Origin of the sequence: Moraxella sp. CTOTU48717 (assembly GCF_032057165.1) — a bacterium.
GTDB classification, from domain to species: Bacteria; Pseudomonadota; Gammaproteobacteria; order Pseudomonadales; family Moraxellaceae; genus Faucicola; species Faucicola tetraodonis.
In genome coordinates, this window is the sequence record NZ_DAMBBC010000013.1 from 1 (window position 1) to 90,882 (window position 90,882).

The 90,882-nt window shown below is 44.1% G+C and carries 74 protein-coding genes, 2 tRNA genes and 2 riboswitches; of the genes, 41 read left to right on the plus strand and 35 right to left on the minus strand.

Going from position 1 to position 90,882, the window contains the following annotated elements:
• Positions 1-50: 50 nt before the first annotated feature.
• Positions 51-650, minus strand: a complete 600-nt coding sequence (ruvC, locus tag RT084_RS08605) for a crossover junction endodeoxyribonuclease RuvC (protein ID WP_313099259.1) — start codon at positions 648-650, stop codon at positions 51-53.
• 248 nt (positions 651-898) lie between these two features.
• On the opposite strand from ruvC, the gene RT084_RS08610 reads away from it, so the two are divergent.
• The 4 genes from RT084_RS08610 (at position 899) to RT084_RS08625 (ending at position 4,541) form a co-directional block, all read left to right on the plus strand.
• Positions 899-1,534, plus strand: coding sequence for an FxsA family protein (locus RT084_RS08610; RefSeq protein WP_313099262.1), 636 nt, complete (start codon positions 899-901; stop codon positions 1,532-1,534).
• A gap of 279 nt (positions 1,535-1,813) precedes the next feature.
• Positions 1,814-2,521: a CoA transferase subunit A gene (locus RT084_RS08615; RefSeq protein WP_007114900.1), complete on the plus strand. Its 708-nt coding sequence runs from the start codon at positions 1,814-1,816 to the stop codon at positions 2,519-2,521.
• Positions 2,522-2,538: 17 nt separating this feature from the next.
• Positions 2,539-3,168 (plus strand): 3-oxoacid CoA-transferase subunit B, encoded by a 630-nt coding sequence (locus RT084_RS08620; protein ID WP_007114899.1) that lies wholly within the window; start codon positions 2,539-2,541, stop codon positions 3,166-3,168.
• A gap of 173 nt (positions 3,169-3,341) precedes the next feature.
• The gene (locus tag RT084_RS08625) at positions 3,342-4,541 is read left to right on the plus strand and encodes an SEL1-like repeat protein (RefSeq protein WP_313099266.1); all 1,200 of its coding nucleotides are present in this window, start codon (positions 3,342-3,344) and stop codon (positions 4,539-4,541) included.
• 66 nt (positions 4,542-4,607) lie between these two features.
• Here the strand turns inward: RT084_RS08625 and rnt are convergent, their stop codons facing one another.
• The 3 genes from rnt to RT084_RS08640 form a co-directional block, all read right to left on the minus strand.
• Positions 4,608-5,336 carry a ribonuclease T gene (gene rnt, locus RT084_RS08630; RefSeq protein ID WP_284034270.1) on the minus strand — a complete coding sequence of 243 codons (729 nt, stop codon included), beginning with the start codon at positions 5,334-5,336 and terminating at the stop codon, positions 4,608-4,610.
• Positions 5,337-5,380: 44 nt separating this feature from the next.
• On the minus strand, positions 5,381-6,463 hold the full coding sequence (gene pyrC / locus RT084_RS08635; RefSeq protein ID WP_313099271.1) for a dihydroorotase: 1,083 nt from the start codon (positions 6,461-6,463) through the stop codon (positions 5,381-5,383).
• 190 nt (positions 6,464-6,653) lie between these two features.
• Positions 6,654-8,273 (minus strand): hypothetical protein, encoded by a 1,620-nt coding sequence (locus tag RT084_RS08640; RefSeq protein ID WP_313099274.1) that lies wholly within the window; start codon positions 8,271-8,273, stop codon positions 6,654-6,656.
• 345 nt (positions 8,274-8,618) lie between these two features.
• On the opposite strand from RT084_RS08640, the gene RT084_RS08645 reads away from it, so the two are divergent.
• Positions 8,619-12,983: a beta strand repeat-containing protein gene (locus RT084_RS08645; RefSeq protein WP_313099276.1), complete on the plus strand. Its 4,365-nt coding sequence runs from the start codon at positions 8,619-8,621 to the stop codon at positions 12,981-12,983.
• A gap of 76 nt (positions 12,984-13,059) precedes the next feature.
• Here RT084_RS08645 and ruvB read toward each other — a convergent pair whose 3' ends face one another.
• Both ruvB and RT084_RS08655 read right to left on the minus strand, forming a co-directional pair.
• On the minus strand, positions 13,060-14,043 hold the full coding sequence (gene ruvB, locus RT084_RS08650; RefSeq protein ID WP_007115934.1) for a Holliday junction branch migration DNA helicase RuvB: 984 nt from the start codon (positions 14,041-14,043) through the stop codon (positions 13,060-13,062).
• A 94-nt stretch (positions 14,044-14,137) separates the two neighbouring features.
• Positions 14,138-14,590: a hypothetical protein gene (locus tag RT084_RS08655; RefSeq protein WP_312384196.1), complete on the minus strand. Its 453-nt coding sequence runs from the start codon at positions 14,588-14,590 to the stop codon at positions 14,138-14,140.
• A 443-nt stretch (positions 14,591-15,033) separates the two neighbouring features.
• Positions 15,034-15,150, plus strand: a riboswitch (glycine riboswitch).
• A 29-nt stretch (positions 15,151-15,179) separates the two neighbouring features.
• A riboswitch (glycine riboswitch) is annotated at positions 15,180-15,319 on the plus strand.
• A gap of 139 nt (positions 15,320-15,458) precedes the next feature.
• Between RT084_RS08655 and gcvT the strand changes: the two genes are divergently transcribed.
• The 6 genes from gcvT to RT084_RS08685 all read left to right on the plus strand — a co-directional run bounded on the left by gcvT (position 15,459) and on the right by RT084_RS08685 (position 23,126).
• Positions 15,459-16,592 carry a glycine cleavage system aminomethyltransferase GcvT gene (gene gcvT, locus RT084_RS08660; protein WP_313099281.1) on the plus strand — a complete coding sequence of 378 codons (1,134 nt, stop codon included), beginning with the start codon at positions 15,459-15,461 and terminating at the stop codon, positions 16,590-16,592.
• Positions 16,593-16,705: 113 nt separating this feature from the next.
• Entirely contained in the window at positions 16,706-17,092 is a 387-nt protein-coding gene (locus RT084_RS08665) for an MliC family protein (protein ID WP_095356933.1), read from the plus strand.
• A 230-nt stretch (positions 17,093-17,322) separates the two neighbouring features.
• Complete coding sequence (gcvH, locus tag RT084_RS08670) at positions 17,323-17,703, plus strand: glycine cleavage system protein GcvH (RefSeq protein ID WP_007115930.1); 381 nt, start codon at positions 17,323-17,325, stop codon at positions 17,701-17,703.
• Between the two features lie 134 nt (positions 17,704-17,837).
• Positions 17,838-18,572, plus strand: a complete 735-nt coding sequence (locus RT084_RS08675) for a nitroreductase family protein (RefSeq protein WP_007115929.1) — start codon at positions 17,838-17,840, stop codon at positions 18,570-18,572.
• A gap of 110 nt (positions 18,573-18,682) precedes the next feature.
• Positions 18,683-21,565 carry an aminomethyl-transferring glycine dehydrogenase gene (gene gcvP, locus RT084_RS08680; RefSeq protein ID WP_313099287.1) on the plus strand — a complete coding sequence of 961 codons (2,883 nt, stop codon included), beginning with the start codon at positions 18,683-18,685 and terminating at the stop codon, positions 21,563-21,565.
• A gap of 169 nt (positions 21,566-21,734) precedes the next feature.
• Positions 21,735-23,126, plus strand: coding sequence for a GntP family permease (locus tag RT084_RS08685; protein ID WP_312384207.1), 1,392 nt, complete (start codon positions 21,735-21,737; stop codon positions 23,124-23,126).
• A gap of 76 nt (positions 23,127-23,202) precedes the next feature.
• Here the strand turns inward: RT084_RS08685 and RT084_RS08690 are convergent, their stop codons facing one another.
• From RT084_RS08690 to RT084_RS08700, 3 genes are all read right to left on the minus strand, one after another.
• A complete protein-coding gene (locus tag RT084_RS08690) occupies positions 23,203-24,414 on the minus strand; it encodes a ribonuclease D (RefSeq protein ID WP_203172111.1) in 1,212 nt (403 codons plus the stop codon).
• Between the two features lie 82 nt (positions 24,415-24,496).
• A complete protein-coding gene (gene recR, locus RT084_RS08695) occupies positions 24,497-25,105 on the minus strand; it encodes a recombination mediator RecR (protein WP_007115924.1) in 609 nt (202 codons plus the stop codon).
• Between the two features lie 142 nt (positions 25,106-25,247).
• A complete protein-coding gene (locus RT084_RS08700) occupies positions 25,248-25,577 on the minus strand; it encodes a YbaB/EbfC family nucleoid-associated protein (protein WP_007115923.1) in 330 nt (109 codons plus the stop codon).
• Between the two features lie 179 nt (positions 25,578-25,756).
• Here RT084_RS08700 and RT084_RS08705 point away from each other — a divergent pair, with 179 nt between their 5' ends.
• The gene (locus RT084_RS08705) at positions 25,757-26,521 is read left to right on the plus strand and encodes an NAD-dependent deacylase (RefSeq protein ID WP_312384212.1); all 765 of its coding nucleotides are present in this window, start codon (positions 25,757-25,759) and stop codon (positions 26,519-26,521) included.
• A 73-nt stretch (positions 26,522-26,594) separates the two neighbouring features.
• Here RT084_RS08705 and RT084_RS08710 read toward each other — a convergent pair whose 3' ends face one another.
• Complete coding sequence (locus RT084_RS08710; protein WP_312384214.1) at positions 26,595-27,836, minus strand: O-succinylhomoserine sulfhydrylase; 1,242 nt, start codon at positions 27,834-27,836, stop codon at positions 26,595-26,597.
• Positions 27,837-27,993: 157 nt separating this feature from the next.
• Between RT084_RS08710 and RT084_RS08715 the strand changes: the two genes are divergently transcribed.
• From RT084_RS08715 to dusA, 3 genes are all read left to right on the plus strand, one after another.
• Entirely contained in the window at positions 27,994-29,691 is a 1,698-nt protein-coding gene (locus RT084_RS08715; protein WP_313099296.1) for a phospholipase D family protein, read from the plus strand.
• 299 nt (positions 29,692-29,990) lie between these two features.
• A complete protein-coding gene (locus RT084_RS08720) occupies positions 29,991-31,313 on the plus strand; it encodes an MFS transporter (RefSeq protein ID WP_313099300.1) in 1,323 nt (440 codons plus the stop codon).
• Positions 31,314-31,435: 122 nt separating this feature from the next.
• Entirely contained in the window at positions 31,436-32,404 is a 969-nt protein-coding gene (dusA, locus tag RT084_RS08725; protein WP_312384279.1) for a tRNA dihydrouridine(20/20a) synthase DusA, read from the plus strand.
• A 17-nt stretch (positions 32,405-32,421) separates the two neighbouring features.
• On the opposite strand, the gene RT084_RS08730 is transcribed toward dusA, so the two are convergent.
• From RT084_RS08730 to RT084_RS08745, 4 genes are all read right to left on the minus strand, one after another.
• Positions 32,422-33,156: a CPBP family intramembrane glutamic endopeptidase gene (locus RT084_RS08730; protein ID WP_312384220.1), complete on the minus strand. Its 735-nt coding sequence runs from the start codon at positions 33,154-33,156 to the stop codon at positions 32,422-32,424.
• 29 nt (positions 33,157-33,185) lie between these two features.
• Positions 33,186-34,109: an alpha/beta fold hydrolase gene (locus RT084_RS08735; RefSeq protein WP_312384222.1), complete on the minus strand. Its 924-nt coding sequence runs from the start codon at positions 34,107-34,109 to the stop codon at positions 33,186-33,188.
• A 2-nt stretch (positions 34,110-34,111) separates the two neighbouring features.
• Positions 34,112-35,194: a signal peptide peptidase SppA gene (gene sppA, locus RT084_RS08740; protein WP_312384224.1), complete on the minus strand. Its 1,083-nt coding sequence runs from the start codon at positions 35,192-35,194 to the stop codon at positions 34,112-34,114.
• A gap of 91 nt (positions 35,195-35,285) precedes the next feature.
• Entirely contained in the window at positions 35,286-38,165 is a 2,880-nt protein-coding gene (locus RT084_RS08745; protein WP_313099306.1) for a ComEC/Rec2 family competence protein, read from the minus strand.
• A 102-nt stretch (positions 38,166-38,267) separates the two neighbouring features.
• On the opposite strand from RT084_RS08745, the gene RT084_RS08750 reads away from it, so the two are divergent.
• Positions 38,268-39,092, plus strand: coding sequence for a YdcF family protein (locus RT084_RS08750; RefSeq protein WP_313099309.1), 825 nt, complete (start codon positions 38,268-38,270; stop codon positions 39,090-39,092).
• Here the strand turns inward: RT084_RS08750 and lolD are convergent.
• Positions 39,089-39,766 carry a lipoprotein-releasing ABC transporter ATP-binding protein LolD gene (gene lolD, locus RT084_RS08755; protein ID WP_007115912.1) on the minus strand — a complete coding sequence of 226 codons (678 nt, stop codon included), beginning with the start codon at positions 39,764-39,766 and terminating at the stop codon, positions 39,089-39,091. The genes RT084_RS08750 and lolD overlap by 4 nt on opposite strands.
• A gap of 9 nt (positions 39,767-39,775) precedes the next feature.
• On the minus strand, positions 39,776-41,011 hold the full coding sequence (locus RT084_RS08760) for a lipoprotein-releasing ABC transporter permease subunit (RefSeq protein WP_040403462.1): 1,236 nt from the start codon (positions 41,009-41,011) through the stop codon (positions 39,776-39,778).
• Between the two features lie 479 nt (positions 41,012-41,490).
• On the opposite strand from RT084_RS08760, the gene RT084_RS08765 reads away from it, so the two are divergent.
• Entirely contained in the window at positions 41,491-42,468 is a 978-nt protein-coding gene (locus RT084_RS08765; RefSeq protein WP_313099313.1) for a hypothetical protein, read from the plus strand.
• A 272-nt stretch (positions 42,469-42,740) separates the two neighbouring features.
• Positions 42,741-43,022: a hypothetical protein gene (locus RT084_RS08770; protein WP_313099315.1), complete on the plus strand. Its 282-nt coding sequence runs from the start codon at positions 42,741-42,743 to the stop codon at positions 43,020-43,022.
• 52 nt (positions 43,023-43,074) lie between these two features.
• Here RT084_RS08770 and RT084_RS08775 read toward each other — a convergent pair whose 3' ends face one another.
• Positions 43,075-43,464, minus strand: a complete 390-nt coding sequence (locus RT084_RS08775) for an SCP2 sterol-binding domain-containing protein (protein WP_036597947.1) — start codon at positions 43,462-43,464, stop codon at positions 43,075-43,077.
• Positions 43,465-43,987: 523 nt separating this feature from the next.
• Here RT084_RS08775 and ccoN point away from each other — a divergent pair.
• The 4 genes from ccoN to ccoP are packed head-to-tail and all read left to right on the plus strand — an operon-like array spanning position 43,988 to position 47,436.
• A complete protein-coding gene (ccoN, locus tag RT084_RS08780; protein WP_313078023.1) occupies positions 43,988-45,460 on the plus strand; it encodes a cytochrome-c oxidase, cbb3-type subunit I in 1,473 nt (490 codons plus the stop codon).
• Positions 45,461-45,470: 10 nt separating this feature from the next.
• Positions 45,471-46,088, plus strand: coding sequence for a cytochrome-c oxidase, cbb3-type subunit II (gene ccoO / locus RT084_RS08785; protein WP_065252990.1), 618 nt, complete (start codon positions 45,471-45,473; stop codon positions 46,086-46,088).
• Entirely contained in the window at positions 46,088-46,261 is a 174-nt protein-coding gene (locus RT084_RS08790) for a cbb3-type cytochrome oxidase subunit 3 (RefSeq protein ID WP_050325699.1), read from the plus strand. Before ccoO ends, RT084_RS08790 begins: the two co-directional genes overlap by 1 nt.
• Entirely contained in the window at positions 46,258-47,436 is a 1,179-nt protein-coding gene (gene ccoP, locus RT084_RS08795; protein WP_313099321.1) for a cytochrome-c oxidase, cbb3-type subunit III, read from the plus strand. The genes RT084_RS08790 and ccoP overlap by 4 nt, the downstream gene beginning before the upstream one ends.
• Before the next feature lie 84 nt (positions 47,437-47,520).
• Here the strand turns inward: ccoP and RT084_RS08800 are convergent, their stop codons facing one another.
• The gene (locus tag RT084_RS08800) at positions 47,521-47,874 is read right to left on the minus strand and encodes a Spx/MgsR family RNA polymerase-binding regulatory protein (RefSeq protein ID WP_313099324.1); all 354 of its coding nucleotides are present in this window, start codon (positions 47,872-47,874) and stop codon (positions 47,521-47,523) included.
• A 95-nt stretch (positions 47,875-47,969) separates the two neighbouring features.
• On the opposite strand from RT084_RS08800, the gene leuS reads away from it, so the two are divergent.
• The 7 genes from leuS to RT084_RS08835 all read left to right on the plus strand — a co-directional run bounded on the left by leuS (position 47,970) and on the right by RT084_RS08835 (position 56,586).
• Complete coding sequence (gene leuS, locus RT084_RS08805; RefSeq protein WP_313099328.1) at positions 47,970-50,630, plus strand: leucine--tRNA ligase; 2,661 nt, start codon at positions 47,970-47,972, stop codon at positions 50,628-50,630.
• A gap of 136 nt (positions 50,631-50,766) precedes the next feature.
• A complete protein-coding gene (locus tag RT084_RS08810; protein WP_062331376.1) occupies positions 50,767-51,333 on the plus strand; it encodes an LPS-assembly lipoprotein LptE in 567 nt (188 codons plus the stop codon).
• A gap of 30 nt (positions 51,334-51,363) precedes the next feature.
• Entirely contained in the window at positions 51,364-52,383 is a 1,020-nt protein-coding gene (gene holA, locus RT084_RS08815) for a DNA polymerase III subunit delta (protein ID WP_313099333.1), read from the plus strand.
• 310 nt (positions 52,384-52,693) lie between these two features.
• Positions 52,694-54,004, plus strand: coding sequence for an efflux RND transporter periplasmic adaptor subunit (locus RT084_RS08820; RefSeq protein ID WP_159375030.1), 1,311 nt, complete (start codon positions 52,694-52,696; stop codon positions 54,002-54,004).
• Between the two features lie 96 nt (positions 54,005-54,100).
• Entirely contained in the window at positions 54,101-56,083 is a 1,983-nt protein-coding gene (locus tag RT084_RS08825) for a MacB family efflux pump subunit (protein ID WP_312116416.1), read from the plus strand.
• A gap of 256 nt (positions 56,084-56,339) precedes the next feature.
• A tRNA-Lys gene (locus tag RT084_RS08830) sits at positions 56,340-56,415 on the plus strand.
• 95 nt (positions 56,416-56,510) lie between these two features.
• Positions 56,511-56,586, plus strand: a tRNA-Lys gene (locus tag RT084_RS08835).
• A gap of 240 nt (positions 56,587-56,826) precedes the next feature.
• Here the strand turns inward: RT084_RS08835 and RT084_RS08840 are convergent.
• From RT084_RS08840 to RT084_RS08860, 5 genes are all read right to left on the minus strand, one after another.
• Entirely contained in the window at positions 56,827-57,105 is a 279-nt protein-coding gene (locus RT084_RS08840; protein ID WP_007115896.1) for a lipoprotein, read from the minus strand.
• Positions 57,106-57,308: 203 nt separating this feature from the next.
• On the minus strand, positions 57,309-59,330 hold the full coding sequence (gene ligA, locus RT084_RS08845; RefSeq protein ID WP_312384281.1) for an NAD-dependent DNA ligase LigA: 2,022 nt from the start codon (positions 59,328-59,330) through the stop codon (positions 57,309-57,311).
• Positions 59,331-59,486: 156 nt separating this feature from the next.
• The gene (locus RT084_RS08850; protein ID WP_312384248.1) at positions 59,487-60,440 is read right to left on the minus strand and encodes a cell division protein ZipA C-terminal FtsZ-binding domain-containing protein; all 954 of its coding nucleotides are present in this window, start codon (positions 60,438-60,440) and stop codon (positions 59,487-59,489) included.
• A 158-nt stretch (positions 60,441-60,598) separates the two neighbouring features.
• Positions 60,599-64,246, minus strand: a complete 3,648-nt coding sequence (locus RT084_RS08855) for an AAA family ATPase (protein WP_312384250.1) — start codon at positions 64,244-64,246, stop codon at positions 60,599-60,601.
• 205 nt (positions 64,247-64,451) lie between these two features.
• A complete protein-coding gene (locus RT084_RS08860) occupies positions 64,452-64,631 on the minus strand; it encodes a hypothetical protein (RefSeq protein WP_239742854.1) in 180 nt (59 codons plus the stop codon).
• Positions 64,632-65,011: 380 nt separating this feature from the next.
• On the opposite strand from RT084_RS08860, the gene hemF reads away from it, so the two are divergent.
• On the plus strand, positions 65,012-66,007 hold the full coding sequence (gene hemF / locus RT084_RS08865; RefSeq protein ID WP_203172606.1) for an oxygen-dependent coproporphyrinogen oxidase: 996 nt from the start codon (positions 65,012-65,014) through the stop codon (positions 66,005-66,007).
• A gap of 67 nt (positions 66,008-66,074) precedes the next feature.
• Here hemF and gloA read toward each other — a convergent pair whose 3' ends face one another.
• The 3 genes from gloA to RT084_RS08880 form a co-directional block, all read right to left on the minus strand.
• The gene (gloA, locus tag RT084_RS08870) at positions 66,075-66,569 is read right to left on the minus strand and encodes a lactoylglutathione lyase (RefSeq protein ID WP_065264285.1); all 495 of its coding nucleotides are present in this window, start codon (positions 66,567-66,569) and stop codon (positions 66,075-66,077) included.
• A 225-nt stretch (positions 66,570-66,794) separates the two neighbouring features.
• Positions 66,795-67,436, minus strand: a complete 642-nt coding sequence (locus RT084_RS08875; protein ID WP_007115887.1) for a carbonic anhydrase — start codon at positions 67,434-67,436, stop codon at positions 66,795-66,797.
• 120 nt (positions 67,437-67,556) lie between these two features.
• On the minus strand, positions 67,557-69,188 hold the full coding sequence (locus RT084_RS08880) for a DUF2252 domain-containing protein (RefSeq protein WP_312384252.1): 1,632 nt from the start codon (positions 69,186-69,188) through the stop codon (positions 67,557-67,559).
• Between the two features lie 395 nt (positions 69,189-69,583).
• Here RT084_RS08880 and potA point away from each other — a divergent pair, with 395 nt between their 5' ends.
• Genes potA through RT084_RS08905 form a run of 5 tightly spaced genes read left to right on the plus strand, consistent with a single transcriptional unit; the run spans position 69,584 to position 74,239 of the window.
• Positions 69,584-70,771, plus strand: coding sequence for a spermidine/putrescine ABC transporter ATP-binding protein PotA (potA, locus tag RT084_RS08885; protein ID WP_409418202.1), 1,188 nt, complete (start codon positions 69,584-69,586; stop codon positions 70,769-70,771).
• A 55-nt stretch (positions 70,772-70,826) separates the two neighbouring features.
• The gene (potB, locus tag RT084_RS08890) at positions 70,827-71,696 is read left to right on the plus strand and encodes a spermidine/putrescine ABC transporter permease PotB (protein WP_312384284.1); all 870 of its coding nucleotides are present in this window, start codon (positions 70,827-70,829) and stop codon (positions 71,694-71,696) included.
• Positions 71,697-71,706: 10 nt separating this feature from the next.
• The gene (gene potC, locus RT084_RS08895; RefSeq protein WP_312384254.1) at positions 71,707-72,510 is read left to right on the plus strand and encodes a spermidine/putrescine ABC transporter permease PotC; all 804 of its coding nucleotides are present in this window, start codon (positions 71,707-71,709) and stop codon (positions 72,508-72,510) included.
• Between the two features lie 10 nt (positions 72,511-72,520).
• Positions 72,521-73,663 (plus strand): ABC transporter substrate-binding protein, encoded by a 1,143-nt coding sequence (locus tag RT084_RS08900; RefSeq protein WP_076773924.1) that lies wholly within the window; start codon positions 72,521-72,523, stop codon positions 73,661-73,663.
• Between the two features lie 54 nt (positions 73,664-73,717).
• Positions 73,718-74,239 (plus strand): hypothetical protein, encoded by a 522-nt coding sequence (locus RT084_RS08905; RefSeq protein WP_099808310.1) that lies wholly within the window; start codon positions 73,718-73,720, stop codon positions 74,237-74,239.
• A gap of 77 nt (positions 74,240-74,316) precedes the next feature.
• On the opposite strand, the gene gorA is transcribed toward RT084_RS08905, so the two are convergent.
• The 4 genes from gorA to RT084_RS08925 all read right to left on the minus strand — a co-directional run bounded on the left by gorA (position 74,317) and on the right by RT084_RS08925 (position 78,646).
• A complete protein-coding gene (gorA, locus tag RT084_RS08910) occupies positions 74,317-75,687 on the minus strand; it encodes a glutathione-disulfide reductase (RefSeq protein ID WP_313099349.1) in 1,371 nt (456 codons plus the stop codon).
• A 135-nt stretch (positions 75,688-75,822) separates the two neighbouring features.
• The gene (locus tag RT084_RS08915) at positions 75,823-77,046 is read right to left on the minus strand and encodes a 5-methylcytosine restriction system specificity protein McrC (RefSeq protein ID WP_312384258.1); all 1,224 of its coding nucleotides are present in this window, start codon (positions 77,044-77,046) and stop codon (positions 75,823-75,825) included.
• Positions 77,043-78,335 carry an McrB family protein gene (locus RT084_RS08920; RefSeq protein WP_219332135.1) on the minus strand — a complete coding sequence of 431 codons (1,293 nt, stop codon included), beginning with the start codon at positions 78,333-78,335 and terminating at the stop codon, positions 77,043-77,045. Before RT084_RS08920 ends, RT084_RS08915 begins: the two co-directional genes overlap by 4 nt.
• Positions 78,332-78,646 (minus strand): rhodanese-like domain-containing protein, encoded by a 315-nt coding sequence (locus RT084_RS08925; RefSeq protein ID WP_312384262.1) that lies wholly within the window; start codon positions 78,644-78,646, stop codon positions 78,332-78,334. The genes RT084_RS08920 and RT084_RS08925 overlap by 4 nt, the downstream gene beginning before the upstream one ends.
• Positions 78,647-78,854: 208 nt before the next feature.
• Here RT084_RS08925 and RT084_RS08930 point away from each other — a divergent pair, with 208 nt between their 5' ends.
• The gene (locus RT084_RS08930; RefSeq protein WP_409418409.1) at positions 78,855-80,204 is read left to right on the plus strand and encodes an MFS transporter; all 1,350 of its coding nucleotides are present in this window, start codon (positions 78,855-78,857) and stop codon (positions 80,202-80,204) included.
• Between the two features lie 106 nt (positions 80,205-80,310).
• On the plus strand, positions 80,311-80,877 hold the full coding sequence (locus RT084_RS08935; RefSeq protein ID WP_312177719.1) for a DNA-3-methyladenine glycosylase I: 567 nt from the start codon (positions 80,311-80,313) through the stop codon (positions 80,875-80,877).
• A gap of 58 nt (positions 80,878-80,935) precedes the next feature.
• Here the strand turns inward: RT084_RS08935 and RT084_RS08940 are convergent, their stop codons facing one another.
• Positions 80,936-81,514, minus strand: a complete 579-nt coding sequence (locus RT084_RS08940) for a BLUF domain-containing protein (RefSeq protein WP_264754915.1) — start codon at positions 81,512-81,514, stop codon at positions 80,936-80,938.
• 100 nt (positions 81,515-81,614) lie between these two features.
• The gene (gene rarD / locus RT084_RS08945) at positions 81,615-82,592 is read right to left on the minus strand and encodes an EamA family transporter RarD (RefSeq protein ID WP_313099359.1); all 978 of its coding nucleotides are present in this window, start codon (positions 82,590-82,592) and stop codon (positions 81,615-81,617) included.
• Positions 82,593-82,766: 174 nt separating this feature from the next.
• Here rarD and RT084_RS08950 point away from each other — a divergent pair, with 174 nt between their 5' ends.
• A complete protein-coding gene (locus tag RT084_RS08950) occupies positions 82,767-83,234 on the plus strand; it encodes an Lrp/AsnC family transcriptional regulator (protein WP_062331430.1) in 468 nt (155 codons plus the stop codon).
• A 29-nt stretch (positions 83,235-83,263) separates the two neighbouring features.
• Here the strand turns inward: RT084_RS08950 and RT084_RS08955 are convergent, their stop codons facing one another.
• Positions 83,264-83,731, minus strand: a complete 468-nt coding sequence (locus tag RT084_RS08955; RefSeq protein WP_007115872.1) for a threonine/serine exporter family protein — start codon at positions 83,729-83,731, stop codon at positions 83,264-83,266.
• Between the two features lie 48 nt (positions 83,732-83,779).
• Complete coding sequence (locus RT084_RS08960; protein ID WP_007115871.1) at positions 83,780-84,667, minus strand: threonine/serine exporter family protein; 888 nt, start codon at positions 84,665-84,667, stop codon at positions 83,780-83,782.
• 424 nt (positions 84,668-85,091) lie between these two features.
• On the opposite strand from RT084_RS08960, the gene RT084_RS08965 reads away from it, so the two are divergent.
• From RT084_RS08965 to RT084_RS08975, 3 genes are all read left to right on the plus strand, one after another.
• Positions 85,092-87,485 (plus strand): YgiQ family radical SAM protein, encoded by a 2,394-nt coding sequence (locus RT084_RS08965; RefSeq protein WP_312384269.1) that lies wholly within the window; start codon positions 85,092-85,094, stop codon positions 87,483-87,485.
• 508 nt (positions 87,486-87,993) lie between these two features.
• Positions 87,994-88,206: a DUF2905 domain-containing protein gene (locus RT084_RS08970; RefSeq protein ID WP_099808321.1), complete on the plus strand. Its 213-nt coding sequence runs from the start codon at positions 87,994-87,996 to the stop codon at positions 88,204-88,206.
• 113 nt (positions 88,207-88,319) lie between these two features.
• Positions 88,320-89,966, plus strand: coding sequence for a vWA domain-containing protein (locus RT084_RS08975; RefSeq protein WP_312384271.1), 1,647 nt, complete (start codon positions 88,320-88,322; stop codon positions 89,964-89,966).
• Positions 89,967-90,038: 72 nt separating this feature from the next.
• Here the strand turns inward: RT084_RS08975 and upp are convergent, their stop codons facing one another.
• Entirely contained in the window at positions 90,039-90,674 is a 636-nt protein-coding gene (upp, locus tag RT084_RS08980; RefSeq protein WP_065263959.1) for a uracil phosphoribosyltransferase, read from the minus strand.
• Positions 90,675-90,882 lie beyond the last annotated feature (208 nt).

A 90,882-nucleotide genomic window follows, 5' to 3' on the forward strand; every position in this document is an offset into this window, starting at 1 on the left:
GATACGCTTAAGGATTGTGTTGAAAGTTGCTTGGTATAATTCGGTTTTAACTATAAATTACCCAAATCAACTTCGGTCAAGCGCCAGCGCCCTTTTTTCTTTGAGCGTCCACCTGCGCTTTGACCACCGACTACCGCTGCGCCACCGAGCAATTTATTCAGTGTCTGACTATGATAGGCATGACAAATCGCACACGCCAAGCCATCTGCCGCATCCGCTTGCGGCTGTATCTCAAGGCTCAACAAGCGCATCACCATAAGCTGAATCTGCTCTTTGTCTGCCGCGCCATAGCCACATACCGCTTGTTTGATTTGCCGTGCGGTATATTCAGCTACTTGCAAATCTTTGGCAACCATCGCGGCAATCGCTGCACCCCGCGCCTGCCCAAGCTTGAGCGCGGTGTCGGGGTTTGATGCCATAAATACTTGCTCGATGGCGGCGGTCATGGGTTCATTGGTGTATTTTTGATAATGCTCAACGATACGGCTAATCCCATCAAATATCCGCTTGAGCCGCTCGGGCATGGTTTCCCCTTGGCTGTAAGCATGAATCGTACCTGCATCCAAATGTTCAAGTTTATCCCCACTCAACCGAATGATGCCATAGCCTGTCAGACGTGAGCCTGGGTCAATACCAATAAAGATACTCATAAAAAATGCTCGTAAAACATGCTCGTAAAAAAAGATACCCACAAAACAACTTTGCTAAAAATGCAGTCGAAGCTAAAAATATAGTCAAATTATAGCATTTATCAAAAATTTAACGAAAAAATTGCTGAATTTCAAAAAACTATTTGATAGTTTTATGCATTACCCCCATCATTATTGCATTGGTTAATGATTCATCGTTTGTTCTTTATATCTTTATAGTTTATTCACAATTTAGGAATCGTATTTTCATGGGAAATATAGTTGGGATTGCCATTGTCTGGTTGATTATTGAGATGCTAGTTTGGTATCTAATCGCACAATTTGTCAGTGGCTGGTGGGTGTTTTTGTGGTTTGTCGTGGCTGGCTTTGTGGGTGCCGCACTCATTAAAAAAGGCATAGCCACCTTAAAACCGATGGCTGGACAAGCGCAAGCTGCCATGCTTAACCCTGCCATGCGTCCCAATGAAAATTCCGTGGTTAAAGCGATTGCTTTTGCGGTGGCAGGTATCTTGTTGGTACTGCCAGGTATTTTAAGTGATATTGCGGCACTTATTGTGTTATTACCCGCGGTACAAAATAAGTTTAAAGCCTTTGCCAAAGACTATGCCACTAAAAACCCAGAAAAATTGATGCAAATGATGGCAAGCAAAATGGGCGGTATGGATCCCTCAAAAATGGGTGGCTTAGGGGGTCTTGGCGGCATGGGTGGACAAAACCCGTTTGGTGGTCAAAATCCATTTGGCGGTATGGGCGGACAAAGTCCATTTGGGGGCTTTGGTAGCAAAAATAACAATGGCGGTAAATTTGGCACGACCATTGACGGACAAGCCAAAACGGTCAACTCGAACGCCAAACGCATCACCCGCTCTGCCAATGATGACTAGACAATGGATAAAAAATTGACTGTTAAACATTGATAAATTTAAGGCATCCCTAGTATGCCTTTTTTTATGCCCTATTTTTGCGAAAAACTGGGTTTACTTTTTGCAAAAATTCATGCAATGTGATTTACTTAAGACGAAATTTGTTATATAAAATCTATAACGATACGATTTATTTCGTTTTGGAATTTTTAGGTTTGAGCGTAATTTTTATTTTTGGTAAATGTTTTTATTTTTGGTAAATAATATTAACAACATTGGTTAGCGACAAGGAGTGAATGTATGACCAGCAAAGTATATGACAGCGCAGCTGCGGCACTTGAAGGCGTCATCAAAGATGGACAAACGATTGCGGTGGGTGGTTTTGGTCTGTGTGGTATTCCCGAAGCTTTAATTGAAGCCTTGCGAGATAGCGGCGTTAAAGATTTGACCTGTATCAGCAATAACGCTGGTGTCGATGGCTTTGGTTTGGGATTATTGCTAGAGACTCGCCAAGTCAAAAAAATGATTGCGTCGTATGTGGGTGAAAACAAAGAATTTGAACGTCAGTTTTTATCGGGTGAATTGGAAGTGGAATTGACCCCACAAGGGACACTGGCAGAAAAACTGCGTGCCGGGGGTGCGGGTATCCCTGCGTTTTTTACCGCAACTGGCGTAGGCACCCAAATTGCTGAAGGTAAAGAAGAGCGTGAATTCGACGGTCGTCAATATATCCTTGAGCGCTCATTAGTCGCTGATGTGGCACTGGTCAAAGCCCAAAAAGCCGATAAAGCAGGCAACTTGATGTTTAACAAAACGGCGCGTAACTTTAACCCAGATGTCGCCACTGCAGGTAAAGTCACCATTGTTGAAGTTGAGCAATTGGTGGAAACTGGCGAGCTAGATCCCGACCAAATTCATTTGCCGGGTATTTATGTGCATCGCATCGTAGTCAATGCCAACCCAGAAAAACGCATCGAAAAAGTGACCACCAAAGAACAGACAAACTAGGATATAAGGAGATTACCATGGCATGGACTCGTGAACAAATGGCACAAAGAGCCGCAAAAGAACTACAGGACGGCTTTTATGTCAATCTAGGCATCGGTTTACCGACCTTAGTGGCGAACTATATTCCAGAAGGCGTCAACGTTTGGCTACAATCAGAAAATGGGCTGCTTGGGATTGATGAATTCCCAACACCCGATAAAGTTGACCCAGATTTAATCAATGCCGGTAAACAGACCGTCACCACAGCGACCGGTGCGAGCTTTTTTTCAAGCTCACAATCATTTGCCATGATTCGTGGCGGCAAAGTCAACCTTGCCATCTTAGGGGCAATGGAAGTTTCAGACAATGGCGATCTTGCCAACTGGATGATTCCTGGCAAGATGGTTAAAGGCATGGGCGGCGCGATGGACTTGGTCGCAGGCGTTCAACGCGTCATTGTATTGATGGAACATACCAACAAACATGGTGAGCCAAAAGTATTGGCTGAATGTACGTTACCCCTGACAGGCAAAAAAGTGGTGAATCGTATCATCTCTGATTTGGCCATCATGGATGTGACCGATAACGGTCTAAAACTGGTTGAGCTGGCAGACGGTGTCACGTTTGAAGAATTACAATCAAAAACGCCCGTAACCATTGCCCAATAACACCTGCAAAATAACAGCGCTGTCACAAGTCAGCGTTAAATTGCCATTAACAGGGCAGTGAAAAAAGACAATAATAAAGGACAGTGACGCTGTCCTTTTTTATGGTTTTGGCTTTTTTACTTTCGGTGATTTGTCCTCTATAATGACATCACTATCAACATTTATCCAACACCATGATTGCATCTCGCTTCTCTCATTCCCAATTTGTCACCGATGAAGACAATCCGCTGATTGATCGTAAATATCCCAATGAGATGGCAGCCGATGACGGCGTGGTATTGCCGCAAATTTATCGGTTTGACTTTACCGAGGTGCCAGATTTTAGCCAAACAGTGATGCAAATCACCCCGGTGATTGATGCACCCAATATCATGGTTATGCCGAATGATCATGAAGCAGTAACAGAAAATGTCACCCCTGCTACTGATAAATCTTTACGCGTGGCTCAACAAACTGCGTCATCGGCGGCGCCCACTTCGCTCAACAACCCCCTTACTTCTCAATCGCTAACCAGCAAAATCCCATCAAAAACACGCTCAAATCGCCAAGTCATTGCGCAAGCAAGAGCCCAAGCCAAACAAATTGAACAGCAAAAACAACAACAAGAACAGCAACGCCAAGCACAGGAAATCGCGCGCTACAGGGCAGAAGTTGAAGCCGCACTACTCAATCCCACACTGCATGAAGGACTGCTCAATCAGCGCAAATCCATTGCCGAATCACAGGCAGTGGTCAACAAACATGCGATTTTTGGCGAGCTTGCACAGGATTTGCAGACCATTCAATGGCTTGATTCAGACATAGCAGAACAAAGCCGAGCAATGTATGAAAAAGCGGTTGCGCTGATTCAAACAGCGCAATCAAGTGGCAATTTATTAGAAAATAATGTATTAGAAAATAGTGTACTTGAAGACAATGTAGTCGAAAATACTATATTAGCAGATAATTTGGCAAAAGCCGTACAAATAATTGATGAATTTGCCGAGAATGGTCTTGCTGATGCATTGCTGCGTCGAGCGCTGTGGCTATTTGAAGGCAATCACTTACTCAAGATTTCTCAAAACTCCCAACAAGCCTTGCTACTGTTGCAACAAGCAGCCTCACAACATGACAATCGGGCAGAGAAATTACTCAGTAAACTCTACTATGCAGGACATGGGGTCGAGCAAGATAGCGAGATGGGCAAATACTGGCTAGAGCTGGCTGCGGCACATGGTCACCCTGACGCCATGCGAATTTCGCAAGGTATTGCCACCCTGTCATTACTCAAGCAAACCCAACGCGAAGATACTAGCTATGGCAAAAAAATGGTGCTTGCAACTGCGGCGCTGATTGTGTTAATGATACTGATATTTGTAGCAGTTAAAGTTTAAAGATTTGGATGAATGACGTGATTTGGGATTAAACAAGATTAAACATCCAAATCACTACCAAAAAATTTAGCCATCATTTGGGTCATCAGATGACACTAGTGCACCCTCATCATCGCTATCCTGACGCTCATCACGCTCCTCATCATTAGGCTCATCGCTCGCTAAGTTTGGCGTCAGCAGCGGATAATTGTTTAAGATATAACAAAACAATTCAGCCGTTTTTTGGGTGTCATATAAGGCAGAATGCGCTTCATTACCATCAAATTCTAGTCCAGCGAGTTTGCACGCTCTCGCCAGTACCGTTTGCCCAAACGCAAGCGCGGATAAGGTGACGGTATCTAACACGGAGAACTGGTGAAATTGGCTTTGATTTTTGCTATTGGTACGCTCAATTAAAGCATTTAAAAAGCTCAGGTCAAAATGCGCATTATGCCCCACCAAAATACATTTGGTACATTGGGTCGATTGACGCACCGTTTTTAAATATTTAAAAATACGGCGAATGGCGGTTTTTTCATCTTCGGCAATGGCTTTTCGCATCGGGCTGTGGGGATTAATGCCGGTGAATTGCAGGGCACGCGCTTCAAGATTTGCCCCTTCAAACGGCTCAATATGGGCATTGACCGCCTCACCTGGGTAAAAACGCCCGGTATCATCCATCAAAATTGGAATACAGGCAATCTCAAGCAAGGCATCGGTTTTTGGATTGAACCCTGCTGTCTCTACATCCACCACCACGGGCAAGTAATTGCGAAAACGGTTGGCAATAGTCATGGGTTCAGTTGTGGCGGTCATACGTTACCTTGCGGAAAAAAAACAGAAAAATAAAGGGTGAACAATCATACGGCTAAATTAAATGGCATCACTTTCCAGTCCAGCGTTTGCCCAGCCATCAGCGGGGTCAAATCTTTACCGTCAAGATAAGGATAATGCTCGGGGACTTGCCAGGCTTCACGCACCAAGGTCACTTTATCACTATTGATAGGTAAGCCATAAAATTTTGCCCCGTGAATACTGGTAAAGCCTTCTAACTTATCAAGTTTGCCCACGCTGTCAAAGGCTTGCGCATACAAGGGCAGCGCAATCGATGCGCTATAACAGCCTGCACAACCGCAAGCATTTTCTTTGGTATGCGTCGCATGGGGCGCAGAGTCAGTGCCAATAAAGAATTTGGGATTACCACTGGTTGCCACATCAAGTAATACTTTTTGGTGACTTTGGCGTTTTAAAATCGGCAAGCAATAAAAATGCGGTTTAATCCCGCCCACCAGCAGGTGATTACGATTAAACAGTAAATGCTGCGGGGTAATCGTCGCTGCGACATTTTTGCCCTGTGACAACACAAAGTCAGCGGCATCACTGGTGGTGATATGCTCAAAGACGATTTTTAATTTTGGAAATTTATCAATGAGATTGACCATCACTTCATCAATAAAGCGTTTTTCACGGTCGAAAATATCAATATGATGGTGCGTCACTTCGCCATGAACCAACAGCGGCAAACCCAACGCTTCCATCTTGGCAAATACATCGGTGCAATGATTGATATGGCTCACCCCATCCGCAGAATTGGTGGTCGCACCTGCAGGATATAACTTGACTGCTTTTACTACCCCTGAATCAACGGCGGTTTCGATGTCTGCTGCCGTCAGTGACTCGGTTAAATAAAGCGTCATCAATGGCTCAAATTGCTGAGAAATACTGTCATTGGGCACTTGCGCCAAAATACGCTCACGATAAGCGATAGCATCAGCGGCTGTTTTGACGGGCGGCACCAAATTTGGCATACAAATGGCGCGGCGAAAATTGGCCGCAGCATGTGGCACCGTCGTGGCAAGCGCCTGCCCGTCCCGTAAATGAATATGCCAGTCATCAGGGGCAGTAATAGTAAAAGTATTGATAGATGCAGTCGCTGCGCTCATGATTTCCTCGAACAGTTTTGAGAGTGCCTTAAAAAACAACGTCAAAAACCGATAACTGAAGCGTTGAAAAACTTGTGCATCATAGCAGTTTTAGGCAAAAAACGACATGAAAATATTCGTAAGCCAAGTAATCTGACAAATAATACGTCAGTTTATGTCGTTTTTATGCCAGTTAGTTTTTATGCCGGTATTAATGGGTTTTGGATTTATTGCTAGGTTTTTTATTCGCGTTATTGTTTACTTTGTTATTCGCTTTGTCATCTGCCTTATTATCCATCGTGTTATTTGCTTTTTTGTCAGGCTTTTTAGCGGATTTTTTGTCAGTGGCGGTTGTTGTTGATGAGGCTTTCTGCGCTTTTTGTGGCGATTTTTGTTTTACAGTTTTATCGTTAGCAGCTGATTTTTTGCTGGCGCTAGCAGCTTTTTCAGAGGGTTTCTTGTCGCCTTTGGTCATTAAGTTAGCTTTTTTGTTATCTGTTTTAGCATTATTTCTAGAGTTAGGGCTAGAATCAAGGTTAGAGTCATTGCCAAAATCAGGGCTAGTTGTTTTTTTGCGCTCTTTGTTAGGCTGCTTTGTGTCGGATTTTTTCGTATCTCGTGCTTTTTCAGCTTGCGCTGAATGCTTATTATCTTGTGATTTGTGATTATCTCGTGGTTTATTATTCTCTTGTAGTTCAGAGATAGCTGCTTTTTTGCCACGCTCAGTCATTGTAATCGGATTAGTCTTAGCCGCTACAGAGGCGACTTTTACTATCGCCACATCGTGATAAACCGGATGTGCCACTGACATTTTTGCTGAGGGTTGGGTGGCGGCGGGCTTATCTTTGACGCTCACCAACGCGCCTGCCCCGCCAAAAACGGTGACAGATAATACGGTGGCGGTCGCAATCCAATTTTTTTGTAGCTTATCTATCCAATGACTGGGTTTGCGAACTTGCGTTTTGGCAAAAATACTGCTGGCTGAAAGGGCTGTTTGTGTGTTTGCCGTCACCGCTTTGTTTATTTGCCGATTGCCTTTTGAAATCACCTGTTGATTGAAGTGAGCCTGCGGGATGGTCATTGGCGCAATGTTAAAAAAATTGGACGCTTTATAAATAGCCATTTGCTGGACAATATGCTGTTGATAGGCAGGCAAGTCCGCAACATTTTGAATTTTTGACCATTTTAATTGCTGTTGTTGTATTGCTTGAAAACTGACAGCACGTTTAAAATTTACTGCATTCATCAGCCCCGTATCTTGTGGTAACAGGAAAAAAACCGGCTGCATCGCAAGCCACTCGGTAATCTGCGCTAAGTCTATGGTGTTTTGTAGTGAGCTTATCATATCTGCCAAATTTATCACCGCCAATGCAGTGATGGTTTGCCAAATAGTTAACAGGTTATCTAAGGGCAGATGGGTTTTTTCCAGTAGCACGCCCGCAATCATGGTTTTTTGGGTTTCATCATCAAACAACTGCTCAAAAATCGATGGGCTATTTTTAGACAGTTGTTTTAAGGTTACAAAGTTGATGCCGTTTTCAGGGAAATTTTTTGTAACTAAAGTCGTGAATAATTCGGGAATAAAACTATTTTTATCTGTTACCTGCGGCAAATTTTGATGGATTAATGACGGATTTTGCTGAATTTTTGCCGATAACTGATAAAGCACGACTTTTAATAGTTCAGGCATGACTTTTTTTAGATAACAAATTGATACGTGTGACTCATCTGCGACTAGCGGTAGCAATGGTGGCAGAGCGTTTGCCCAAAAATGATATAACGATATATGGTCAATGATATTACAAGGCATTGAAGGATTTTTTGACAGCATACTTTATCACTTAATTTACATTTTTTGGCATTGGGGTGGTTAGTGAGTTTTTAGCAATATCATAGATGCAGGGCAACTTCTTTATACGCCCTCTAAAAAAATAGCGTTAAATTTAGAAATCTTGTTGATACCTTACCATTTCAATTCGATTAAATTCATCAAATTATGATTAGAATTTGTTGTAACTTTTGTGCAAACTTAGTAAAGTAGACAACATCAAAAATTATATTTTAGCATCAATCACGTAACATTTTCTGCTCATCGAGAAATTGGTAATTTTTTCTGATTCTATTTATCTCTATCGATTTATTTAGCAGCCTTACTTACTTTCTCTAGGATAACTTTATGGCTATCTCTACCAACCTAATCAAGTCCTTTCAACTCTCGGCATTGACGACCGCACTTGCCCTCGCTGGTTGTGGCGGTGGTGGCGGTAATGATACATTGCCGCCGCCTTCGAATCCAGGTCAAAGTAATGGGGGTACCACAACTCCCACTACTAATGTTAAAGATGTTGATAGTATCACTATCACCAAATCTTTTGATACTTTCATTCTTAAACAAGACGAAAAGTTTACAATTATTGCTAATGCGTTAAAAAGTGGTAAACCTGTAGAAGGTGTAATTGTCGATGCAACCATTCCAGACCCAGCGACAAGCGGAATCTATGTCATTACACCAACACCTATTACCACCAATGCCAATGGTGAAGCAGCGATTGAACTGCAAATTAAAGATTTGGCAAAAGCAACCGCTTATTTAAAAGCAAACAGTGATAAACTTTCAATTAGTGTGAAACCAACCAATACCAAGCAAGCCATTACGAATGGAACAATTAGCTTAACTGGTGCTGCACCCTCTATATCTACTGAAATAACTAATGTTATTAACGATGCCCGTTCACTTATGCTTTCTCCCTCCAATGCAAACTTCAAACTTGAGGTAGGTACGCAAATTACAGTAAGTGCATTTGTCGCTGACAGTAAAGGCGGCGCTTTAAAAAATGTACCTGTTACTTTTGATTTATCAAATTTACCAAGTCTAGGTATTTATAATCTTTCTGGCTCTACTGTAAATACTGATGATAGAGGTATTGCTACAATTACTTTGCAAGTCATGTCTTTAGATAAAAGAGAAGATCTAAAAAATGGTTTCCAAGTTGATGCCTTTATTGATAGAGATATTGATTTAAAAGCGTCAAATAGACCAACCTTTAAAGGTGTTGATAACCTTGATACCAATAGTGGTTCGGTTACCGCTGAAAGCTTAGTTAACTCTATTATTCTAACCCCTAATGTGGACTCTATTCCCTTAACTACTGGTTCAACATTCACATTAACTGTAACGACTAATGATAAAGACAACAAACCTATTGGTAATGCGCCTATTGCCTTCACTTATCCAACACTTGCAGAATACGGACTGACGGTAGCAAATTCTTCGGCAACTACGAATGGATCTGGTCAAGCTACTGTTACTTTCACAGTAAACTCACTGACTACTGCTCAAAAAGCTAAATTAATCGAAGGCTTCACCGTTAATGCATCTTCTAATGGTAAATTTGCCCAAGCAAGCTTGACGGCTAAAAATGAAACAGCTGAAAGTTTAGTAAACTCAATTAGCTTAACCCCGAGCGTTGATACAATCTCTTTAGCGCCTAACGCTCAGTTTAGTATAACCGCAACAACGCTTGGTAAAGATGGCAGACCTGTTAGCAATGCACCTGTCGCATTTAGTTATCCCACACTCGCTGATTATGGACTAACCATAGCCAGTTCTTCTCCTAATACGAATGGTTCAGGCCAAGCAGTGATGACTTTTGCTGTCAACGCTTCTTTGACCACAGCCCAAAAAGCTAAACTAGCTGAAGGCTTTACGGTAAATGCATCTTCAAACGCTAAGACCGCTACTGCCGTTACTTTAAAATCTATTAAAGTAGCAACTGTTGCAGATATCGCTAAAGTTAATTTAGTTACAGACAAGGACACATTGACAACCAACACTGGCGACACCATCAATGTAACCGCGCAAGTAAGAGATACAAATAACGTTAGCTTAGCGAACATGCCTGTCAGCTTTACGCTATTGGATTCGGCAACTGCAACGGGTATAACTAATACCACCCCTCTTCAGGCAACCACCGATGCCAATGGTGAAGCGGTATTAACCTTCAAAGTCGGTGCGCTTACCCCAGATCAAAAATATTATCTACAAACTAGTGGTCTATCATTTAAAGCAACTGCCGGTGCTATCACTAGCTCAACGGTAACCTTAAGAACCCAAGGAGCCATTACGGCAAATAGCGTCAATACATTACTATTAACCAGTGATTCAGCAATTCAATTGGCTTTTGGCTCAAAAGTCAAAGTCACAGCACTTGCGATGGATAAAAATGGGGCTGTCGTGCCAAATGCGCAAGTCAGCTTCAAAGTCCCAACGGATTCTGGCTTGGTCAATAACACAGGTGCAGTTGTCAATACCAACGCCAATGGTGAAGCAACCATTGAAGTTGAAATCAAAGAACTTGCCAAGGCAACGACTGCTTTACAAAATGGTTTAGTCGTCACTGCCCAATCTGGTGTGTCTGTGGGTACTACTACCGTCCGCAGCGCAACAAGCAATGCCAATACTGAAGCCTACAAGCTATTTGTTAGTCCATCAAAACAGACTTTGACTACAGCTAATGATTCTTCAACCTTAACGATAAGAGTGACTGACGTTAATGGTGGTATCAAAGCAGGTATTCCTGTTCAGCTACAAATGGTTGATGGTATCGATAAAGGATTATCATTTAACAAAACCTCTCAGCTTACCACAGATGCAAATGGGTTAGTTATTGTTGACTTAGTACAATCTGATATTGGTCTAGCATCAAAACTCGACCATACAGGTAAAATTAAAGTCATCGTCAATGACGGTGTTTATAAACAACAAGAACAAGAGCTAGTATTTAAAATAACAGGTACAAAAGTCAGCAATCCTACGGCATCTAAAACTTCTGTAAATGACAGTGAAACTGTGATACTCAGTGGCAAATTAGTAACTGGGCAAGTAGTGAATGGTGTTGAAACACCAATTGCAAATACAGAACTTGAGTTATTTAATAGCGCTGATCCATCGACAGTTTTAGCAACCATTAGTACTGATACAGTAGGTCAGTATACATTAAATAAAATCGTCTCTGAATTAGGTTCAACTGACAATAATGGCAAGTTAAACCTTTCTTTACGTGTTCGTGATACTGCTTTATCTACTTATCAAGTCTTTAATGATATCTATACATTAACCAAAGTTAACTCAGCCAATATTGCAATGGTTGTCTACAATACTACTAGTGTTATTAAAGGTGATGAAGCTATTAACAACGAGGTATCAGTTACTGATTCACATGCTGTTACATTAAATGTACCAAAGGCTATTATCACTTCAGCTAATTTTAATAATGCTGTAAGCCCTGTAATATATGTTTCAACGACTAAAGGTACATTAATTCAGGGAACACAAACGGGGACTCGTATTGCTGTTCCTGTTATTATTGATTCTGCTGGTGATTGGAAAGCTCAATTAACCATTAATTCTAATGTGGCTGGTAGTGCAACTATCAAATTTGAAACAGATAAGGCTATTGAATTAAAAACGGATAATGTTACATTCATCTCTAAAGATGTACGTAAACTATTCCTAAATCCAAATATCAGTATTGTCAACACGAATGGCGAAGCAAAAATTACCGCAACCGTTAAAGATGGTGATGATAGACCGATTAGAAATGCAATTGTTGAGTTCTCATTAATTAAAGATGCATCAGGCGGTAGAATTAGCAGTAGCTATGCTCTAACGGATGATAGTGGACTTGCGACTATCAGTTATTTTTCTGGCAAAATTCCGACACAAACAAACGGTGTGACCATACGTTCTACGGTAAAAAATGTTCGTATTGGTAACACTAATGCAGATGTAGGTCCACAAACAACAGATACGAGTTTGACAGTGCAAAACCAAGCTTCTTATATCGGTGTAAGCCTAGCTGACAAATTAGATACCACCTTAAATGATCCAGTCTATTATTTTAAAGATGGCTCGCTCTATGTGGTAAATAGCCTTGGTAAACCTGCAGTAAATCAACCTGTTTCTATCGCTATATCACCAGATTATTATAGAGGTGGTGAATTTACGGTTCTCACGAATAGCAGTGGTACTCAATATTGGGCTCTTCAGTATTATCGCAACTTTACTGATAGTAGCTTAATGAAAATTGATACAACATCACTAAGATATGCCACTAACTTAGATGAGATTACTTGCCAATCTGAAGACATCAATAACAATGGTATATTAGATATCTCTGAGGATGTCAATAACAATGGTAAGTTAGATCCATTTAATCCTGTAACGCTGCTTAGTCGTGATGGTACACCAGTTGCCCTCAGTGGTGATGGTACTGCAACACTAGTTACTGATAACACTGGTAAATTAGATTTCAAATTACGTTATCCAAAAGATACAGCAAGCTGGTTTACTGCCAAACTGACAGTGTCAACTAAGGTGGACGGCACAGAATCGAGAAACCAATTACAAAGAATTGAATTCCCTGTACTTGTTTCTGACGTTACAGACTTTACTATTAGACCAAATTGGAAAAGTCCATTTGCGTATGCCAATGTCATTAAAATTAACAACGATGGAAAATGTGTAGCGCCATTACCATAATTTATTTGCCACCTAATGCGAAAACCCCTTACACAATGTAAGGGGTTTTTATTTTTATTTGCAAAAATTCAAAAGACTAAGTCAACATCCGCCCACGTGCGGTGCGTACGATATAACCTTGCTGAATCAGATACGGCTCAATCACATCTTCAAGCGTGCCTCTATCTTCAGCGAGTGCGGCTGCGATTGACTCAACCCCCGCAGGTCCGCCATTAAAACGCTCTTCTAGCATCTCAAGATAACGTCTATCAAGATTATCAAGCCCGCGTTTATCAACTGCCAGCATATCGAGTGCGCTATGGGCAATTTCAGCGGTGACGGTGCCATCGCCTTTAACTTGGGCATAGTCGCGTACGCGGCGTAGCAACCGATTGGCAATACGCGGTGTACCGCGCGAACGTCTAGCGACTTCGACTGCCCCTTCTTTGGTCATAGGCACGTTAAGCAATCCAGCCGATCTTGTGACAATGGTCGTTAAGTCCGCCACATTATAAAACTCCAATCGCTGTACAATCCCGAATCTATCCCGCAGTGGCGAGGTCAACAAACCTGCTCGCGTGGTCGCAGCCACCAAAGTAAAAGGCGGTAAATCAAGCTTGATAGAACGGGCGGCAGGTCCTTCGCCAATCATAATATCAAGCTGAAAATCTTCCATCGCAGGATACAAGATTTCTTCAATCATCGGACTTAAACGGTGAATCTCATCAATAAACAGCACATCACCCGGCTCTAGATTGGTCAGCATCGCTGCCAAATCACCCGCGCGTTCAAGCACAGGACCAGACGTTGAGCGCAGATTACCGCCCATCTCACGGGCGATAATGTTGGCGAGTGTGGTTTTACCCAGTCCAGGCGGTCCAAATATTAAGGTATGGTCGAGCGCTTCTTTTCTCGATAATGCCGCGTTGATAAACACGCCCATTTGTTCTTTGACCACAGGCTGACCGATATATTCAGCGAGTAACGCTGGACGAATATTATTGTCATTTTGGTCTTCTGAACGCCCCATCGGACTAATCAGACGTTGCTGCGAATTGGCACTTGAAAAAGGTGGAATCATAAGTATTTGACACTAGTTGCAAGTTTTAAAGAGGATAATAGCACTGGCAAATCTTGCAAGTGCTATGGGATGTAGAGAGAAAAAGTAAAAAAATTTAGGGCAACACACGGTACAATGTCATATCACATCGGGTGCCTTTACTATCCTTGCACCACTGCATTTGCTCACCTTGTTGTTTGACATAAGCAACCAAAATATCGCCGGTCTGGTCAACGCGATTGCCGGAACAGTCTGTTGCATTGTTATCATATTGGGTCTGAATCGCTAGTGCAGGCAAACCATCCCCTGTGTCAGCGTACAAATATTTGCCGTACGTAAACTCCTGACCGCTTGAACCGATAAACTGCTGATCGCGCCCAAAATTATACCGCTCTTGGCAACTTGGCTGCGCAGCGTCGGTTTTATCAAGTCGCAGCTGCCACTGTCCTGCGATATTTGGCAAAATATGCGTCGACACTTGCGCCACTTGCTGTTGGGTTTTGCTATCATCGGGCAACGTACCGCCCATGGCTAGACTGGTTAAAATGCCTACCAACGAAATATTCATGAAGTCCATCGTTATTTTATTCCTTTTATCATGCCATCTTTATAAGCTAACAACCCAACTCATCTACCAGTTCTCAATCAGCCAATTTTCACTCAGCGAGGTTAGCACTGACCTTTATAGTAACTTTTAACAACTTTTGGTATTTGGGGTTAATATTCAAAGATATTCAAAATGTTAAAGGCTAAATTATTGTGCTTTTAATGGGGTCAGCACGCAAAAATTTAACCTAGAACCAAAAAAATTATTTAAGCACTTTATTTAAACACTTTAACTTTATTTGACTACTTAAAGTTTCATGTTCATCAGTGGCTTTAATCATACTTGCTTTTGGCTTTATTTGCTATAACACAATAATGCTCATAATGCAGTCTTGCCAAAACATCAGGCGGTCATAAAATCTGTGCAAATTTGCTTGTCAAAAAGTTAAAAACCCAGCATAATAACCGAAGATTTCAGGAGAGAATGTTGTTTTGTTTTTCATCAAATTATGAAATACCAAAACCATCACCGAAGGCGTAAAGACCCTATAATCGCTCAGGTAAAAGGACTGGAATCGTAATTTTTGGCAGTGTTATGCACTGCATCAAAATATAACAAATCTGGAGAGTGTATTGCTTTGCAATACCACCGAAGGGGAAAAGATTGACTTGTCTATCTGTACTATAAGCTATATTACAAGAAATTGATAAGCCGATTGAAAATCTCAGGTAACAGGACAGATAGGGCTGATAGCTACCGACATCAGGTTGGATTAGTTTTAGTGCTCTATTGATGTGCGATGTTTGGCTTTAGCGTTTTATCCGACGCTATTAAAACACCAAATAAACCATCAAACCGTTATTTGATTTTACCCACTCAAGGATTTGCCATGTCAGCCACAGACAAGCCTTTAAACCGCACCCCTTTTTATCAATCCCACATCGATAGCAACGGCAAAATCGTTGACTTCTCTGGTTGGGAATTGCCTATCCATTATGGCTCACAGATTCAAGAACATGACGCCGTGCGTACCGATGCGGGTATGTTTGACGTGTCACATATGGTGGTGACTGACATCGCCGGTAAAGACGCCAAAGCTTGGCTGCAAAAACTGCTTGCCAATGATGTCGCCAAACTCAAATTTGTCGGTAAAGCGCTTTATTCTGCCATGCTAAACGAGAACGGCGGCGTGATTGATGACTTAATCGTTTACCGGATGAACGATGCAGAGACCGAGTATCGCATCGTCTCAAATGCTGCCACCCGTGATAAAGATTTGGCACAGTTTGACAAAATCGCCAAAGACTTTGCCGTCACCATTACCGAGCGCCCAGAACTTGCTATGCTTGCAGTGCAAGGTCCCAATGCCCTGCACAAACTAAGCCAAGCCAAACCAAATTGGGCAGATAGCCTAGCTGTGCTAAAACCGTTTGTGGGCAAAGATTTGACCGACATTGAAGGCGCAGATTGGTTTGTGGCGCGTACCGGTTATACGGGTGAAGATGGCGTTGAAGTCATTTTGCCACAAGCGCAAGCCTCAGCATTTTTTACCTTACTCAAAGACCATGGCATCGCTCCAGCAGGCTTAGGTGCTCGTGATACATTACGTCTTGAAGCGGGTATGAATTTGTATGGCCATGAGATGGATGAAACCATCAATCCGTATGAATGCGGTATGGCATGGACGTTAGCGGTAAAAGATGATCGGAATTTCGTGGGTCGTGAGGCTATGCAAGCCAAACAAGACCAAGCGATTGCTGGGGGTAATGACGTCATGCAAGTAGGCTTAGTGCTAGAGTCACGTGGGGTACTGCGTGAAGGCATGACGGTCACGCTAGACAATGGCAAAACTGGGGTAATCACTAGCGGCACTTTTAGCCCAAGCCTAAAACAATCGATTGCGATTGCCCGTATTCCAAAGACGACGGATACAGCAGCCACCGTTGATTTGCGGGGCACACCGACGCCAGTACGTATCATTTCGTTACCGTTTGTTAGAAATGGCAACAAACAATTCAACTAGGATTTTATCGTGTTATGATGGATTTAACGCTTATTAATGAACAATATTCAAATGATTAGTCAGCGTAATTTGAAAAACCAATAATAAATTCATCATACTTAGAAGGTAAAATCATGAAAAAGTTACTCTTTGTTGTACCGTTTTTGGCAAGTTTGGCGGCCTGTACTTCAACCCAAGTTGCACAGCCTAGTCCGTCACAAGTGTTGGCAGTTCAAGCAAATTCACAAACCTTTAAATGCGACAACAACACTGAAGTTGTGGCATTCTACGGTCAAGAAAACGGCAGCAATGTCGCAAATTTAAAAATCACCTCGCCAATGCTCGGTCTAAACCAAGCCGCGATGGTATTAAAACAAGATGTATCAGGCTCGGGTAACCGCTATACCTTGTCAAATGCAACCAAAACTACCATGTATGATTGGGGCGTTAAAGGTGCAGAAGGTGCGTTAACCGTGACCTCACAAGGTCGTGATTATAACTTTGTGTGTAATGCTATTTAATCCGATTCACTTGTTGAATGGGTTAAACCGCTAAGTTGGTTTTTAAGTTTGGTCGATATACATTGTATCGACCAAATTTTTGTTACTCAGTTTGTTAAATTACTTAGGTTTTAAATACTAGGCTTTTAAAACTAGGCTTTTAAAAATGTTTAGTAAAAAGGCGCCAAGTGTGACTGCTTGGCTAACAGCCTTTTATTTTCACCCCTACTTTCGCTTTGAGGAAAATAGTTATGAGCAATATTCCAGCAGATTTAAAATATGTGGCTAGTCATGAATGGTTACGCCAAGAAGAAGACGGTACTATCACTGTGGGTATTACTCACCACGCCCAAGACTTGCTCGGTGACATCGTATATGTTGAATTGCCTGAAGTGGGTGAACACGTTGACGTGGATGCTGAAATTGCCGTGGTCGAATCTGTAAAAGCTGCCTCGGATGTTTACGCGCCCATCGCTGGTGAAATCCTAGCAGTCAATGAAGCATTGGTAGATGCGCCAGAAACCATTAATGAAGACCCTTATGGCGAAGGTTGGTTCTTTAAAATCAAACCAGACAATGCCGATGATTACCAAGGCTTGATGGACGCAGACGAGTACCAAGATAGTATTTAATTATCTTTATCTCATTGCTTTTATCTAATCGTCGTTATAGAGCCTAGCACTAAGGTAATCGCTTGATTACCTTAGTCTATTATCCTATCAATTAACTGTAATGCATCCTTTATTTTGTTAACTTGAGAGCTGCTATGTCAACACTTACCCCGCTTGCTGACCCAAAAAAAGCCAGTTTTTATGATGTGGTGAGCACTCGCCGTTCGGTACGACGCTTTACCAAAACGCCCATCAGTGATGAAGTGCTCAATGCTTGTCTCGATATGGCGATGTTAGCGCCTAGCTCAAGTAATTTACAGCCTTGGCAATTTTTTGTGATTGAATCTGAAGAAAAGCGCCAAAAAACTGTGACCTATTGTATGAGCCAAAATGCAGCAAAAACCGCCAATAAGCTGATTGTCGTGGTCGCTCGTACTGACACGTGGCGTCAACATGCCAAAGACAATATCAAGTATTTTCCCGTCAAACCCGTACCAAAACCTGTGCAAGATTATTATGGCAAGCTTATTCCGCTGACCATGACGCGCGGTGTGATGAATGTGTTCACTCCTGCCAAATGGGCGCTGACACAAGCCACGCGCAAAGTCAAAGGTGCGATGGTTGACCCCATCTATGATGCTGACGATCTCAAAAACTGGGCACTCATTAGCACCTCACTGGCTGCCGAGAATTTGATGCTCGCCTTGCGTGCCCACGGTTTTGATAGTTGTCCGATGGGGGGATTTGATGAGCCACAACTCAAAAAATTGCTTGACCTCAATGAAGAGCAGCATATTTGTATGGTGATTGCTGCCGGTGAGCGCGACGAGCGTGGTATCTATAGTGAGCAATACCGTTTTGAGCGTGAGCGCTTTATCGTTAAGGTGTAATATCGTTAAAGTGTAATTTTTATCCATTCAACCGATGTTTGTCATGGTAGCCATGACAAAACCTGCTATTTTTATTTTCAATGTTTTATCAGACGCTAAAGGAAACTTGAATGAGTCAACCGTCTTTTCAATCATTTGCTGATTTATTCCAATCATCAGAATTTATTCATCGTCATGTTGGCATTAGCCAAGATGAAAAAGAAGCAATGCTACAAGCCGTCGGCGCTGACAGCATGGCAAGCTTTATTGAACAGACGGTGCCAGCTTCTGTACGTCTTAGCAAAGAGTTAGATTTGCCCCTCAGTATGACTGAGCATGATGCCTTGGCAAAGTTGCGTGGGTTGGCGGATAAAATCAAGGTCAATAAAAGCTATATTGGCTTAGGCTATTATCCGACTCGCTTACCTGCGGTGATTCAACGTAATGTGCTTGAAAACCCAGGCTGGTACACGGCTTATACCCCTTACCAAGCGGAGATTGCCCAAGGTCGCTTAGAGGCATTACTTAACTTCCAACAAGTTTGTATTGACTTATCAGGTCTTGAATTGGCGGGCGCAAGTTTGCTTGACGAAGCGACGGCGGCGGCTGAAGCGATGGCGATGGCAAAACGCGTGGGTAAAAGTAAATCTAACCAATTTTTTGTTGATAGCCGTATCTACCCTCAAACCTTAGATGTCATCAAAACCCGTGCCAAATATTTTGGTTGGGAGATAGTGGTCGGTGATTTTGACGTTGCCAAGAATGGCGATTTCTTTGGCGCAATTTTCCAGTACGTGGGTAGCGAAGGCGATGTGGTTGATTTAACTGATATCATCAGTGCGGTCAAAGCCAAAGGCACGCAAACAATCGTTGCCGCTGATGTGATGAGTCTAGTACTTCTCAAATCACCGGGTAGCATGGGTGCGGATGTGGCACTCGGCAACACCCAGCGTTTTGGTGTGCCGATGGGCTTTGGTGGTCCACACGCGGCCTATTTTGCGTTTAAAGACAGTGCCAAGCGCTCTGCCCCAGGTCGTATCATTGGCGTATCAGTGGATGCCCAAGGTAAACAAGCCTTGCGTATGGCACTACAAACCCGTGAACAACATATCCGCCGCGAAAAAGCCAACTCAAATATTTGTACATCGCAAGTGTTACTGGCCAATTTGGCTGGGATGTATGCGGTGTATCATGGTCCCGAAGGCGTCAAACGTATCGCCACCCGCATTCATGCGTTAGCAAGCGCTTTTGCCCAAGCCATCAAACAAGCTGGTATGTCGATTGTGCATGAGCAGTTTTTTGATACCGTGTTGGTGAACACCCAAGGTCAAACTGAGCAAATCTATCAAAATGCCCTCAATATCGGCTATAACCTGCGCAAAGTAGACGATAACCATATCGCCATTGCCTTTAACGAAACCAGTGACGCAGCGGATTTTGGTATACTCACGCAGTTATTCACAGGCGTAGCCGCTCAATTATCTGATGATATCAGCTTGTCTTTGCCAGCGTCATTGCTACGTACCGATGCGATTTTAACTCATCCTGTCTTTAATCGTTATCACACCGAACATGAAATGCTGCGTTATTTGAAAAAGCTAGAAAACAAAGACTTGGCGATGAATCACAGTATGATTTCGCTGGGTAGTTGTACCATGAAACTTAACGCCACTAGCGAAATGCTACCGATTACTTGGAATGAATTTGCCAATGTGCACCCATTTGCGCCACGTGAACAAGTGGGCGGCTATATTGAAATGATTGAAGGCTTGCAAGAGCAACTCAAAGCCATCACAGGGTTTGATGCTATCTCTATGCAGCCAAACTCAGGCGCATCAGGCGAGTACGCAGGACTATTGGCGATTCGTCGTTATCATGAAAGCTTAGGTCAACCCAATCGTCATATCTGCCTGATTCCGCGCTCCGCACACGGCACCAATCCCGCCACAGCACAAATGATGGGGATGGAAGTCGTCGTGGTAGCCACCGATGAGCGTGGTAACGTTGATATTGCCGACTTGACTGAAAAAGCGGAAAAATACAGCGACAATTTGGGCGCCTTGATGATTACTTACCCTTCGACGCACGGTGTGTTTGAAGAAGGTATCCGTGATATCTGTGACTTGATTCATCAACACGGCGGTCAAGTGTATATGGATGGCGCTAACATGAACGCGCAGGTCAGTATGATGCAACCTGCGGATGTCGGTGCTGACGTCCTACACATGAATTTGCACAAAACTTTCTGTATTCCACACGGCGGCGGCGGACCTGGTATGGGTCCTATCGGCATGAAATCACATTTGGCGCCTTTTATTGCCAACCACGTCGTATCTGCGGTACCCAATGCACAAGATGGCATGAGTGCGGTATCGGCTGCCCCGTTTGGTTCAGCCAGCATCTTGCCTATTTCATGGATGTATATCACCATGATGGGTCGTGATGGCTTGGTGCAAGCGACAGAAGCTGCGTTATTAAATGCCAATTACACGGCTATGAAATTAAAAGACCATTACCCCGTGCTTTATAGTGGTGAAAATGGTCGCGTCGCCCATGAATGTATCATTGATATCCGCCCACTAAAAGCCGAAACAGGCATCACCGAAGTTGATATCGCCAAACGCTTAATGGATTACGGGTTTCATGCGCCAACGATGTCTTTCCCCGTGGCAGGTACTTTGATGATTGAGCCGACTGAGTCGGAAAGCAAAGAAGAGCTAGACCGCTTTATCTCAGCTTTCATTCAAATCAAAGCTGAGGCGATGAAAGTTAAAAACGGCGAGTGGCCAGCAGATAACAACCCACTGGTGAACGCACCACACACCGCGCAAGTGGTAACCGGTGACTGGGATCGTCCATACAGCCGTGAAGAAGCCGCCTATCCACTTGCCTATGTACGTGACAATAAGTTTTGGCCATCGGTGAGCCGTATCGATGATGTGTATGGCGACAAAAACTTAATCTGTTCTTGCCCCGATATCTCAAGCTATGAGAATGGTGAAATCGCAGAGTAAACCTCAATCAATACTTACCGTATTTATTACAAAAGCCATGCAAAAATGTGTGGCTTTTTGCTATAAAGCCAATTGCGAGTCAAAAGAATTCTGTTATGATGCAGGGGACTCAAAAAAATTGTAATCACTACGCGTGACTTTAAACCCATAATAAGTCAAGGATGACATTATGTTTAGTACCATTGCGATTATTATTTCGCTATTTCTATTAATGTATTTTGCCTATCGCGGCTATTCTGTATTAATTTTAGCGCCCTTGATGGCAACCCTAGCGGTGGCGCTATCAGGCGATATTCTAAGCTCACTACCTATCTATACCACCGTTTTTATGAAAGCGTTGAGTGGCTTTCTATTGAAGTTTTTTCCCATATTTTTGCTCGGGGCGGTGTTTGGTCAGCTCATGGCAGACTCTGGGGCTGCCACAGCGATTGCCAGAACGGTGGTTAGTAAATTAGGCGCGAATAAAGCCATACTGGCTGTGGTTTTGGTCTGTGCGATTTTAACCTATGGCGGTGTGTCGCTGTTTGTGGTGGCTTTTGCCATTTATCCGATTGCTAAAGATTTGTTCAAGTCAGCAGGGGTGCCAAAAAGGCTAATTCCAGGGGCGATTGCGTTAGGGTCATTTACCTTTACTATGACAGCGTTACCCGGGACACCGGCCATCCAAAACGCCATTCCCATTCCCTATTATGGTACCAATGCCTTTGCTGCACCCATACTGGGTATTATTGGTTCGCTTGTGATGTTTGGCTTGGGCATGCTGTGGCTGCAACGACGTGCCCATAGTGCCAAAACGGCTGGCGAGGGATATGGTATTCATGAAGATGATGAGCTGCACGCTGATAACCTAGACCCCCATCACACCTCTTTTATGGTGGCGATGATTCCTTTGGTATTGGTCATCGGCATAAATGCCTTGTTAACGTATGCGGTTTTTCCGAGTATGGATTTCTCTGCACTGCAAGCGCAGTTTAAAGACTTGGATATCAAGGGCGCTTTGGGACTTTGGTCAATCATTATCGCTTTAGTCACCGCGATTATTGCTTTGATTGTGCTGCGCCTAGGCAAATGGACGAACTTGCAACACAGTCTTAATAAAGGCACTTATAGCTCTATGTTGCCTATTTTTAATACAGGTTCAGAAGTCGGTTATGGTGCGGTGATTGCCACATTGGCGGGGTTTGCGGTGTTACGAGATAGCGTGTTAAATCTATCGCCTAGCAATCCATTAATCTCAGAAGCCGTGGCTATGACCACCTTAGCGGGCATCACTGGTTCTTCTTCTGGCGGCTTGAGTATCGCGCTGCCCATTTTAGGCAAAGAATATTTGGCGCAGGCAGTGGCACATGGGATAAATCCTGAGTTACTGCATCGTGTCGCGGTGATGGCAGCAGGTGGCTTAGACACGCTACCGCATAGTGGTGCGGTGATTACGTTATTTGCCATTTGCCATTTGACCCACAAGCAATCTTATAAAGATGTCGCCATAGTGACGATGGCAATTCCGCTGATTGCGGTGACGGTGGTGATTGCTTTGGGTACCATGCTAGGTTCTTTTTAAGCGTTTTATTTTTAATCGGTTTATTTTTAAGCCATTTAGTAGTAAAAAATCCCACTCAGCGGTGGGATTTTTTTATTTATTCAGCGGTTGTTTCATGGTCAATAGATGGCGAGTTATTGGCAATCACCCTATCCAAAATGGGTAAAATCTCTGCCATAATCCACGCTTTGCGCCACCCACTCAGCCAAGGGCTTAATGCCGGTTTTTCTGCTGCGACAGCATAAGCATACAGCTCTGACAGCCATTTTTTTCGCATCAATACTGTTTCATTAATTGACAGGGTTTGCCCATGCTGTTTGATGGCTTTTTCCAGTTGTTTTTGCACATCGCTAGACAGACTGCGATACGGTAAAGGCAATAGAGCTGGATAGGCTGCGTCATCTTCTTTTCGTACCTTATCAATCAGCGTCAAAATCTCTTGCCCATACATGCGAATCACATTGGGCTTGATACTGGTAAAACCTAGCTGCTTCATACTAAAAGGCGGTTTTTCGATGATTTCACGCAGCGCCTGCGGCCGCAGGATAAAAGTGCGTGGTCTATTGATTGATTTGGCAAGTTGTTCGCGCCATTCGCACAGAGTTTGCAGCATGGCGAGTTGCTCGCGATTATCGCGGTAATCAGCGACACTCAAATACAAGGCGTTATCAGGCGTGCTAAAGTTAGCAAAAATTTCTTGGGTATAGCTTTGGCAGTCTTCAACCGCATATTGCCATAAACCTTGCTCGGTCAACTGTGTTTTGATGGTCGCAAACATCGGCAATAAATAACGCACATCGTCTACCGCATAGCTTTCTTGCTCAGGTGTTAATGGACGCTGCAACCAATCTGATTGGCTTTCACCTTTATCCACATGCACAGCAATCGTTTCTTGCAGCGATTTTTGATAGCCAAGCGAGTTTTCACCAGTCAAAAAACCCAAACCAATTTGGGTATCAAACACATTGCGCAGCGCAGGCAAGTTGGAGAGTAAATAATAAATCCCCAAATCTTCGCCACACGCATGTAACACCACGGTGGGTATATCCGCTAACACTTCCCAAAATTCTTCTAAATACAGCTTAGGCGCGTCAATCAAATAAATCGCTTTGCCTGTATTGATTTGAATCAGCGCAAGAATGGGAAAAAAAGTGTCGCGCTTAATAAACTCAGTGTCTAACGCAATGGTATCGACTTGCTCTAGGTCATCGAGCAGGGCAAAAAGTGCGTCCTGAGTTTTCACCCAATGGATTGGCAAGTCATGGAGTTGTTGTAATTGGGCTGGGCTTAACGGGTTCTGGATGAGCATAACTTGGGTCTTGTGGACGGATAATTTAAGCGTATTTTATGATGAATCTAGGATTTTGTCTTGTCAAACTGATGAAAAGATTTTATAAGCGTCCACGATTTTGCAGGGCTTGACCCAGTGTCATGCTATCTAAATACTCAAGCTCACCGCCCATCGGAATTCCTTGGGCAATCCGGCTGATATGAGTGACGTAAGGCTTGACCGCTTCACTGATAAAATGCGCGGTGGTTTGCCCTTCTACCGTGGTACTGGTTGCCAAGATGATTTCTTCCACCGGGGTTTGCGCAGCTTGGTGTTGCTTTAACAGCCCAATCAGCTGATTGATGCCGAGCTGCTCCACGCCAATGCCATCAATGGGTGATAAATGCCCGCCAAGCACAAAGTATTTACCGTTAAACCCAGCGGTTTGCTCAATTGCCATCATGTCTGCTGCCGTCTCTACGATACAAAGCACGCGCTCATTGCGGCGCGGATCGCTACATATCGGGCAAATATCCTCATCTGATAAACCACGGCATACTTGGCATTGCTTGATATCATGCATCGCCACAATCAAGGCTTCGCCCAATGCTTGACCTTGCGGGCGTTTATAGCTAAGCAAGTGCAATGCCATCCGCTGAGCAGATTTGGGTCCTACCCCGGGCAGTACTTTGAGTTGTTTTACAAGTTCATCAAATTTTGGCGTAAGCATAGGCGCATTCTTATAAAAATGATAAAAAATAAAAAAAGCTGGCTGGAAAATAAAAAAGCTGACAATCAATTATCAGCTTTTTATGGGGGTTTGACTGCATAATCGCAAGGCAATTTTCCACTATTTTATAGCCCTAGTGGGTTTAAAATAAACCATTCATGCCTGGTGGTAACCCCATGCCATTGGTAGCACTCGCCATTTCAGTCTCATGTAGTTCATCGGCCTGACGCACGGCATCATTGATAGCAGCCGCAATCAAATCTTCAATCATATCAGGGTCATCTTGCAGTAGGCTTGGATCGATTGATAAACGTTTGACCACATGGCGACCATTCATGGTGACTTTGACCAAGCCACTACCCGCTTCGGCATGCACTTCTTTTTCTGCCAGTTTTTTCTTGGCGTTTTCAACGTTTTTTTCGACTTGCTTTTGCATCATTTGCGCTTGTTGCATGAGGGCTTGTAAGTTCATAAGTTTTCCTGTTTGTTTCTAATCTTGGTGGCTCATTGTAGCGAATTTGACCGCAAACTGTCTATTGCTAATCGTTAGCCCAAATTTTTAACATACAACTGCTAACATAAAATTGTTAGCATAAAAATGCTAAGATACCATCACTCACATAAACCCATTAATAGCAAAAAACTACGACTATGACAACAAATACACCCCCATCGCTAGAGGTCGCTCTCTATAAAGCTGCTGATGTTATTAAATGTGCGCAAAATATTGCCATCCTGACGGGGGCAGGTGTCTCGGCTGAAAGTGGCATTTCGACTTTTCGGGATAAACTTACTGGATTGTGGCAACAATACCAAGCCGAATATTTGGTCAGCATTCAAGCGTTTGAAAAGGAGCCTGCCTTGGTGTGGCAATGGCACCAATGGTGGCGTGGACAAATCGCCGATAAACAGCCCAATCCTGCCCATTTTGCCTTAGGTGAATGGCAAACATTGGCAAAGCAGCAAGGTAAGACTTGGACGTTGTTTAGTCAAAATGTCGACAATCTGCATGAGCAAGGCGGTGCTACGGTGGCAAAACTGCATGGGAATTTGGCCAAAAATCGTTGTCATGATTGCGGCAAGCCGTATACCAAAGCGATTGCTGTCACAGACACTGAGTTAAAGCATTGTGAATGCGGCGGTTTGATTCGCCCGGATATTGTGTGGTTTGGCGAGATGTTGCCCCAAGACGCTTGGCAAACGGCAGAAACGGCAGCGCTCAATTGTGATGTATTGGTGAGTATCGGCACATCAAGCGTGGTTTATCCTGCAGCGGGCTTGATTGATTTGGCAAAACAACAGGGCGCAACCGTCATCGAGATTAATCCCAATCCGACCCAGACCACAGCGGTTGACATCGTGTTACCCGACAACGCAGGGAAAATATTGCCGTTATTGGTCAAGGCGCTGAAATAAAAAAGCACAATAAAAAAGCCAGTAAATTTTGCTACTGGCTTTTGGGTTCTGGCTAATGGGTTTTGGCTTTATATCAGGCGAGTGTATCCAAACCGCGTTTTAAATCAGCGATAATATCATCGACATCTTCAAGCCCCACCGAGAAGCGAATTAAGCCTTCGCTCACGCCTGCCTCGATTCTTGCTTCAGGTGTCATGCGAAAATGGGTCGTCGTCGCAGGATGGGTAATGGTGCTTTTGGCATCGCCTAGGTTATTGGTAATCGAAATCATGTTGGTACTATCGATAACATGCCAGGCTGCCGCTTGGTCAGCCACCTCAAAGCCAATAATGGCACCAAACGCACCGCCTTGCACATTTTTGAGCGCGGTGTGTTGGCGTTTGGCGATATCATGGGATGGGTGATCGGGCAACCCTGAAAAATGGACTTTGCTGACTTTTGGGTGATTGTGCAAAAATTTAGCGATTTGATTGGCATTTTCGCAGTGGGCTTTCATACGCAGTGACAAGGTTTCTAGACCCTTTAGCAACACCCACGCATTAAAGGGCGATAGACTAATCCCGCCAGTACGCACTACCCCAAAGGCTTTTTCCATCAAGTCATTGTTACCGACCAGTGCACCGCCTAGCACACGACCTTGACCGTCAATATATTTACTGGCGGAATGCAATACCACATCCGCACCCAACATTAAAGGTTTTTGAATAGCAGGGGTAGCAAAGCAGTTATCGACGATTAATAGCGCATCGTTTTCATGCGCCAGCGTTGATAAAAAGCTTAAATCGGCAATTTGCGCCAAAGGATTGGAAGGGCTTTCGCAGTACAGCACCTTGGTATTAGGCTGCATCGCCTGTTGCCAAGCGTCATTGTCAAAACAGTCTACATAACTCACCTCGACGCCAAACGCCTTAAAGTAGGTATCAAACAGGGCGACGGATGAGCCAAATAATTGCTTGGCTGCTAGCAGATGGTCACCGGCTTGCAAGTACGCCAAACACATGGTCAAAATTGCGCCCATGCCTGATGCGGTTGCCACGCAGCGCTCGCCTTCCTCTAAAGCTGCCAATCTGCGCTCAAAAGCGCGCACGGTTGGATTGGTATGGCGCGAGTAGACATTGCCTTTTTTATTGCCATTAAAATGGTCGGCGGCATCGGCGGCATTTTTGTATACGTAGGAGCTAGTGGTAAAAATCGCTTCGTTATGTTCGCCTTCATCGGTACGGTGGTAACCGCCGCGCACGGCGATGGTTTGGTCGGCATAATCTAGGCTTAAATCAAGTGCATCACTTTGCCAGTTGGGGTCTAATTGGGTCATAATGTTACATCTTTTGTGCATCAAATAAATTATGATAGCATAAGTTGGATTTGACGGTGGCTTTCAAGTCAGTATTTTATGCAAAAATGCCATGACAACCAACTTTTCTTAGGCGAGTGTCACGTTAATCAGTGATTTTTTTAAAAGGATTCAGGCTTTGGTAGCAGCATTTTATTCGGTATCTGTTGGCTTTGTCAGACTAGCATCGCAAAAACTCACGCCCAAAATTGTGACATTTTGCTTGCCATTGCTATTTACGCTGCTACTTACGCTACTTACCGCTTGCCAAATGCTGCCGAACAATCCCCATATCGCCGCTACGCCAACTGTATCAACGCAGCTGACAGGTGCGCAAAAATTTTCCGAAAAATCGCGTATACAAGGTCAATATTTAATCAGCCGTATCAGTGCCAGCAAAAACCCCTCACCAAGCAAATTTTCCGGTTATTATCCGCTGATTGATAGCAGTGATGCGTTTGCTTCACGCAGTATTTTGACCGAAATGGCTCAGCAGACCATCGATATCCAATACTATATTTGGCACAACGATGCAGCAGGACAATTGATGCTCAAAGACTTGTACCAAGCCGCCAATCGGGGTGTCAAAGTACGACTGTTACTCGATGATTTGAACACCAATCCGGAACTTGACCAACAGCTGCTTGCCTTTGCGGCGCATGCTAATATCCAAGTGCGATTGATTAACCCCAAAGTGGTGCGCGGCTTTACCCCCGCCAATTTTGTGGTAGCACTGCCCCGCTACCAACGCCGCATGCACAATAAAAGCATGACCTTTGACCGTCAGTTATCCATCATTGGTGGGCGCAATATTGGCGATGAATATCTGCGTAAAGATAGCATCGCTAAGTTTGCTGATTTGGATGTTTTGCTTGCCGGCAAAGTGGTCAACCAAATCAATGATAGTTTTGAAGATTATTGGGATAGTCCTCTATCGTATGATATCGAGCGTTTGGTCAGACCCTCAAAAAACCCCGAGCGTAATAAAAGCGATGAGCCATTTTTGGGGACTTTGACGGCGATTGCACCGGTCAACAGCCAGTCTCATCTACATAAAAGCTCGCAACTTTATCGGGTACAAAATGGCGCCATAGTCGATAAACAACTGTATAACAAAAAAATCCAATTTCGTTGGCAACCGATGCAGTTTTTGGCAGATGATGTCAAAAAACTGCTTAATCAAGATGATAAAGATAGCCGATTGGTATCACAGCTTCGAGCCCGTATTGGCACCCCAAAACAGCAATTGACCATTGTCTCATCGTATTTTGTGCCCACTGACTTGGGCGTGCTGCAACTAAGAAAACTCATGGAAAACGGGGTAAAAATCAATATTTTTACCAACTCGTATGAATCAACCGATGTGCCTATCGTGCATTCCGGGTATAACGTGGCACGCGTGCCGATGCTCAAAGCAGGGATTGCGCTTTATGAGTTAAAATCATCTGCCGATGCAGACTTTCGCCGCAAAAAACGTAGCTTATATCGCAGTAAGTATAGCACCAGTTTGCATACCAAAGCCTTTGCGGTGGATGACAAATATACGTTTATCGGTTCTTACAATGTGGATCCGCGCTCTGCCAACATCAATACTGAGCTTGGTGTGCTGATTGAAGATAAAGCGCTTGCCAAATCCTTTCATAATACGTTTGATAACTCTATGCTCAATATCAGTTACCGCGTACATCTTAAGGATAATGAACAACTGATGTGGCAAACCCATGATGATAAAACCAATAAAAAGCTTATCAGCTTGGATAAAGAGCCGCATATGACGTTTGTCAATGGACTTTGGCTAAAGATTTTTTCTGCTTTGCCATTTAAGCGCTTGTTGTAAGCGGGCATATTACAAAAAACACACATTTTTGGTAGTAAAAATAGTACCAAAATCACTATAGTATGCGGTTTCAAAAAGTAATATATCTCAACTGTTAAATCATGACGTTTGCTTGTAATATTTATTTAAATAATTAAATTTATTACAGTTTTGATAAATTATTGTTCAAATTGTCAAGTGATTTAATTTGTCAGGTGAATAGTGACGAATTTAATTTTTTAGCACGTTAGATAACCTATTTTTCCATTGATTATAAAGCTTGTAAACCTTTAGCCAGCTTCTAGGTAATATTGTCAACTATGCCATTTTTTCATGATGCCAACGAAGAAATTAGGGATTTAAATCGCTACGAAAAAAACGTGGTGTATTTAACGATTTTTGGGGCTTTTTTTGCTTCCTTTGATTTTACGATTTATTTTTATTTTAATGATAGTATCAATCAAGCTTTTTTCCCAGAAAATATACCTGAGTCGTTAAAGTCGATTTGTTTTTTGCTACTGATTTTAGCCGGTTATATGTCAAGACCGCTAGGCGGTTTGATATTGGGTGATATCGGCGATCGCTATGGCAGAAAACATGTGTTGCTGTATAGTTTGCTATTGGTGGGTGCGTCTGGTTTAGTGATTGCCTGTTTGCCTAGCTATCATCATATTGGTGTGGCAGCGATTGTTCTCATGCTATTGTTGCGTTTAATTCAAGGCTTTGGCTATGGGGCTGAGGTACCCGCTTCATGGGTCTATATTGCTGAGCATATGCCTCGGCGTCAATTAGGATCAGTGTGTGGCGGTCTTATTAGTGCACTGATTTTGTCGACTTTGATGGGCAATATTTTAAGCTCCACCTTATCAAATATGCTCACCCCTACCCAGATGCAATCGTATGGCTGGCGTATTCCTTTTGTCCTCGCCAGTATCGGTACGCTATTTGCGGTGCTGTTACGAACCAAGCTTGAAGAAACCCCGCTTTGGCTGATGGCTAAGTCTAAAAAGCGCTTGGTTAAACGTCTGCCGATACGCCGAGCTATTATCAAATACCGTTATGGTACGGTGATGACGCTGGGTTTGTCCTGGTTTACCGCCAGTGTTTATTTGACGATTTATTTGCTTTTGCCGATATTGGGTATCCAGTTTTTTGATGTCGATACCAGTTTGATGATGATATCCAATGGAGTGGGTATTATCTTTGGTGGATTGGGGGCGTTAACCTATGGTTATTTTGCCGATCGTTTTAATTCAGGTCGTGTATTTACTTTAGGCTGTATATTTTTAAGCATTGCCAGTGTTATTTTCTTTGTTTCACTAAAAAACAGTAGCGAATTATTACTGATTAACTATGCAATTTTAGGGTTTTTCTCTGGGGTGATTGGCTTAGTCCCAAGTATTTGTGTGCGTCTGTTTCCAGTGAGTGTACGCCTAAGTGGCATTAGCTTTAGCTATAACGTGGCGTATGCATTGGCAGGCGCATTATTGCCTGTGCTATTGGTTTATTTTTCACATAAATTAATGCTTTCAAGCGCCTTGTATCTGGTGTTTGTCTGTGTGATTGGCATTATCATGGGTATGTTGTTGACCAACTTGCATGGTTTGTATCGCATGGAAGATAAGCGGCTGATGAATTCTTGAGTTTTTTCATCGCTGATAGTTGTTTTACCATCGCTTTTTTTTAGCGCCCGCTTTTATTGATTGGCTGATAGATTAGCTATAGATTAGCCACTTTTTTTGAATATTTGCCGATGACTCTGCCTATGACCTCAATGCAGCATAAACGATTGTCCACCGCCCCGATGATTGATTGGAGTACACGCGATTATTGTTACTTTGCTCGATTATTCAATCCTTATACTTACCTTTATACTGAAATGATAAGTACCTCGGCGATATTGCAGGGAGATACAGACTATCAGCTGCGATTTTATCCCAATGAACATCCTTTGGTGCTTCAGCTTGGCGGCTCAAATCCTGATGAATTGGCGCGCTGTGCTAAAATCGGGCAAGACTACGGTTACGATGAAATCAACCTAAATGTTGGCTGTCCGTCCGATCGGGTACAACATTATAAAATCGGGGCTTGCTTGATGGCAGAGCCCAAATTGGTGGCAGATATTGTCTCTGCGATGCGCGATGCGGTGGATATTCCTGTCACTGTCAAGCATCGCATTGGCATTGATAATTTTGATAGTTATGAGTTTATGGCGGATTTTGTAGATCATGTGGTGAAAGCAGGTTGTCAGCATGTCATCGTCCATGCGCGCACTGCTTGGCTACAAGGCTTAAGCCCTAAACAAAATCGTGAAATTCCGCCCCTTCGCTATGAGGATGTGTACCGCTTAAAGCAGGATTTTCCCGATATATTTGTGGAAATCAATGGCGGTATCACCACTATTGATGCAATCAAAACCCATCTGACGAAAGTCGATGGCGTGATGATTGGGCGTGAAGCTTATCACAACCCTTATATTTTAGCTGAAGCCATGCAGCTGTGGGGCGAGCCAGTGCCTAGCCGAGCGGATATTTTTTATCAGTTATTGGATTTTTTGGCAGCCAGTGACGCGCGTGGCACACCCTTGACGGCCATTATGCGCCATTATTTAGGCTTGTTTCAAGGATTGACAGGCAGTCGTAAATGGCGTCAGGCACTTAGCGGGCAAAAATCCCTCTCGGTTGCCCAAGTTCGTGAAGCGGGTGAAGCGGTTTTGGCGTTAAATGCGGGTTAAAAGTTAGCTAAAAAAGACTAGCCGTATAAATACTGCGCCATCGCCAAGCCATTATTCATCATATGCAACACCACAGGCAATAACAGTGACCCTGACATGATACGCCCATAGCTAAATAGCATCGCTAGACAAAAAATCCCCAACAACTCGACCACACCGTATTGCATATGAATCACCGCAAATACAATACTGGTTAGCACACTGGCGCCCCACATACCAAGCTTTGAGCTGGCAAGCCCTGTCCACATAAACCCACGAAATATCACTTCTTCATAGATCGGCGCAAATACCACCATCGCCAGCACAAGCAGCCAGCGTGGATGCGCGGACTCAGCAAGATTGTCCATAAACATCATGGGGTCGCGACCCAGCCAGACGGTGATTAGATTGATGATAACATTTAGCACAATCAGTAGTGCGCTACATTGTAACAACTGATGCCAAGTAAAGGGCTTCATGGCAAGATAATCTTTGACACGGCTGTTTTTGAATCGGATAAACAAATAAACGCAGCCAAGCACCATGGCTAAGGTAAAGCCTAGCGATAGACTCATTAACGTGCCGTTTTCACTGCCCTGCAACACTTTTTTAGCGATATCCAAATTTGCTGCATCTTTTAGCACCCACGGTGCAAACAACACCACGCCGATCAATTGACTGGCAAAAAACACCGCCAATAACACCATAGATAGCACAATGGTCTTTGGCAAATCGTAGATGGGGGTGCTAGGCTGTAATGATAAATTTTGCACATTAAACCTTTGAATGGATGTTGGTTTTGTTACTGGATATCATGATTGACTGAGCGAATAAGCGCTTTGATTCGTTCAACCGTACTGGCTGGGTATTCTAACGGGAACATATGCCCCCCTTCATGTACTTCAAAATCAATGCCCATACGCTGTTTGACCAGCGCAGGGAACCCACGTTTGAAAAACAAGCTATCTTTACCAATTATTTGCTTGGCAGGGACAGCCGGCGGATGGTTAGGTTTTTGCCAGTAAAGTGAGGGATTAGTGCGAAACACCGCTACTTCCACCGCTTTTGGAATGGTAAGCGTCACTTGGCCATCTGCCGTATCAGTCAAGCCATAACGAATAAAATCATTAAAACAGCGCTCATCAAAGTATCGATAGAATGCCTTATGCCGCAGATGCTCGTAGGCGACTTCACGGCTTGGCCACGTGTCACGGCGATGGCTTGATAGACCTGCAGGCGTGAGCCTATCTACCAACCGTGGGCTAAAGCGTTTTGCCCAATGTAGTGCCATCGAATAGTAGCCATGAATGAGCGGTGGGTCTAAGGCAATCACTTGGCTAAATAGCTCGGGCGCCTCATAGCTGGCTTGCAGCGTGCACAATGCACCAAGCGAATGCCCTAGCCCGATGACCTTGGTTTGCCCGCGGGCGCTTAAGTGCGCTTGGATGCTATCAATCACTTGTTGGGTCAGTTTTTGCCAATGATTGTCAACCGGATAACGCGGGTCAATGCCTAACGCTGGGATATAGACAATATCAAATTCATCACTGAGCAAATCAAACAGAGATTGATAGGTTCGCGATGGTATCCCATTGGCATGCGCAAAGTGTATCAGCGGTTTTTGCCCTGCCTCTGCTATCGCTATTATCCCCTCTATGCCTGTCGCTAGCGTTGGCGCAGAGGGCAAACCATTGGCTAACGGATGCTGGCTCGTCTCAGATGACATGGCTATTGCATCCCTTTGTCATTTGCAGCCGCTTGGGTTAATTGGATAGCAAAGCCTTTGGAGACCGTTTCGCCAAACCCATAGCCGATTTGGCTGGCAAATTTACCCAACACTTTTTTCACCGGGTCTTCTGGGTTATATTCCACGACATTGTCTAGTTTTAGCTGAGACTCAAGGGTGCTGATGCCGCCTTTTTTATCTGCCAAACCGAGATTAATCGCTTGCTCACCACTCCAGAATAACCCAGAAAAAAGCTGATTGGCGTCAGGGTTTTTGAGGCGATTGCCGCGACCTTGTTTGACAGCATTGATAAAATGGGCGTGGGTGTTATCAAGGACACCTTGTACATGTTGGCGCTCAAACTCGGAGAGCGGGCGGCTCATGCTTAAAATATCTTTGTGCGCACCGGCTGTCATGGTGCCATCTTTAACGCCTAGTTTATCCATCAAACCTTGGACATTGTAGCTTGGCATAATCACGCCAATTGAGCCGACCAAGCTTGAGGGATTGACCCAAATTTCATCTGCCGCAGATGCGATATAATACGCGCCCGAAGCACCCATATCTTCGATAACGGCATACAGTTTTTTGTTAGGATGGGCTTTTCTCAATTCGGTCATGGTTTGCCAGATTTCATCGGATTGTACAGGCGAACCACCCGGTGAGTTGATGCGTAACGCCACCGCTTGCGCTTGGTCGTTGTTAAACGCTTCCGTCAATGCTTCGCCCACCGCTTGACTATTGGCTTCATTGTCGCTGCTGATAACGCCTTTGACATCGACGACGGCTAAATGCGGTTTGCTCATATCGATATCACTCATGCCACTTTTGGCAGAGCCACTACAGCCTTTTGCCACTACCGCGCCAAATAGTAGCACATACCCCAAGGTGATAAGCTTAAAGAAAATACCCCAGCGTCTTGCACGGCGCTGCTCCACAAGGCTTGCCATCAGGGTTTTTTCTAGCAATTGCCATTCTTTGCCTGCGTATGGCGCATTGGGTGGCAAGTTTTGTGCATGGTTTGGTTGAACAGGTGGCTTTGACTGTGAGGGTTGGTTGGGATCGGGTGGCCAATTATCTGACATAAAAGTTCCTTAGCAATAGGTAATTTACCGCCCATGATAGGGGGAAGCGGTCAAAATTACAATCACTGCCTTGTAGCCAAATCGTCAAGTATCAGTCCGTATCATCTGGGGTAAGCGTGTAAATTACCGCGCCCACTTGATCGGCATACAGGACTTCGAATGGGTGGTCTGCAGGCTTATCCACTGACCAACTAGCCAGCGATAATTGGCTATCTTCGCCCAGTTTTTGCGACTTATACGCGCCTGTGACCACATGCAGTAAGGAAGGTTTAGTCAACGCTAGCCACGATGGTTTAATGGATAACGTATAGGGCTGAATCAGTAAATGGGTCGCCGACACCGTGCATAATTTTTCAGTCATTTGCATGGGGATATCGCTATTACCTGCCAACATCAGTACATCGTAGGGCTTTCTAGTTGGTGGCTTGAAACGAATGTGAATATAACAGGTTTGGGTCGCTAGCTTTTGCTCATCGGTTAAGGCTAAATCCAAGTGCCATCCCGACACCGCTGTCACTTCCAAGCCATCTTGTTGCCAACGTTGGGCGGTTTGGCAGCTCCTCGGTGTAATCGCACGAAAACTTGCAGATACAGCCTTATCTGTCACATCAAGCCTGCTGTGTTCGACATCATACCCTGCCAGCCAGTAGGCTTTAATAGGTACATGGGTTGCCAGTTGTTGCACCAGCTCATTGACACGAACACTGGGCGTTTGACTAATCACGCCAGTTAATCGGTGAACCTGCTGATTTGCCAACAGCGGATAAATATCACGGTTCAACAGCGAACTGATTTCTTCATCAACTGCAACATTACGGATAGCTGGTTTGGTTTTCAAAAAATTGGGTTTATCCGCCTGCGCAGCTTTGATTTGGTTATCGGACAAAATCAGCCAGCTATCATCGCCTTTCTTTAATAAACTAATCACCAGTTTAGGGTTATCACCAACTGCTAGAGTCGGCTTGTTGTTATTTAGGCTGCGCTGCTGCAGTGGCAATAATATCAACAAGATAGCCAGTGGCAACATCAGCATTCTAGGCAACAAGCCTTTTAACAACCCCAGTAGCGCAATTAACAAGCACAGGGCAAGCTGCGTTTGTGACAAGGCGAAAAATGATTGTTTGGCAACACCCATGTCGATAAGTTGCTTAAGTAAAAGATGAAATACATTGAGCAGGGTTGTTAGCAGCGACCAAATGATTTGGCTTAGCCAATCCCCTACCACGGGTAGCCAACTAACGACGCCTGCCAACATATCCAAAGGTACAATCACTAAGCCTAAAAATGGTACGGCTAGCAAGTTTACCAAGATGCCAATAACCGATACTTTGCCAAAAAACCACACCACGATAGGCAGCATCCAAACAAATAGCCAAATTTGTAGTTTTAGTAACGTCTTGAATTGATGGCTGATGATTTTAACAAAACCACTCAGCACATCGCTGCGTGCAGTAGGCGCTAGTAACTGACTAACATCCTTAATTTCAATGGCGCTAACTGTCCCTATTGTCTCGCTAAATTTTAACAGTAAAACCACCGCCACAAAGGACAACCAAAACCCTGCTTGCCCGACTGCCGTCGGTTCTAGCCAAATCATGCCTAACGCAACCCAAGCCAGCAGCCGATAAGCAGAAAAATTAACCAATAACTGTTTCGACAGCGTAAGCAGTAACAGCATCCAAAATGTCCGCTGGGCAGGTATTTCAAAACCCACCAGCAGCGCATAAAACCCTGCCATCACTACACTCACCCAGAGTACCAATAAACTACTCGGTAATTTGACCAACAACTGCGGCGCAAGCCACTTAACGAGCCATAATAAAAAAACAGATACGATAGAAGCTAGCATCAGCACATGCGGGCCTGAAATTGCCAATAAATGGCTAATCCCCGTGACTTGATAGCGATTCTTAAGGTCGCTATCCATCAGGCTTTTATCACCGGTTAACAGTCCTAATAAGATTGCATGGCTTTGGATAGCGCTCTGAATGGAACTCTGACTAGAAGTTTGACCCGAACTTTGACCAGAAGTTTGAAAAGCAGTTTGGGCAATATCGGTATTTTTAGAAGTGACTATAGCGGTGGATTGTTTCAGCAGGGTTGTATGCAAATTGGCGAGAATTTTTTGGCGTAGTTGCCAGCGCAATTGTTCGATAGCAATAACCATACGGTCTTTCACATGGGTTACATTAAATTCATGTATGCTCGTTTTTTCAATACCGATGATCACTCCCTTTGCTTGCACCCCACGCTGTCTCAACCATTGCGCTTCATCAAATCCTAGCATGAGCGGTTTAGCATTGCTGGGTAAGCTTGTAGGCTTAGGCTTTGCAATGGGCTCAAGCTGCAATTTTACATTAAGCTGCATGCCAGGTCTTAACTGCGACAAGGTCGCTTCCCAATCAGGGTTGTCTTTGATGTTAGCGCTAATCATTGCCGTTAGCGGTGGTTGAGGGGGTGCTGACGATGCATCAGCATCACCGTCCTTATCAACGCGGACTTGCAGGATTTGTTTGATGAAACCATTACCAATCAGGGCATTATCATTTGATAATGGGCTCATTTGGCTCAGCGTATCGCTGATTTGATGCGATTCAACGATGGCATCCACTGTGAGCGCTGAGGGCAATAACGCGTTTTGATACAGCTTATAATGATATAAACCATAACTGACACTCAGCATGAGCGTCAGCAAAAAGATAAAACTTGCTAACAACGGTAAGGCAAAACGGTAGGCTAATGCAGGGTTTGGTGACGCTCGTTTTAGCTGTTTACGCTTGCAGCCATGGTATAAACCTACATTGATTAGCAGCGCTATCAACAGGGCTACTGATAACATCTGCCAAATTTTTGCATCATAACTGGCTATCTCATAACTTGTTAGCGCAGAACCTATCATCAAGGGTTGGTTTGCTAGCGTATTTACCACTAAAAACCCCAACAAACTGGCAACCGTGATGAGCCAAATCATGTTTCAGCCTTGATAAAGATAGCGATAGCTCGCTACTTCCCTTACAATTATCGAATGAACGATATAGTAAAACAAATAGCAACTTTTGGAAATTATTAATCGATGTTGACTCAATTGATTAGCGGCAATGACAAAACCTCAGCCGTAAGGAAAAAAACTATCCAAATCAGTCTAGGGATTGCAGGATTAATACTGGTTGTTGACTGTGGGCTATTGCTGGTCAATCGTGTTTTTCATATTGGCACCCTAGTGCCATTGGGCATAGGGCTAATTTTTTTAGGTCATGCGGTGTACTGGGAGCGTATCCAACTTTATTTGGCGTCACAGCCGTCATTAAAAAAACTATGGCAGCTGGTTTGGCTATTATTTTTTGTCTGGTTGATAAGTTTTTGTATCTTTGTCAGCTATTTAAAACAGCACTTTAACACCGATAACCATCCTAAAGCAGCGCAAGCGATTATTGTCTTAGGTGGTGGAACAAAAGATAACAAGCCGACCGATGCGGTAAAACTACGTTTGGATAAAGCATCTGAAGTCATCAGGCGGTTTGCAAACGCACTTGTGATAACCAGTGGTGGTTTTGATGCAGGGGAGGATGTCAGTGAAGCCAAAGCGATGGCGGACTATTTACATGACACCTATGGTATCAGCTTGGCGAATATTTCGCTTGAAGAACAAAGCACCAGTACCGAGCTTAACTTTGTCCATAGCAAAAAGATTTTAGCGCAGCAAGGGATTGCCTTAAATCAACCGATAATCGCAGTCACCAGTGATTTTCACACCTTGCGCGCAAGCCTTATTGGCAAACGACAAGGATATACCAATTTACAGGTGGTCGGGTCTGACACCCCTTGGTATATCCGTCCAAATGTGTGGTTTCGCGAATACTTTGCTTTTATCAGCGGTTGGCTACTCGATGAGTATTAAGCCACCCACGTACCATTTTGCAAGGCTAATTGTTTATCCGCCAACTGTGCCAGTTGCCGGTCATGGGTGACCATCAACAGCGCGGTATTAAAATCTTTTTGTAGTTCTGATAAGATTTCAAACACCGCCTGCGCATTGGCATAGTCTAAGTTCCCTGTGGGTTCATCTGCCAGTATCAATGAAGGCTTTGTCACCAACGCCCTAGCAATCGCCACCCGTTGACGTTCACCGCCAGATAGCTCGCCTGGGCGATGGGTCAGTCGATGCCCCAATCCTACTTTTTCCAGTAATTCAATAGACTGTTGACGCGCTACTGCGATTGGCACTGCTTTTCGCATCAATAGCGGCATTGCCACATTTTCAATCGCAGTAAACTCCGCCAACAAATGATGAAACTGATAAATAAAGCCCAAATGCTGGTTACGAAGCTCACCGCGCTGGGTTTCATTCAAATCATTGATGCGTTGCCCATGTAACCACACTTCCCCACTGGTCGGCACATCTAACCCACCCAAGATATGTAGCAAGGTACTTTTACCCGACCCGCTTGTGCCAACAATGGCGATGCGCTCGCCACTGTTAATACTGATATCCAAATGATTGAGCACATTCGTGGTGGTTTTACCATCTTGATAGGTCTTGGTGATATTGTTTCCTGTTAAAATCGCCGTCATGGCTCACTCCTATTCATAACGCAATGTTTGAGCCGGTTGAATGCTAGCTGCTCGGCGTGCTGGATAAATGGTTGCCACAAAACTTATTACCAGTGAGGCTGCCACGATGATGGCTACATCTTTCCATTCAAGTTGTGAAGGTAAATAGTTGACAAAATACGCATCAAATAAATGTAACCCAAATAAATTATTGATACCGCCTACCACATCGCTCACGGTCAACGCTAAAATCACGCCCAAAATAGTTCCCGCGACGGTACCAATCACCCCGATAAACAATCCTTGCACCATAAATACTTGGGTGATGAGCTTAGGCGACGCACCAAAGGTTTTTAAAATCGCAATGTCCGCCTTTTTATCAGTCACCAGCATCACCAAGGATGAGACAATGTTAAATGCAGCAACCAAAATAATCAAAAACAGCAACAACCCCACCATAGCTTTTTCCATTTGGATGGCTCCAAATAAATTCCCATGCGTTGATGTCCAGTCACTAGGCATAAGCATATTGGGTGCAAGGCTCGCTGCTTGCTGAGCCACTTGTGGTGCTGCAAACAAATCTTTTAGCTTCATGCGAATACCTTGCGCTCCCGCAGGCAGACGCAATAACGTAGCTGCATCATTCATCGGGATGAATGCCATAATATTGTTGACTTCAGGGCTGATGTCATACACCCCAGTGACGGTAAAACGTTTGAAGCGCGGAATCACCCCAGCAGGCGATGGTGAGGCTTCTGGTAACACCAAGGTGACCATATCGCCTTGTTTCACCCCCAGTGAATCCGCCATTTGCTTGCCAATCACAATGTCAAATTGACCTGCTTTTAGACTATCGACACTACCACTCTCCATATGCTGATGAATAATCGAGACTTTTTTCTCATAGCTTGGCTCAATACCTGTCACCATGATACCTGCGACTTGTCCATTCGCGGTGAGCATACCCTGTAATTGGATAAAAGGTGCGACGGCTTCAACTTTGGGGTTTTTTTGAATAGTTTGCGCCAGTGTCTGCCAGTCTGGGATAATTTCACTCGCAGTGACAGTGGCTTGCGGCACCATGCCCAAAATACGACTCTTAAGTTCGCGGTCAAAGCCATTCATCACCGATAACACAGTAATGAGCACGGCGACGCCAAGCGTCAAACCCACCATTGAAATCAAAGAAATAAAAGAAATAAATCGGTTACTTCGCTCAGCACGGGTATACCGTAATCCTAAAAACAAAGCCAACGGTCGAAACATAGCATTCCTAAAAATTATCACTATTTTGATGATACAAGCAGGCAAAGAAATAACTTATTTCAAAACCATTATTCAAGCCTGCTAAAAGCGTGTTAGTCTGACACACTTTTTTACCATTTTGGCAAAAGTTTTTTTGCAATTTTGCTAAAAATTCGCAGAATCAAACATAACTGCGCAATAAATTGTGGATGTTTTAAGCAAAATAAGGTGAAAAAATTCTGCATGTCCCCATTAACATAGCAGAATTAAATTTCATCCCTGCTTAATCAAGGGTTAATCCATTGTTAACAGATAGGTTAATAGGTGATACTCGTTGACTTAACCGAGATGATTTGAAGGCTGATATTAGCCTATTGATAGCTGATAATGTAATCATTAAAATTTTGATAAATATCGTGACAGCTGTTTAGTTTATTCAGTGTGTTTGCAGTATAAGCCTGTTGTTACTGATAAACCTGTTGTTACTTAAAGGACGTCTTATGACCAATACTCACCAACCCCCTTCTTCAAATGCCCCCAATACGATTAGTCTAAACTGTGATCAAGTGGTTGGTCATGCAGATCACTGGTCATGTTTTACCAACAATATTCCCGATGACGTCCCAAATTGGTTGCAATCGCATATCGATACTGCCACTCTCCCTACCCCACTAAAGACTACCAACGCCACGTCTTCGCATATTTTACTATCGGGTAATCAGCCAATTCATGTCAATCAAGTGATTGAAATTGATAGCAATCGCTCACCCAAACGTTTGATTAATGCGTTTCCTTGTGTCAATAGCCCGTATGGACAATGGGTCACTATTGAAGGTGTCTATAAATGTGACAATCAGATAGAGGCGATTTTGCGCTTAAAAACTGATGACAATACCGTGTTGTATGTATTTGACCAGTATTATGCCATCAATGCGCACAACTATGAAAAAAATCACCGCTACTTAGTCAATCTGAGTGCATTTGCTTACACCGTAAGCTTGAGTAACCGCTCAGAAACCATTGTGGTTGATGAGCCTGAAGCGATTCGCTATCACCGCGCTTTTAATGATATTTTGACCAAAAATAATAACGTTGCCCCAAAAGACCTTGAAGCCCAAATCGCCGCTTGGCAACCTAGCGAAAACGACTTGCCGCTGGAGCCAATTGAAATCAATGTCGGTCATATGTGTGCTTATTTATTTGGTGAAACCATCGGGCAACAAGATGAGGCGTGGTGCCAAGGTCAAATTATTGGCAAACAGACTACCAGCTTTAATGGGGTTGAATTTGTATTGCTTGATGTGGTGATATTACGTGAAAGCCTTGATAATCCTGTCGTTATTCGTTTAGCGGTCAATGCCGATAACATCGATGCAACCATTCAAGTCAACGATTATATTCAAGCCAATATTTGGCTACAGGGGACTATTTTTATGGAAAACCAGAAAAAAGCAGCCACCAATTATAGAGCGTTTTAAGCCTTTCCCCTGTAAGATTATTGATTAATTTTCTTGAAGCCACTGCCCACTATGACAGTGGCTTTGTTATTTTGTAAATAAATGTAAATTTAGCGCGTTATTTTATTTAATTCATTGAATTGACTACAATTTTATATTATCGTTATTTTAAATTTGATTTTAATCAATTTTTATCAATCAACGTCATAAATCCTATAGTGGCTCAACAGCCTACCTAACATTATCCGCTAACGTTTATGAGTGTTCTATCAGTTATTTTGGGAAGATGACCCATGCCAAATCAGTCGACTAAATCCGCAGTTTCTGCTTCAGACACTACCCAAACCCAAACTGGATTGGTAAATCATAGCCCACTCCCACTATCTGCTCAAACGACCCTAACTACCCAAAATACCTTAGCCACTCAAACTAGCTCAGTCAATGGTCTGATGGTTTATACCACAGGTTTGCTACTGTACCCCACCCAAGCACGCGATAAAAAAAATCACCGAATATTATCGATGATTTTCTTTGTGCTCGGGGTGTTAGTGATATTTCGCTTAACGCACGGATAATGCTCGCAATATCCTAAATTATTTGATAAGCCCGATTATACTTGTGTATTGGTTATACTTGTGTATTGGCTAAGATGTCTTTGAAAAGCTGTTTTTGCTCAGCGCTTGGGCTTGCAGTTTGAATAGACATTAATTGTCCCATATCGCCTTCGACACGGATTTTGCCAGACATAAAGGCTTCCATCGCACGGTTCATATCACGATCTAAAAATATCGCTTTTAAGGTATCGGCATCCAGTTTTAAGGTGGTTAAAGCGCCATCTTTCAATCCCTGATGAATTGTCCCATCATAAAAAGCGGCATTGACTTCTTGATTGTCGCTATCTGTGACTTGTAAATTAATTGACATATTTTTAATCGCGGGTGGTAGATTTAAGTCACCGGCTTTGTTGGTTAATTCGTCAACTTTATCAAACCATTCTTGTGTTAAAATTTTAGCCATTTTAAATCCTCATTATCGTTAGTTGTATTAGAACTTGTGCATCTTACCGAGATTTTGTATGAATGACAATTCTCTGACGCATAATAAACCTATTTATAGAGCAACGATAATGGCGCTCGGTTAACCATTTTTAGCATTGTTACTAGATAGTGTATAGGATGTTAAAAAAATCCCCACAATTTACATGGTTTTTTTTATTTTTCATATTATAATGGTTGGTATGTAATTTTTTTTTGCGCTATGAACGTTACATTAGATGATATTTAGCAAAGATTAAGTTACAATACTTGGTGAGAATCGTGAGTTTGAGCCTATTTTACTGCTTGTAAATTTACTGTTTTGCGTCAAGATTTAGCCGCTAATTTCTTTAAAATTCATCGTGAAACTAGCCACTAAACAGTTAGCCTATCTTATAAAAAAATAACTAGCGCCAACGTATCTGACCGGATAGTTTTATTGACAGGCACAAAGGAGATTTCTGCTTAAACTTGTTGATAATATAGGCTGTAAAGGAAATCATCGAATGAATTTACAAAACACAGCAATACCTATTACCGATGATTATGAAGTGGACATCATTAAGTTGTTCTCAATCATGGCGGTAGTATATGGTATTATCGGTATGGCAATTGGGGTGTTCATTGCATCACAATTGGCATGGCCTGCCCTCAATTTTGGTATCCCTTGGCTAACATTTAGCCACTTGCGTCCATTGCACACCAACGCGGTGATTTTTGCATTTGGTGGTTGTGCGTTATTCGCAACTTCATATTATATCGTTCAAAGAACGTGTAAAACGCGTTTATTCGCACCTTATCTAGCCTGGTTCACCTTTTGGGGATGGAACCTTGTTATTGTTGGCGCAATTATTACCCTACCCTTGGGTTTAACCTCAGCGAAAGAATATGCTGAGCTTGAATGGCCCATTGATATTTTAATTGCCGTGGTGTGGATATCTTATGCTATTGTGTTTTTTGGTACTTTATTGAAACGCAAAACCTCGCATATCTACGTTGCTAACTGGTTCTTTGCTGCATTTATTTTGACCATTGCGTTACTGCATATTGTCAATAGTATGTCAATCCCTCTGAGCTTTTGGAAGTCATATTCCTTATTTGGCGGTGCGACTGACGCTATGGTGCAATGGTGGTATGGTCACAACGCCGTAGGTTTTTACTTAACAGCCGCCTTTCTGGGTATGATGTATTACTTTGTGCCTGTACAAATCGGTCGTCCTGTTTACTCCTATCGTTTATCTATCATCCACTTTTGGGCGTTAATCGCGTCTTATATGTGGGCGGGTGGTCACCATCTTCACTATTCAGCACTCCCTGACTGGGCACAGTCTTTAGGGATGGTATTTTCTATCATTTTATTTGCGCCTTCATGGGGCGGTATGATTAATGGTGTACTTACCTTATCTGGCAGCTGGGATAAACTTCGCACAGACCCTATTATTCGTTTCTTGATTGTTGCACTGTCATTCTATGCGATGTCAACATTTGAAGGTCCGATGCTGTCAATCAAAACCGTCAATGCGTTATCCCACAATACTGACTGGACCGTTGGTCACGTGCATTCTGGTGCGTTAGGCTGGGTTGGTATGATTACGGTTGGTTCATTATATGTATTGATTCCACGTATTTGGAACAAACAAAAAATGTATTCAACTGATTTAATCACCACGCATTTTTGGCTGGCTACGGCAGGTACTATTTTCTACATCGTATCGCTTTGGATTTCAGGTATTGGTCAAGGTATGATGTGGCGTGCTACAAATCCAGATGGAACGCTGGTATATAGTTTCGTTGATACTGTCTTGTTCTCGCACTATCCTTACATTGGTCGTGCATTTGGTGGTTTATTGTATGTCACAGGTATGGTAGTCATGGCTTACAACGTTTACAAAACTATCACGATGCCAAGCACTAAAACTGTTGAAGTAGCGGATACCACTACACCTGTAGTAGAAACTGCTACCGTAAAACAGATTTAAGGAGAGACTCATGCAACTCAATCATGAAATTATTGAAAAAAACACGGGTCTTCTACTTATCCTAATCGTTGTAGCTATTAGTTTTGCGACTTTGGTAGAAATCGTGCCATTGATTTATACCAAAGAAGTTAACCAACCTTTGCCCAATATGAAGCCATGGACCGCACTTGAGATGGAAGGTCGTGATATTTATATTCGTGAAGGCTGTCACGTCTGTCATACCCAAATGGTTCGTCCTCTTCGGGCTGAAGTGGAACGCTATGGACCTTACTCGCGCGCAGCTGAATCCGCTTGGGATCATCCCTTCTTATGGGGGTCCAAACGTACTGGACCTGATCTTGCGCGTGTCGGCGGACGCTATTCTGATGACTGGCAACGTGAACACTTGATTAACCCACAATCATTGGTACCTGAGTCTGTGATGCCATCATTTGCTTGGTTAGCAAAAAATGACGTTAACCCTGGAGAAGTACAAGCAAAAATGCGTCTATTCCGTGACCATTTTGGTGTGCCTTATAGCGATGCTGATATTGCAGGTGCACCTGATGCGGTACAAGGTAAAACTGAGCTCGATGCTGTTGTTGCATATTTACAACAACTGGGCACTGCAATGAAAGGTCAACGTTAATGTTGGGCACATTACACAGTATCGCAACGGTCGCAGCGTTTATCGCTTTTATTGCGATTGTTTGGTGGGCTTACTCGCCAAAGAATCGCAAACGATTTGAAGAAGATGCAAAACTTGCGTTAGATGACGAAGACCTAACAGGTGCATCACAACGCAATAAGGATAAAAAATGAGTGGATTTTGGAGTTTTTGGATAACCCTATTTTCCATCGCTTGTTGGGCTTGGATTTTGTTCTGGTTAGTCGGTGTATTGGGTTATCGCCCAAAAATGTCGGATGACGGTACTACAGGCCATGAATACGATGGTATCCAAGAGTTTGACCGTCCATTACCAAAATGGTGGTTAGTAATCTTTTGGGGTTCATTAGCTTGGGCACTACTATACATGCTATTGTTCCCATCAGTAATGCCAGGCTCATGGAAAGGTATTACTACGGTAAAAGTAGATGGTCAAGATGTTCCTTGGACCAGTGCTAATGAATTAGCATCCGATCTTGAGCGCAATAATGCCGTATTTACTGGCACGTTCAATGATAAAATCTTAAAAGACAAAGCGGTAACGGCGCAAATTGATAGCCTTGCTAAATTACAAGCGCAGCAAGCTAAAAATGCAGAGCCCAATGCTGAATTAAAATCGCAAATTGATAAAGGTATTGTAGGACTGGCACCTGCCGTTCTAAAACTTTCTCAAGATCCGCAAGCGATTAAAATTGGTCAGCGTTTGTTCTTACAAAACTGTTCAGTGTGTCATGGCTCACAAGCGCATGGTGCACCCGGTTATCCAAACTTGACGGACAATGACTGGATTTATGGCGGTACACCCGATAAAATCTTGTTAACCCTAAATCATGGTCGCGTGGGTGGTATGCCAGCTTGGAAAGCGCAGATTGGTGAAGATGGTGTTCGCGCCGCAGCTGAATACGTACTATCACTATCACCCGGTCATGGTTCAAAAGAAAATGGTCAGTTGAACCAAACTTTGGTTAATCAAGGTAAGGCTATTTTTGATACCAACTGTGCGGTATGTCACGGTAAAGATGCCAAAGGTAACCATGATATCGGTGCGGTGAATCTTACGGATGACATTTGGTTATATGGTGGCGACCGTGAAACGGTTCGTACTACGTTACGTAACGGCCGTGCCGGTGTGATGCCACATTGGGATACCAAATTGGGTAACGAGCGTATTATGTTATTGGCGGCGTATGTTTATTCATTAAGCGATCACAAACAAGACGCTTCTGTGATGACGCCACAAACTATCGTCAATAAGGAACGTGGTGCAGCCTCTACCCCAGTTGAAACTGCAAATGCGGTAAAATCTGCGGTTGCTAGTGTGGTAAAGTAATTTTTACCCGCCACTTAAAAAAGCGAGTTTTAGTTACTCGCTTTTTTATTGGCGATTGACTTGTCCCTCTTTACTTGCCTAGTTTTACATGCCTAGTTTTTCAAAGGCAGTTTCATCAAAACCAATGATTAACTCACTGTCTGAGACAACAATCGGGCGCTTAATCATACTTGGCTTAGCCACCATCATATCTAACGCAGTATCAACATCTTGATTCATTTGGCCTTTTTGCGCATCGCTAAGGTTGCGGTAGGTTGTACCTTTGGTATTTAATACCTTATCTATACCTGCTCGCTTTACCCAATTGGCTAATGTCGATTTATTTATCGCCTGTTTTTTGTAGTCAAAAAATTCATACTCCAAACCCAGTGCAGTTAATTTATCAAACGCCTTTTTCATGGTGCTACAGTTTTTGATACCGTAGATGGTGATGCTCATATTGGCTCCTTTTTTTATCGCAATTTTTACGGTTTTAGGCTATGCTATGGGGCTTAAAATACTTTCCCATTCAAATACTGCAAATTCAGACCATTATGAGTAATTCAGCTTTAACCAGTCAATACCAACCCCAAGAGATTGAGCCCGCCCAACAACAAAAATGGGAACAACATAATCGCTATCAAGTAAACAACGCGGCATCTGATAAGCCATCACGTTATTTGCTGTCTATGTTTCCTTACCCCAGTGGTAAACTGCATATGGGACATGTGCGCAACTACACGATTAGTGATGTGTTGAGTCGTTACTATCGGTTAAAGGGTTATGAAGTATTGCAACCAATGGGCTGGGATGCGTTTGGTATGCCTGCAGAAAATGCGGCGATTGCCAATGCTGTTGCCCCTGCTGCGTGGACATTTTCAAACATTGATAACATGCGCGCGCAGCTCAAATCATTAGGACTATCGATTGACTGGTCACGTGAATTTGCCACTTGTACGCCAGAATACTATAAGTGGGAACAATGGCTATTTGTACAACTGTTCAAAAAAGGCTTGGTATACAAAAAACTCTCAACAGTGAATTGGGACCCTGTTGATAATACTGTCCTTGCCAATGAGCAAGTGGTGGATGGTCGCGGTTGGCGCTCAGGTGCGCTAATTGAAAAGCGCGAAATCCCCATGTACTACTTTAATATCACCGCCTATGCAGACGAGCTGTTAAATGATTTGGATAAGCTAGAAGGCCATTGGCCACAGCAAGTAATTACCATGCAGCGCAACTGGATTGGTCGCTCTGAAGGCATGGAAATTCATTTTCCCTATACCTTAAATGGTGAAGAAAAAACCTTAGATGTATTCACTACCCGTCCTGATACCTTAATGGGCGTGACTTATGTATCGGTGGCAGCTGAGCATCCACTGGCAAAACACGCTGCCGCGACAAATCCTGCCCTACAAAGCTTTATTGAAGCCTGCAAAAAAGGCTCAGTTGCCGAAGCAGACTTAGCTAAAGCTGAAAAAATGGGTATGGACACGGGTCTGACTGTCACCCATCCGTTGACCGGTGAGCAAGTGCCTGTTTGGGTCGCTAACTACGTCTTAATGAGCTACGGTTCTGGCGCTGTCATGGCAGTCCCTGCGCATGATGAACGCGACTTTGAATTTGCCAATAAATACCAGTTACCTATCAAGCAAGTGATTGACCTAGACGAACCACACAAACAAGGTCAACAGTTTGATGCAACCACTTGGCAAGACTGGTATGGCGATAAGCAAAATGGCGTGGCTATTAACTCGGGCGAGTTAGACGGTTTAAATTTTAAACAAGCCTTTGACAAAATTTTAACCCAACTTGAGCCAAAAGGCTTGGGTAAAAAAACCATCAATTATCGGCTACGCGATTGGGGAGTATCTCGCCAGCGTTATTGGGGTTGCCCAATTCCGGTTATCAACTGTACAGACTGCGGTACAGTACCTGTTCCTGAAAGTCAGCTGCCTGTGGTATTACCTTTGGATGTAGTGCCCGATGGGCGTGGCAATCCCCTCAACAATCTTGCTTCATTTACCGACGTCAACTGCCCATGTTGCGGCAAGCCTGCCAAACGTGAAACCGATACTTTCGATACTTTTGTAGAATCAAGCTGGTATTACGCGCGTTTTGCCTCACCCAATTATACCGATGGGATGATTAATAAAGTCGCGGCCGATAAATGGCTACCTGTAGATCAATATGTAGGCGGTGTTGAACACGCCGTGTTACACTTACTGTATGCGCGTTTTTTCCACAAACTTATGCGTGATGAAGGCTTGGTGCAGGGTGATGAACCTTTTGCTAATTTACTCACCCAAGGCATGGTCTTGGCGGGTACTTATCTTCGCGAAAATGCCGATGGTAGCAAATCCTATTACTTTCCAGAAGAAGTTGATATCCGCTACAACGATAAAGGTCAGCCCATTGAAGCGACCTTAAAAGCCGATGGTCAGCCTGTCAAAATTGGCAAAATCGAAAAAATGTCGAAGTCAAAAAATAATGGTGTCGACCCCCAAGCGACCATTGATCAATATGGCGCAGATACGGTTCGACTTTACACCATGTTTACCGCGCCTGTCGACCAGACGCTTGAATGGATTGACGATGGACTAAAAGGTCCGTATAACTTTTTGAAAAAAGTCTGGCGTTATACCATCGAGCATGCCGAAACCTTGGCACAACAATCTTTAACCGCAGCAACGCTATCGGTGAGTGACGCCCAGTCGCTGAGTAAAGCTGCTAAAAGTCTACGCCGTAAAACACATGATACTATCGGCAAATTAGATGACGCGTTTGGCAAAAACTTGGCACTCAATACGCCTGTGTCATTTTTAATGGAATTGTCGAACGAACTCACCGCGTTTGACATTCATTCAGACAGAGATTTGGCGGTAGCCAATGAAGCACTTATAACATTATTGACCTTGCTCACCATGTACGCGCCGCACATGGCAGAAGTCCTACTTGAGCAGTTAGGGATTGATGTGATGACACTAACCTATCCCACCGTTGATACTTCAGCCTTGGTACAAGACACTATTACCATGGTGGTGCAAGTCAATGGCAAAATCCGTGGTCAAATGGATGTGGCGCCAAACAGTGACAGCGATTGGTTAAAAGCCGAAGCGAAACAACTCGACAGCGTCGCTAAATTCATCACCGGCGATATCGTCAAAGAAATCGTGGTGCCCAATAAACTGGTTAATATTGTGGTAAAAGCCTAATTGATTATAAGGGCTTATTGGCAACCTAAGCCCTTTTTGACCTTAAAGCTTTATAATAACTTGAAGCTTCATAATAAAGTGTTATCACAAGCAATACCGACAATCATAGATGGGTAACTAACAGACAGGTAACTATATGAATCAGCCATTTCTTCGTATCTTCCTAAGCAGTGTGTTACTGACGCAGCTACCTGCCTGTGGTTTTCATTTGCGCGGGTATGACGCGCCCATGTCACAAAATATCCCGACCACTGAGCTGATTTTTCACAATAGCCCAGAAGCCTATGCGGTTAAAAATGCGTTAAAAAAACAACTCGACCAGCTGAGCATTAACACCCAAGATAGGGTGATTGATAACAAGGCAGCCAACCAATCAAATACCGCCTTGCCTGCCAGTATTGAAGTCAAAAACATTCGCCTGCAAAACTACCAGCTACGCGGTATTTTGACCGAAATTCGTATGGTAATAAGCGCAGAGGTGAGCTATCGCGCCACTGAAAATGGTCAACCCCGCACGCTGACCAATACGATTCAAGTACAGCGCAGCTATCAGTATGACCAAGGCGTGGTAGCCACTGACAATCCCCAAGCAGAGCAAATTAAAGTATGGTTGTATGACAACCTGGCGCAGCGTATTGCTGACCAATATGTCGCACTGAGCCTTCCAAAAATCACCAAAGTGCCGACCGCAACTACCCCCTAACCTAATTGATACTTAATTGATAACACGCTGATGCAGTACAATTTTTTAAATGCCTTTCAACATCTCAAAAATAGGCAAGACCCCGCCACTGGGGTGTGGCTAATGCATGGCGATGAAGATTTGCTGTCACAGTGGCTGATTGAAAAAATGTCACCCAATTGGCGGCAACATAATATGACAATTTCGCGCATGGATATTACCAGCGCCAAATCATGGCAAGCGGTTTTGGCAGAGCTGAACAGTCTGTCACTGTTTGACGACAACAAAGCCATTATCGTTCATAGTAATCATAAACCTGATAAAGAGGCGTTAGCAGAATTAGCGCAATTTGCGACGAGCAATCCAAGCAATTGCTTAGTCATTATCAGTGATAAATACGATAAGAAAAGCCAAAGCAGTGCGTTTTTTTCGCTTTGCGATAAATTTGGTCAGGTCATCGAATGTCATCTTTATCAAGAACAGCAACGCGAACAACTGCTACAGCAACACGCGCAAGACTTTGGGCTCGAACTCACCAAACCCGCTTGGCAAATGCTAATGGCACAAACTCAGCATAATTTGCTAGCGGCTTACCAAAGTCTGTGGCGACTCTCCTATCTCTATGCTACAACAGATGCGAATCCCCCTACCCATTTTGTGACCATCGATGAGCCTCAGCTGTTTGATGGGTTGGTGAGTCAATCTATGTTTACCACCTTTGATTTATCGGATGCCATGTTGGCAGGTGATACCGCGCAGGTTGCAAAAATCTTGCAGCAACTCAAAGCCAGTGAAGAACCAGAGAGTCTGGTGTTATGGATGATAGCCAAAGATATGCGCAATATTTTAAGCTTGCAATCAGGGGCAAGCTATCAAAGCCTCGGCATTTGGCAAAGCAAGCAACAGCTGTACAGTAAAGCCCTGCATCGTCATTCCCATGACGCTACCCGAAACTGGTCGGATGCACTGTACCAAGCCGACCAAGCCATCAAAGGTCTGGTGCAACAACCGGCTTGGGAGCTGCTCTACCAACTCGCTTTTCGTCTAGCGGGTCAACCATTATTTCACTAGTTGCTTTAAAAGTTACTTTAAAAGTTGCTTTTAAAAATGCTCCGCAACCTTTGCAATCTTTGCAACCCTTCAAACAACCCGCCCATCAAATTACAATACAATCCACCACCCCCCAAATTTTTAATGCGTTTTTGTTACTCATAACATTCATTTTATAATCCAGCAAGATTATGTGGTTATAATTAAAAATCCTTTCGGCTTACCTGTTTTTATTGCAATTTATTCTCATTTAGCTTTTAATACTCCCTGTTACAAAGCTGTATTTATTTAATTTTTTTCAATTGTTTATCCCTTGATAAGGCTTGGCACGATGACCGCTACCCAAAAAAAATGGCTCAAATGGGCAATCTTAAGTTTGATCGTTATTTCGCTGGCAGCGTTAGCTTATTGGTACTTTAAACCCAAACCCCAAAAACCCAATTACATCACCGCCAATGTCGAACGTAGCGATATTGAAAACAGTGTGATGTCGACGGGCAAAATTGAAGGCATTAAACAAGTGGATGTGGGGGCTCAGGTGTCAGGGGAAGTAACAAAATTGTATGTCGAGGTTGGTGATACGGTCAAAAAAGGCGATGTTATTGCTCAAATTGACCCAGTTACCCTGCAAAATACCTTAACCACGCAGCAGGCTACTTTACAGCAAAGCAAAGCGAATTTGGAAAGTACCAAGTCCGCCTATCAGACCAAACAAGCCGCGCTTGCCACAGCGCGAGCCGACTTGAAAGGTAAAATAGCAACCTTGCAACAATCGCAAACAGAATACAATCGCCTAAAATCCTTGCTTGCCATGAATGCCATCTCCAAACAAGAGCTGGAGCAAGCGGGTACCGCTGTCAAAACAGCGCAAGCCAATGTAGACAGTGCCAAAGAAGCGATTGCGACTGCCCAAGCAAATATTGCCTCATCGCAAGCCGATATTGTTAGTGCACAACAAACCATAAAAAAATCGCAAACGGACGTCAATACGGCTGAAAAAAATCTTGGATATAGCCAAATTGTTGCCCCAATGTCAGGCACGGTGATTTCTATCACCACCAAACAAGGGCAAACAGTAAACGCCAATCAATCAGCCCCCACCATTGTGACATTGGCAGATTTGAGCAGTGTGCGCGTGAAAGCCAAAATATCAGAAGCCGATGTCGTTAACCTAAAAGTAGGGTTGCCTGTTTATTTCAATATCATTGGACGCCCAGATAAGAAATACCAAGCCACACTGTCGACCATTGGACCTGCGCCCGATGGCACTACCGCCAGTGATTCATCAACGTCAACGGATTCAGCGATTTATTACATTGGTTATTTTACTGTCCCCAATCCCGATGGCGCGCTACGTATCAACATGACAGCGCAAGTCTATATTGTTGAAAATAAAGTCAGTAATGTGCTTAGCGTACCCGCTGCGGCAATCAAAACCGACCCAAAAATAGGCAGTTATGTTGAAGTCGTACAAGCCGACGGTACTACCAAAAAACAAGCGGTCAAAACAGGTGTCACCAATCGTATTACCACCCAAATTCTTAGCGGCGTCAACCAAGGGGATAAGGTGGTTGTGGGTCAAGCAACGGCAAGTAAATCAAGTTCATCGTCTAAAAATAATGGTCGTCCACCGATGATGTAATAATTGGTAGATGATAACCCTAGATTGTAAACGTTGATTGTAACCTATGACGCATGCTAACCCTATGACGCATGCTAACTGTGAGACACACGGCTGATGATAACGCAAGATACCAAACAACCTATTATGGAAGTGAAGGATTTAATCCGCGAATTCCCTGCAGGTGATGAAAAAATTCGGGTTTTACATGGGATTGACTTGACCATTTATGAAGGTGAAATGGTCGCAATTATCGGTCAATCAGGCTCGGGTAAATCCACCTTAATGAATATCTTAGGCTGCCTAGATCAGGCGACTGCGGGCAGTTACCACATCTATGGCAAAGCGGTGGACAAACTCAGCGCAGACGAACTTGCCGAGCTTCGCCGTGAGCATTTTGGCTTTATTTTTCAGCGCTATCATTTACTCGGTGACATCAATGCCCAAGACAATGTCGCCGTCCCCGCTGTGTATGCAGGGATGCCGGTGCGGCAACGTGAAGCGCGCGCCACTCAATTATTAGACGACTTAGGGCTTGCGGCAAAAACCCAAAATCGCCCAAGCCAACTCTCCGGTGGTCAACAACAGCGTGTGTCTATTGCTCGTGCGTTAATGAATGGTGGCGACATTATCCTGGCTGATGAACCGACTGGGGCATTAGATAGCCAATCGGGCAAAGACGTGATGGCAATTTTGAGAAATCTAAATAGCCAAGGTCATACCATCATTATGGTGACCCACGATCCTTCTATCGCTGCCCAAGCCGAACGCGTGATTGAAATCAAAGACGGACAGATTCTTAAAGATTATTATACCGACAATAGATTTGATAAAACCAAAGCGGTTCAACACCTAAATTTTGCCAAAAAGTCTGGTGTTACCGCGTTTTTAGACCGCTTATCTGAAGCCTTTAAGATGTCTGTTTTGGCGATGAAAGCCCATAAAATGCGGACATTGTTAACCATGCTAGGTATTATCATTGGTATTGCCTCTGTGGTATCGGTAGTGGGTCTAGGACAAGGTTCTCAACAAAAAATTCTCAATGATATCAGCTCCTTAGGCACCAATACTTTAACCGTACGAGATGGCTATAAATTTGGTGACCCTCGCCGTAAATACCATGATAATAATTTAACAGATGCCGATGCCAATGCTGTCGCAGAACAACCTTATGTGCAAAGCGTCAGTCCACAAGTCAGCAGCAATACCGCCACCGCCCGTTACCGTGAAACAGAAGCTTCTGTGAATGTCAGTGGCGTGGGCAAAGATTATCTAACGGTGAAAGGCGAAAAACTCGCGCTTGGGCAAACTTTTAATGACAATAGTATCACCTCGATGACCCAAGATGTGATTATTGATAATAATGCAAAAACCGCCTTTTTTGGCAATGTCAGCGACCCCATTGGTGAAGTGATGTTGGTGGGTAGTGTGCCCGCTCGCGTCATCGGTGTATTGCAGCCATCTGAACAAGCTTTTGGTCCAAGTTCAGACACCCCTACCCTGTATATGCCTTATACCACTGTGATGCGTAGAATGGTTGGCACCAGTCATGTAGATAGTTTTATTGTGCTACTAAAAAATACTATCTCGTCTAGTGCCGCTGAGCAAGCTGTTTCTGATTTGATAGAGCAGCGACACGGCACCGATGACTTTCGTATTCAAAACTCTGATTCAATCCGTCAGACGATTGAATCCACCACAGGCACGATGACATTACTGGTTTCGTCGATAGCTATTATTTCTTTGATTGTGGGGGGGATTGGCGTCATGAATATCATGCTCGTCTCAGTCACCGAGCGCACCAGTGAAATTGGTGTGCGTATGGCAGTGGGTGCAAGGCAATCTGATATCATGCAGCAGTTTTTGATAGAAGCGATTTTGGTGTGTATCTTGGGCGGGATTTTAGGTATTAGTCTAGCGTTTGGTATCGGCGCTTTAATTAACAAATTTGCAGGGGGTAATTTCCAAGTGGTGTATTCAACCACCTCCATTGTAGCGGCTGTGGTGTGTTCCACTCTCATTGGTGTGGTTTTTGGGTTTATTCCCGCGCGCAATGCCGCGAGACTCAATCCTGTCGATGCCTTATCAGGTGGTGAATAAAAGTTTTATCACCTAGTTAATTAATACCTAGTTAATCCACGTCTAGCCAATCAAGATTTATTTAATCAAGGCTAGATAAGTTAAAGGTATGATAAGTCGATGAATTTAAGCCGCTATCTTGATGCAAATCTTTGGTTGAAAAAATTGTGCAAAAAGGCTTGCAAACCAAGATTTAATGCGTATAATATGCACTCACTTAACGGCAATAGCCAAAATAAAAACGTTAAAAATCGTTTTTGATTGCCTTAACAGTTTTGGATCGTTAGCTCAGTTGGTAGAGCAGTGGACTTTTAATCCATTGGTCCCGCGTTCGAGTCGCGGACGATCCACCATATATTGCTTTGCAATTTTTTAATGCTTTAGCAAATCATAGATTTGCTCTTGCGAAGCTAAAAACGTCTCCCAGACGTTTTCTTAACGCTTCTCAGGATCGTTAGCTCAGTTGGTAGAGCAGTGGACTTTTAATCCATTGGTCCCGCGTTCGAGTCGCGGACGATCCACCATATCCAAAGCCCTTATCGAATTGATAAGGGCTTTTTTTATACCCTTGATTTTGTAACGCTATGATTTAGGCTAGCAGTTTAGGTTAGAAAAATAAAAATCACCTAGTTGAACTTATCTTTGATTGTATCAAATAGCTTGCCTAACGTTTAGCAAAGAAAAAAGCCAAACCATTAAAGGTTTGGCTTTTAACAGCATCGCTGTCGGATGCTGTCGAGATAGGCTATGACTTTTAGTATAGCTTATTTTTGGTATGGATAGTTAGGTGATGTACTTAATACATAGCCTGTTGCCCCGCCCGCTGCTGCACCGATTGCCGCAGCTTTACCGATGTCGTTACGGTTGCCATCTGATTTTGCCAGTGCACCTAATGCTGCACCCGCTACCGCGCCTTGCGTCGCCGCGCGAGAAGAGCCTTGGGTAGTGACGCGGTTGCCATAGGCATCAGTGGTTGCACACGCTGTCAATGCTGTTGAACCAACAAGTGTCGCAAGTACCGCAAGTGTTTTAAGTGATTTCATAGTTTTCTCCAGTAGGGTTTCCATTTGCTAAAATGTCAGGTGCTTTTAGCAACTTACGGAAGATATATTAGCGTAAATTTTTCACCCTATTGTTATAAATAAAGACTGATTTATACGTGTTTTGTAAGTAACCTTGCTATAATTTGGGCAACAAATAGCTTACTCAAGGTTGCGTTAACTTTTTCTACAATACCGCACATATATTAGGCATGATACGTGTTCAATAAATCGGTGAATTGCGCTTCAGTCACCACTTTCACCCCCAGTTTTTCAGCATTGGCAAGTTTACTGCCCGCTTTTTCGCCTGCGAGCAGTGCGGTGGTCTTGGCAGAAACGCTGCCTGAGACTTTTGCCCCTAATGCTTGCAGTTTGGCTTTGGCTTCGTCACGTCCCATGCTTTCAAGGGTGCCTGTAATGACCCAACTTTGACCTTTAAGCGGCTGATTACCTTCAGGCACTTGGCTGACAGGCTGCCAATGAATACCCGCTTGTAATAGTCGATTAATGACTTCGATATTGTGCTCGGCACGAAAAAACTCAAAAATCGAGTCTGCGGTTTTTTCACCGACATCGGGGGTTTTTTGTAAGGCTTCAATACTCGCTGCCATGAGCGGCTGCAAGTCGCCAAATTGCATGGCTAAATTCATCGCCGTGCTCTCGCCTACGCCACCAATACCCAAGGCAAAAATAAACCGCGGTAAGGTCGTATCTTTACTTTTTTCAATGGCGGCTAGCATATTTTCGACAGATTTTTCCCCTAATTTTTCAAGGTTGATGAGCGCATCGCGGTGCTTGCTCAGCGCATAAATATCTGCGACATTTTTAACAATACCTTGCTCAAAAAAGTTAATCAACCAGCGCTCACCAAGCCCGTCGATATCCATCGCTTTACGACTGACAAAGTGAATCAGCGCTTCTTGTTGCTGGGCTGGGCAAAATAGTCCGCCGGTGCATCGTGCCAGCGCTTCACCTTCTGGCATGATAACGGGTGAATCACACACCGGGCAATGCGTCGGCAGGCTCACCACTTGGGCATTGGCGGGGCGCTCGTCCGTCCAAACGCGCGTAACTTTGGGTATGACATCACCGGCACGGTGTACGCTGACCATGTCCCCTGCTCGAATGTCTAAACGCTGAATTTCACCGATATTATGCAGGGTCACATTGCTCACAGTGACGCCACCGACATTGACAGGTTCAAGTTTGCCTACGGGCGTCAACTGACCTGTGCGCCCAACTTGCCACTCAATCGCATTTAGGCGAGTCATCACAGTTTCGGCAGGGAATTTATAGGCGGTTGCCCAGCGTGGTTCACGGCTTAAAGTGCCTAGTTGCTCTTGTAAGGCTAAACTATTGACCTTAATCACCGTGCCATCAATTTCAAAGGGTAAGCGACTGCGTTTTTCAATCACCGCTTGATAATACGCTTGCAGCTGCGCGGCTGTTTGCACGATTTTGATATCGCTAATGCTAAACCCCAACGCTTTTAGCCAAAAAAGCGCATCGGATTGGGTGGTAATCTCAGCGGGTAAGCCTTGATTGACGGAATAGGCATAAAACGCCAGTGGACGACTTTTGGCGATATTTGGGTCAAGTTGGCGCAAACTTCCCGCAGCGGCATTACGCGGATTGGCAAAGGTTTTCTCCCCTTTCGCCTGTGCATCACGATTGAGCTTGGCAAACCCTGCTTTGGGCATGAGTACTTCGCCGCGCACTTCTAGCCGTGGTATATCAATCGCTAGCTGTAGGGGTAGATTTCGAATAGTACGCACGTTTTGGGTAATATCTTCGCCCGTTTGACCATCGCCGCGCGTGACCGCTTGGATAAATTGCCCGTTTTGGTACAACAGTGAAACCGCAAGCCCATCAAGTTTGAGCTCGACTTCATATTCGGGGTTTTGCTGATTGACTGCCAAACGGTCATTGACCCGTCGCATAAAATTCTGTAAATCGTCAAAGGTAAATAAATTACCCAGTGACAGCATGGGTATTTGGTGGGTGACTTGGGTAAAAGATGGCAACGGCTTGTCGCCTACTTGGTTGGTAGGGCTGTCGCTTTGTACCAATTGAGGATACGCGGTTTCTAATGCCACCAGTTCTTGGCGAAGTTGGTCGTATTCGCTATCTTCTAACAGCGGATTGTCTAAGACGTAGTAAGCGTGGTTATGTTGTTTTAGCTGTGCAATGAGTTTGCGCATTTGCGCAGTAATGGCGGCTGTGTTCATAATCATGATGATTTAAAAAAGATAACGGATATTTTACAACAAAGTGAGGGCTTACTTGGTCAATTTTTTCAGTCATCAGGTCAGTCAAAACAATAAAACTTTTAACCATAAAAAAAGGCACTCACGAGGAGTACCTTGTTTTCATTTTAATAAAATCTATCGTCCAAAATTAATGGCAAGCTCGCGCATGGCTTGGGTGTTTTCTTTGTTAATTGGCTCGCCTGTGTCGTCATATACCGTGGCATTTAAGTCATTGGCAAGCAATCCTGCGATACTCATCATGCTATCAAAGCCTTGAACAGGGCGTGGGTGTGGTAGTGATAAAAATAATACCAAGCCCTTCATGGTTTGCGTCGGTAGTCGATTGAGATCGAAAGGTGAAATACCTTCATTGTCAATCATCATCAGACTAAACCACAATAAGCCTGTCCCGTCTTTGTTTTCGTAGCGGTGGAACATATTCATCGCACCAAACTTCAAGCCATACTTGTCAATCAGCTCTAGCAGATAATCGCCTTTAATGTCGATAAATTGCTGATTAGGAAAAATACTGATGTTGATATTTTGAATGGCGTTATTGAGTGGGCTGTTTTGTTCTTCGTCAATTTGCGCTTGGATATGGGTGTCCAAAATTGGGCTGTTATCGGTAAAGCTGTCATTTTTTAGCTGATTTTCATCGAAAGTATGCACAACCGGGGTGATAGTCTCTGTGGCATTGGCAAGCATGCTAAAAGCGTCGTTTTCGTTTTCCACAAATGTATGGGTTTCTGCCAATAATTTGTCATTGGCAGATTTAGTGACATTAGCATTGGCATTGGCAAAACCGCCATTGGCTGGATAGTTATCTAGGTGCAACTCGGTATCGTCCGCGCTTAGCTTTACTTCGCCTTTAGGATTGTCGGATGTAATTTCCGCTTTGAATAACTGGCTTTCTTGGGGCTCAGGGCGCTGATGGCGCGGAATAATAGGTAAACCATCTTTGTCATGCTCAATCGCGTCAGTCGCTAATACATCTTGGTTTTTTTGACGAATGGATTTTAGTAGCGTGTAAATACCCCAAACGATAGCAACAACCGCAAGAATGATAAGAATAAGCTGAGTGATAGACATAAACAACGACCTTTGAGAAAGACGATAACGACCCTGTTTGTAGTGTAAAAATTTTTACATCGGTATTTTTGCCGTTATACTATCATGACTTCATAAAATCAGCTAGAAAAAACCGTGACAAGGCTTGACTTTTTGCGTATTTGACAGGTGAAAATCGCTTATGCCAAATAAGCTTCCACCTCAGCCATATCCACACTGACCAGCTTGGACACCCCTGCCGTTGGCATGGTCACACCTTTGAGCTCATCGGCAATTTGCATGGCAAGTTTGTTATGACTGATAAACACAAACTGCACGTCTTTGGCAAGCTGCTCAATTAAGCGGGTAAAGCGTGCGACATTGGCATCATCGAGCGGCGCATCGACTTCATCGAGCACACAAAATGGTGCGGGCTGCTGTTTAAAAATAGCAAATATTAAACTTAACGCCGTCAAGGTTTTCTCCCCGCCCGATAACAGCGCCAGCCTACTGTTCTTTTTGCCTTTCGGCTGCGCCATAAGTTCTAGCCCTGACTGCCAGCCTTTGCCGCTGCCATCTTTGTCATTGGTATGGTCTGATAACACCAGCTGCGCTTGCCCGCCGCCAAACACTTGGGTAAATAGCTTGTTAAGCTCGATATTGACTTGGGTCAACATCTCCATAAAAAGCTGTTTGGTCTGACTGTCAATCTGCTGGATAGCAAGTTGCAATTTGTCAATACTGGCGGTCAAATCCGAGATTTGCTCAGCAAGGGGCGCCAAGCGGCTGTTCACTTCACTGAGCTCGGCTACCGCGGCATGATTGACTGCCCCAAGATTAACCACCTGTAATGCTAACTGGTCGAGTTGTCGCTGTAGTTGCTCGCGTTTGCTGCCACTCATTAAGTCAATATTGTCGGTTTTTGGCACGGTGATTTTGCGACTAGTCAATTGCTCACCAATCAATGCCACGTTTTGTTTTGCTAGTGCCAATGCGGTGTCGGTGGTGTGATATTGCTGTTGTAGTTGGCTCAACTGCTGCTGAGACTCTTGCACACCCAATTGCGCTTGATGTAGCTCGGTTTCCATGGTTTTCAAGGTGATTTTCAATTGCTTAACGCTGTCATTGGCGGTTTGCAGTTGCGTCGAGTCCACCGTGAGTTGCTGTTGTAGCTGGGGCAAGCGTGCCTGCTGCTCGCTAATTTTATGACTCAGCAGCTGCTGCTCACTGGTGAATCTTGCTTGGTCTTGCTCAGCTTTGGCAAGTTGCTGCTCACTTGCGGTGATTTGCAATTGTCCGGTTGCCAGTGTTTGGGTGATGCGATTTTGTTGTTGTTCCAGCTCGCGCTGCTGACTGGCAAACTGGTTTAAGCGTTCATCGAGTGACTGGCGCTCGCTGATTTGCTGCTGTAATTGCGGTTGTAAATGCGAAAGCGTGTTGCTTAGCTCATAAGTCCGCTGTTGCTCTTGGTGCAATTTGTCCGCAAAACCTAGCCCCTCTTGTTGTAGACGCTCGCTGTCACTGTCTAGACGTTTTTTATCTTGATTAAGTTTATCGAGTGCGGATTGATAGCGATACTGCTGTTGTAGTTTTTGTTGCTGGCATTGCTGTTGTTGCTGGGTTAGGCTTAGCAGTTGATTACGCGCGGTTCGGTCTTGGGCTTGCCATTCTTGCAGACTAACCTTCGCTTGTTGCAAGCGATCGGCTAGACGCCGTAGTTGCGGTTGTTGCTGCGCCAAGTGTTCATCGAGCTCTTCAATACGGGCTTCATTCATCAACTGCTGGCTAAAACTGATAACCTGCTGACCCTCAGCTTGCAACAAATGGCTTAGGTTAATCAGCAGCTGCTGATTACAGAGTATCAGTTGTTGCGCTGAGGTCTGCACCAGTAACCAATCGCCCGTTGGTAAGTTATCGAGCAGCCCTTTATCCTGCACATCTGCCCAGTCAAGTGGCGTCGCACTGATCCAAACCTGCTGAAAAATAGCCAGATTGGGCGCCGCAATCAAAGCAGACAATGGCAAACAACCTTCTATTAGATGACTGTTCGCTGGGTTATTTTTCGATGGGTGATGTAAAGTTGGTTTATTATCAATAAACACCGCATTGTCATGGATAATTTGGGCAAAATCTTGGTCAGCGGCGATAGACCATTTGGAAAATACCGTAACTAGGGTATCAAAAATATTGGCATACCCCTTACCTGTTTCGGTCAATTGCAGTTGACTGATAAGTTTTGGCAAACTGCTATTATTTTCTTGATTGGGTGACTGGTGGATAAGTTGGTCAAGGGCAGAGTGCTGCTGCGCTAGCAGATTTTGTAGTGTTGCTTGCTCGGTTTGCCACGCTTGGTACTGCTGCTCAGCTTGGCGATGCTGCCGGGTTAAGCTGTCAACTTCATCAGCTTGGTCAGCGATAGATTCTTGACGGGCGATGATATTGGCTTCAAGACGTTCAATCTCATCACTGAGTTTCGTCATTTTAGTGTCTAGTTCGTTATTCTCAAACGCTGCAAATTGCTGATCAAATGTGGCGTTAGCAGTTTGCCATGCCAATACGGCTTTGTCATGTTCGCTTTGGCGTTGTTGTTGGCGCTGTTGTTGGCTGGCATGGTGTTTGAGGGCATTTTCACTGACGGCAAGATTTTTTTCTACGTCTTGCTTTTGCTTATTTAATGCCACTAAATTTTTGGCAATGTGCTCACGCTGCTGTTTGCAATCATCTTGCTCCTCACGCAATTGCTGCAACTGTGCGGTGAGCTGTTCAAGCTCTGCAGGTAAGCCTTCAATACGCATTTGTGCTTGCTGTTTTTGTGCTTGCAACTCTTGTTGATACGCTGCAAAACGACCTAGCTCAACATTGAGGACATTAAGGCGTTGTTGGTCATTAGCAAGGGCTTGCTCAGCTTGTTTCAGTAGACTTTGCGTTTCATGCTGCTGCTGCCAATAATCCTTAGCAAGATTTTGCTGGGTTTGTAAAGTGTCATGTTGCTCAGTCAGAGCCCGCTGAGCAAGTTGCTGCTGCTCGATTAATCCTTCAATCAATACTTGATGGGCATCCACGCGCTCACGCATCGCTTGAAAATCTGCCGCGAGTGTTTGCTGTTTTTGCCATGCTTGCCCATAGTCATCAATGAGTAGCTGCTCACTGATCGCTTGCTGCGCTTGTTGCCATTGCTGGGCTTGTTGTGCCGTTTTGGCTTGTTTTTCTAGGCGTTTTTGTTGGCTGGTTAGTTCGCTGACCATATCATGCAGGCGCGCTAAATTATCGCTTGCGGTATCGAGCTGTTTTTGGGTGTCATCACGCCGGCTTTGGTAGCGCGACACGCCCGATGCCTCTTCGATAAACTCTCGTAGCTGCAACGCATTGGCATCAATGATGCGCCCTATCATACCCTGCTCAATCACCGCATACGAGCGCGCACCAAGGCCTGTACCCAAAAAAATATCGACCACATCGCGGCGGCGTACTTTGGTGCCATTGATAAAGTAATCGGATTTGCCTTCTTTATTGATTTGCCGACGTACCGATAATTCTTGATACAGATTTAGCGCGTGGTGGATGCCGCTGCTACCATCTTCGCCGCGGGTATGTTCAAACACCAATTCTACGCTTGCCAAGCTTTTGGCGGACTTGTCTTGCGTGCCTGCAAAAATGACATCACTCATCGCGCCGCCGCGGAGCTGCTTGGCGGAGGATTCGCCCAGCACCCAGCGGATGGCATCAATCACATTGGATTTGCCGCAGCCGTTGGGCCCGACAATCGCGGTGATGGTTTTGGGGAAATGAAACGTTGTAGGATTGGCAAAGGATTTAAAGCCTGCCAGCTTGAGCTGTTTTAACCGCATGTTGCTAGAGTGTAGGTATCAAAAAAAGGCGCTTATTTTAGCAAAATTTTAGCGATTATTCATTAAATCTATGCTGACTTGGTACACAGAAATTAGGCTAAACCTGCTAAAGCCTTAAGCTGATAAATCTGCCATGGCATAAAAAAAAGCATAAAAAAACCGCTAAGTGGATTAGCGGTTTTATCAATTAGGCTTTTGGCTAATATTATTTTGCCGGTGACGCAGTAGCAGTCGCTGTATTTGCCGTTGCAGTCGCTGTATTGGCAGGTACAGACGCTATTGTGGTGGTCGTCGTCGTGGTAGTGGTTTCAGTTTTGGCTTCTTCTTTTTTACCACAGCCCACAAGGCTGATGACTGTCACTAATGTGATTAATAATTTATTCATAGTTTTCTCCAAAAACGGTTAATGTAATCATCCATCTGATAACTTGATAGTCCGATAACTATATGATCCCAATAACTATATCACTAGGTCAATCAGTATCGCTGGGCTAGTCAGTTTATAAAATCTCAACTTAATTTCATCAATCATGTAATCAAGACGTCATGGCATTTTATGAGTTTTCTGACCGTTTGGGTAGCGGCTGTGACGATTTTTTTAAGGGTTTTATGTAAATATTTATGCGTGTCATCAGTCAATACGCCCAATACGCTAAATTTTACCCACGCGATTATGTGTTACAATGATTATTAAAAATCAATCACTAAAAATTAACCGCTAAAATTTAATCGCTAAAAATTTTTAAAAGAATTATTGCTATGTCTATGCTGCTCTCCTCACCCAATGTTCAAGCCGTTCGCGCCTATTTACTTGATTTACAAGACCGTATTTGCCAAGCGCTAGAACACCAAGAAGCCACTGGCGGCTTTAATCTATATGCTGAAGGTGCCAGCAATGCCAAATTTGTCGCTGATGTTTGGGAGAGACCCACTGAGCAAGGCACCCATCAAAATTTGGGCGGTGGTCGCTCCAATGTACTTCAAGGCGGCAAAGTGATTGAAAAAGGCGGGGTGATGTTTAGCCACATTGTTATCAACCATCTGCCAGCCACTGCCACCGCTCGCCACCCTGAACTTGCTGGTCGCCAAGCACAAGCACTCGGTGTCTCACTGGTGATTCATCCGACCAATCCTAACGTGCCAACCAGTCATGCCAACGTACGGATGTTTATCGCGGAAAAAGAAGGCTACGAGCCGATTTGGTGGTTTGGTGGGGGCTTTGATTTAACGCCGTTTTATCCTGTGATGGAAGACTGTGTGCATTGGCACCAAGTGTGTCATGATTTGTGCGCGCCGTTTGGGGCAGATATTTATCCCAAGTTTAAGACGTGGTGCGATGAGTATTTTTATTTAAAGCATCGTAACGAACAACGCGGCATCGGCGGCTTGTTTTATGATGATTTGAACACGCTTAGCATGGGCTGGGATTTTGATAAGTGCTTTGCGTTTATGCAGGCGGTAGGCAATGGCTACCTTAAAGGTATTATCCCGATTTTTGAGAAACGCAAACACACGCGCTATACCGAGCCGCAGCGTAATTTTCAGTTGTACCGTCGCGGTCGCTATGTCGAATACAATCTGGTGTATGACCGCGGTACTTTGTTTGGCCTACAATCAAACGGTCGCATTGAGTCGATTTTGGTCAGTCTGCCGCCGCTCACCGGCTGGGAATATCGTTATGAGCCTCTCGCAGGAACGCCTGAATTTGAACTCACGGATTTTTATCTAAAACCCAGAGATTGGCTGAACCTCAAGGCTTAACAAAACGCAATCTTAATAAAACACCATAAAAAAGGGCAATCACAGTTGCCCTTTTTTTCATGGGCGATTAACCCATTAAGTTTGGTTGTACGATTTCTATCCAGTAACCATCTGGATCCAAGATGAAGGCAATATCTTTCATCGTACCTTCTTCAGGGCGTTTTTTGAAGGTGACTTGATGTTGCTCAAACCAAGCAACCGCTTCTTGCAGATTTGGCACGGCAAAACAAATATGCCCAAATCCTTGTGGTTCGCTGTTGCCACTGTGATAGTGAAACTCTGCATCAGACTCCGTGCCATAATTATGGGTCAATTCTAGCACCCCTGGCTGACTAAAGGTAAATGCTGCTAGCGCGGCAGTATCGGTCGGCAAATTTGCCACCTGTTCATCGGTAAGCTTTGCCAAAAAATACAAATCAAATTCCGCTTGTGGATAGCGTTTGGTTTGTAGTAGCGTCATGCCTAATACATCTTGATAAAAAGCCAAAGACACTTGCGGGTCTTTCACCCTAAGCATGGTGTGATTAAAGATAAACCCATTGGTAGCGGACAAGTTTGACATAGTGATCCTTATTGTAATATGCCTCTAAAAGAAAAAACCTTAAAAGAAAAAGACGTTGACTAAACGTCATTAATAACGACAGTTTGCCAAAAATTCAATACTGTTTAATTTTAATTAACTTTTGGGTAAAAATATAGCCGTCATTTCTCATAACATCATGGCTAATAACATTGCACTTAGGTAAGTTACTCAATTCGCTATTTACTATTCGCTATTCAATACTCGCTACTCAATAAAAGTCACTTTACCCGTGTCCAAATCATAAACCGCCCCAACAATAATTAAGCTACCATTATTAACCGCATCTTCAAGAATACGAGAGCCGTGTTTGAGCTGGGTGACTGACATACGCACGTTGGCTTTAATACCCCGATTAATCAACTCTTGCGCGTCAATGTCTTGTCCATTGGCGGTATAAATTTCATGCAAGTTGTAAACACTGGGACGGATACGGTCAACAATCGAGCGTAAATTGGGCGAAAACTGCTGATCAGGATTGATCAGTGTCTCCACACAAGCCGTCACCGCGCCGCAATGTGAATGACCCAACACCACGACTAACTTGGTACCGAATTTCTCAGCAGCAAACTCAACCGAGCCAATCTGAGACGGCGCGACTACGTTGCCTGCTACACGAATGACGAATAAATCACCCAAACCTTGATCAAAGACAATCTCAGCAGGCACGCGCGCATCAGAACAACCCAAAATAATCGCAAACGGTTCATGCACATGGGTGAGTGCATTAGACGCTAGCAAGGTTGATTGGGGGTTTTGCACATTCTCTACGAATCGTGCGTTGCCTTGTTTGAGCATCTCGAGCGCTTGCTCGGCAGTTTCGGGACGCGGTAAGTGACTGTTTGGCATTTGGTTTTCTCCTTTCACCTAGGGACAATAACGAACTTTATGATGATATAAAACGCGATATTTTTTATCATTTTAAACTTTTTAAAACTCAAAATTTTTTTCAAGACGGTTGTATAGCTACTATAATACCTCATCGCCTGCCACAGCAATATGCCCATCAGCTATTTGGTTCATAAATTGCGCATAATCTTGGGCATTGCGAGCCGCAGTTTGCTCGGCATAGGCTTGCATGACAGGGATGAATTCACTGCCATTGCCCAGATAGCCCATAAGCGTATCGGCATTGCCCGCTTTGGTATGCGCATGCGCCAAGGCATGGCCACAGCTTTCAATATATTCGTAAAAATGGGCAGCCGTCATGCTCTCAAGAGACGCGGAATACTTCATATCCCGCAGCTGCCTGACATAAAAATCCATCTCAAAGTTATCAAGCGATGCATAGCCCAAGAAAATATCACTCGATGCCTGCATCAATTGTTGCCCTTCAACCACGCGCTTGCCTTGATGGCTAAATTGTTTTGCCAGTAAGGGTGTCAAGATAGACGCTTTGGCTTGCTTCATTTGCAATATCAGCGGCTCATGGTCGGCATCTTGGAATAATGCCACCGCACACACAGTACCGACACTCCCCACCCCAACTACTTTGAGTGCCACATCGGTAAAATCATAGCGGTCAAACAACACTTGTCTATCTGACTTTAGGGTATCTCGATAAGCGTCAAAAAAAGCGTGGCTACCACCAAAAAATGGCTGCCCTTGGCGTGGTGGTCGCTGCAATTCACCGTCAGTTTTAAACGCGCGCAACCCTGTGACAGTATCACGCTCAGTCAATTTTGGCAGCATTTTTACCGCATCATTTTTTTTGGCTTTTTCAAAATCGGCATGACGGCGTTTACGAACAGTCACGTCTTCGGTATTTGCCAATATTTTATGGGTGTCGATTTTTTCATACCACACTTGTAACGGTGACAAGCTGCAATGCGCTTCTAATGCATCAAGGTAACTGGTCAGCAGTTTTTCTATCGCCTTATAGCCCACCGATTCTACATACTTAAAACTTTGACTGGCGATTAAAATACTGGCGACCAGTCGCTGCAAATCCCATTCAAATGGCGCAACGATGGTTTCATCAAAATCATTAATACCAAATAATAAATTGCGTTCAGGACTGGCATAACCACCAAAATTACTGACATGACAATCGCCGCAAATCTGCTGAAATAGCCCAGAATGTTGCCCCTGCCATGCTTGGTCAAACAGCATCAAAGCGGGCATCCCACGAAAAAAAGTAAACGGCGATACACTCATGCGCTTGGCTCGTATGGGTAGTAACGCTGTCAACCGACCTTGATTGGACCAATGATAAAGACTGAGCGCGTCGATGGCAGTCGGACGTTGGCTGATGGCAGCCAAGGTTTTTAATGGATACGCCTTACGCTGCTGTTTGCCAAGTGCAATACTATCCGCTTGGGTTAGTAGCTTGCCTTGGTAGCGATGGCGCGTCAAATCCACACACTGAGCATGATGTAAGGATTTGGGTAAAGCGATAGCGATGGGCAGCGCGGCTGTTGTGTCCTTTGTTGGTTTTTTGGTCGCTGTTTCTTTAGCGGTTGGTTTTTTTGCGGGTATTTTGTTAGCCGTGGTTTGAGAAGCCGTATTGTTTGCGCCTGTTTGAGTGGTTGTTGTTTGGGCATTTGTTGTTTGAGTGGCTGTTTGAGTCGTTGGGTCTTGAGGCTTTTTTTTGCTAGGCATGGCGTGTCTCTTAAATTTTCAATAGGTAAATGTCCAATAGGTAAATATTCAATAGCTAAATGTTCAATCGGTCACTGGCTAAATTATCATCACATCAAAGTCGTTCAAGCTTGCTATTTTAATGGCTTTGGTAAAAAGTTACGTTGCTGATTTGTGCCAAATCAACCCCTTATTCTCTACTAAAATTAGCCACTAAAATTTTATGAATAGTAGGTCAATTTTCAGTAACATTTTTTAATTTTAGCCGTTATACTGAACGCAACTTTTAACTGTATTTTCACAGGTGAAACTATCGAAAAACTCTGTATTTATGTTGTCATGCTGATTGCGCGTTGACCCTATCATAAATATGCCATTTTAGCCCGCTATTTTAGCCTTGCCGTGAGATTGTGCCTATGTCTGCATCAACGTCCGCATCAACGCCACAAACCACCCTAAACGCACCATCAGCTATGCCTGATAGCGCCCAGCCGACCAACCAAAAACCGGTACTACTACAAATCCGTCATTTATCCAAATCTTATGGCGATACCCAAATTTTGCAAAATATCAATCTAGATATTTATGACGGGGAGTTTTTGACGCTGCTGGGGCCTTCTGGGTGCGGCAAAACTACCCTGCTACGCTTGATTGGCGGGTTTGAGCTACCCAATGCCGGTAGTTTGCATCTAGAAGGGGTTGATATTGCAGGCTTACCTGCGGAAAAACGTCCGATTAATACGGTATTTCAGCAGTATGCCCTGTTTCCGCACATGAATGTGTACGACAATATCGCCTATGGACTAAAACTTAAAGGCGTGCCCAAAACCGAAATCGACCAGCGGGTGCGGGAAGCGTTGGCGATGGTACAACTTGACCATACCATCAATCGTCGTCCGCAAGATTTGTCGGGGGGTCAGCAGCAGCGTATCGCTATCGCCCGCGCCGTGGTGAATCGCCCAAAAATGCTGCTACTTGATGAACCTCTATCAGCGCTCGATGCCAAACTACGTGAGCAAATGCAATCAGAACTCAAACGCTTGCAGCGTGAACTGGGTATTACCTTTGTATTCGTGACCCACGACCAACAAGAAGCCTTGTCGATGTCTGACCGGATTGCCGTCATGAAAAACGGCGTATTCCAGCAAATTGATACGCCCATTGGCATCTATGAATCGCCTGCCAATTTATTTACCGCAAGCTTTATTGGCGAGACCAATTTGTTTAAAGGTAAAGTGCTAGAGGTCAACCCAGCCAGCATCAAAGTGGAAGTGGTCGAGCAAAATGACGGCTTTCATCCGGTTCGTGAATTGCCCCGTCCAAAATTTGACGTGCAAGTCGGTCAAAATGTCAACTTACTACTGCGCCCTGAAGATATCCGCGTGTACTACACCCATGAAGGGCATGAAGGCTTAATCGGCAACGTGGTAGACAGTGCTTATAAAGGCAGCACATTAGATTCTGTGATTCGATTAAAAAACGGCAATATCGTCAAAACGTCAGAGTACTTTAACGAAGACGATCCGAATTTTAACTATAAACTGGGGCAAGAAGTGCGTATTGACTGGGTCGATGGTTGGGAGTGGATTTTGCCAGATGAATAATACTACTTCACCTTCGACCTCTAGCATTTCGACTGCTAACACGCCTGCCCCTGTTATGACAAAACAAGGCGGGCGCGGTTTTCAGCGTGCGACCCTGTTTGTGATTTGGGCATGGTTGATTATTTTTGCCCTGATTCCCAATATCTTGGTGATTGCCGCCAGTTTTTTGACCCGGGATGAAGATAAGTTTTTAACACTGCCTGTCACCATGGGCAACTATATTCGATTGATTGATCCGCTTTATTTAAAAGTGTTTTTACATTCGCTGTCGATGGCAGGGATGACGACGATTATCTGTTTGCTGCTCGGTTATCCATTTGCCTATCTGGTCAGTAAAGCGGATAAAAAATGGCAGTCATTATTGATGTTATTGCTAGTGATTCCTTTTTGGACCAACTCATTGGTGCGCCTGTATGCGGTGAAACTCATTATGGCGGCCAACGGTCTGCTCAGCACCATGCTGATTAACCTTGGGCTTATCAACGAGCCACTGCAAATTTTATATACCCAAAAAGCGGTTATTGGCGGTTTGGTGTATTTGCTGTTTCCGTTTATGGTACTGCCCCTGTATGCGGTATTTGTGGATTTGCGTGACGATTATATTTTGGCATCCAAAGATTTGGGCGCTAACAAGCTACAAACCTTTTGGCACGTGATTTTGCCGCTCACTACGCCAGGGATTATTTCAGGGGTATTGCTGGTACTGTTGCCTGCCATGGGCATGTTTTATGTGGCGGATATCTTGGGCGGTTCGCGCAACTTGTTGGTGGGTAATATCATCAAATCGCAGTTTTTGGATGCCCGTGACTGGCCATTTGGTGCCGCGGCGTCCGTGCTATTGACGCTTGCCATGGCATTGCTGATTATGGCGTATCGAGCCAGCAGCAAACGCATTGGCAAAACTGACTACAACGAAGTGGCATAAGGGGGATGCTATGTCTAATATTATGAAATGGCTGTCTCGCCTGTATTTGACCATCGTATATCTGCTGATGTTCTCGCCGATTGCGGTGATGGTGATTTTCTCGTTTAATGCCTCAAAAGTCGGCTATCAATGGGGCGGTTTTAGTACCCATTGGTACAGCGAGTTATTTAGTAATGCCGCGATGGTACAAGCTGCCATCAACTCGGTCATATTGGCGGTAGTGGCTGCGACGATTTCTACTGCGATTGGCGGTTTGACGGCGTTAGCGTTACAGCGTTATGACTTTAAAGGTAAATCGATACTACAAAGCTTGCTATTTGTGCTGATGATGTCACCTGAGATTGTGTTGGCGATTTCGCTATTGGCGTTGTTTTTGATTGTGGGGATACAGCTGGGTTTTGTGACGTTGCTAATTGCCCACATTACCTTTTGTCTGCCCTTTGTGGTGATTACGGTGACTGCGCGTCTATCTAGCCTCGATACCCGCGTGTTGGAAGCGGCGCGTGATTTGGGTGCCAATGAATTTACCATGATTCGTACCGTGCTTGTACCGATTATTTTGCCTGCGATTTTGGCGGGCTGGGTACTTGCCTTTACCTTATCGCTTGATGATGTGGTGGTATCTACGTTCAATACAGGACCTGAATTTGAGATTTTACCATTACAGATTTATTCGATGGTGCGTGTTGGGGTAAAGCCTGAAGTCAACGCCGTAGGCACAATCTTGCTAGCAATCTCGCTACTGGGTCTGATTATCTCGCAATTATTACTTGCCAAAAAGTCGATGAATCTACCATCGACCCAAAAACGTTAAGGAGACTTATATGATATCTCGGATGCTCAATAGAAGACGTTTTTTAGGGTATGGCTTAGGCATTGGCGGTGCCGTTTTAACAGGGGGGCTGGCAAGTAATCTAACGGGTTGTCAAAAAGCGAGCGAGACCTCGACTAGCGCTGCGGCGTCTGCGCCTACTGCCAGTCAAGGCGGCAAGGTTGTCAATGTCTATAACTGGACGGAGTATATCTCTGACCAAGTGCTTAAAGATTTTACCGCAGAGACAGGTATCGACGTTATTTATAGCACCTTTGATTCTAACGAAGCCATGTACGCCAAACTCAAACTGATGAATGGCAGTGGTGAGTATGATGTGGCGTTTCCAGGGACGGATTTTGTCGATAAAATGCGTAAAGAAGGGATGCTTGAGCCGCTTGACCATGCCAAATTGACCAATTTTGGCAACCTCGGCAAAACCTTTATCAATGCCCCTTTTGACCCTGAAAACAAGTTTAGTATTCCCTATCTGTGGGGCTCATCAGGCATTGCAGTCAATACCAAACGCATTGCTAAAGCAAGCTTGAGTAGCTGGAATGACTTATGGAAGCCAGAGTACGAAGGGCGCGTGATGCTGATGAATGACATCCGTGACGTGTTCACCATGAGTCTATTGACCCTTGGCTATAATGGCAGTACCAAAAACCCTGAAGCCATCAAACAAGCGTATGAAAAGCTCACCAAGCTGATGCCCAATGTGCGCACCTTTAACTCAGATGCACCGCGCATGCCGTTTATGGAAGGGGAAACTTACTTGGGCTTGGCTTGGAATGGTGAAGTCATCATGGCACAAGACCAAGGGATGCCAGAGCTGGACTTTGTGTATCCAAAAGAAGGCGCTATTATGTGGATGGATAACATGGTCATCCCCAAAAATGCCAAAAACAACGATAACGCCCATAAGTTTATCGATTTTATCTTGCGACCCAAATACGCTGCCATGATTAGTGAAGAAATCGGCTACGGCTCGCCCAATGAGGCGGCAAAAAAAGAAATGCCGCCTGAGCTTGCCAACAATCCGATTGTGTATCCGCCAGCTGATTTGCTAAAACACGCGATGTTTCGTGAAGACGTTGGGGATGAGATAATGGCGTTATATCAGCAGTATTGGGATAGGCTCAAAGTGGATATGTAACAGACACATTGGTAAAGAGCGGTACTAAAAAATACACTAAATAAAGGAGTATCTGTGAAATCAAAAATAGAAAAGCTTATATTAGGGTTCTCATTGCTACCGCTATCGTTATCAGCTGTCGCCTATGATAAAGCCGATGAACGTATCATTGACCAACATATGCAAATCGTGGTGGATAGCATCAAAGCCAAACAAATCGCGCCGATTATGGCGTTGATGCCGCCGCAAATTTTTGTGGTGATCGGTGAGCGTTTTGATATGGATGCTGCTACCCTCAAAACCCATATGATACAAGCAGCAGATGACACTTTCAAAGATATGGCTACCGCCAAATTTAGCTATCGCTATAATTTGAGCAAAGCCAAAGTCTATCAGTCGACCACTGGGCGCGAGTATGTGATATTCCCGACAACATTCACGATGGATGATATCACTATCAACAGCCATGTCGTGGCGATTCAAGATAAGGTGGATGACGTTAATAAATGGTATATCGTACGTATCGAATCCCCTGCACAAATTGAGTTTATCAAACAAGCTTATCCTGATATCACTGATATACAAATCCCAGAGTAAAAGAGTAAAAATTTAACAGTTTAAAAGCGAAAAAAGCGGGCTTATAATTAAGTCCGCTTTTTTACCCTAAAATTCGCTTAGCGCATGGTGACAAACTCTTCTGAGCCAGTCGGATGAATCGCCACCGTGTCATCAAAGTCACGTTTGGTGGCGCCCATTTTGATAGCAACAGCAAAACCTTGAATCATCTCATCGACGCCAAAACCTACACCATGCAAGCCCACCACTTTTTCTTCCTCACCCACACAAATCAGCTTCATGTGACACGGCTCACGGTGCTTGGTCACTGCACTATACATCGGGGTAAAACTGGATTTATAGACTTTCACCGCATTGATGCCATAGCCTTTGACCGCCTCTTCTTCACTCAGCCCCACAGTACCAATCGGTGGATGGCTAAAAATCACGCTCGGCACTAGGTTATAGTCCAAATGCTCATTGGGTTTGTTGTTAAACAAGCGCTCAGATAATCGACGACCTGCTGCCACCGCCACTGGGGTCAATTGAATACCATGTTCGATGATGTCGCCCACCGCATAAATCCCTTCGACATTGGTATTTTGATAGGCATCGACTTTAACAAAGCCTTGCTCATTGACTTCAACGCCCGCTTTATCAAGATTGATGCTATCGGTTGCAGGTGCGCGACCCGTTGCCCAAATCAAACAATCCACCGTCAAGGTCTCATTGTTTGACAATTCAATGCTCAATGAGCCATCTTCGTTTTTGCGTACTTGTTGTGGTAGCACTCCATAATGAAATTCAATGCCATCATCGTGCATGATATGAGTGAGCGTGGTGACAATGTCGGCATCGAAGTTTTTGAGCACCCGCTTGCTACGCACAATCAGATGGGTCTTTGAGCCCAATGCATTCATCACCCCTGCAATCTCAACACCGATATAGCCTGACCCCACAATCGCTACCCGCTGTGGCAACTCGGTCAAGTCAAAAAAACCATCGGAATCAATACCCAACTCTGCCCCTTCAATCGCGGGGCGAACAGGTCGACCGCCCATCGCAAGCAAAATATGGTCAGCAGTAATAGTCTCTACTGTGCCGTCATTTTTATACACCTCAACGGTATGTTGGTCGGCAAATTTGGCAAAACCCTGAATCACATCGACTTGGTTATTTTTGAGGCCGTTGTTGTACGACTGATGAATACGGCTGATATAAGCTTGGCGACTTTGTACCAATTTGGCAAAGTCAAATTGTTTAACATCCAAATCAAAGCCATAGTCAGGCGCATAATGATGGATCGCCGCTGCCATATTGGCGCCATACCACATCACTTTTTTGGGCACACAGCCCACATTGACGCAAGTACCGCCTAGCTGCTTGGCTTCAATCAAGGCACATTTTTTACCATAACTGGCAGCACGGTTGATGGATGCAATGCCCCCTGACCCACCACCAATCGCGATATAATCATAATGTTTGCTCATAATTCTTCCTGTTTTTTGGTCATTTTCAAAGTTATATGCGGTTATTTTACCAAGTTTTGGTAGCGAGAAAAGTTGTTAATTCTCACCTTTCTCATTGATAAAATAAAACAAATCAGCGTTTTTTTTTGAATAATTTTAATGAAAAAGGTTTAAACACCCTTGCGTCACCGCAAAAGGCATCAGATAAAATCGGGTTTTTTTGGGTTGGCAAAATTCAATCTGCTGTGCCATTAACTGTGTGCTTAGTGTTGGGACAATCAGCCAAGCTTCATCGGCATCAAACTCACTGGCGTAGGTAAGTAGTTGGTACATATCAGCCAAGCTTATGTCGTTGAAAGTAGCAGTTTTTTTCCATTTTACATCGGCAATAATGAGTTTATCGGCAGACTTTAGCCAAATATCGGGTTTGATGGTTAACCCTTGCTGCACGGTCAATGGCTGTCTTTTTTGCTCAACTAGCTCAAAATTCTGCCCTACAAATTGTTCATGGATTTTCCTGCCCACCCATTTTTCAAAGGCAAATGGCATATTCACCAGCCAAGTTGGGGTCAAAAACTGCCCTTGGTTACTGGCTTGTTGTAGCGTCAGCAGCGCATAACAAAAGCTGATAAAAGTATAATTACGCTGGGCAAGCAGACTGGGCAACGCGGTCAACTCTTGCAGCGCTTGAGAAAATAAGATGTCGTATAAGTCTTTGGCAACGGTACCCACTGCTTGCCACTGAGGCGGTAATGGGAAAGCCATGCTGCCAATCACCCGCTCGATGGTGGTTTTTACCAAGCGATTGCCCGCGGTATCCATCGCAAAATTTTCAGTCTGATGATAAAACTTATGCGGCTGGTGGAAGTTATGCTGCAATTGCTCTTTGACCAGTAATTTACCCTGCAGATAGGGCTGATTTTGCTCAAATTGCTGATATTGCTGATTGGGCACATACTGGGCAAATCCCTGCCAAAAATACGCTTGTAGCCACTCGCTAAGCGATAGTGAATGATTGCTGGGTGGAGGATTGGGGGCTGGAGGATTGATGAGTAGTTGATTGGCTAGATTGGGTAACGACTTGGGCAATAAGGCTTGCCACACCGCTGTCAGCATCTGTTGCACCCATTGACGGGTTTGGGCAACTTCATCGGCATGGGTAATTTGGCTTTGTGCAAGTTTTGGCAAAATCTCAATTTGCCCGCCACTGGGCAACCCAATCACACCGATATAGTGGCGCACTTTGAGTTGCCACCGCTGCTGTTTACGCTCAATGCGAAACACGTCAAAATTTTGCTCGATAAGCCAGTCAAAATCTTGCCCATCGTCAAAATCTGCCGCGGTCAGGCAACTATGTTCAAACGTGATGATGGCTTTCATTGGGCGCTTTGATAGATTGCAAGATAGTTATTTGGCTCATCAAGCGCTTGGGTATTGATGTCAAACCCCGCTTGCTGCGCCATAAATCCAGTTGCTTTTTTGTTATCAACTAGCCTAATAAAGCGTTGCCCAAAGATTGCTTGCAAGATTTGTCCATGGTGCTGGCAGGCTTGCGCCACTTGTGGGATGATGGATTGGCTAAACGCAGCGCTTAACGCTTGCAGCGAATCAATACCCCACAAAAAACTATGCCCTAACTGGCTGTCTTTTGCCAAATTTTGCAAGATTCTTTCATTCAATGCGGTCAACAACTTGGCTAAATCAATCTCAATCCCATTTGCCATCACTTTACCCAACAACTGTGGCTGTGGTTGACATTCAATAAATTCAAAACGGCGGCGAAATGCCATATCGAGCGGCGCCAATGAATGATCTTGGCTGTTCATGGTGGCGTAGATATCGACATTGCTAGGCACACTAAACGGCTGACGCGAATACGCCAAATTCACCGACAGCCTATCTGTCTGTCCTGCGCGTTTGGTAGGTTCAATCAAACTCATCAACTCCCCAAACACGCGGGCGACATTGGCGCGGTTGATTTCGTCAATCAACATGGCATAACGGTGGCTAGGGTCATGTTTGGCTTGTTGACACAGTCTAAGAAATGCCCCTGACTCAATGCGATAGCTCATCTGCCCATTGTCCGCGATGTGGGGACGAATGCCTTCGACAAATTCTTCATACCCATACGCTTGATGAAAACTGACAAAACTAAAGCGTTCTAGCTTTGGCTGTAAATAGTTGGGCTGAAACTGGCTGTGAATCGCCACTTGGTAATCATCAAGCTTGTTTTGCAAGTCTGCTAATAACGGCAAACTGTCTGCTAATAAAAACCAATTACTGCTATCGTCTTTATCAAAATACGATTGGCTAGCCCTTCGATGATATTTGACACGGACTGAGTTCTTATCACTGTACATCATCAATGTGCCCCAAGCCGTTTGATTCAAATTTTCTTTACGGTCATTTAATTGCGCCTTCATCCTAAAAAATTGATGATCGATTATTTCTGGCACTTTAAGCAGTTTTCTACCTTGTTGATAATTATTTAGGAATATCAAACAAATTACATCTCGCCAGCTTAGTGGCTTAAGCAAAGCTCTTAGCAATTCATCCGCATTGGCTACTGGCAATATCTCGGTATATTGTTTGGCGATTTGTTGCAGTCGGTAGGTCTTGCCTGTCCCTGCTACGCCCGTATAGATAATATTTTTTGCTGGCTCACTCATGACAGATTATCACTCACGATGGTCATACCTGCCGCTTTTGCTGCACGCGTACCACCCGTCAAATGGACGATATCCCGCTTTGGGTCAATCTCATTGAGCAAAGCGGCGGCTTTGGCGGCTTTGCTGCCGCCACCGCATAGCACATAGACAGTGCCATCCGTGGTTGCCAATAACTCTGTCGTCAGCGTATCTAAGGGTTGGTTTTTGGCACACTCAATATGTCCTTGCGCAAACGCTTTACTATCCCGCACATCCCAAACGGTATCGTTTGCCGTGGCAGAAAATTCGGTAATGGCTAGTTCACGAATCATGATTACCTCTTAATTTTTAATGTGTATTTTGTGATGGCTTATTATGGATAAGCTGACGAAATTTATCAAATCAGCGATTAATAACCAAATTTTTGCATCACCTTAACTATTTTTATCAAGTTTTTGACAAATTATGATTTATAATTCATTCCAATATTTTATGTATTTTAATCTTAACTTAAACTTTTATTATCTAAGGAGGGATGACATCATGACGACGGCTTCAACCGCGCCCCCTGATCATCAGCATATCGCGCTACGCAATGACCCAAAAAAGGTCGCCGTGGCATCTATGATTGGTACGGCTATTGAGTTTTATGATTATTACATTTATGCCGCCGCGGCCGTATTGATTTTTAATACCCAGTTTTTTGATAAAACCGATGAAAAAGCGGCGATGCTTTACTCGCTTTCGACGTTGGCATTGGCATTTATCGCCCGCCCTTTCGGTTCAGCATTATTTGGTCACTTTGGTGATAAACTCGGTCGTAAAAAAACCTTGGTGGCCTCTCTGCTCACGATGGGTTTGTCAACTGTAGCGATTGGTTTGCTACCGACTTATGCCCAAGTAGGCGTCATTGCCCCATTGTTGTTATGTTTACTTCGTGTAGGTCAAGGGATTGGTCTTGGCGGTGAATGGGGCGGTGCTGCCTTGGTCGCCACCGAAAATGCGCCAGAAGGCAAACGTGCTTGGTACGGTACTTTCCCGCAGTTAGGCGCGCCGATTGGGTTATTTTTAGCCAACTTAGTGTTCTTTTTGCTCAGTTATTTTTTAGGAAAAGATGTCTTGGTCGAGTGGGCATGGCGCATCCCGTTTCTTATTTCAATCGTGCTTGTGGGTGTGGGTCTTTGGGTACGTTTAAGCCTGCATGAAAGCCATGTATTCCGTACCGCTGAGGCCGAAGGCAAAAAAGTTAATGCCCCTGTGTCAAAAGTCATCACCCAGTATTGGCGTCCGATGGTGCAAGGCACATTCTTGATGGCGATGACTTATGTGATTTTTTATATCATGACTGCCTTCGTACAAGCGTATTCAAAAAGCCCGGCAAAATTGTCTTCTTTCGGCTTTCCAACAGGGTTAGGTATTGCCCCAAATACCTTTACTGGCTTTTTATTGGTGGCTGCGATTGTGTTTGGTATTTTTACCAGTATCTCTGGGATTGGCGCTGACAAAATCGGTCGTAAAAAATGGCTGATTGGCGTGACTATATTATGTATGTTATTTGCCTGCTTTATGCCAGCACTGCTCAGCAATGGTACACCAACCACGGTATTTATTTTCCTCATTTTGGGCATGGCATGTATGGGTATGTCATTTGGTCCAATGGCAGCGCTATTACCAGAGCTGTTCCCCACCGAAGTACGGTATTCAGGTGCGTCCCTAGCTTACAATCTAGCGGCGATTGTGGGTGCATCGATTCCTGCGATTTATGCCATCAAAATCAACGAGCAATATGGCATGAAAGGTGTGGCTATATATATTGTTATTAACGGTTTGATTTCTCTCATCGCGTTATTCTCAATTAAAGAAACCAAAAATATCGATTTGATGGATTAAAAGAAAAGATAGACTAAAAACTGATACCTCAAAAACGCTGGCAAATGCTGGCGTTTTTTTTGCCCAAGGCGGTTATAATAAAATTTTCAATACCATGAGACCTAGGATGAAAGCCTATAATCGCTGTGAATGGTGCGGCACAGACCCACTTTATCAAGCTTACCACGACAATGAATGGGGAAAGCCCAGTTATGATGACCGTCATCTATTTGCCATGCTGTGTTTAGAAGGCATGCAAGCGGGACTTAGTTGGATTACCATACTCAAAAAACGCGAGCGTTATTACCAAGTATTTGCTGATTTTGACCCTGCAATTATCGCGCAGTTTGATGATGACATGGTCGATAGTCTGATGACCGATGCGGGCATTATTCGCCACCGCGGTAAAATCAAAGCCATTATCAACAATGCCAAATGCTATCTAAAAATCACCCAAACGCAAGCTTTTAGCGATTATCTTTGGAACTTGTCACCCAGCGGCTTGGCAAAAATACCACAGGATAATCACCCAAAAACCTTTGCTGATATCCCCACCAACACGCAATATTCAGATAACATGTCAAAAGTGCTTAAAAAAGACGGGTTTAAATTTGTGGGCTCAACGATTTGCTATGCGTTTATGCAAGCAGTCGGCATGGTGAATGACCATGTAGCGGCGTGTGATTTTCGATAAGCGGTTTCAATAGTCAACAGCGGATAACATATTTCTCGATGCTACAGATTTCTCGGTGCTACAGCCCCCAAAATAGGCTAAAACTAATCAAAATCAATACCAGTAAAATGCTCTGAACCAATAAAAAATGCTGATGCACTTTGAGCAGTCCGCGCAGACTGACCCCATAATGACTGACATTTTTAAGAGAATAGCTTTGAAAATCCACCAAGCTACGGCGATGATATTGTGACCGCATGACCTCAACAAACTTATCAGCCGCTGCTGCTGTTGACCTAGCTGACAACACAGGTAAAAACGCATTGATAACATCTTCATGTGTTTCTGGATTATTGATATTGACCATCAACATTTGCCAATCTTGAAACAGCCGTTGTTCGATCATCCCTTTAGACTTGAGCGTGACATCGCGGTTGCGCCCATCACGCTGAATGTTACCAAATAATTGCTCAATCGCTGATTTTTCGCCTTCAATGTACTGAAAAAAATAGCCATTACCAAAGCACAAAAAACCGGTAATTTGATGGGCAAGGTTCTCACGCTGTGCCACCGTCATGATATCAGACAGCGTTCTAGGGGTTACGCCAGCTTTCAACGTCATACGGCTCACATAAGTTAGATAATGAATTTGCCCCAAGCAGCACCTCAGTCTTTATGGTTTTACAATTTTTGTTCAGCGCAATTTTAACAATTTATTACATACTTAGCCATCCATTAAATCAAGAATATTAGCTTACCTAGTCACAAATAGCGGTTGAGTGGCTTTTTTTGGACACTCGTATTGCATTTACGATCATCAGCAATACCCCTACCCAAATTAAAGCAAAACTGGCAATCATGGTGCCATTGACAGCTTCATGCAGCACAAAAATGGACAATAAAAACATCAGCGCAGGTTCAAGATAACTGAGCATACCAAAGGTGTTCATCGGCAACACCTGACTGGCTTTGAGGTTGGTCTGCATGGCAAGCGCACTAATCATACCCAGTCCAATCACTAACAGCCCCATTGTCATTGACCCTGTGACTATCGATACACTCGTGTTTTGCCATAATAAAAAACCTAGGGCAATCGGTGCAATCACTGACAAATCAACGAACAGCCCCAACAGCGCAGGTACCCCTTGCCAGCGGCGCAGTCCATAATAAATCGGATAAGTCAAACACACCCATGCAGTGACCCACGATACACTCCCCGCGAGCCAAAATTGCAATCCCACCCCTGCTGCCGCAACGATAATCGCCGCCCACTGCAATCGATTTAAGGTTTCTTTAAACACCACACAGCCCATCAGTACCATCATCAAGGGAAGCAAAAAATACCCCATTGCGGTATTGACCGCCTGTCCATTGATAGGCGCCCACATAAACAGCCATAGCTGACTTGCCAAAATCGGTGTCGGCAACAGCAATAAAACCCATTGTTGTTTGTTTAATCCCATCAAAAATGCTTTGAGTTGCCCAAAACTTTGCGTCACGGCCAACAGCCCCACCAACCCAAACCACATCGCCACCATGCGCCACAAAAAAACTTGCGTGCCTGACAACGGCGCAAGCCAGTGACTATACAGATATAGCACGCCAAACAACACATTAGAAATCAATGCCAACACCACCCCAAAACGTAACTTTTTGGCAGCGGTAGCGGGCTGACGGGTTGTTGCCTTGGGCTGGACAACGATAGAGGATGGTGATAAAGCGCTGGAGACTGACATAATTGACCTTGTTATATTTTTGCTTTTGCGGTTAAATTGCCAAGCAGTATAACAATTATCTTTGGTAAATTATTTCAAAATCCCCCAATTTGTGATAATTTAATATTAATATAAGATAAATTTGCTATATTTTTCTCAATTTGTCTTATTTTATATTTTTAGAAGGACATGGCTATGATTCATGAAATCGATGATATCGATAAACGTATTTTAAACTTGTTGCAAGAAGATGCGACCCTACCGCTTAAGAACATCGCCGAAAAAGTGCATGCATCGGTAGCGACCTGTCAGCGCCGTATCCAAATGATGACAGAGACGGGGGTGATTACTCGCCAAGTAGTGATTGTCAACCCCACCGAATTGGGCTTTGATTTAAGCGCGTTTGTGCTGATTGAAATGGAAAAACAAAATACCGCGCTGCAGCATGGCTTTGAGCGCTTGATGAACCGATTGCCCAACGTGATGAGTTGTTATGAAATCTCAGGGGATTATGACTTTTTACTATTGGTACATGCCAAAAATATGGCGGAATATCACCGTTTTACCCGTGATAATTTAACTTATGAAAACAATGTCCGACGCTTTAAAAGTCAATTTGTGATGAACTTCTCCAAGGTAGGCACTAAAATCCAGTTAGATTAGTTAGATTAATGCGCCATCAGACAATGGGCTCAAACAATGGGCTTAGTGCGATACCAAAATGACGTCGGCAACGAAATGCCAAACACCAACGCAGCGGTCACAAATATCGCATTGAAGCTAAAATCCATCATTTGGGTAAATACTTGTGGATTGTAGCCATAGTAGCCTAGCTGTACAAAGCTAATCATAGCTTTGTACGCGGTAATCCCTGGCATCATACACAGCATGGCAGGCACCAAAATCATTTTTGGGGTGAGTAAATATTTTTTTGCCAAATAAATTGCCACAAACGATGAAATACCCGCTGCCACAAATGTCGCTAGTATCAAATTGACTGACAGTTGTTTTAAGAGTTCTCTAAGTCCATAACCCAGCACAGTCAACAATAAGCATTGCCAAATATAGCGGCGCGGCACATTGACAAGCAGTGTCCAGCCAAGCGTCATCAAGCAAGCAAAAGTTGCTGCGCGTATCAAGGCAATCGCATCAATCGCCATTTTTTACCCTGCCCAATATTGGCAATAGAATTTTATCAAACGCTTTCATCAACCCACGCCCCAATGACTGATATTTAGTAGTAGCAATGACAGCACGATGCCGATACAGCTCGATAACGTCAAGATAATCACAAACATAAAGCGCCCGATACCGATGTTCATATAACCCTTGAGCATATCCGACAACGAATTTATCAAAGGAAAACTGGGAACCAACCAAAGCACACTCGACGCCATGGCAATATGCGGGTCGTTACCAATCCCCAATAACAGCGCGGTACTGGCGAAGATGGAGCCGAAACACGCCGCTATGAGCGCGGATATAAAGGGATTAAAGTTGCGGTTACTCAGCCATAGCCGCAGCGAATAACCCATCATGCTCGCAATAAAAGTCACCAAACACACCAGTACATCGCCCCCTGCCAAATACGCAAAGCAGGCACACGCCACACCGACCATCGTCGCGACCATCTTGGCAGGATAAGTGCCCCGATCAATCTCATCAAATCGATAAGTCGCATGCTCTAGGGTACTCGTCACCGGCATACTTTCCAAATCCAGTACAATTCGCTGAATTTGTACAACGATATTGACATTGATGGCATGGGTGGTTGAGGCGCGCAAGGTGGTAATACAACGGTTATTATAAATTGTGGTGATGGTCAAGCCATTATAGGCAATCCCACACTCCACGCTGGCCAACCCCAACGCTAACCCCAATCGGCGGCACAAATCTGTTACCGTTGCCGACTCTGCCCCATATTGCATTAGTAGCAGTCCACAGCGCACACACAGACGGGTGATTTGCTGCTGGTGTTCATACGCCATATACGGCAACCGCCGTCTAGGCTTCGGCTCTGTCGGGGGCGAAAGCTTAGTAGGCTCAGGTGTTAGCGGATCAAGCGCTTCTAGGGCATCAGCAAAGGTATCGGTCATAGCATCATTTTAATAACCTTGATATCTCATTTTAGCATTAAACTAGCATAAAATCAGGGTGAATCAGTATTGCTTTATTGATTAAAAAGTTGATTAAGAAAGCTGAATAAAAATGAGCAAAAAGTTGAAAACTACCCGTTATTTAAAAAAATTCTACCTACTTAACAAGCTGCGATTGGTTTATTTTGGTTTAAATAATAGGGTAATATTCAATACCTTCCATTACCCTCCATTTTAATCACCATCTAGCCATTTGACAGTCACTTTTTCCGTTAATTTTTACAAAAATACTGAATCGCTTTACCCTTTAATTAAACCCGACTAATTTAATCAGGTTTTTTTGTTATTTCGCCCTATAAACCCCCATCGCAAAATTGATTCATGATAAAATGAGCCATATTCATTTTATTTAATATTCAAGCCTATGTCCGCCGAAACTATTGCCAACAAAGCCTTTAAACAAGGCGCCAAAGCCTTATTTGACTATGACAAACACTGGGCAAGCTGCTTTGAGCCTGCGCCATTTTTGCCGATGAGCCGCGCCGAAATGGATGCCCTTGGTTGGGATGCCTGTGATGTCATTATCGTCTCAGGCGATGCCTACGTCGATCACCCAAGCTTTGGCATGGCAATCATCGGCAGACTGTTAGAGTCGCAAGGCTTTCGCGTCGGTATCATTGCCCAGCCAGACTGGACGAGCAAAGACGCTTTTATGACCCTTGGCAAACCGACCATTGCGTGGGGCGTCACCGCAGGCAATATGGACAGCATGATTAACCGCTACACCGCCGATAGACGCATTCGCAGTGACGATGCCTACTCGCCAGACAATGCCCCCGACAAACGCCCCGACCGTGCGGCTGTGGTATATAGCCAGCGCTGCCGTGAAGCCTATCCCGATGTTCCCATTATTTTGGGCGGGATTGAAGGCTCGCTGCGCCGTATCGCTCATTATGATTATTGGTCAGATAAAGTGCGCCGTAGCATTTTGATGGATAGCCGCGCTGATATTTTGCTGTATGGCAATGCCGAGCGCGCGATTGTCGATGTTGTACATGCACTTGCCAAAGGTTACCGTTTTGAAGACCTTGCCAAAGTGCGTGGCACCGCGTATCTCTCGACACAAACCAAAAAACACTGGCAACGCGATATGATAGAAATCGCCAGTAACGACGTCGACACCGTTGGGCGTGTTGACCCGATTATCAATCCGTATGTGATGATGGAAGATGTGGGCGACTGTCACATCGAACAAGAAAAAACGCTTGAGAGTCAATACAAAGGGTTTGTGGCAGATAAAGTCGAGCACAAAGTGCTTAATGCTGATAAGGTCGCTGAAAGCCAAGACATCCAAGTGGTCAACCTCAAAGACCCCAATAAAAACGCCTTAAAACACAAACGCCCCTTGCCCCCCCGTGACAAAACCGTGATTCGCTTGCCCGACTTTGAGCAAGTCAAATCCGACCCCGTACTTTACGCCCATGCCAACCGTATTTTGCACCTAGAAACCAATCCGCATAACGCCCGCGCCTTGGTGCAGCGACATGGCGACATTGATGTATGGCTCAATCCGCCGCCCATTCCACTTACCATGGAAGAGATGGATTATATCTTTGATTTGCCGTATGCCCGTTTGCCCCACCCTAGCTACGGCAACGCAAGAATTCCTGCCTACGACATGATCAAATTATCAGTCAATATCATGCGCGGCTGTTTTGGCGGCTGTACCTTCTGCTCGATTACCGAACATGAAGGACGCATTATCCAAAACCGCTCAGAAGAGTCTATCTTGGGCGAAATCAAAAAAATCCGCGACACCGAGCCGTCATTTACCGGGGTAATTTCTGACCTTGGCGGACCGACTGCCAACATGTACCGTCTGCATTGCAAAGACGATGCCATTGAGAAAAACTGCCGCAAACCCTCCTGCGTGTATCCCGATATCTGCGACAACTTACTCACCGACCACAGTCATCTCACCCAACTGTACCGTAAAGCTCGTGATATCAAAGGGGTGAAAAAAATCCTGATTGCGTCAGGCTTGCGCTATGATTTGGCGGTCAAAGACCCGGAATATGTCAAAGAATTGGTCACCCACCATGTCGGTGGTTATCTCAAAATCGCCCCTGAGCACTCTGAAACCAATGTACTCTCCAAAATGATGAAACCGGGTATGGGGACGTACGATACTTTCAAGCAGATGTTTGACAAATACAGCCGTGAAGCAGGTAAAGAGCAATATTTGATTCCGTATTTTATCGCTGCTCACCCTGGCACCACCGACACGGACATGATGAACTTGGCAATTTGGCTCAAGCGCAATGGCTTTCGTGCCGACCAAGTACAAGCCTTTTACCCAAGCCCCATGGCAACTGCTACTACCATGTATCATACTGCCAAAGACCCGCTGCATAAAGTCACCCGTGACAGCGAAGGGGTGGAAATCGTCAAATCGGGCAAACAACGTAAACTCCACAAAGCATATTTACGTTACCATGACCCCAAAAATTGGGCACTGCTGCGTCAATCGCTTAAAGACTTGGGGCGTGAGGATTTGATTGGGCATGGCAGTCAATGTTTGATTCCGCCTTATAATCCAAAACTGGAAGGTGAAGACTTTTACCAATCAGCCCGTAAGAAAAATAGTTCTGCCGCTGGTGATTCGGTCAAACGTACGAATAAAGATAGTACTGCAAAAAAATCGGGTAAAAAACCAACACCGACCAGTTTTGGTAAAAAACCGTCAAACCAAAAACAGCCGAAAAAAGGCAATTTCCAAACCCAACATACAGGCTTGCCGCCGCGGAAAACTAAGTAGTTTATGTCATTCATGGCTTGTAGCGCATTTCTACAAGCCGTCTTATTTATTTTTAAATTGTTTCAATTTTAATGAACGTCTAAAGGTTGATAGAAATTTTATGTTTTTTGCATGATTAAAAAAAGAATGTTTAGCAACTTTAACTTGGTTTGGACTTTGATGATTTCTAAAAGTACCCAATTTGATTTTGGTGTTTTCTTCGAATACTGTAATTGTTAAATGCAAAATGATTAGCTAGAAATAACCTATAGGCTGAATGGATTAAATAACTCATATGACTGATGGCTGCGTTATTTAACCTTCTGTCTAAAACTCCAATGTATTGCTCCGAATAAAGACTCGAAGCCTCAAACGTTATGTGATAGCATTTCTTTTTGATAAAATATTCTCAATAAAATTTAAATTTTTATTTTTACATCAAGCTTACATCTTAACAACTAAACACAGCACTAAAAACGTTAAAAAATCACTAAAATACAAACCATTATAAAAATAAAAGGCTTTCAATATGGCAAAAATTTTTATTGGGATAGGGATTTTATTTCTCATCATTGGCTTAATTTATCTGTTTTTTCCCAATGCCTTTAACTGGTTTGGTCGTATGCCGGGGGACGTTAATTATCGCTCCGAAGGCGGTGGCTTCAGCTTTCACTTCCCCATCGTCACCATGATTATTGTGAGTATCATTCTCACTATTATTCTTAACCTATTTAACCGCTAACAGCGCGCTAAGTACCGCTATATTGAGAAGGTTTTTATCACAAAAACTGCCTTTTTTATCAAAAAATGTCGTAAACTGTAATTACGCCAGTCAAGATTGAAAAGGAGTTAGTCATGCAGCGCGACATTTTTAAGCCAACACTACTGAGCCTCGTAATCGCCCAAAGCTTATTGACGGCTTGTAGCCCCTCGCCGTCAAATAGCCGTGATACGAGCCCTGCCACACCTGTTATCGCGCAGCCAACGCCCGTGGTTGCTGCGCCTGCCATGATGATGGAAGCGGCAGCAATGAGCAAGATGGCACGCTACTCGCCTATCATGCCGATGCCGATACCACAGGATAATAGCGAAAAATATCAGCACCTTGCAGTCAACCCCATTCACCAAACCGCAACTGATGCCGTTGCCACCTTTAGTATCGATACTGACACCGGCAGCTACGCCAATGTACGCCGTTTTCTCAACAATGGGCAACTACCGCCCACTGACGCGGTGCGTATTGAAGAGCTTATCAACTATTTTAACTATGACTTTTCACAAGCCAAGCGCCTTGCCAACGCCCCTTTTTTGGTAAGTACCGAAACGGTTACCGCACCGTGGCGTGCTACCAATCGTATCATCAAAGTGGCTATCAAAGCGGATGACCCTACCATCACGAAACAAAGCGTCTTACCGCCTGCCAACTTGGTATTTTTGGTGGATGTGTCAGGCTCGATGTCAGACAACGATAAATTACCACTAGTCAAATCTTCGCTAAAAATGCTCACCAAGCAATTGAGGGCGCAAGATACCATTAGTATCGTGACCTATGCAGGTCGTACCCAAGTGACGCTTCCTGCCACTAAAGGCAGTGATACCGACAAAATATTAGCCGCGATTGATAGCCTAGCTGCCAGTGGCTCGACCAATGGCGAAGCAGCGATAAAGTTGGCTTATCAACAAGCAAAAATCCACTATAAAAAAGACGGCATCAACCGCATTTTGATGATGACCGATGGGGATTTTAATGTCGGCGTATCGGACGTCGATGAAATGCTAGATATTATCCGCCGTGAGCGTGATAGCGGCGTATCACTTTCCACATTTGGCTTTGGTGAAGGCAATTTAAACGACCATATGATGGAACAAGTCGCGGATAACGGCAACGGTAACTATAGCTACATCAACAGCCTGTCTGAGGCCAAAAAAGCCTTGGTAGACGAAATGTCAGCAACCTTTAATACCGTAGCAAAAGACGTCAAAGTCCAAGTGGAATTCAATCCCCAGACGGTTAAAGAATGGCGGTTGATTGGTTATGAAAATCGTGTCCTTGCAAAAGAAGATTTTAACAACGATAAAGTAGACGCAGGTGAGCTAGGTGCAGGCAAATCCGTGGTTGCGCTGTTTGAAGTTACCCCTGTGGGGCAGCAAGGTTGGCTAGACGATAGCCGCTACCAAGCTTACCCTATCAGTCACACCAGCAAAAATACTGAGCTGGGATTTTTAAAACTTCGCTATAAAGCGCCACATAGCAACACATCAACGCTTTTGACACTGCCCATTACCAATACTACCCAACAGCCGAGCAGCGAACTGGCATTTGCGCTAAGTGTGGCAGGTTTTGGTGAAACCCTCAAGCAAAGCAAATACCTCGGTAATTGGCAACTAAACGATAGCAAGCGACTCGCCCAAGCCAATATCGGCAACGACCCACAAGGTATTCGCCGCGAATTTATCAAGCTTATCGACTTAGCCGATAGCTTACAACCGACCAAAAAATAGTCACTATACAAGTGTCAATAAAAAAGCTAGATAAATCATCTAGCTTTTCTCCTACTTTTACTGTTTTGCCCATCAGTGCTGTTTTGTGCCAAAAATTTTATCCCCTGCATCCCCAAGCCCTGGGATAATATACCCCTGTTCATTGAGATGGCTATCAAGTGCGGCGGTAAAAATCTTCACATCAGGATGGGCATCATTCACCGCTTTCACCCCTTCAGGCGTTGCCACTAATACCAAGGCTTTAATATTTTTACAACCGTGTTTTTTCATCATATCAATCGTTGCTACCATACTACCGCCCGTCGCAAGCATAGGATCTAAAATCAACGCAGGACGCTCATTAATATCTTTCACCAACTTTTCAAAAAAAGGCACAGGCTCAAGGGTATCCTCATCACGTTGCAATCCAACCATCGAGATTTTTGCCGTGGGAATAAGGTCTAAAACCCCATCAAGCATTCCTAAACCTGCGCGCAAGATAGGTACGACAGTAACGGTTTTACCTTTGATTTGAATGCCCTCAATTTGGTTGCCTTCCCAGCCCTGAATGCTGATTGTTTCTATGGGAAAATCACGGCTTGCTTCATACGCCATCAAACGGGCAAGCTCTTTAGTCAAGGTACGAAACTTATAAGTGCTACTATCTGCCTCGCGCATCAATGATAATTTATGCTTAACTAAGGGATGGTCAATAACGGTAATTTGCATGGTAACACTCACTTTAAATTTCACACCAAAAATTTCGCCTATTTTACCCAAAGTCTGTGATAAAAACATTAATTTTCTATTCTGAGTTTTTCTCTAAGTTTTTCAGGGATGCAAAAAAACACCCCCTTACTGATGTAAGGGGGTGTTTTTGGGATAGGGAGCTGACGATGACCTACTCTCACATGGGCGAACCACACTACCATTGGCG

Bases quoted from the DNA above. Each gene is read 5' to 3' on its own strand.
- RT084_RS08745 (WP_313099306.1), bottom strand. From the start codon at position 38,165: ATGATTTGGCTCATCACGGTTGCCAGTTTGTTGGGGTTTTTAGTGGTA.
- RT084_RS08750 (WP_313099309.1), top strand. From the start codon at position 38,268: ATGTTGACTCAATTGATTAGCGGCAATGACAAAACCTCAGCCGTAAGG.
- RT084_RS08840 (WP_007115896.1), bottom strand. From the start codon at position 57,105: ATGAAATCACTTAAAACACTTGCGGTACTTGCGACACTTGTTGGTTCA.
- RT084_RS08690 (WP_203172111.1), bottom strand. From the start codon at position 24,414: ATGCTCATCCAGAACCCGTTAAGCCCAGCCCAATTACAACAACTCCAT.
- rnt (WP_284034270.1), bottom strand. From the start codon at position 5,336: ATGACCGCCACAACTGAACCCATGACTATTGCCAACCGTTTTCGCAAT.
- RT084_RS08855 (WP_312384250.1), bottom strand. From the start codon at position 64,246: ATGCGGTTAAAACAGCTCAAGCTGGCAGGCTTTAAATCCTTTGCCAAT.
- RT084_RS08875 (WP_007115887.1), bottom strand. From the start codon at position 67,436: ATGCCAAACAGTCACTTACCGCGTCCCGAAACTGCCGAGCAAGCGCTC.
- RT084_RS08675 (WP_007115929.1), top strand. From the start codon at position 17,838: ATGTCAACACTTACCCCGCTTGCTGACCCAAAAAAAGCCAGTTTTTAT.
- RT084_RS08760 (WP_040403462.1), bottom strand. From the start codon at position 41,011: ATGTTTCGACCGTTGGCTTTGTTTTTAGGATTACGGTATACCCGTGCT.
- gloA (WP_065264285.1), bottom strand. From the start codon at position 66,569: ATGTCAAACTTGTCCGCTACCAATGGGTTTATCTTTAATCACACCATG.
- recR (WP_007115924.1), bottom strand. From the start codon at position 25,105: ATGCTTACGCCAAAATTTGATGAACTTGTAAAACAACTCAAAGTACTG.
- potC (WP_312384254.1), top strand. From the start codon at position 71,707: ATGTCTAATATTATGAAATGGCTGTCTCGCCTGTATTTGACCATCGTA.
- RT084_RS08705 (WP_312384212.1), top strand. From the start codon at position 25,757: ATGACAACAAATACACCCCCATCGCTAGAGGTCGCTCTCTATAAAGCT.
- pyrC (WP_313099271.1), bottom strand. From the start codon at position 6,463: ATGAGCGCAGCGACTGCATCTATCAATACTTTTACTATTACTGCCCCT.
- RT084_RS08860 (WP_239742854.1), bottom strand. From the start codon at position 64,631: ATGAATAAATTATTAATCACATTAGTGACAGTCATCAGCCTTGTGGGC.
- RT084_RS08960 (WP_007115871.1), bottom strand. From the start codon at position 84,667: ATGACCGATACCTTTGCTGATGCCCTAGAAGCGCTTGATCCGCTAACA.
- ccoP (WP_313099321.1), top strand. From the start codon at position 46,258: ATGAGTGGATTTTGGAGTTTTTGGATAACCCTATTTTCCATCGCTTGT.
- RT084_RS08655 (WP_312384196.1), bottom strand. From the start codon at position 14,590: ATGAATATTTCGTTGGTAGGCATTTTAACCAGTCTAGCCATGGGCGGT.
- RT084_RS08900 (WP_076773924.1), top strand. From the start codon at position 72,521: ATGATATCTCGGATGCTCAATAGAAGACGTTTTTTAGGGTATGGCTTA.
- RT084_RS08770 (WP_313099315.1), top strand. From the start codon at position 42,741: ATGCCAAATCAGTCGACTAAATCCGCAGTTTCTGCTTCAGACACTACC.
- RT084_RS08970 (WP_099808321.1), top strand. From the start codon at position 87,994: ATGGCAAAAATTTTTATTGGGATAGGGATTTTATTTCTCATCATTGGC.
- RT084_RS08610 (WP_313099262.1), top strand. From the start codon at position 899: ATGGGAAATATAGTTGGGATTGCCATTGTCTGGTTGATTATTGAGATG.
- gcvT (WP_313099281.1), top strand. From the start codon at position 15,459: ATGTCAGCCACAGACAAGCCTTTAAACCGCACCCCTTTTTATCAATCC.
- gorA (WP_313099349.1), bottom strand. From the start codon at position 75,687: ATGAGCAAACATTATGATTATATCGCGATTGGTGGTGGGTCAGGGGGC.
- hemF (WP_203172606.1), top strand. From the start codon at position 65,012: ATGCTGCTCTCCTCACCCAATGTTCAAGCCGTTCGCGCCTATTTACTT.
- potA (WP_409418202.1), top strand. From the start codon at position 69,584: ATGTCTGCATCAACGTCCGCATCAACGCCACAAACCACCCTAAACGCA.
- RT084_RS08955 (WP_007115872.1), bottom strand. From the start codon at position 83,731: ATGGCGATTGATGCGATTGCCTTGATACGCGCAGCAACTTTTGCTTGC.
- sppA (WP_312384224.1), bottom strand. From the start codon at position 35,194: ATGTCAGATAATTGGCCACCCGATCCCAACCAACCCTCACAGTCAAAG.
- RT084_RS08710 (WP_312384214.1), bottom strand. From the start codon at position 27,836: ATGACCCAATTAGACCCCAACTGGCAAAGTGATGCACTTGATTTAAGC.
- RT084_RS08665 (WP_095356933.1), top strand. From the start codon at position 16,706: ATGAAAAAGTTACTCTTTGTTGTACCGTTTTTGGCAAGTTTGGCGGCC.
- RT084_RS08685 (WP_312384207.1), top strand. From the start codon at position 21,735: ATGTTTAGTACCATTGCGATTATTATTTCGCTATTTCTATTAATGTAT.
- gcvP (WP_313099287.1), top strand. From the start codon at position 18,683: ATGAGTCAACCGTCTTTTCAATCATTTGCTGATTTATTCCAATCATCA.
- RT084_RS08765 (WP_313099313.1), top strand. From the start codon at position 41,491: ATGACCAATACTCACCAACCCCCTTCTTCAAATGCCCCCAATACGATT.
- gcvH (WP_007115930.1), top strand. From the start codon at position 17,323: ATGAGCAATATTCCAGCAGATTTAAAATATGTGGCTAGTCATGAATGG.
- RT084_RS08810 (WP_062331376.1), top strand. From the start codon at position 50,767: ATGAATCAGCCATTTCTTCGTATCTTCCTAAGCAGTGTGTTACTGACG.
- RT084_RS08950 (WP_062331430.1), top strand. From the start codon at position 82,767: ATGATTCATGAAATCGATGATATCGATAAACGTATTTTAAACTTGTTG.
- RT084_RS08850 (WP_312384248.1), bottom strand. From the start codon at position 60,440: ATGTCTATCACTCAGCTTATTCTTATCATTCTTGCGGTTGTTGCTATC.
- ccoO (WP_065252990.1), top strand. From the start codon at position 45,471: ATGCAACTCAATCATGAAATTATTGAAAAAAACACGGGTCTTCTACTT.
- RT084_RS08915 (WP_312384258.1), bottom strand. From the start codon at position 77,046: ATGAAAGCCATCATCACGTTTGAACATAGTTGCCTGACCGCGGCAGAT.
- RT084_RS08800 (WP_313099324.1), bottom strand. From the start codon at position 47,874: ATGAGCATCACCATCTACGGTATCAAAAACTGTAGCACCATGAAAAAG.
- RT084_RS08735 (WP_312384222.1), bottom strand. From the start codon at position 34,109: ATGTCATCTGAGACGAGCCAGCATCCGTTAGCCAATGGTTTGCCCTCT.
- RT084_RS08625 (WP_313099266.1), top strand. From the start codon at position 3,342: ATGATTGCATCTCGCTTCTCTCATTCCCAATTTGTCACCGATGAAGAC.
- lolD (WP_007115912.1), bottom strand. From the start codon at position 39,766: ATGACGGCGATTTTAACAGGAAACAATATCACCAAGACCTATCAAGAT.
- RT084_RS08700 (WP_007115923.1), bottom strand. From the start codon at position 25,577: ATGAACTTACAAGCCCTCATGCAACAAGCGCAAATGATGCAAAAGCAA.
- dusA (WP_312384279.1), top strand. From the start codon at position 31,436: ATGACCTCAATGCAGCATAAACGATTGTCCACCGCCCCGATGATTGAT.
- RT084_RS08820 (WP_159375030.1), top strand. From the start codon at position 52,694: ATGACCGCTACCCAAAAAAAATGGCTCAAATGGGCAATCTTAAGTTTG.
- RT084_RS08640 (WP_313099274.1), bottom strand. From the start codon at position 8,273: ATGCTGTCAAAAAATCCTTCAATGCCTTGTAATATCATTGACCATATA.
- upp (WP_065263959.1), bottom strand. From the start codon at position 90,674: ATGCAAATTACCGTTATTGACCATCCCTTAGTTAAGCATAAATTATCA.
- ccoN (WP_313078023.1), top strand. From the start codon at position 43,988: ATGAATTTACAAAACACAGCAATACCTATTACCGATGATTATGAAGTG.
- RT084_RS08620 (WP_007114899.1), top strand. From the start codon at position 2,539: ATGGCATGGACTCGTGAACAAATGGCACAAAGAGCCGCAAAAGAACTA.
- RT084_RS08720 (WP_313099300.1), top strand. From the start codon at position 29,991: ATGCCATTTTTTCATGATGCCAACGAAGAAATTAGGGATTTAAATCGC.
- RT084_RS08880 (WP_312384252.1), bottom strand. From the start codon at position 69,188: ATGCCTAGCAAAAAAAAGCCTCAAGACCCAACGACTCAAACAGCCACT.
- RT084_RS08615 (WP_007114900.1), top strand. From the start codon at position 1,814: ATGACCAGCAAAGTATATGACAGCGCAGCTGCGGCACTTGAAGGCGTC.
- RT084_RS08790 (WP_050325699.1), top strand. From the start codon at position 46,088: ATGTTGGGCACATTACACAGTATCGCAACGGTCGCAGCGTTTATCGCT.
- RT084_RS08965 (WP_312384269.1), top strand. From the start codon at position 85,092: ATGTCCGCCGAAACTATTGCCAACAAAGCCTTTAAACAAGGCGCCAAA.
- potB (WP_312384284.1), top strand. From the start codon at position 70,827: ATGACAAAACAAGGCGGGCGCGGTTTTCAGCGTGCGACCCTGTTTGTG.
- ligA (WP_312384281.1), bottom strand. From the start codon at position 59,330: ATGAACACAGCCGCCATTACTGCGCAAATGCGCAAACTCATTGCACAG.
- RT084_RS08920 (WP_219332135.1), bottom strand. From the start codon at position 78,335: ATGAGTGAGCCAGCAAAAAATATTATCTATACGGGCGTAGCAGGGACA.
- RT084_RS08935 (WP_312177719.1), top strand. From the start codon at position 80,311: ATGAAAGCCTATAATCGCTGTGAATGGTGCGGCACAGACCCACTTTAT.
- leuS (WP_313099328.1), top strand. From the start codon at position 47,970: ATGAGTAATTCAGCTTTAACCAGTCAATACCAACCCCAAGAGATTGAG.
- RT084_RS08925 (WP_312384262.1), bottom strand. From the start codon at position 78,646: ATGATTCGTGAACTAGCCATTACCGAATTTTCTGCCACGGCAAACGAT.
- ruvB (WP_007115934.1), bottom strand. From the start codon at position 14,043: ATGATTCCACCTTTTTCAAGTGCCAATTCGCAGCAACGTCTGATTAGT.
- holA (WP_313099333.1), top strand. From the start codon at position 51,364: ATGCAGTACAATTTTTTAAATGCCTTTCAACATCTCAAAAATAGGCAA.
- ruvC (WP_313099259.1), bottom strand. From the start codon at position 650: ATGAGTATCTTTATTGGTATTGACCCAGGCTCACGTCTGACAGGCTAT.
- RT084_RS08645 (WP_313099276.1), top strand. From the start codon at position 8,619: ATGGCTATCTCTACCAACCTAATCAAGTCCTTTCAACTCTCGGCATTG.
- RT084_RS08975 (WP_312384271.1), top strand. From the start codon at position 88,320: ATGCAGCGCGACATTTTTAAGCCAACACTACTGAGCCTCGTAATCGCC.
- rarD (WP_313099359.1), bottom strand. From the start codon at position 82,592: ATGTCAGTCTCCAGCGCTTTATCACCATCCTCTATCGTTGTCCAGCCC.
- RT084_RS08825 (WP_312116416.1), top strand. From the start codon at position 54,101: ATGATAACGCAAGATACCAAACAACCTATTATGGAAGTGAAGGATTTA.
- RT084_RS08775 (WP_036597947.1), bottom strand. From the start codon at position 43,464: ATGGCTAAAATTTTAACACAAGAATGGTTTGATAAAGTTGACGAATTA.